Raw genomic sequence first — 90,698 nt, forward strand, 5'->3', positions numbered from 1 at the left:
GGTGCTCTTGGGCGCGGCGCCGGCCGAGACGGAGCCCGCCCTCGGGCCGGCCCTCTTCGACCGGTCTCCTGGTGGAGCGTCAATGGGCCGTGGATGCCGGGCAGTTCGTGGCTGCGGCGCGACGGAGCCGAGCTGGTCGAGAGCGCGCGGGTGACGGCGGTCCGGGAGGGCGCGGATCGAGTCGAGGTCCGTACGGTCGCGGGGGACCTGCCAAGCGGACGCCGTCATGATCGCCGGGGGCGTCCGGTCCCGGGAGGTGTGCGCCTCGCTCGGCGTACGCATCGAGATGGCCGCCGGGACGATGGGCTTCGACCGGGGCCCGGACCGCTTCCGGCAGGTCCGCGTTCAGGCGCTGGTGGCGGCTGCTCGACAGGGCGCCGACTGGGAGCGGCGGGAGCGGAGTGAATGGGGCCGCGCCCGATGCCCCCCGACGCCCTGCCCCTGATCGGCCCCGTACCGGGCCGCCCCGCGGATCCTGCTCGCCACCGGCCACAACATGCCGTCCACGGCGACGGGGCGGCTGGTGGTGGGCTGCTTACGGGGGAAGCGGCGAGGTTCGCACCGGGCCCGTCGGTCCGGCGCCGGGGACAGGGGGCCCGTCCGGTGGATCATGCCGCCGTCGTGAGGCCTGGCGCGCCCGCCCCGAGCCGCCGTCGCTCAGGGGCCCGGCCCGATCAGCCGCACAAGGCGCTACGCGCCCAGGCCGAGCAGGGCCACCTGCAGGGGGAGGGCCGGCTCCTCGGGGAGGGCGGGCGGCTCCTCGCCGCGGCCCGTGTGCGTGGGCGGGACGGCGCGCAGGCCCTTGATGCCGTCGGCGGCCCACTTCGCGTCCGTCGCGGGGAGGGACAGGGTCATGCGCCGCCCGTCGGCCAGCGTGGCCTGGAACTTGGTCGAATCGTTCGTCCGCACGGCAACCCTCTTCCGTCGCACACCGTCAAGCGCACCATCAAGATCGTGCTTCGACGTGGAGGACGGACGGGCCGGAGAAATGGTTCCCGTGGCGGGAGTCGCCAGGAGGAGCCCAGCCCCTGCTGACGCGCTACGCCCGTTCCTTCAGCGCCTGCTCGATGGTCCGCATCACCTCGTCGAGCGGCGCGTCGGTCCGCGCCACGGTCACGAGCACCTCGCCCTGGCCCGCCACGGAGGCCGGCACCGTACGCGGCGCGGTCTCCCGGCCCGCCCCGATCCCCGTCCCGAACGTCCGCCGCACGATCGCGAAGGCGTGGTCGAGCTGCGCCTCCACGTCGCCCTGGGCACCGGCCCGCAGCCAGCGCCGCAGGACGTGGTTGTGCGCGGTGACCACGGCCGACGCGGCGACCTCCGCCAGCAGCGGGTCGTCGTTGGCGTCGTCGTCGTGCGCGTGCTCGTCGAAGTGGCCGAGGAGGTAGCGGGTGAACAGGCGCTCGTAGCGGGCCACCGACGCGATCTCCGCCTCACGCAGGGTGGGGACCTCGCGGGTGAGCTTGTAGCGGGCCACCGAGATCTCCGGACGGGCCGCGTACATCTTCATGACTTCCTTGATGCCACGGCACACGGTGTCGAGCGGGTGCTCGTGCGCGGGCGCCGCGTTGAGCACCGCCTCCGCGCGGATCAGTGTGTCGTCGTGGTCGGGGAAGATCGCCTCTTCCTTGGAGCGGAAGTGGCGGAAGAACGTGCGGCGGGCGACCCCGGCCTGCGCCGCGATCTCGTCGACGGTGGTTGCCTCGTACCCCTTGGTCGCGAACAGCTCCATGGCCGCGGCAGCCAGTTCGCGGCGCATCTTGAGCCGCTGGGCGGCCGCGCGACTGCCGGCGGCACTTTCCGGCGCGTCGGGCGTGGCTGGTGTACGTGAGGACTTGGCGGGCTGGGGCATGACCCGAACGTACTGCATGTGCGCAGCTTGATGCGCATGTACGGGGTTTCCCCCGCCCTCGGCGGGCGGGGGAACGCCGGGTTCGGCGGGCGGGGCCGGGCCGCGCCGGGTGGTCGGGGGGGGGGGGGGGGGGGGCCGCCGCCCCCCCCCCCCCCCCACCCCCCCCCCCCCCACCCCCCCCCCCGCCGCCCCCGGGCGCATAGAGGGAACCCCCCCCCCGGGGGGGGGGGGGGGGGGGGGGGGGGGGGGGGGGGGGGGGGGGCGGGGGGGGGGGGGGGGGGGGGGGCGGCGGGGGGCCCCCCCCCCCCCCCACTCCTGACCGCCTCCGAACCAGTCCCCGGGCCGCTCAGCGCCGGGCATATTCGCGGAAGCCACGGCCCGTCTTGCGGCCGAGGCAGCCCGCGGCCACCAGGTGCTCCAGCAGCGGCGCCGGAGCCAGGCCCGGGTCGCGGAACTCGCGGTGCAGGACCTTCTCGATCGCGAGGGACACATCGAGCCCGACGACGTCCAGCAGTTCGAACGGCCCCATCGGGTAGCCGCCGCCCAGCTTCATCGCCGCGTCGATGTCGTCGAGCGTCGCGTAGTGCTCCTGCACCATCTTGATGGCGTTGTTCAGGTACGGGAACAGCAGCGCGTTGACGATGAATCCGGCCCGGTCGCCGCAGTCCACGGCGCGCTTCCTGATCCGGCCACAGACCTCGCGCACCGTCGCGTGCACGTCGTCACCCGTCAGGACCGTGCGGACGACCTCGACCAGCTTCATGGCCGGCGCGGGGTTGAAGAAGTGCATGCCGATCACGTCCTGCGGACGCGAGGTGGCGCGGGCACAGGCGACGACGGGCAGCGACGAGGTGGTGGTGGCCAGCACCGCACCCGGCTTGCAGACCTTGTCCAGCGTCGCGAACAGCTGCCGCTTGATCTCCAGGTCCTCGGCGACGGCCTCGACGGCCAGATCGACGTCGGCGAACGCGTCGTACGAACCCGCCGCGGTGATCCGGTCCAGGGTCTGCGCGGCGGCCTCGGCGGTCATCCGGCCCTTGTCGACAGAGCGGGAAAGAGACTTGCCGATACGGGCCTTCGCGGTCTGCGCCTTCTCCTCGCTGCGGGCGGCGAGCACGACGTCGTAGCCGGCCTTGGCGAAGACCTCCGCGATCCCGGACGCCATGGTGCCGGAGCCCGCGACACCGACCGAGCGGACCTCGCGGCCCGGCGTGAGGGCGGCGCCGTCCAGCGGCGTCAGCGCGTCCCGCACGACGGTGGCGCTGCCCGGCGCCTCGTACGTGTAGAAGCCGCGGCCCGACTTACGGCCCGTCAGGCCCGCCTCGCTGAGCTGCTTGAGGATCGGCGCGGGGGCGTGCAGCCGGTCGCGGGACTCGGTGTACATGGCGTCCAGGACGGTGCGCGCCGTGTCGATGCCGATCAGGTCGAGCAGCGCCAGCGGGCCCATCGGCAGTCCGCAGCCCAGCCGCATCGCGGCGTCGATGTCCTCGCGGGAGGCGTACTTCGCCTCGTACATCGCGGCCGCCTGGTTGAGGTAGCCGAACAGCAGCCCGTCGGCGACGAATCCGGGCCGGTCGCCCACCGCGACGGGCTCCTTGCCGAGGTCCAGGGCGAGGTTGGTGACCGCGGAGACGGCGGTCGGCGCGGTCAGCACCGAGGAGACGACCTCGACCAGCCGCATCGCGGGCGCCGGGTTGAAGAAGTGCAGACCGAGAACCCGCTCCGGGCGGGCCGAGTCGGCGGCCAGCCGCGTGACGGACAGGGCGTTGGTGCCGGTCGCCAGGATCGTCTCGGGGCGCACGATCCCGTCCAGCTCGCGGAAGATCTGCTGCTTGATCTCGTACGACTCCGGCGCCACCTCGATGACCAGGTCCGCGTCGGCCGCGGCACGCAGGTCGGTTGAGGTGCGGACGCGGGCGAGGGCGTCCGCACGTTCGTCCTCGGTCAGCTTGCCGCGCTCCACGGCGCGGGCGGTCGAGGACTCCAGGGTGGCGACGGCCTTGGCGGTCGCGGCCTCGCTGATGTCGATGCCGATGACGTCGCGACCGGCCTTGGCGAGGACCTCGGCGATGCCGGTGCCCATGGTGCCGAGGCCGACGACGGCAACGGTCTTCAGCGGGGACAGAGGGGTGTCGGACAGGGGAGTGGCCATCGCGGGACTCCAGGAATGAGGGTGACGACTGGGAGCGCGCCCGGGTGCGCCGAGCCCGGCCCCATCGAGGCCGAACCGAGAGCGCACCGGGTGCGGAGAGAAGTGAGTGCGGGTGTTGCCGGGCTACTGGCGCACACGCCCGGTGCCGTCGCCGAGGGGCGTGCACACGCCCCGGGGAACGGAGGATCCGACCGGCCCTGTCCCGGAGCCGAGTCGTACTGAGGTACGCGATGTACCGAACCGACCGACACTCGCGGCGGCTGCGTCACCAGGCCGCTGCAAGCAAATCTGCGAGTGGGTGACTCGCTCGTATGAGCTTAACCGGTGGGTAACGAGCACGCCAGCCCCCGTCTTTGTGATGTAGGTCCCGAGAAGCGGGCCGCTTGCATACGCTCGCCTTCATGGACGAAGAGTTGCGATCACTCACGGAGCGCTTACGGCAGGAGTCCGGTACGTCGGCCGCGTACGACCGTCTCGTGACGACCGAGGACCTCGGCGAACTGGCCGACGTGCTCACCGCGCCGGGGCAGCCGCTGTGGGCCAGGGAGTTGGCCGCGTTCCGGCTGGGCCTCGCCGGGGACCGGCGGGCCTTCGAGTCGCTCGTCCTGCTTCTCAACCACCGCGACCCGCAGCGCTGCGCCTCCGCCGCCCACGCCCTCGCCCGCCTCGGCGACCCGCGCACCGCCCGCGCGGCCGCCGCCCTCGCCACCAACGAACTGCGCGTCGCCTACGCCCTGCACCCGGTCCGGCTCCTGGTCGAACTGCGCGCCCCCGAGGCCGTGCCCGCCCTCATCACCACCTTGGAGCGACGCCTGCGCCCGCACGACCCCTACCGCCGCGTGGCCCTCGCCTGCGTGGACGGCCTCGGCACCCTGGGCGACACCCGGGCCAGACGCATCCTGAACGAGGCCCTGGCCCACCCGGCCCTCGCTGAGGCGGCGGTACGGGCGCTGGCCCGCATCCCACACCAGCGGTGAGGCACCGGCCGGTCGACGGCAACGCGTAAGAGCGACGCCCCTGTCAGCCGGCCCTCAGCGCACGCGCGTACCGCACCTCGGGCACCTCGACGCCGTCCACCTCGAAGGGCTCCTCGGCCCCGTCCGCCCGGAAGCCGCCCCGTTCGTAGAAGCGCCGGGCGCGGACGTTGTCCCTGAGGACCCACAGGAGCATGCGGGCATGTCCGGCGGCGGTGCAACGGCGTACCGACTCCTGGAGCAGGGACCGCCCGATGCCGGTGCCGTACTGCCCGGGGTCCACGTAGATGGCGTACAACTCGGCGTCTTCGGTGCGTACTTCGCCGTCACGGTACGGACCGTGGCAGGCCCAGCCGACGATCCGACCGCCCTGCTCGGCGACCAGGTCGACCACGCTGCCGTCGGCCTGTGAGAAGTAGGCGCGGCGGCGTCCGGCGTCCTGGGCCACATCCAGGGCGTCCAGGTACGACTGCGGGATCAGGCCCCTGTAGGCGGTCTGCCAGCCGCCGACGCGGATCTCGGCGACACGGTCGCAGTCGGCCGGGGTCATGGGGCGGATCCGTATGCCGTCGTCATCCATGACGGCACCGTAGCCATCCGTCACCCGGTCCGACCCCGATCAGCACGGCAGCACGGCGAACGCCTCGACCTCCATCAGGAACTCGGGGCGCACCAGCCCGGCGACCTGGACCGCCGACGCGGCCGGCAGCCGGTCGTCGGGTATGTGCTCGGCGCGGGCCGTGCGGAGGGCGGGCATGTGGGCCATGTCCGTGACGAAGTAGGTGAGCTTGATGACGTCGTCGAAGGTCGCGCCGGCCGCGGTGAGGCAGCGCCTCAGGTTCTCGAAGACCTGGCGGGCCTGGGCTCCGGGGTCTCCCTCCCCGACCGGCTTGCCGTCCTCGTCGAGGGCGAGCTGGCCGGAGACGGCGACGAAGCGCCCGGTGCCGAGCACGACGTGGGTGTACTGGGCGGCGGGGGCGACCCCGTCGGGGGCGGGAATCCTGGTCAGCTCACTCATGCGTCCATGGTGGACCATGGGTCTGACAACGCCCCCGACGGACCGTCAGGCGACCTGTGACCGGCGATCAAGCGCTCAGTGGCGGAAGCCGACCAGCCGATGCAGCTCGGCGCCGCGCGCCGCCGCCGACGCCACCTTGGAGCTCAGCGGCTTCGGGTCGGGCCGCGCCTCGCACACCGCGTCGACCTCACCCGCGCCGCGCGGCACCGTGCCGTCGGCGAGGTAGGCCGCGAGGTGCTTGTCCAGGCAGGAGTTCCCGCCCAGCGTGACGGCGTGGTTGCCGCCGCCCCGCTCGACCACCAGGCTGGAGCGGGCCAGCTGCCGGTGCACCGTGACGGCGCCCTGGTACGGGGTGGCCGCGTCGTCGGTGGACTGGAACAGCAGCACCGGTGGCACCTTGCTGTTGGCGATGCTCACCGAGGGAAGCGGGTCCTTCGGCCAGAACGCGCACGGCGCGTTGTACCAGGCGTTGTTCCAGGTCATGAACGGCGCCTTCGCGTGCACGGACCAGTTGTCCGTCCGCCACTGCTGCCAGTCCCGGGACCAGGCGGCGTCGCGGCACTGTACGGAGGCGTAGATGCTGTAGCTGTTCTCGTCGGACGCGTCGGCGGCGCCGAACTTTTCGTACGCCTCGACCAACGGGTCGGCGTTCCCGTCGTTCACATACGCGGCGAACGCCTCGGCGAGGTAGGGCCAGTATCCGTTGTAGTAGCCGCCGGGCAGGAAGGTGTCCTCCAACTCGGAGGCGCCCACCTTCTCGCCGGCCGGCGTCCTGGCCAGGGCCGCCCGCATCCGGTACCAGGCGGCCTCGACCCGCGACGGATCGGTGCCCAGCCCGTACGTCCGGTCGTACTTGGCGACCCACGCCAGGAACGCGCGGTGCCGGTCGTTGAAGGCGACGTCCTGCGCGAGGTTGGCCTCGTACCAGACGCCCGTGGGGTCGACGACGGAGTCGAGGGCCGCGCGCCGCACCCGCTGCGGGTAGAGCTTGGCGTAGACCGCGCCGAGGTAGGTGCCGTACGAGTAACCGAAGTAGTTGATCTGCCGCACCCCGAGTGCCGCGCGGATCCGGTCCATGTCGCGCACGGCGCTGACGGTGTTGAGGTGCGGCAACACGTCCGCGTACTTCTTGCCGCAGGCCCGCGCGAAGGACTTGGCGCGCAGCAGGTTGGCCCGCTCGATCAACGGGGTGCTCGGCAGGGAGTTCGGGCGCACCGGGGCGAAGTGGCCGGGCTTGCAGTTGACGGCGGGCTTGCTCCTGCCGACGCCGCGCGGGTCGAAGCCGATGACGTCGTACTGTGCCGCCACCGCCTTGGGCAGTCCGGAGGCGACGAATCCGGCCAGCGTGAGACCGCTGCCGCCGGGGCCGCCGGGGTTGACCAGCAGCGGGCCCTGGAACTTCTTCGCGGTGTGCGGGACGCGGGACAGCGCGAGGGTGATCTGCCGTCCGCGCGGTTCGGTGTGATCGAGCGGCACGTCGAGGGACGCGCACTGCAGCGTCGGGTATTTCGTGTTGCCGCACTTCTTCCAGGTCAGGGGTGCGGTTCTGAAGGTGTCCGCGGTGCCGGTGGCGCTGGCTCCGGCGGGGACAGCCGTCACGGTTGCGGCCATGACGACGGCGGCGCCGCACAGCACGGCTGCGCGTTTTCCCATGGGGTCCTCCCAGGACGGAGGGTGCGGGACCGCGAAGGCCACGATCCCGGCCGCATTCATCCCGGAAGGGGCGCCTGGAAGAACTGCTTCGGGCAAGACTTGACCCTATTGGGCCGAGAGATGCGCCCCAATGCCCGCCGAGGCTCTCAGATCAGCGAGAGCTGGGTCGGTTCGGACTCCGTGTGCTCGGCGGGGGCCGGCTCCGGCTCGCGGATCCGCCGGGGCATCCCCGCGCGCGTGGGGCCTATCCCGTACTCCTGCGCCAGGTCGTGCACCTGACGGGTGACCCGGCGCTGGTACCACTTCGGCGCGTAGGCGCCGTCCGCGTACAGCCGCTCGTACCGGCGCACCAGATACGGGTGCTCCCGGCCGAGCCAGGCCATGAACCACTCGCGTGCCCCGGGACGCAGATGCAGTACCAGGGGCGTGACCGAGGTGGCCCCGGATGCGGCGATCGCGCGCACGGTGGCCCGCAGTTGGGCCGGGCTGTCGCTCAGGAACGGGATCACCGGCGCCATCAGCACACCGCACCCCAGTCCGTGCTCGGTCAGCGTCCGGACGACGTCCAGGCGGCGTTCGGGGGCGGGCGTGCCCGGCTCCACGGTGCGCCACAGCTCGGGGTCGGTGAAGCCGACCGAGACGGAGACGCCGACGTCCGTCACCTCGGCGGACTGCTTCAGCAGCTCCAGGTCGCGCAGGATCAGCGTGCCCTTGGTCAGGATCGAGTACGGATTGGCGTGGTCGCGCAGGGCGGCGAGGATCCCCGGCATCAGGCGGTAGCGGCCCTCCGCGCGTTGGTAGCAGTCGACGTTCGTGCCCATCGCTATGTGATCGCCCTGCCAGCGGCGCGAGCCGAGCTGGCGGCGCAGCAGCTCCGGCGCGTTCACCTTGACCACGATCTGGGAGTCGAAGCCGAGGCCCGTGTCCAGGTCCAGATAGCTGTGGGTCTTGCGGGCGAAGCAGTACACGCACGCGTGCGAGCAGCCCCGATACGGGTTGACCGTCCACTCGAAGGGCATGCGCGAGGCGCCCGGCACCCGGTTGAGGATCGAGCGGGCCCGGATCTCGTGGAACGTGATCCCGGCGAACTCGGGCGTGTCGAAGGTGCGGGTGACCACCGCGTCCGCGCCGAACAGCGCGGAGTCGGCACGGCTGTGGTCGGACTCCAGGGTGAGGTTCTCCCAGCGCATGAGGCCTCCTCGGTAGCACTGCCCCTAGAATAGAACACATGTTCCCTTGATCATGCGACCTATCCCCGGGCTTCGTTTCCGATCACTGTGCGATCGGTTCGGAGAGCTGATCGGGACCCCGATTTGGGCGGTCCGGCAGCGGGGTGGTTGGCTTGCTCCAATCCCCGAGAATTCAGGTCCTGGAGGAAGTCAATGGCGCAGGTCGAGGCCACTACGGAGCGGGTCGTCGCGGCGGACGCGGAGAAGGTGTTCGACGCCCTCGCCGACTACAGCGGCACGCGGCAGAAGCTGCTGCCCGGGCACTTCAGCGAGTACGAGGTGCGCGAGGGCGGCGACGGCGAGGGCACCCTCGTCCACTGGAAGCTCCAAGCCACCAGCAAGCGTGTGCGCGACTGCCTCCTGGAGGTCAGCGAGCCCACCGACGGCGAGCTCGTCGAGAAGGACCGCAACTCCTCCATGGTCACCACCTGGCGGGTCACCCCGGCCGGTGAGGGCAAGTCCCTCGTCGTCGTCACCACCACGTGGCAGGGCGCCGGCGGTATCGGCGGCTTCTTCGAGAAGACCTTCGCGCCCAAGGGCCTCGGCCGGATCTACGACGAGCTGCTCGCCAAGCTGGCCACCGAGGTCGAGAAGTAAGTCCCAGGTGTCCGGGGGCCCTTGGCCCCCTCACCGGATCGAGTGGATCTCCGCCGTGTCCGGGACTGTGCCGTAACTCGCCGTGCTTGCTCGTAGTTGTCGCTCTCATGCGGGAAATGTGAGCAGGTACGGCGAGGGGAGCGGTACGTGGGCGGCACGACTCTGGTGCAGGACGAAACCGTCACCGCACCACCTCCACAGGCTCCGCCCCAAGGCGCCGAGGCCCAACTGAGCCCGCGCCGGGTGCGCTTGGTCTTCTTCGCACTGATGCTCGCGCTGCTGCTGGCCGCGCTGGAGCAGATGATCGTCGCCACCGCGCTGCCGAAGATCGTCGGCGAGCTGCACGGCCTGGACAAGATGTCCTGGGCGATCACCGCCTACCTGCTCACGGCCACCGTCGGACTGCCGATCTACGGCAAGCTCGGCGACCTCCTCGGCCGCAAGGGCGTCTTCCAGTTCGCGATCGTCGTCTTCGTCGTCGGCTCCGCGCTCGCCGGGCGCGCCGAGACCATGGACCAGCTCATCGCCTACCGCGCGGTCCAGGGCGTCGGCGCGGGCGGCCTCATGATCGGCGTCCAGGCGATCATCGCGGACATCGTGCCGGCCAGGGAGCGCGGCCGCTTCATGGGCCTGATCGGCGCCGCGTTCGGCCTCGCCTCGGTCGCCGGCCCCCTGCTGGGCGGCTACTTCACGGACCACGTCTCCTGGCGCTGGTGCTTCTACATCAACGTCCCCTTCGGCCTCGTCACCCTGGCCGTCGTGGCCGTCGTACTGAAGCTGCCGAAGCCGAAGGCCAAGGCCCGGCTGGACGTCCTCGGCTCCCTGCTGCTCGCCGCCGCCTCCACCTGCCTGGTCCTGCTGACCAGTTGGGGCGGCATCGAGTACGCCTGGGACTCCCGCGTCATCCTCGGCCTCGCCGGGGGAGCGGCCCTCGCCACGGTTCTCTTCGTCGTCGCCGAGCACTTCGCCGCCGAACCCCTCATCCCGCTGCGGCTGTTCAGGGACTCCGTCTTCAACGTGACCGGCATGGTCGGCCTGGTGATCGGCGTCGCACTGTTCGGCGCCGCCAGCTATCTGCCGACCTACCTGCAGATGGTCGACGGGGCCACGGCCACCGAGTCGGGCCTGCTGATGCTGCCGATGATGGGCGGCATCGTCGGCGCCTCGATCGTGTGCGGCCAACTCATCAGCCTCACCGGCCGCTACAAGATCTACACCGTGCTCGGCAGCGCACTCTCGGTCGTCGGCATGTGGCTGCTGTCCCGCCTCGAAGCCGACACGCCCCGGCTGCACTACAGCCTCTGGATGGCCGTGCTCGGCGCCGGCATCGGCATGGTGATGCCGGTCCTGATCCTCGCCGTGCAGAACTCCGTGCGCCCCGCCGACCTCGGCACCGCCACCAGCGCCAACAACTACTTCCGGCAGATCGGCGGCAGCGTCGGCGCCGCCATCTTCGGCACCCTCTTCGCCGACCGGCTCGCCGACGCCCTGGCCGAACGGCTCCCCACACGCGCGGGCGCCGAACTGCCCGACCCCGAGTCGATCACCCCGCAGCTGGTCCACACCCTGCCCCCGGCGCTGCGAGACGACTACATCCAGGCCTACGCCGACGCCATGCCGAGGATCTTCCTCTACCTCGTGCCGGTGCTCGTGCTGGGCCTGCTCATCGCCTTCTTCCTCAAGGAGAAACCGCTGGTGTCCCACACCGCCCAGGCCCCGGAGACGGAATCGGCGCCGGTGAACGCCCCGATCCCGCCCGCCCGTTCGCAGTACGCCGCCGGAGTTCCCGTCCGCGGCCTGGTGCAGCATCCCGACGGGACCGTCGTACCGCGCGCGGCACTCACGCTCATCGACATCGGCGGGCAGCAGGTCGGGCGCGGCGCGAGCGGCGACGACGGGCGGTACGGGCTGGCGACGCCGGGGCCGGGGTCGTACGTCATGATCGCCGCGGCGGGCGGCCACCAGCCGCAGGCCGTCACCGTGACCGTCGGAGAGCGCCCCGTGGACCTGGACATCGTCCTGGGCGGCGCCGGACGCCTCGCGGGGAGGGTGCTCACCCCGGACGGCACGCCCGTGGACGCCACGGTCACGCTCACAAACGTGCAGGGCGAGGTCGTGGCCACCACCCGCAGCGGACGCGAGGGCGGCTACGTCATCACCGAACTCGTCGCCGGCGAGTACACCCTCGCAGCGAGCGCGTCGGCCTTCCGCCCGGCTGCCGTCCCCGTCACCGTCAAGGCGGCCCGCGAGACGCGCCAGGACATCGAACTCGCCGGCGGCGCCCTGCTGCGGGGCACCGTGCGGGCAGGCGGGGGGCGCCCGGTCGAGGACGCGCGCGTGACCCTGCTCGACGCCGCCGGCAACGTCATGGACACGCTCACCACGGGCCCCGACGGGACCTTCCGGTTCGTCGACCTGTCCACCGGCGAGTACACCGTCATCGCCACGGGTTACCCGCCGGTCGCCAGCGTGCTCCAGGTCGCCGGCGGAGGCCGTACGGAACGCGATCTTCAGCTCGGGCACGAGGACTGATCAGGCGCACCGGCACAGGGGTTGTCCTGCGGGGACGCGGCGAGGGTGGGCCTTTCGGCCCCTGCGCCGGCCGTCTTGATCTCGTCATATCAATTCCCGTATTGCCGCACATCACTTCGGCCCGGAGCCGTACGGTGGTGTGGGCGCGCAGATCTTGCGGAGCCGTGGGGAGAGAGGGCCTGGGCCATGGACCGTGGCACCGAAAGGGACGGCGCGGTGACGGAACACGCCGCGTCCGGACGGATCCCACTGGCCGTGGTCGTCGTCGACCGCGAGGGCCTCGTCTCGCACTGGAGCTCCGGCGCACGCCGTCTGTTCGGCGCCGCCAAGGAGGAGGCGATCGGACGCGCGGCCGTCGACCTGCTGCCCGTCTCCGGCGCGCTGCCCGAGGACGACGACGTCTCGCTGTACGGCGCCTACTCGGCCTACGACGGTCTCGGCCACGATCTTGAGACCTCCCTCGACGGGCGGCTGTACTACCCCGCCGCGGGACGCGCCCGCCTCACCGTGCCCGAGCGAAGCGAGATGGGGGTCCCCCCGCCCGAAGGGTGGGGGAGCGATCGAGTCGACGTCCTGTGGTGGGCCTACCCGCTGGTGGGACCCGGCCCGGAGCGGCTGCTCGTGCTGGGCGCCGACGTGGGCCGGCTCCAGCAGGAGGCCCAGGAAGAGGACACCGGCTACGAGCGCGTCGCACCCGCATTCGCCCTGCACACCGACTTCCCCGGCGCCGAGGAACTCGCCCGCGGGCTCCCCGAGATCCTGCCGAGCATGAGCGTCGAGGAGAGTGCCCGTATCGTCGGCCAGATCCTCGAACTCGGCTATCCGGTCCTGGAGTTCAGTCAGAACGACCGGGTTCCCGTCACCCCCGACTGGGGTGTGCCCCGGCGTGTCGAGCGCAGGGCGCGCCGCGAGCGGGCCGCCCGGGCCGCCGCTCAGGGCCTGCCGTTACCGCAGGAGTACACCGACGAGGCGGAGGACCTCGAGTACGCCGCCGTACGCGAACGTCTGGAGTTCCTCAACGAGGTCAGCGGCCGTATCGGCACCTCCCTCGACCTGTCACGGACCATTGTCGAGGTCAGCAAGGCCGTCGTGCCCCGCTTCACCGACGTAGCCGGCACCTATCTGCGCGAACAGGTCGTCGCCGGCGAGGGATTCCCCGAAGGCGTACCGGACACGACCACCATGTGGCACCGGGTCGCCCTCGAGCACACCGACGAACCCGGCCGCTGGGAGGACGTCGTGCCGGTCGGCGAGGCCATGCCCTTCCCGGCGCACACGCCGTTCTTCCAGTGCATGACCTCCGGCGACCCCGTGCTCGTGCCGCGCATCAGCGAGCAGCTGGGGCACGCCATCGCCTCGCAGTTCGAGAAGCGGGACATCCGGCCGCTCATCACGGGCCGCTCCATGCTGGTCGTGCCGCTCAAGGCCCGCGACGTGGTGCTGGGCTTCATGATCCTGCTGCGCCACCCCGAGCGCGTCGAGTTCAACGACATGGACCGGGTCACCGGCGCCGAACTCGCCGCCCGCGCGGGCCTCGTGCTCGACAACGCGCGCATGTACACGTACCAGGAGAGCGTCGCCGAGACCCTCCAGGACAGCATGCTGCCGCACATCCCGCCGCGCATGGCGGGCTGCGACATCGCCACCCGCTATCTGCCGGGCACCCTCCTCGGCCGGGTCGGCGGCGACTGGTTCGACTCCGTCAAACTGCCCGGCGCCCGCACCGCCCTGGTCGTCGGCGACGTCATGGGGCACGGCCTCAACTCGGCGGCCATGATGGGCCAGTTGCGTACGGCCGTGCAGACCATGGCCGCTCTCGATCTGCCGCCCGCCCAGCTGCTGCGCAACCTCGACGACCTCGCCCAGCGCCTCGGCGACACCTACCTCGCGACCTGCCTGTACGCCGTCTACGACCCGATCGCCGGCGAGCTCCACATCGCCAACGCCGGCCACATCCCGCCCGTCCTGGTCCGCGCCGACAACGGGCACAGCGAGCTGCTCGACCTGCCCACGGGCGCGCCGATCGGCGTCGGAGGGGTGCCCTTCGAGGCGGTACGCGTGCGCGTGCGGCCCGGCGACCGGATCGTGATGTGCACCGACGGACTGGTCGAGGTGCGCGGTGAAGACATCGGTGTCGGGCTCGCGACGCTGTGCGAGTCCGCCGCTCACCCGGCCGCGTCCATGGACGACGCCTGCGACACGATCATCCGCGCCCTCAACACACGCGGCGGCCGCAAGGACGACGTCGCCCTGCTGATGGCCCGCCTCAACGGCATCGAGCCCGAGGACGTCGCCGAATGGCGGCTCGTCCTCGACCCGGCGGAGGTCGGCCGGGCCCGCGCCGTCGTCCGTGAACAGCTGCACGACTGGGGCCTGTCGCGCCTCGCCGACAGCGCCGAGCTGCTGGTCAGCGAGCTCGTCACCAACGCCGTACGGCACTCCCACAGCCGCCCCGTCGAGCTGCGGCTCGTGCGCGGTGAGACGCTGCTGTGCGAGGTGGACGACGACGACCATGAACTGCCGACCCTGCTCAACGCCGGTCCGGAGGACGAGACCGGACGCGGGCTGCGTGTGGTGAGCGTGCTCGCCCGCGAGTGGGGCACCAGCCGCACGAGCGCCGGAAAGGCCGTCTGGTTCGAACTCACACTCCCGCGACGCTGACCCTCGTGCCCCCGCGGGCGCACGACGGCGCACGAGTCTCGAATGCGGAGTGAAGGAATGCGCCACGCGCTTGTAGCCGTCACCGGGCCGCGATAGACCGTACTCGCCCGTCACTTGACGACGGGTCGGCGTCGCAACCTGGGGAGCTGGGCAGATGAGCGTGACGAGTCGATACCGTCAGGCCTGGGAGGGCTTCTGGCGTGAAGCGAGCGATGAACAGGGCGCGGTGTTCTGGGATGCCGAGCCTGCCCTGACCGCCGGCCGCCACCTGGCCCTCTTCGAGGCGCACCTGACCGATCCGGGCCTGCCGCTGGTGGACCTGGGCTGTGGCAACGGCACTCAGACGCGTTTCCTCGCCGAACGCTTCCCGCGCGTCCTCGGCGTCGAGCTGTCCGCCGCCGCTCTGGACCACGCCCGGCGGGCCGACCCCGCCGGGCAGGCGACGTACCGGCTGTTCGACGCGGTGGAGAAGGCCGAGGCCGAGACGCTGCACGCGGAACTCGGCGACGCCAACATCTACATGCGGGGCGTGCTGCATCAGGCCGAGCCCGACGACCGGCAGCTGATGGTGAACGGGATCGCCACGCTGGTCGGTGAGCGCGGCCGGGCCTTCCTCGTCGAACTCTCCGAGTCCGCGAAGCCGGTCCTCATGGGCCTCGCGCAGAGTCCGTCCGGCCCGCCGCCCAAGCTCGCGCCGATCTTCCGGCACGGCATCGCCCCCGGCGAGGTCGCCGACGCCTCCGTGCCCGAGTATCTGCGCGCGGCCGGCCTCAGCGTCCTCGCGAGCGGCGAACTGCCGCTGATCACCACGGAGTACGGGACCGACGGCGCGCGGATCGAGCTGCCGTCGAAGTGGGTGGTGGCGGGCCGGACGGTGTGACGGCTCTGCCTGCGGGCGGGGCACGGTGACCCCGCCCGCCATGTCGTCAGGCGGCCTTGCGGCCCTTGCGACAAGCCGCCCAGCCGGCGGCGAGCAGCGCGGCCGCGAGCGCGGCGACGGAGAGCACGTTCACGCCGGTCGAGGCGAGGCTGCCGCCCGCGGTCGAGGTGCCGGTGCCGCCGGAACCGCCGCCCGTGGTGGACGTCGTACCCGTGCCGTCGCCGGTGCCGCCGCCCGTCGTGCTCGTGCCGGAGCCGCCGTTCCCGCCCGTGCCGCCGGTGTCGTCGTCGGTGTCCACCGGGTCCTGCCCGACGAAGCCGACCGGGACCCTCACGTCCTGGGAGCGGTCGCCGGAGAGGGTGTGGTCGTTGCGGGTGGCCAGGACGCAGGTGGCCTTGAAGCAGTCGGTGTACTCGTCCTCGGCGTCGACGGTCAGCTCGACCTCGAAGGTGCCGCCCGCTCCGTACGGGATCGCCAGGTCCTCGCCGTAGTCCGGCGGGTCGGAGGAGATCCATGCGGAGGAGTGCGAGCCGCCGGTCATGTCGACGCCGCCGATGCAGGGCGTGGGCAGTTCGCCGTCGCCGTTGTCGACGCACAGGGCGACGTAGATGCCCTTCCTCGGGTCGTATCCGGATCCGGTGACCTTCAGGGTCTGGTTCTCGGTGGCGAGGTTGTTGACCGGGGTGACGGTGAGCTTCTGGCCGTTGGGGCCGGTGACGGTGCTGGTGCCGGAGGGCTTTGTGTTCCCGTCACCGTCGTTGCCCCCGTCGCCTCCGTCGCCCCCGTCGTCGGGCTCCGTGACCGTGAGGGTGATCGGTGAAGTGCGGGTGGTGCCGGCCGGGTTGGTGAACTCGGCGCGGTAGCGGTAGCCGCCCTGCGCGGCTTTCGCGGTGAAGGAGTACGCGTTCCGGGTCGCGCTCTCGACCGCCGACCAGGTCTGGCCGCCGTCCGGGCTGACCTGCCAGCGGACGGTGGGCTCCGGGGCACCCTCGGCGCCGGCGACGAAGGTGACCTTGTCGCCGGGCGCGACGGACTGGTCGGTGGGGGACTGCACGACCTTCGGGGAGACCCGGCGGTCGAGCTTGACGACCTTGCTCTCGGCCTGGTTCGTGACGTAGACGGACGTGGCGCCGGGGGTTACGGCTACGCCCGCGTAGGCGCCGGCGCGGCTGCCGGGCAGGGCGACGGGCTCGGCCGCCTGCTCGGCGGTGGCGCTGTCGTGGATCTCCAGGGCGCCGACGTTGTCCGCGCCGTCCTCGGCGGTGCCCCAGTCCTCGCGCAGGACGTAGGCCTCACCGGCTGTCCTGTCGAAGGCCATGGCCGTGGCCCGGTCCTTGCCGGTCAGCTTGGCCAGGGGCTTGCCGTCCTTGTCGAGGACGAGCACGTCGTACGAGCTGCCCACCCACACATTGCCGGTCGCCGGGTCCGTCTCGACGAAGTACACGGCGGCTGCCGGGAGTTCGACGGTGGCGGTGACCGCGAGGGTGCCGGTGTCGATGCGGTACAGCTTTCCGCCCGCGGAGTCGGCCGACCAGGCGGTGCCGCGCGCGGCGTCCACCCCGAGGATGCCGCCGCCCTCCAGGGTGGCCGTCTTCCTGATCTTGCCGGTGGCGGTCTCGACCTCGGAGAGGACGGCGCCCTGGGCGACGAGTGTCGTGGTCGCCTCGGTCCCGGGGCCGACGCCGGTGACCGGGCCGCCGGTCAGCCAGACGCCCTTCGCGGCCGTGTCGCCGTCCTTCGCGGTGCCGATGCCACGCAGCGGGTAGTGGAAGACGACGCCGTCGCCGGCCAGCGGGGCGGCGACCCAGCGGACCACACGGGCCGCGAGCGCGCCGGTGGAGCCGGGGGCCTGCTGGACGTGGCTGAGGAGCTTGCCGTCCTTCGGGTCGAGGGCGTAGAGGCCCTGCTCGGCGATGTCCGCGGTGTCGGGGATGTTGTCCGAACCGACGTACAGCTTCCCGGAGTCGGGGTGCAGCAGCAGGTCCAGTGGCCGGCCCGCGGTGGTGAACTCGGCCGCCCGTACGTAGCCGACGGTGCCCGGCGGCACGTCCACACCGTCTCCGCCGTCGCCCCCGTCTCCGGGGTCCTGGCCCTCGAAGGTGACGGGGATGCGGACGTCCTGGGAGCGGTCGCCGGGGTTGCGGTGGTCGACGCGGGTGACGACGGAGCAGGTGACCCTGGTGCAGTCGAGGCTCGCGTCCTTGGCCTTGACGCCGATCTCGACGTCGAAGGTGCCGCCCTCGCCCCACGTCACGGCCAGGTCTCCCGCGTACTCGTCACCCTCGGGGACGATCCACTGCGAGGAACTGCCGGTGCCCGTCTGGTCGGCGCCGCCGAGGCACGGGCTGGGGACGCGGTTGTCTCCGTTGTCCTTGCACAGGGCGACGTAGACGGCCTTGGCCGCGTCGTAGCCGGTGCCGGTGACGCGGAGCGTCTCGCCGTCCGGGTCGATGCCCGCGGAGGCGGAGACGGTGAGTTTCTGGCCGTCCTTGCCGAGAGCGGTCCTCGGGGTGTCGGAGGCCTGTGCGGCGGAGCCGATCGTGATGGCCGTGGCCACGAGCGCGGCGGCGCCCAGGAGCGCCGCCGGTCGTCTGTGCTGCATGGGGGTTCCTCCCGTCACACCGTCACTGGAAGGTGATCGGGACGTGGACGTCGTACTTGCGGTCCGCGCTGTCGAAGTGGTCCGCGCGTGTCACGACGGCGCACTCGACGTCCTCGCCGCAGACGCTGCCGTCGTCGAGCGTGGCCTTCACGAAGATCTGCACACTGAAGGTGCCGCCCGCGCCGAACTTGGAGCTGTTGGCGAACATGCCGCCGAAGGTGTTGTTGACCCAGTGCGAGGCGCCGGTGGAGCCGCTCTCGTCCTGGCCGCCCAGACACGGGGTGGGCTTGTTCGCGCCCTGCGCCCCGTCGACCACGCACAGGCTGACGTAGACGCCCTGGCCGGTGTTGTAGCCGGAGCCGGAGACGGTGATGACCTGGCCCGCGGCGGCGGCCGTGCCGGGCGCGGTGAGCGACAGGTTGTACGTCGTGCCGCCGTCGGTGACCGTGCGGGTCGAGGTGGCGGCGGAGGCCGAGCCGGCGAGGCCCAGAGTCAGGGCGGCGGAGGCGGCTACGGCGAGCGTGGCGCGGGCGGCGGTACGGGCGGAGGGAACGGGTCTCATGGTCGGCTGTGGGCCCTTCTCGGTGCGGGTGCCTCGGTGTGAGCGAGGAACCCATCGCTTGGTTAGGTAAGGCAAACCTAAGTACTAACGCGGTTTGTTTGTCAACGGGGGCCGCCACCCCAACTGGCGCTGTAAGCAAGGGATTTGGGCAAATGATGTGGGCAGACCTACGAGGCCACCCGCACACCGAACTCCACAACGGCCCTGTGCTTCCCGGTGACCGTGGAGAGCTCGACCGTGTGGGCGCCCTCGGTGGCCGTGGCGTACACGGGGAACGTCCGGGCGATCCGCCCCGTCCCGTCGGCCACCGCCTGGTACCGGGTGTCCTCGTCGATCGCCACGAGGACGACCTCGCCCGGCTCGAACCCGGCGCCGGTGACGTGCTGTTCGGTTCCCGCGGTGAGCTCGGGGTGGCTGACGGTGGCCGTGGGCGCCGCCGGTCGCGTGGGGTCGCCCGTCGCCGGGTTCTCCTCTTGTTGCTCCCCCTGTTTCTCCTCCGACTGTTTCTCCTCCGAGGGGTACGGCGTCGGAGTCGGCGTCGGCTGCGGTGTCTCCCCGCCCTCCTGCGCGCCCGCGGTGCCCACCGTCACGTCCAGCACGCCCAGCGCGTCGCCCGCCGCGAACCGGACGCCGCTCCATTCGGCCAGCAGGGCCGCCCCGTCCGGCGTGAGCGACGCGCGCAGCCCGGTCCAGGTCACGCCGCTTGCCCGTACGACGGGTTCGGCGCCGGTCGTGAGGTCGGCGAGGGCTAGCTCGCGCGCCTCGCCCCGCAGTGCCGTGCGCGCGGAGAGGGTGCCGGTGTCGCCGGCCAGGTCCAGTCGCAGTCCGGCGAGGGTCAATGACGGTGCGGCGCCGGTGAGTCGGGCGGTGCCGCCCAGGTCGATCGCCGCGTCCGCGCCGTCGGGGTCGGTGCCACCACCGGTGGCGGGGAACCAGGCGCGCTCCGGACCTCCCCGTACGGCGGGTTCGGCCACGTCGAGCCGCACGCCCAGGTCGGCCAGTTCGGCGGCGGCGGTGCTCCAGCTCGCGTAGCCGCCGGAGACCGTGCGGGCGGCCACGTCTCCGTCCTGTGCAGTCGCCGCGCCCGGGCACAGTAATGCGAGCAGGGCGCCGCCTGTCACGGCGACGGCGCCGGGTCTCCTGGCCATCGTCAAGTCCCCTTCTGAAGTGTGCGGTTGAGGGTTGGAGCGGGCCGGCGAGTGGGACTCAGCCCGCGTTCGCCGCCCGCCGCCTGCGTGCCCAGAGCCACGCGCCCGTACCGGCCGCGACCAGGCCCGCCGCCGTCACCCCGGCCGTCAGGGCGACGGAACCGGTGCTCGCGAGCGGCCCGTCGCTCGCCTTCTCATCACCGCCGCCGTCACTCGAACTGCCCGAACCACCGCCGGTCGTGCTCGCGCCGGCCGTCGCGGTCGGTGTCGCCGGGGCGCCGTCGCCGCTCGGCGCGCCCCCGCCGGTGCCGCCGAAGGTCACCGGGATCCGGACCGTCTGGCTCTGGTCACCGCCCCGGGTGTGGTCGTTGCGGGTGATGACCGCGCATTTCACGCCGGACTTCGTGCAGTCGGTGTTCGCGTCCTTGGCGCGCACGGTGAGCCGCACGCTGAACGAGCCCTTGTGGCCGCTGCCTTCGTACGGTTTCGCCAACCCCTCGCCGTACGACGGCGGGTTGGAGGAGACCCACACGGACGCCCCGGACTCGCCGGACATGTCCACTCCGCCCACGCAGGGCGTGGGGGTCTTCCCGGCGCCGTTGTCCACGCAGAAGGCGACGTAGATGCCCTTCTCGGTGTTGTAGCCGGAGCCCGTCACGGTCACCGTCTCGCCGTCCGGGGACAGACCGGAGGACTTGGAGACGGTGAGCTTCTGACCCTCGGGGCCCGTCGCCGAGCCGCCCGCCGCAGAGGCCGGCACGGCGGTCTGAAGCAGCAGGACGGTCGCGCCCGTCAATCCGAGGATCGGTCCAACTCCCTTGCGGTGCAGGCGAATTGCCCACGCCATGGAACACCCCCACCAGTGATAACTAAGGGAAGCCTAACCTAAACTACTGCTCAACTGTGTGCCAGAAGAGAGGAAAGGAAACCCATGCGCGCATCCCGGAGACGCCTCGCCGCCCTCGGTCTGACGCTGGCCCTGCTGACGGGTGCCTGTGGTGGGAGTGGGGGAGCGTCGGGCGGTTCCGATCCGTCCGCTGCCTCCGAGGCCTCAGTGGGTGAGCGCGCCGTTGCGGCCGAGCGGCAGCTCGCGAGGAACACCCTCGTTCCCCTCGAAGGCGAGCCGCCCACGCCCGAGTTGCCGGTCACCGTCGACTCCTCGGACGGGCGCGAGGTGACCGTCGAGGACGCCTCGCGGATCCTGCCGCTCAACGGCGGCGTCGCGGAGATCGTGTTCACGCTGGGTCTCGGTGACCGGGTCGTCGGCCGGGACATCACCGCCACCTTCGCGGAGGCGAAGCGGCTCCCGCAGGTCACCAAGGCGCACGATGTCAGCGCTGAGAGCGTGCTGTCGCTGCGGCCCACGGTCGTGCTGGCCGACACCGACACGGGTCCGAAGGAGGCCATCGACCAGATCCGCGACGCCGGCGTCCCGGTCGTCGTACTCGACCCGGCCGACGAACTCGCCGACGTCACCACACGGACCACCCGCATCGCCGAGGCCCTCGGTGTGCCCGGGGCCGGCAAGGCCCTCGATGAGCGCATGCGCGGCGAACTCGCCGCGGCACGCGCCACCGTGCCCGAGGGCAGCAGGCCCAAGGTCGCCTTCCTCTACCTGCGCGGCAGCGCCGCCGTCTATCTGATCGGCGGAAAGGGTTCGGGCGCCGACTCGCTGATCGAGGCCGCGGGGGCGGTGGATGCGGGCAAGGAGGCGGGCCTGGACAAGCCGTTCACGCCGATCACCAGTGAGGCGCTGGTGCGGGCTCAGCCCGATGTGATCCTCATGATGACCAAGGGTTTGGAGTCCGTGGGCGGTGTCGACGGCCTGGTGAAGATCCCCGGGATCGGCGAGACGCCGGCGGGGATGGACCGGCGGGTCGTGGACATGGAGGACGGGGTGCTGCTGGGGTACGGGCCCCGGACGCCGCTGGTGATCGACATCCTCGTGGATCGCATCCATCGGGATTGACGGCGGGGGGAGCCGGGGGCGTGAGAGGGCGGGGACTCGGCGACTTGAAAACATGAGAAAAGTTCACGGTTGCAGCATCTGGCGACCTCGACACCCCCTGGGCTACCGTCGGTAACACCCGCTCTCGCAGCGGCCTCTCGTGTGTCTCCCGCCCCTTGCGCAGCTCCCCGGAAGGCAGCCCATGGAGAACTCGTCAACCCCTGCCGCGATCACCCGCCGCCGTGCCCTCACCGTCGCCGGCGGCGTGCTCGCCGGTGCCGCCCTCGCGCAGGCCACGTTCCCGGCCTTCGCGGCCTCGGCCGGCTCGTCGGACGCGGACGCCATCGTGGTCGGCCACGGCCTCGCCGGACTGGTCGCCACGGCCGAACTGGCGGCGGCGGGACGCAAGGTGCTGCTCCTGGACCAGGAGCCGGAGGCCAGTCTCGGCGGGCAGGCGTTCTGGTCCTTCGGCGGACTCTTCCTCGTCGACTCCGCCGAGCAGCGGCTGATGGGCATCAAGGACTCGCACGAGCTGGCCTGGCAGGACTGGCTGGGCACGGCAGGCTTCGACCGCGGGATCCTGGACCCGTCGGGCCAGGACCACTGGGCCTACAAGTGGGCCGAGGCGTATGTGGACTTCGCCTCCGAGGAGAAGCGGTCCTGGCTGGCCGGGCTCGGCATGCAGTGGTTCCCGATCGTCGGCTGGGCCGAGCGCGGCGGCGGCCTCGCGGACGGGCACGGCAACTCGGTCCCGCGCTTCCATGTCACGTGGGGCACCGGACCGGCCGTGGTCGAGCCGTTCGAGAAGAAGGTCCGGGCGGCCGTGAAGGACGGGCTCGTGACCTTCAAGTTCCGCCACAGAGTCGACGAGTTGATCGTCACGGGCGGTGCCGTCACCGGCGTACGCGGCGCCGTCCTGGAGCCGAGCAGCGCCGGGCGCGGCAAGCCCAGCTCCCGTACCGTCGTCGGCGACTTCGAGCTGAACGCCCCCGTCGTGATCGTCACCTCCGGCGGCATCGGCGCCAACCACGACCTGGTGCGCAAGAACTGGCCCGCCCGGCTCGGCACCCCACCCAAGTCCATGATCACCGGCGTGCCCGCGCACGTGGACGGCAGAATGCTGGCGATCACCGAGAAGGCGGGCGGACGGATCGTCAACCCCGACCGGATGTGGCACTACACGGAGGGCCTGAAGAACTACGACCCGATCTGGCCCGGCCACGGCATCCGCATCCTGCCCGGCCCGTCCTCCATGTGGTTCGACGCCGAGGGCAAGCGCTTCTCCAGCCCCGACATCCCGGGCTACGACACCCTGCACACCCTCAAGTCGATCAGTGACAGCGGCTACGACTACTCCTGGTTCGTCACGACCCAGAAGATCATCGCGAAGGAGTTCGCGCTCTCCGGCTCCGAGCAGAACCCGGATCTGACGGAGAAGAACATCTGGATGCTGCTGTCCCGCATCTGGCAGACGCCGGAGCCGATCGAGCGGTTCAAGGAGAAGGGCGAGGACTTCGTCGTCGCCAAGACCCTGCCCGAACTCGTCACGGGCATGAACAAGCTGACCGGCGACAACCTCATCGAACTCGCGGACCTCAAGCGGCAGATCGAGGCCCGCGACCGCGAGATCGACAACCCCTACACCAAGGACGTCCAGGTCATGGGCATCCGCAACGCGCTCGCCTACCCGGGTGACACGCTCAGCCGGACCGCGTCCGCCCACAAGATCCTGGACACGAGCGCCGGCCCCCTGATCGCCGTGCGCCTCAACATCCTCACCCGCAAGACCCTCGGCGGCCTCCAGACCGACCTCTCCGGCCGCGTCCTGGACGCCTCCGGCACCCCGATCTCCGGTCTGTACGCGGCCGGAGAGGTGGCCGGCTTCGGCGGAGGCGGGGTCCACGGCTACCGCTCCCTGGAAGGCACCTTCCTCGGCGGCTGCCTGTTCTCGGGCCGGGTGGCGGGCAAGGCCGCGGCAGCGGCCACCGCGACCTGAACCCGGTGGGTCACGGTTCGGTGGGCACACACAGGACCGGCGTACGGGACAGATGCAGCAGTTTGTGGGGTGTGGAGCCCAGCAGGGCCCCGCGCAACGGGCTCTCACCCCAGCTGCCGACCACGATGAACCTCGCCCCATGGCGCGTCGCGGCCTCGATCAGCGCCTCGGCCGGCTTCTGGTCGATGACCTCCACGGTGGTCGGCACACCGGCCTCGTCGGCCACTCCGACGGCGTGCGAGAGCGCGGTGCGCCCGGCCTCCTGGACGGCGTCGCGGTGCGCGGTGTACTCCTCACCGAGGGCGCCGGGCGCCGCGGCGCCGTAGACCAGCACGAGCGGCTCGCCGAACGCGGCCGACACCTCGATGGCGACGTGCAGTGCGCGGACGGCGCCCGGGGACTCGTCGTATCCGAGAACGACCGACATCTTCAGTGCTCCTTGTCGCCGTGCACGAGATCGGGGTCGGCCACCTCGGGGCGTTCCGCCCAGAAGGTGGGGGCCATCAGACGCCACACGACCATGAGGAGCACACCCGCGAGGAAGATGCCGATGCCGATGACCAGCGGCGGGCCGAGGCCGAACCAGGAGACGCCGCTGTAGGAGTTCTCGGGATCGGCCATGTCGCCGATCGACTCGACGAGCAGCCAGACCAGCAGTCCGGCACCGACCACCGGGCCGAGCCCGATGAGCAGGAAGTTGTGCACGCTCTCGGTGAGATGGCGGCGGTAGTAGACGGCGCAGGCGATGCCCGTGAGCGCGTAGTAGAACGCGATCAGCAGGGACAGCGCGGTCAGCGAGTCGAACAGGGCGTTCTCGCTGATCTGACGCACGACCAGATACCAGGCGATGGCGATGCCGGCCACCCACCACGTGCTCACGTCGGGAGTGCGGAAGCGCGGGCTGATGTGCCCGTAGTGGGACGGCAGCGCGCGCCGGCGGGCCATGGACAGCGCCGTGCGCGAGGCCGGGATGATCGTCGTCTGCGTCGAGGCCAGCCCGGAGGTGGAGACCGCCAGCAGCACCACCCAGTCCCAGCCGCCCATCGCCTCGTCGGCGAGGATGGCGAAGATGAACTCCTCCTCCGCGGCGTTCTCGGACAGGAACGCCGGCCCGGCGTAGGCGACGACCGCGTAGGCGACCGCCACATAAGTGACCAGCAGGATGACCGTCGACCACACGGCCGCCTTGCCCGGAGCGGTGGCGGAGTCCTCGACCTCCTCGGTGAGATTGACCGCCGACTCCCAGCCCCAGTAGATGAACACGCCCAGCAGCAGGCCCGCAGTCAGACCGGCGCCGCCCGCCCCGAAGGGATCGAGCCAGCCGAACGCCGGGTCGACGGAGTCGAGGGTGCCGGTGTCGGCGTAGACCCGGTAGAGCGCCACCACGGCGAACGCGATCAGACAGGCGACCTGCGCCAGGATGAGGACGTTCTGCACCCGGGCCGACACCTCGGTGCCGATGACACACACGGCCGTCATCACGATGATGAGCAGCACCGTGAGCAACTGGCGCACGAACTCGTTCTCGGCCCAGCTGTCGAGACCGAAGGCCAGCAGGGCGAACGTCACCGCCACGTCCGCCAGCGAGCCGATCACCAGGACACCGGTCATCGTGATGGCCCAGCCGCCGAGCCAGCCCGCCCACGGGCCCATCGCCCGGGTGACCCACGAGAAGGTCGTCCCGCAGTCCTGGTCGACCCTGTTGAGGTAGTAGAACGCCGAGGCGATCAGCAGCATCGGGACGAACGACGCGAGCATGACGCCGGGGGCGTAGACACCCACGAGCGCCACGACCGGGCCGATGGCCGCGGCCAGCGAGTACGCGGGCGAGGTGGCGTTCAGCCCGATGACGAGGGCGTCGACGAATCCGATCGCATTGGGCTTCAAGCCCGCGGACTGCGGCGGGCCCGCGTCCGCGATGTCGTTGGCCATGCTCCCTCACTCCCGTTGTCGTGAATCCATACAACAGGGAGCTGCGAAACATTCAAGACATTGATGCCCTTGGTGGGCATATATGTCGTGCCGGGGCGGCCGCTACTCCGGTGCCGGGACGAGCGCCGCCAGGTCGTCCGGGGTGCGCGGGCCTGCGGACGTGTCGCTCAACAGGCCCTGCGACCGCAGAAACTGGGCCGCCGCGACACCCCACGGCAGCCGCAGACCGGCCTGCTGGAGGAGGTCGGTGCGGGCCAGCATCACCGGTGCCGGCCCGGTGCGCGCGCCGGACGGGGTGAGGAGCGCCGCGTCGTCGGCCCAGCGCAGGGCGAGGTCGACGTCGTGGGTGGCCATGACCACCGTGGTGCCGCTCGCGCGCAGCCCGTCGAGGGTGGCGAGCAGACGTTCCTGGCCGTCCGGATCGAGCCCGGCGGTCGGCTCGTCCAGGATCAGCACCCGCGGCCGCATCGCCACCGCGCCGGCGATGGCCGTGCGCTTGCGCTGCCCGTACGACAGCAGATGCGTGGGCCGGTCGGCGAGCGCGCCGATGTCCAGTGCGGCGAGCGCCTCGTCGACCCGCACCCGCACCTCGGGGTCGGACAGGCCGAGGTTCAGCGGGCCGAAGGAGACGTCCTGGGCGACGGACGCGGCGAAGAGCTGGTCGTCCGGGTCCTGCACCACCAACTGGACGGTCGTCCGCAGCCGGGTCAGCCCCTTGCGGTCGTACGTGACCGGCGTGCCCTGCACCGTCAACCGGCCGTCGTGCGGCCTGAGCCCGCCGCTGAGCAGCCGCATCAGCGTGGTCTTGCCGCTGCCGTTGCGGCCCAGCAGCGCCAGCGCGCGCCCCTCGCGCACGTCGAAGTCGAGGCCGCTGAGCACGACGGGGCCGTCCTCGTAGGCGTAGGACGCGCCCCGCAGGGCGACCAGGGCGGTGGGCTCGCTCATGGCAGGGCCTTCTCCAGTACGAGGGTGAGGGCGGCCAGCGCCGCGAGGAGGGCGCAACTCGCGGCCGTGAAGCGGACGGACACGCGGGCCTCGGGCACCAGGACACGCAGGGTGCCGTCGTAGCCGCGCCCGGCGAGCCCGGCCTGGAGCCGGGTGGCCCGGTCGAAGGCCCGTACAAAGGCGGTGGCGCCGAGGCCGGCCAGGGAACGCCACTCCGCGGCCCGGCTCGTGTGCCCCAGCCGGGCGGCCTGGGCGTCCCGGATGCGGCGCACGGAGTCCAGGAGCAGGAAGCTCATGCGGTACGTCACGAGGGCGACGTCCACGACGGGTGCGGGCACCCCCGCCTTGACCAGGCGGGGCAGCAGGTCGGACATGGGGGTGGTGAAGGCGAACAACAAGACCCCGAGGGAAGCCGCCGAGGTGCGCAGCAGCAGTTCCCCGGCCCGCAGCGGACCGTCGTCCGCGAGGGACACGAAGCCCTCCGGCCCGCCCACCTGGACGAGCAGGGTGACCGCGCCGGTCACGCAGAAGCCCAGCGGCACGCGATACGCACGCCACAGCCGCCGGCCCGGCACGCCCGCCGGTCCCAGCAGCACCACGAGGGACGTCAGGAGCACCAGGGCGGCGCCCGGCCAGGGCGGCAGCGAGATCGCGAGCACGGTGAGACCCAGCCCGAGGACGGCCTTGTCCACCGGATGACGGCGGCGCCAGCGACTGCTGTGCGCCGCCGCGTCGATCGGCAGCACGAGGGATCAGGCCCTTTCGGCCGTGGACTCCTCGGCGGTCGCGGTGCCGGCGGACGCGCTCTCGGCGTCCCCCGACCGCTCCAGCGCTCGCTGCTCGCCCTGCCGCCTGCCGCGGTGCACGCCGAAGTAGTAGGCGAGGACACCGGCGCCGAGGGCGGCCTGAAGGGCGAACAGTGCCGACTCGATCTCACCGGACGGCGGCTCGTACAGCGGCGAGAACCAGGGCTCGTAGTCCGGCTTGATCTCGGTGATCGCGGTCTCCGCCTCGGCGTCGGCGCCCGCGAAGGGCTCCTCCTTGTGGTCGCCGAGGCCGAAAGCGAGCGGCAGGACCGCGAGCGCGGCCACGACGAGCAGCAGCAGGCCGTTGATCTTCGTGTTCTTGCTCATCGGACGCCTGCTCATCGGGCCACCGCCTCGGTCTCGGTCTCGGTCCGGGACTGCTTCTTGGTGAGGAGCACGCCCAGCCGGGTCAGCTCGCCCTTGCTGGACTGCACCAGCAGCCGCATCACGAGCACCGTGAGCAGTCCCTCGCTCACCGCGAGGGGGATCTGGGTGACGGCGAAGATGGAGCCGAACTTGCCGAGTGCGCCGAGGAATCCGCTGCTCGGGTCGGGGAACGCGAGCGCCAGCTGGACGCTGGTGACGCAGTAGGTGGACAGGTCGGCGACGAACGCCCCGAAGAACACCGCCACCATCAGCGGCACGTCGTAGCGGCGCAGCAGTTTGTAGATCGCGTATCCGGCCCAGGGGCCGACGATCGCCATCGAGAAGACGTTGGCGCCGAGCGTGGTCAGGCCGCCGTGCGCGAGCAGCAGCGCCTGGAAGAGCAGCGTGATGGTGCCGAGGACCGCCATGATCGGTGGCCGGAAGAGAATGGCGCCCAGCCCGGTCCCGGTGGGATGCGAGCAGCTCCCGGTCACCGAGGGCAGCTTCAGTGCGGACAGGACGAACGTGAAGGCTCCGGAGGCGCCGAGCAGCAGCGTGCTCTCGGGGTGCTCCCTGACCTCACGGGTGAGCGAACGGACTCCGTGGACGACGAACGGAGCGGACGCGACGCCCCAGGCGACCGCGTGCGCCGGCGGGAGGAAACCCTCGGCTATGTGCATGGCTCAGCAGACCCTCTCCAGCACCTCGTGGATGGTTGACGTGCCTTGACCGGTCTCCTGGCTGACGGGTACCACCGCCCGTGCTCCGCCTTCCCGGGTCCCGAAGGACCCAGTGGCTGCCCGTGAGGGCCGGAGCCGGACTTCCCGATTCACAGTGGCGAGGGCCGCACCGGCATCACACCGGATTTCCCGTTCACCAAGGCGTGGTGACAGTAGTGCCCGCACAGGGTGGCTGACAAGCGCGCCCAGGGGGCGTGAAAGCAGCGTTCGGCCGCCGCATGGCAGGGCTGGGCGGTCCACCGACTCCGCAACCACATGCACACCCTGGGTAATCGAACGCGGATCGAGTATTAAAAGTTTGCGAATAGGGTGATCTGTCCGCGTATCGGCGCCGAATCAAGTGCATGGAGGAATCCACGGCTCTGCTGGACGGGTGCGGTGAACCGGCCGCCATCGAGAGAACCCTCGCCGCGGTGCTGGCCGAGGTCGTGCGGACCGAGCAGGTGCCGGTCGAGGGGCACTTCTTCGACGACCTGGGTGCCGACTCGCTGGTGATGGCGCACTTCTGCGCACGTGTCAGGAAGCGCGCTGATCTGCCGTCGGTGTCGATGAGGGACGTCTATCGGCACCCGACGATCAGGAGCCTGGCGACGGCGCTCGCGGATGCCGAGCCGGTGCCTCTGGCGGAGCCCGCGGCCGTGGCCCCGGCGCCGGAGTCGCCGGCCCCGGAGCCGGTCAGGTCCGCGGCGGGCAAGCGGCAGTACGTCCTGTGCGGCGCCCTGCAGTTCCTGGCCTTCCTGGCGTACGCCTACCTACTCGCCTTCGGCACCGCCCTGGGGTACGGGTGGATCTCCGGAGGGTCGGGCGTACTCGATGTGTACCTGCGCTCGCTCGTGTTCGGGGGCGCGGCCTTCCTGGTCCTGTGTGTCCTCCCCGTCCTTGTGAAGTGGACCTTCGTGGGCCGCTGGAAGCCTCAGCACATCCCCGTCTGGAGCGTCAGGTACGTCCGCTTCTGGATCGTCAAGACGCTGGTGCGGGCGGACCCGATGGTGCTGTTCAGCGGCTCCCCGCTCTACCTGCTCTACCTCAGGGCACTGGGCGCGAAGGTCGGGCGGGGCGCCGTCGTCCTCTCCCGGAACGTGCCCGTGTGCACCGACCTGCTCACCATCGGTGACGGCGCGGTCGTCCGCAAGGACTCGTTCTTCTCCTGCTACCGGGCACACGCCGGACAGATCCAGACGGGCCCCGTCACCCTCGGCAGGAACGTGCTGGTCAGCGAGGCCACCGTCCTCGACATCGACACGGCGCTGGGCGACGGGGCCCAGCTCGGACACGCCTCCTCGCTGCACCGCGGGCAGGCGGTGCCCGATGGCGAGCACTGGCACGGGTCCCCGGCCCAACGGACCGACGTGGACTACCAGGTGGTCGGGCAGCTCCGCTGCGGTGCGGTGCGCAGGGCGACCCACAGCGTGCTGCAGCTGCTGCTCGCGCTGGTCGTGTACATACCCCTGGCGGTCGGCGGTGTGGCCGCGCTGCTCGTCGAGGTCCCCCAGCTCAGCACGGCTCTGGAGCCGGGACCCGCGGTCTTCGCCGACGGGACGTTCTACCTCGAAGCCCTGGCGATGTCCTTCGTGCTCGTCTTCGGCGCCGTGCCCGCCGGTCTCCTCGTCCTGACCGCCTTGCCCCGGCTGCTCAGCCTGGCCATCAAGCCGGGCAGGACCTACCGTCTGTACGGCTTCCGCTTCGAGGCGCACCGGACGATCACGCTTCTGACCAACTGGCGCTTCCTTAAGCGCCTGTTCGGTGACAGCTCCGCCATCGTCCACTACCTGCGCAGCCTCGGGTACGACCTCTCCCGCGTCCATCAGACCGGGTCGAACTTCGGCACCGAGATGAAGCACGAGACGCCCTATCTGAGCTTCGTCGGGCGCGGCACGATGATCGCCGACGGCCTGTCGATCATGAACGCCGACTTCTCCAGTACCGCCTTCCGGGTGTCCCGGGTGTCGATCGGGCCGCGCAACTTCCTCGGGAACCGGATCGCGTACCCCACGCGGGGCAGGACCGGCGACAACTGCCTGCTCGCGACGAAGGTGATGGTGCCGGTCGACGGGGAGGTCCGCGAGGGGGTCGGGCTGCTGGGCTCGCCCAGCTTCGAGATTCCGCGTTCGGTTCTGCGGGACAGCACGTTCGACCGGCTCAAGGGCGATGAGGAACTGCGGCACGGCCTTGCCGCCAAGAACAGGCACAACGTCGCCACCATGGCGTGGTACCTGCTGTCGCGTTGGATCTTTGCCTTCGCACTCATCCTGCTCGTCACAGCAGCCGCGGAGATGTACGGGCCGCTCGGCGTGACGGGGATCATGCTGGCCGACATCCTCGTCGTGCCGTTCACCATCGCGTACTTCGTGCTGCTCGAACGCGTCGTCACGGCGGTCTGTCCCCTGAAGCCCCTGTTCTGCTCGATCTACACCAGGGACTTCTGGCAGCACGAGCGCTACTGGAAGGTGCCGTCGGAGACGTACGTGAGGATGCTCAACGGCACCCCGTTCAAGAACGTGGTATGGCGGTTGCTGGGGGTGCGGCTCGGCCGCATGGTCTTCGACGACGGCTGTTTCCTGACGGAACGGGCCATGGCCGCCATCGGGGACGGCTGCACGCTCAACCTGGGCAGCGTGATCCAGTGCCACTCGCAGGAGGACGGCGCCTTCAAGTCCGACCGGAGCACGATCGGCTCCGGCTGCACCCTCGGGGTCGGCGCTTTCGTCCACTACGGCGTGACGGTGGGCGACGGTGCGGTGCTCGCCCCGGACTCCTTCCTGATGAAGGGCGAGACGGTCCCGCAGGAGGACCGGTGGGGCGGGAATCCGGCCCGGCCGATCCGCTCGTACAGCGAGGACGAGACGAGGTCGGCCCCATGACATCCATGACGTCCACGACAGCGACCGCGGCGGCCGGCCGGGCGTTCTGGCAGGGCGTGCTCGCCGCCGGCGGGGTCACCACGGTCCCACGGTGGACCCCCGACCCGGTGACCGGCGTTGCCGAGCACGAGGCGACGCTTCCCGAGGATGCGGCGGACGCGCTGAGCCGCCTCGCGAACGATCTGGCGGTACCCCCGCGCTCGGTGCTGCTGGCCGCGCACGCCAAGGTCCTCGCAGCTCTCTCCGGCGAACGCGAGGTCACGACCGGCTACGTCGCCGTACCGGCCGGCCGGCCGCTGCCCTGCCGGCTGACCGTCGAACCCGGCTCGTGGCGGACGCTGGTGCTCCACGCCCACCGGGCCGAGTCGGAACTGCTGCTGCACAAGGACTTCCCCGTCAACGGGCTCCGGCGTGAGTCGGGCCTGCCCGGACCGTCCAGCGAGGCCGAGTTCGATCCGGTCGGCGACGGCGGCGAACTCGCCGAGAACGCCGTGCTGCGGCTGGAGACACCGCGCCCCGGCGAGCGGCCCACACTGCGGCTGCGGTACCGGACCGACGCGCTCGACGCCGACTGCGCCGCGAGGATCGTCGGCTACCACCTCACCGCTCTCACCCTGATCGCCGCCGATCCGGACGCCGCGCACGACCGGCAGAGCCTGCTCTCCGCCGAGGAGCGCCGCTTCCAGCTCGAAGGACTCGCCGGACCCCGCCGTGAGCTGCCCGACCACCGTTTCCACGAGCTCTTCGAACAACGCGTCAGGGCGCACCCGGCCGCCATGGCGGCCGTACACGGCGACCAGCGGTGGACCTACCGGGAACTGAACGCGCGGGCCAACCGGCTGGCGCGGGCCCTGCTGGCCCGGGGACTGGGCCGCGAAGGCGTCGTCGCGGTGGTGATGGAGCGGAACCTGGACTGGGCGGCCGCCGTCCTGGCGGTTCTCAAGGGCGGCGGGGTGTACCTGCCCGTCGAGCCGCACTTCCCGGCCGACCGCATCACGACCATGCTCACTCGTGCCGGTTGCCGGCTCGTGCTGACCGAGCCGGGCAGCACCGCCATGCTCGACGGGGCCCTCGACGCGCTGCCCGCGGTCCGGGCGCTGTCGGTCGACGCTGCTTACGCGGAGGGCCATGCGGACTCCGACCTCGACGTCGGCGTCGCACCGGACCAACTCGCCTACATCTACTTCACGTCCGGCTCCACCGGCGAGCCCAAGGGAGCCATGTGCGAGCACGCGGGCATGCTCAACCACCTCTACGCCAAGATCGACGACCTGGGGATCGGCGAGGGGCAGGTGGTCGCCCAGACCGCGCCCCAGTGCTTCGACATCTCGCTGTGGCAACTGGCTTCCGCGTTGCTGGTCGGCGGACGGACGCTGCTCGTCGAACAGGACGCCATCCTGGACGTGCCGCGGTTCGTCGACACGATCGCCCGCGGCGGGGTCGGCGTCCTCCAGGTCGTGCCGTCGTACCTCGACGCGGTCGTGGCCTACCTGGAGCGGCACCCGCGCGCGCTGCCGGACCTGCGCTGCGTGTCGGTCACCGGCGAGGCGCTGAAATGGGAGCTCGTGCAGCGCTGGTTCGCGGCCGAGCCCGGCATCAGGCTGGTCAACGCGTACGGGCTGACCGAGACCTCGGACGACACCAACCACGAGGTGATGGACCGGGCGCCGGACAACGGACGGATCTCGCTCGGCTCGCCCATCAGCAACGTGCACGTCCATGTCGTCGACGAGCACCTGTCCCCGGTGCCGCTCGGCGCCCCTGGCGCGATCGTCTTCTCCGGGGTCTGCGTCGGCCGCGGCTACGTCAACGACCCCGAGCGCACCCGGCAGGCCTTCCTGCCGGATCCGCACCACGCGGGCCGACGGCTCTACCGGGGCGGCGACTACGGCCGCTGGGTGACCGGGGGCAGGCTGGAGTTCCTCGGCCGCCAGGACACCCAGGTCAAGATCCGCGGCTTCCGGATCGAGATCGGCGAGGTCGAGAGCGCCATGCTGCGGGCCCCCGGGGTCCGCGACGGTGCGGTGGTGGCCGTCGAGGGGGCCGGCCAGGGCGGGCGCCTGGTGGCCTTCTACTCCGGTGACCGCCCGCTCGAGGACGCCGCCCTCAGGGACCGGCTGGCCCGGTCGCTGCCCGAGTACATGGTCCCCTCGGAGTTCCACTGGCGGGAGAGCCTGCCCGTCACCGCCAACGGCAAGGTCGACAGGAAGTCACTGACCGCGCTCGCCGCGCAGCTCAGCGCCGTGACGCCGGACATCGGATCCGCCGGCACCGGGCCCGACATCGCAGAGGAGGGCCGCGACACCCCCCGCACGCCGACCGAACGGCGGCTGGCCGCCCTGTGGGCTCAGGTGCTCGCCGTACCGGAGCACACGATCCGCCGGCACGACCACTTCTTCGACCGTGGCGGCACCTCCCTCGCGGCGGTGCGGCTCGCGATCGCCCTGGACCGTGCGGTGGACGTCAAGGACCTCGCGCGCCACCCGGTCCTGGCCGACCTGGCCCGCCTCGTCACCAGCAGATCCCGAGCCGCCGCGCCCACGGCCCCCGCGGCCGGCGTCGGCCCCGCACCACCGGCTTCCTCTTGAACCACGACCGAAAGGAGACCGAGATGCCGACCTCGCCCCCTGTGCCGATGCTCGACGTGGACCTTCGGCCCGGCAAACCCCCGATCCTGCGCGCCGACTCCACCGGCGACGCGGCGAGTTGGGCCGCCGAGCACCGGGACGCGGTACGGGCCGTCGTGGCCGAGCACGGTTCGGTCCTGGTCCGTGGCCTCGGACTGGGCGACCAGGCCGGGACCGCCGCCGTCTTCCGACGGCTGGGCGCCGGTCTGATGAGCGAGAAGGAGGCCTTCGCGTCCCGGCGGAGGTACGCCGACGGCGTGTACTCCTCGTCCAAGTGGCCGCCGCACCAGCCGATGTGCATGCACCATGAACTCAGTTACACCCTGGAGTTCCCCGGCCTGATGCTGTTCGCCTGCCTCGGCGCCCCCGACGCCGGCGGGGCCACCGCGCTCGCCGACGCACCCACCGTGCTGGGCGCGCTGCCCACCGATCTCGTCGAGCGGTTCCTGAGGGAGGGCTGGCTGCTCACCCGCAACTACAACGAGGAGATCGGGGCGTCCCTGACCGATGCCTTCGGCAGTGAGGACCACGGTGCGGTCGAGAGCTACTGCCGCGCGGCCGCGATCGAGTTCGAGTGGCAACCCGACGGCGGACTGCGGACCTGGCAGCGCCGCAGCGCCGTGGTGCGGCACCCGGTCACCGGCCGGCGCTGCTGGTTCAACCAGATCGCGTTCCTCAACGAGTGGACCCTGGCCCCCGAGATTCGTGAGTACCTGGTCGACATCTACGGTGCCGACGGGCTGCCGTTCAACACCCGCTACGGGGACGGCGCACCGATCGGCGAGGACACCGTGCAGCTGCTGAACGAGGTCTATCAGTCCCACACCGTGCGCGAGCCGTGGCAGGCCGGCGACCTGATGCTCGTCGACAACGTCCGCACCGCCCACAGCAGGGAGCCGTACGAGGGGCCGCGCGAGGTGCTCGTCGCGATGGCGGACGCGGTGCGCCTGGCCGACTGCTCGCCGACCGTGGAGGTGATCACCCCATGACCACCACCCGTTCCGGCACCTGGGAGTCCGAACCGTCCGGGCCCGCCGCCGTGCCGCCGTTCGCGATCGTGTCGGGCGGCCAGGTCCAGCAAGCGCTGCAAGGGCGCGAGAAACAGATCGTGGAGGTGGTCGAGGAAACCTACCGGCTGCACGACGCCGGTGATTCGGTGAACCCGCCGTCCCACTTCCTGCGCTTCCCCGACCGCCCGTCGTCCCGGATCATCGCCCTGCCCGCCTCGATCGGCGGGGAGGCAGGGGTGGACGGCCTGAAGTGGATCTCCAGCTTTCCGCAGAACGTCGCGGCCGGCATTCCCAGGGCCTCGGCGGTGCTCATCCTCAACGACCGCCACACCGGCTACCCGTTCGTCTGCATGGAAGCCTCGATCATCAGCGCCACGAGGACGGCCGCGTCGGCGGCCCTTGCGGCGGACCGACTCAGCCGTGACCGAGGGCGCCCGACACGCGTCGGTTTCATCGGGACGGGCCTGATCGCCCGCTACATCCACACCTTCCTGGCCGGTACCGGCTGGTCGTTCGACACCATCGGTGTGCACGACGTGTCCGCCGACAGCGCCGCCGGGTTCCGCTGTTACCTGGAGCAGTCCGGCGCCGCCGGCTGGATCGTCCTGCACGACAGCGCCGAGCAGTTGATACGCCGGAGCGACCTGGTCGTGTTCGCCACGGTCGCCGCCCGGCCGCACGTCCACGATCCGTCGTGGTTCGCACACCGTCCGCTCGTGCTGCACGTGTCGCTGCGCGACCTGGCCCCTGAGGTCGTGCTCGCCTCGGACAACATCGTCGACGACGTCGAGCACTGTCTGAGGGCGGACACCTCCGTCCACCTGGCCGAACAGCTCACCGGCAACCGCGACTTCGTGACGGGGACGCTGGCGGACGTGATGGCCGCACGCGTATCGCCGTCGGCGGACCGGACGGTGGTGTTCTCGCCCTTCGGTCTCGGAGTGCTCGATCTGGCAGTCGGCAAGTACGTCTACGACGAGGTGGCGGGCTCCGGCGAGCTGCATGTCGTGGACGGCTTCTTCCATGAGTTGAGCCGGTACGGATGACCACCGTCCGGCTCCGTTTGCTCTTCAATCCGCGGAGGCCATCGTGTCAGTCATATCCGCCCCGTACACCTTCAACGAGGAGGATCTCTACGTCGACCTCCAGCCGACACTGGGGCACAGGCTCTACCTGAAGTGCGAGGGCTTCAACTTCGCCGGCTCGATCAAGCTGAAGCCCGCCACCGAGATGGTGGAGGCTGCCGAACAGGCAGGGGTCCTGACGCCGCGGTCGGTCCTGCTGGAGTCCTCGTCGGGCAACATGGGCGTGGCCCTCAGCATGATCGCCGCGAGCAAGGGCTACCGGTTCCTGTGCGTGACGGACTCCCGCTGCAACCTGTCGACCAGGCTGGTGATGGAGGCGCTGGGCGCCCAGGTGCACGTGGTCACCGAGCCGAGTGCCGACGGCGGCTTCCTCCGGGCGCGGCTCGACTACGTTCGCGCACTGTCCGCCCTCGACGACCGGTACATATGGCTCAGCCAGTACACCAACCCGGGCAACTGGAGAGCGCACTACCGCAGGACGGCACCGGCCATCGCCCGCTCGTTCCCGGGACTGGACGTCCTGTTCGTCGGGGCCGGCACCACCGGGACACTGATGGGCTGCGCCCGCTTCTTCCGGCAGTGGCACCGGCCGGTCCGCATCGTGGCGGTGGACAGCGCCGGCTCGGTGACCTTCGGCGGGACCCCGGGCCGCCGCATGCTTCCCGGCCTGGGCATGAGCGTGAGCCCGCCCCTGCTCGACGAGTCCTACGTCGACGAGGCGGTGCACGTCGAGGAGGCGGACACCATCCGCGCCTGCCACCGCATGGCCAGACGCGGATTCCTCTTCGGCGGCTCCACCGGCACCGTCGTCAGCGGCGCCACACGCTGGCTGGCCGCGCACGAGCCGGACGGTCTGACCGCGGTGGCGATCGCCCCTGACCTGGGGGAGCGCTACCTCGAGACCGTCTACCAGGCCAACTGGGTCCAGGCCCTCTACGGCGATGACGTGCTCCACCCCGGTGGCCAGGTCGCCGCCGGTTCGCGGGTCGCCCGCCCCGCTCCACTGCGGGATGCGGACGACGGCCGGGACTCGGACACTTAAAGAGAGGGTGGGTGAACTGAACATGATGGATCGGGGCATTTACACAGGTGGGAGAGGGTGTGGCCAAGCGGGAGGCATCCGGGGCCCGGCGCATCGGTACATCCGAGACCGATCGCCTGTTGGTTTCCGTCGCTGCGGGCAGCCAGGACGCGTTCTCCCGGTTGTACGACGCGGCCGCCGGGCCGATCTACGGAATCGCGTGCCGGGTCCTGCAGGACCCCGCGCGCGCCGAGGAGGTCACCCAGGAGGTCATGCTCGAGGTCTGGCAGAGCGCGCCGCGCTACCGGCCGGAGAGCGGGCACGCCATGACCTGGATGCTGACAATCGCTCACCACCGCGCCGTGGACAGCGTCCGCACGCTGCAAAGGTCCGCCGAGCGCGAGCGCGCCGTCTCCCAGCACGAGGCGACGCCGGCCTTCGACGACGTCGTGGACGCCGTGGAGGCGCTCGGGGAATGCGAACAGGTCCGCTCGTGCCTGAAGGAGCTCAGCACCGAGCTGCGGCAGCCGGTGGTGCTCGCTTACTACGAGGGCCTGACCCATACCGAGATCGCTTCGAGGCTGTCCCTGCCGCTCGGCACCGTCAAGAGCCGTCTGCGCAGGGCTCTGACCCGTCTGCGGCACTGCCTGGGAGCTCCGCCGTGATGACAGCCGAATCGCACGATGCACACGACCTCGTGGGTGCCTATGCGGTGAACGCCCTCACCCAGGAGGAACGGGAGGCCTTCCGCCGCCATCTCGCCGACTGCGCCGACTGCGTCCAGGAGACGCTCCGTCATCAGGAGGCCGCGGGCCGGCTGGCGCTCGCGGCAGCCCGCACGCCGCCGCAGGGTCTGAAGGACCGCGTCCTCGCCGAGGTGGCCCGGACCCCCCAGCTCCCGCCGAGGCTCCCCGGCCCCGCGAAGGGGCGCCGCTTCCGACGATCCACGCCCCCTCTGATGCACCTCGCGCTGGCCGCCAGTCTGGCCGCGGCCGCCGCGCTCGGCGGGCTGGCGGCCTGGCAGCACCAGGAGGCGCGGGACACCCGCCAGGAGGCCCGCAGCCAGGCCGCCGACCTCGGCCGGCTCCTCGCGGCTCCCGACACCACCTTCGTCAGGAAGGACCTGGCCTACGGCGGATCCGGCACCGTGGCGGTTTCACGGGACCTGAACGAGGCCGTCTACTTCTGCCAGGACCTGGCCCCCCTGCCCGCGGACAAGACCTACCAGATGTGGTACGTCGACCCCGGCGACGCAGTCCGCTCCGCCGGGCTCCTCGCCGCCAAGGCCGGCCTGCAGTCCGCGACCCTTCCCCCGCCCGGCGCCGCCGCCGCACTCGCCGTCACCGTCGAGCCGAGCGCGGGTTCCTCCCACCCCACCAGCGATCCGGTCGCCACTTTCCCGTTGCCCACTTCCTGATCGGCTGGGCCGGCGTCCTGCTGTCTCGTAGGAAGTTGCCTCGCCGACGCGTAACGTGAAGCAGCATGAGACTCCTCATCAGCGCCGACATGGAGGGCGCCACCGGAGTGACCTGGCCGGCCGACGTGCTGCCGGGGACGCCTGAGTGGGAGCGGTGCCGGGGGATGTTCACGTCGGACGTCAACGCCGCCGTGCTGGGATTCTTCGACGGGGGTGCCGACGCCGTCGTCATCAACGAGGCCCACTGGACCATGCGCAACCTGCTGCTCGAACGGCTCGACGAGCGCGCGGAGATGCTCACCGGGCGGCACAAGACGCTGTCCATGGTCGAGGGCGTGCAGCACGGCGACGTGGACGGCATCGCCTTCGTCGGCTACCACGCGGGCGCCGGCATGGAGGGCGTCCTCGCCCACACCTACCTCGCGAACTCCATCACCGGGGTGTGGCTGAATGACGTACGGGCGAGTGAGGGGCTGCTGAACGCGCACGTCGTCGCCGAGTACGGCGTGCCCGTCGTGCTCGTCACCGGCGACGACGTGGCCTGCGAGGACGCGCTCGGGTACGCACCCGAAGCACTGAAGGTCGCCGTCAAGGACCACGTCTCGCGGTACGCGGCCGTGTGCCGTACGCCGACCAGGACCGCGGGCGACATCCGTGCGGCGGCCAAGGCGGCGGCCGGGCTGGCGGTCCGTCAGGAGCCGGTGAGCGAGGGTCCGTTCACCATCGCGGTCGAGTTCGACGCCGAGCACCTCGCGATGGCCGCCACCGTCGTCCCCGGTGTCGAACGGATCGGTGAGCGCAAGGTGGCGTACACCAGCGAACGCATGTACGAGGGAATCCGTACCTTCAAGGCGGTCACCACGATCGTCTCGGCCGCGGTGGAGGAGCAGTATGGCTGACGGGCAGGCACTGGACGAGGTCGTGACGTTCACCTCCGACCTCATCCGCATCGACACGACCAATCGCGGCGGCGGCGACTGCCAGGAGCGTCCCGCCGCCGAGTACGCCGCCGCGCAGCTGGCCGAGGCGGGCCTGGCGCCCACCCTGCTGGAGCGCACCAGGGGCCGTACGAACGTCGTCGCCCGCTTCGAGGGCACCGACCCGTCGGCGGACGCGCTGCTCGTCCACGGACACCTGGACGTGGTGCCCGCGCAGGCCGACGAGTGGAGCGTGCACCCCTTCTCCGGGGAGATCCGCGACGGGGTCGTGTGGGGCCGGGGCGCGGTCGACATGAAGAACATGGACGCGATGATCCTGGCCGTGGTCCGGGGCTGGGCCCGCGCGGGCGTACGCCCCCGGCGGGACGTCGTGATCGCGTTCACCGCCGACGAGGAGGCGAGCGCCCAGGACGGCTCCGGATTTCTCGCGGACCGGCATGCGGAGCTGTTCGAGGGCTGCACCGAGGGCATCGGCGAGTCCGGCGCGTTCACCTTCCACGACGGCAGCGGCCGGCAGATCTACCCGATCGCGGCGGGGGAGCGCGGCACCGGCTGGATCAAACTGACGGCACGCGGGCGGGCCGCGCACGGCTCCCGGCCCAACCGGGAGAACGCGGTGAGCCGTCTCGCCGCCGCCGTCACCCGGATCGGCGCCCACGAGTGGCCGCTGCGGCTGACCCCGACCGTGCGCGCCGCCCTCACCGAACTCGCCGCGCTGTACGGCCTCGACGCAGACCTGGACGACGTGGACGGCCTGCTGGAGAAGCTCGGCCCGGCGGCCCAGCTCGTGGAGGCGACCGTCCGCAACAGCGCCAACCCGACCATGCTGGAGGCGGGTTACAAGGTCAACGTCATTCCGGGGGAGGCCGTGGCCTACGTCGACGGGCGGTATCTGCCCGGCTTCGAGGACGAGTTCCGGGCGACCGTCGACGAGCTCACCGGGCCCGACGTGGAGTGGGAGTTCCACCATCGGGAGGTGGCCCTCCAGTCACCCGTGGACTCGCCGACGTACGCCGGAATGCGCGCCGCCGTCGAGGAGTTCGCGCCCGAGGGTCACACGGTCCCGTACTGCATGCCCGGCGGCACCGACGCCAAGCAGTTCTCTCGGCTCGGCATCACCGGCTACGGCTTCTCACCGCTGAGGCTGCCGGACGGGTACGACTACGGGGCCATGTTCCACGGCGTCGACGAGCGCGTGCCGGTCGAGGCGCTGCACTTCGGCGTCCGGGTCCTCGACCGCTTCCTGCGTACGGCCTAGGCGAGATGGGGGAGACAGTGCAGACGCTGGCGTACGGTTCGTGGCCCTCACCCATCGACGCGGCTCTCGCCGCCACCCACGACGGGCATCCCGAGTACGTGGGCTTCGTCGGTGACGAGGCCTGGTGGACCGAGCCGCGGCCGACCGAGGGCGGGCGGCGCACCCTGGTGCGGCGCCGGGCCGACGGCACGGAGGAGTCCGTGCTGCCCGCTCCGTGGAACGTGCGCAGCCGGGTCGTCGAGTACGGCGGACAGCCCTGGGCCGGAGAGGTGGCCGACGGCCTGCCGCTCGTCGTCTTCGTCGACTTCGCCGACCAGCGGCTCTACCGGTACGAGGAGGGCGCCGAACCGCGTCCGATCACGCCCGTGTCCTCGGTGGGCGGTGGACTGCGCTGGGCGGAGCCGCAGTTGCGGCTCGACCTCGGTGAAGTGTGGTGCGTGCTGGAGGAGTTCACCGGCGAGGGGCCCACCGACGTGCGGCGTGTCCTGGCCGCCGTCCCGCTGGACGGCTCGGCGGCCGACAGCCGGGAAGCCGTACGCGAACTCACCGACGACCGGCACCGGTTCATCACCGGAGCGCGGATCTCACCCGACGGGCGGCGGGCGGCGTGGCTCGTCTGGGACCATCCGCGGATGCCGTGGGACGGCACGGAGCTGCTGGTCGCCGACATCGGCGCCGACGGCACGCTCGCCGCCCCGCGGACCGTCGCCGGGGGGCCGGACGAGTCGATCGCCCAGGCCGACTGGTCGGCCGACGGCCGGCTGCTGTACGCCAGCGACCGCAGCGGCTGGTGGAACCTCTACCGCGACGGCGAACCGCTCTGCCCGCGCGAGGAGGAGTTCGGCGGACCGCTGTGGAAGCCGGGCCTGCGCTGGTTCGCCCCGCTGGCGAGCGGACCCGTCGCCGTCGTGCACGGGCGCGGCTCGACCGCCCTCGGCGTACTGGACCCCGAGACCGGCGAGGTCGTCGACGCGGCCGGCCCCTGGACCGAGTTCGCGCCCACCCTCGCGGTGTACGGCGAGCGGGTCGTCGCCGTCGGAGCCAGTCCCCGCAGCGCCTACGAGGTGGTGGAGCTCGACACCTGCACGGGCCGGGCCCGGGTCATCGGAGCCGAGCACGACGACGCCGTGGACCCCGCCCACTACCCCGAGCCGCAGATCCGCACCATCACCGGCCCCGCCGGAGACGGGATCCACGCGCACATCTACCCGCCGCACAACCCCGGCTGCGTGGCCCCCGGAGACACACCGCCGCCGTACGTCGTCTGGGCGCACGGCGGCCCCACCGGCCGTGCACCCCTCGTCCTCGACCTGTCGATCGCCTACTTCACCTCGCGCGGTATCGGGGTCGCCGAGGTCAACTACGGCGGCTCCACCGGGTACGGCAGGGAGTACCGCAACCGGCTGCGCGAGCAGTGGGGCGTGGTCGACGTAGAGGACTGCGCGGCCGTCGCGCTCGCCCTCGCCGACGAGGGCACCGCAGACCGCGGCCGGCTCGCCATCCGCGGCGGCAGCGCGGGCGGCTGGACCGCGGCCGCGTCCCTCACCACCACCGACATCTACGCCTGCGGCACGATCCTCTACCCCATCCTCGACCTGGCGAGCTGGGGCGACGGGGAGACCCACGACCTGGAGTCGCAGTACCTGGAATCCCTGATCGGACCGCTCGCCGAGGTGCCGGCACGGTACGCGGAACGCTCACCCGCGGCGCACGCCGACCGCCTCACCGTGCCCTTCCTGCTGCTCCAGGGCCTCGACGACGTGATCTGCCCGCCGACCCAGTGCGAGCGGTTCCTCGCCCGCATGGAGGGGCGCCGGGTGCCGCACGCCTACATCGCCTTCGAGGGGGAGGGCCACGGATTCCGGCGCGCGGAGACGATGATCCGCGTCCTGGAGTCCGAACTATCCCTGTATGCCCAGGTGTTCGGGCTCAACCCGCCCGGTGTCCCCAGACTGGAACTCGCCAAGTGAACCCCCTCCTTCGCCCCTCCAGGATCGCCCCCGGCGCCCGCGTGGCCGTCGTCGCACCCAGCGGACCCGTTCCCGAGGAACGGCTGCGGGCCGGCCTCGACGTGCTGCGCGGCTGGGGTCTCGACCCGGTGGTGGCACCCCATGTGCTCGACCGGCACGGGGAGCTGGCGTACCTGGCGGGCGCGGACGCCGACCGGGCCGCCGATCTGCAGACCGCCTGGTGCGATCCGGCCGTCGACGCCGTGCTGTGCGCCCGGGGCGGCTACGGGGCGCAGCGCCTGGTCGGGCTCCTCGACTGGGAGGCGATGCGGGCGGCCGGACCCAAGGTGTTCGTCGGCTTCAGCGACGTCACCGCGCTGCACGAGGCGTTCGCCAACCGGCTGGGCCTGGTCACCCTGCACGGACCGATGGCCGCGGGCGTCGACTTCATCAAGAACGCGCGGGCGCAGGACCACCTGCGGACCACGCTGTTCGAGCCGGAATCCGTGCGTACGATCGCCTCCACCGGCTCCGCACTGATCCCCGGCCGGGCGCGGGGAGTCACACTCGGCGGCTGTCTCAGCCTGCTCGCCGCCGAGATCGGGACCCCGTGTGCCCGGACCTCCGCACGCGGCGGTCTGCTGTGCCTTGAGGACGTGGGTGAGGAGACGTACCGGCTCGACCGCTACCTCACCCAACTCCTGCGCGCCGGACTGTTCGACGGCGTGCGCGGCGTGCTGCTCGGGTCGTGGCAGGAGTGCGAGCCGTACGAGCGGGTGCGTGCGCTGCTCCTGGACCGGCTGGGTGGCCTCGGTGTGCCCGTTGTGGAGGAGTTCGGGTTCGGGCACGGTGAAGGGGCGTTGACGATCCCCCTCGGCGTGGGCGCCGAACTCGACGCCGGTGCAGGCACGTTGACCCTCGACGAGCCGGCTCTGCGCTGAGCGCGTTTCACTGAATCTCCGTCAAGAAACCCCCGTCACGGCGATTGACCTCGCTTGACACGTGTCACACCATGGCAACCGGCCAGTACTTACTGGTCGGTAAGCCGGGCTGTCCTCAGCGTGCCTCAGTGTGGAGGTCTCCGTGTCCCGTCGCGTGCCCAGATTCCGAGCCCCACTCGCTCTCGTCCTCGGCGTCACGCTCACCGCACCCCTCGCGCTCACCGCTCCGGCCGCCGCGAGCGGCCGGTACACCGTCACCGCCCTGAAGTTCACCGTCCAGGCGGGCGGCCGCACCTGCACCGTCGACGCAGATCTGTACCGGCCCGCGGGCGTGGACCGCGCCCGTCCCGCACCCGCCGTCCTCGCCACCAACGGCTTTGGCGGCAGCAAGTCCGACGGCTCGACCGACGCCATGGGAAAGGCCTTCGCCCAGCGCGGGTACGTCTCCCTCATCTACTCCGGCCTCGGCTTCGGCAAGTCCGGCTGCCTGATCTCGCTCGACGACCCCACCATCGACGGCGTCGCCGCCTCGCGGCTGATCGACTTCCTGGGCGGCAAGCGCGCCGCCGACGACGGCACGAAGGCGGACTTCGTCACCCTCGACGCCCCCGGCGACCCGCGCGTCGGCATGGCCGGCGGCTCCTACGGCGGGGCCGTCCAGCTGGCCGCCGCGGCCGTCGACCAGCGCCTCGACGCGCTCGCGCCGATGATCACCTGGAACGACCTCGCCTACTCCCTCGACCCGAACAACGCCGTCGGCAGCGGCGGCGTGCCCGGCGCCTTCAAATGGCAGTGGGCCAACGGCTTCTACGTCATGGGCGAGGGACAGCCGCTGCTGGAAGCCGGACTCGACCCCTCCCGCATCAACTCCCTGGCCTGCCTGCACTTCGTCACCAAGGCCTGCGACACCATCCGCACCCTCAACTCCGGCCGCTACCCGGCCGAGCGGACCGCCGAGCTGCTCGCCTACGCGCGCAGCGTCTCCCCGGTGTCGTACCTGAGCCGCGTCAAGGCACCCACCCTCCTCGTCCAGGGCCAGGCCGACAGCCTCTTCAACCTCAACGAGGCCACGGCGACGTACAACACCCTCAAGGGCCAGGGGACACCGACGAAGATGATCTGGCAGGCCTGGGGTCACAGCGGCGGCCTCACCGACCCGGCCGCCGGTGAACTCGACCTCGGCCAGGGCAACCTGGAGACCAGCTACGTCGGCCGGCGCATCCTCGCCTGGTTCGACCGGTACCTGGGGAAGAAGAACGTCGACACCGGCCCGGCCTTCGCCTACCACCGCGACTGGATCACCGACCCCGACCACACCTACGCCACCGCCGACCGCGTCCCCGCGCTCAGCCGGACGCTCTATCTCTCCGGCGACGGCAAACTCGTCGACAACCGGCGCAAGGTGGCACGCGGCAGCCGCACCTACAGCAACTGGCTGACCCCCACCAGCCACTCGGAGAGTTCACTCGCCGCACTCCTCGGCATCCCGGACCCGGCGCCGTACGACACTCCGGGCACCTACCTCGGCTGGACCAGCGAGCCGCTCGCGCGCGCCACCGACGTCGTGGGCGCGCCCCGAGCCACGCTCAAGGTCGTCTCCCCGAGGGCCGAGCGGACGCAGACCTCGCAGGACGCCGCCGACAAACTCGTGCTGTTCGCCAAGCTGTACGACGTGGCGCCGGACGGCACCCGGACGCTGGTGCACCGGCTGGTGGCACCGGTGCGGGTGCCGGACGTGACGAAGAGCTTCACGGTGACCCTGCCGGGCATCGTGCACCGGTACGAGAAGGGGCACCGCCTGCGGTTCGTGATCGCGGCGAGTGACGGTGCGTACTTCGGGAACCGGGGGATCAAGCCGGTGACCGTGGTCAGCGCGCCCCAGGACACGGGGGTGCTGCAGCTGCCGGTGCTCGACTGAGCGCAGGTGAAGGGCTCTCACGGTGCGTGATCACGGATTGGGGAGCATCCTGGACATATGACCGCGAAGACGTCGGAGAGGGGCAGGAAGGTCGACGGGCGCCGGGGTGGCGTGCGCGGGGCAATGACGCCGGCCCGGATCGCTGTGCTGGTGCTCGTCGTCCTCGCCCTGATCTTCATCTTCGAGAACACCGCGGAGACCGAGATCCGGCTGCTGATCCCCGTGGTGACGATGCCGCTGTGGGTGGCGCTACTCGCCGTGGGCATCATTGGCGCGCTGTTCGGGGCGTTCTTCATGCGACGGCGCCGCTGACCGGTCGTACGCTGTCGGAATGCCGCACCCTGCGTCCCGCTACCTCGCCGAAGGCCCCCGCGTGGGCATACGCCACTTCACCTACGAGGACGGTGGCGAGTTCACCGCGCGCGCCCGGCAGAGCAAGGAACTGCACCAGCCCTGGCTCTTCCCGCCGGACAGCGGCACCGCGTACGCCGCCTACGCCGGGCGGCTGATCGAGGACCCGACCAAGGCGGGGTTCCTGGTCTGCGCGAAGGACGACAGTGGGGGCATCGCGGGGTTCATCAACATCAACAACATCGTCGAGGGCGCCTTCCAGAGCGGCGCCCTCGGCTACGGCGCCTTCGCGCACGCGGCCGGGCGCGGCCTCATGCGGGAGGGCCTCGACCTGGTGGTCGGCCACGCCTTCGGCCCGTTGCGCCTGCACCGGCTGGAGATCAACGTCCAGCCGGCCAACACCGCCTCCATAGCCCTCGCCCGCGCCTGCGGCTTCCGCCTGGAGGGCTTCTCGCCGGGCATGCTCTTCATCGACGGGGCCTGGCGGGACCATCAGCGGTGGGCGATCACCGCCGAGATGCGGGCTTGAAGTTGATCTTCATCGTGTCGAGGTCCGTGACCGTCGACTTCAGATCGCGGTAGCCGTAGCCCAGCTCGCGCAGCGCCCTCTCGGCCCGGTCCTCGGCGATCACGCCGGCCATCTCCTCGCCGTCCGCCGCGTCGGAGACCACCACGTAGCGCATCGAGAAGTGCTTGAGCGGCGACGGCTCGTAGGAGAGCGACCCCTCCTCGCTGAACCGCATGCTGGTCAGACCGTGCTCCCCGGCCTCGGCGAGCAGCTGTGCGCGGGCCGTGTCGGTGAGAGTGTCCCAAGTGCCCCGGACGATCACCCGGTACGTGTGCTGCTCGCTCATGCTCCCGCTACCTGCTCCCGCGTCAATGGCATTGAAGGCCGACTCTACGTCGGCGAGGATGAACCGCATGCGGAATATCGTCGTGCTCGACGCACCCTCCAACCTGGGCCTGCGCCCGCCCGCCCCCGGCGCCGTGCCCGGCTGCCACAAACTCGCCGGGGCGTTGCGTGAGCAGCGGATCGTGCAGCGCCTGCGGGCACTGGAGGGCGGTGTGGTCGTGCCGCCGAGGTACGACAGGGGGGACTGGCAGGAGGGGGACGGCGTGTTCAACGCTGCCGCCATCGCCGGGTACACCCGCAGGCTCGCCGACCGGATCGAGCACCATGTGCGCGCCGGGGACCTTCCGGTCGTCCTGGGCGGCGACTGTTCCATCAACCTGGGCGCCGCCCTCGCGCTGCGCCGTATCGGCCGCTACGGGCTGGCCGTCGTGGACGCCTCGCCCGACTTCCGGCACCCGGGCAACTCCGAGCGGGTCGGCGCGGCGGGCGGCGAGGAGGTCGCGCTGTCCACCGGGCGCGGGCAGGAGGACCTGACCAACCTGGAGGGGCTCAGGCCCTATCTGCGCGACGAGGACGTGCGGTACTTCGGCATCCGCGACTGCTTCGAGGAGGATCGCGCCGAGCTCGCCGACCTGAAGATTCCCGTGGTGACCGTCGGCGACCTGCGCGAATGGGGCGCGCAGGACCTGGGGTCCGTCACCCGCCAGGCCTTCGAGATCCCGCAACTGGACGGCTTCTGGGTGCACCTGGACGCCGACGTCCTCGACCCGTCGGTCATGCCCGCCGTCGACAGCCCCGACCCGGAAGGCCTCATGCCCGACGAACTCGTCGCGCTGCTGAGGCCGTTGCTCGCCTCCGCGCACTGCGCCGGCCTCAACGTCACCATCTACGACCCCGATCTGGACCCGGAGGGCACGGCCGGCGCGCTGCTCGCCGACATCGTCGTGTCGGCCTTCGATCAGGACTGACGGTCCGCGTACTCGTAGATCGTCCCGTCCGGATGCAGCGCCAGCAGATTGCGTCCCACCGGCGTCGGCACCGGGCCTGCGATGATGTGGGCGCCCAGCTCGCTCAGCACCTGGTGCGCCTCGTCGACGTCCTTGACGGCGATCGTCGCAGCGACCTTGCGCAGCACCTCCAGCTCGGCCTCCGGACCGCTCATCAGCAAGAAGCAGCCGATCGCGGCCACCTGGACGCCGCCGCGCTCGAAGCGGAGGGCGGGGGCGCCCGCGAGCCGTTCGTAGAACGGGACCGCGGTCTCCAGGTCGTCGACGCAGACACGCAGCGTGGTTCCCAGGATGTCCATACGGACGAGCCTAGTTGGGGGCGGCCGGGGAGTGTGATCGTTTCACGCGATCCCCTCACACGGCGCGTGACGGCGGTGTTATACGTATGCCCGTACGGGTACTCGGCGCCCATGGACCGCTTGGATCACCTTGAGCACCTGGACAAGCACCTGGTCGACGAGCTGGCACAGGTGGCGCGTGAGACCGTCCGCGACGAACTGCGCGAACAGACGCGCAGGCAGCGCCGCCGGGCCACGCTGTACGCCGCGTCCGGCGCCGTCGCCCTGTACGCGGGCGCGGCCCTCGCGCTCGCGCTGGGACTGGGCCTCGGCGCCGGGCTGCCGGACTGGGCCGCCGCACTGATCACCGCGGTGATTCTCGGCGCGGCGGCGTATGCGCTGCGCGGCGCGGCACGTCCGTCCGCGAGCCGGCCGGCGGCGGACGAGGCGGGACTGACGGCCACTCACGGTCACACCGCCGAGGGCGCCGTGCCGTACCCGCCCATGCCGCCCGCGCCGCCCGGGTCCGCAGTGCCGGGCGTGGGGACGCCGGACGCGCGCGGTGCACGCAATCCGCTCCCTGACGACATCGGCCCCGAGCAGCCGCACCACCGGGCGTGACGCCCGTGCGCATGCCGTGGGAGAGGGCCCTGCCGAAGCGCGGCAGGGCCCTCGTCGTGACCGGGGCCGGTGGTGTCGGCCGGGCCGGGAGGGCTTCGCCGGGGCAGCGGACGAGGTGCAGCAGGCCGGCCGTGAGGCGCTGACCGTCACCGCGGACATGGCCGGCGCCAAGCCGTCGACCACGCGGTCCAGCAAGTCGCCGACGCCTTCGGGCGCATCTACGTCCGGGTCGACAACGCCTGTGCCGGGATCCTCGTGGGCACCCCGGTTCTCCTGCTCAGGCCACCCGGTACTCCTGGGCCTCCTCCGCCCGCAACGTCAGCCCATGGCCGATGCCCTGGGTCGGGGCCACCGCGCCGCCTGTCGGGTCCAGGGCGCCGGTGAAGAGCATGTCCTCCAGGCGGACGTGGTCGTGGAACCACTCGATGTGGCGGAGGTTGGGGACGGCGGCCGCCGCGGCGGCGTGGGCGTGCGGGGCGCAGTGGGCCGAGACGTCCAGGCCGTGGGCCTGCGCCAGGGCGGCGGCGCGCAGGAACTCCGTGACGCCGCCGCAGCGGGTGGCGTCGATCTGGAGGCAGTCGACCGCGCCCGAGGTGATCATGCGGGCGAAGTACGGGAGGTCGTAGCCGTATTCACCGGCCGTGACGTCGCACGGCAGACGGTCGCGGACCAGACGCAGGCCCGTCAGGTCGTCCGAGGACACCGGCTCCTCGAACCAGCCGACGCCGTGCTCGGCGAGGGCGTGGCCGACGCGGACCGCCTGTTTGCGGGTGTAGGCGCCGTCGGCGTCCACGTACAACTCCGCCTTGGGGCCGATCACTTGACGCGCGGCCTCGACCCGGGACATGTCGCGCAGCACCGCGCGGCCCCGGTCCTCACCGATCTTGATCTTCACGCGCGGGATGTGCTGCCCGTGCACCCAGCCGTTCAACTGCGCGGCCAGATGCTTGTCGTGGTACGTCGTGAAGCCGCCGCTGCCGTAGACGGGGACGCGTTCGCGGCACAGGCCGAGGAGCCGGGCCAGGGGCAGTTCGAGGAGTCGGGCCTTGAGGTCCCACAGGGCGATGTCCAGCGCCGAGATCGCGCACGCGGCGACGCCGGCGCGGCCGGCATTGCGGATCGCGCGGGCCATCGCGTCGTGCGCGGCCGGAATGTCCAGGGCGTCACGTCCCTCGACGAGGGGTGCGAGATGGTCGCGCAGGAAGTCGCCGATCGCCGCCGGGCCGTATGTCCAGCCGGTGCCGGTCGCGTCGCCCGCCGCCACCTCGGCGATCACCACGGTGGTGGAGTTCCAGGCCAGCGTGCCGTCCGCCTCGGGGGCGTCGGTGGGGACCGTGTAGACGGAGACGACGGGGAGATGGAGTTTCATGGCGTCCTGGGCCGTCCCTCTCACTGCTGGAGCTGAGGCAGCACCTTCGTACGGTAGAAGTCGAAGAAGCCGCGTTGGTCGGGTCCGATCTGGTTGACGTAGATCCGGTCGAAGCCCGCCTCGGCGAAGGCGTTCAGCGCGGACACGTGCTCGTCGGTGTCGTCCCCGCACACCGTGTTCTCGCGCACCATCTGCTCGGTGATCAGCGGCTCGAGCTGCTCGAAGTGGCTCGGCGAGGGCAGGATCTGGCCCATCTCACCGGGCAGCAGCTGGTTGGACCACAGCCGGCGGACGGTGCGCACGGCCTCGTCGCGGTCGGTGCCGTAGCAGACCTTCGTGCCGCCCATGACCGGCTTGGCGTTCCCGCCGCCCTTGCGGAACTGGGTGACCAGCTCCTCGTCCGGCATCATCGTGATGAAGCCGTCGCCGACCCGCGCCGCGAGGGAGGTCGCCGCCGGGCCGAAGCCGGAGACGTCGATCTGGACGGGCTCGTCGGGGACCGTGTAGAGGCGGGCGTTCTCCACCCGGTAGTGGGTGCCGTAGTGGCTGATCTCCTCGCCGGAGAACAGCCGGCGCATGATCAGGATCGCCTCCTCCAGCATGTCCATGCGCACGCTCGCGGGCGGCCACACATGGCCGAGGATGTGCTCGTTCAGGGCCTCGCCGGTGCCGACGCCGAGGCGGAATCGGCCGTTCGTCATCACCGCGCAGGTCGCCGCCGCCTGGGCCACCACCGCCGGGTGGATCCGCACGGTCGGGCAGGTCACGGCCGTCTCGATGGGCAGGGACACCGCCCCCGAGAGCGCGCCGATCACCGACCACACGAAGGGGCTCTGGCCCTGCGCGTCGTTCCACGGGTGGTAGTGGTCCGAGATCCACAGCGACTGGAATCCGGCCTGCTCGGCCATGCGCGCCTGCTCGACGAGATCGGCGGGGCGGAATTCCTCGGTCGCCAGGAAGTAGCCGTACTCGGGCATGAAGGGCACCTCCGGGGCTGCCGCGTCGGCGGCGATGACGGGTCGCCGTCCCGGGTACCCGGAGGCCCGGCCGGAAACCGGGCCGGGCGCCTGGGCGTGGCCCTGACGTGCTGCCTCGAGGTTCCGGAAACCGGCGCCGTCACCGGGGCGGACGTTTGGCGGCCCTGACCAGGGGGACGCGGAAGGCTCCCGAGGTACGCGACAGGCCCGGAGGCCAACCGTGAGTCGACCCCGCATCGTGATCGTCGGCGCCGGATTCGCCGGGTACCGGGCGGCACGCACCCTCTCCCGGATCACCCGGCGTCAAGCCGACATCACCCTGCTGAACCCGACCGACTACTTCCTGTATCTGCCCCTGCTGCCCCAGGTCGCCGCCGGCATCCTGGAACCGCGCCGGGTGACCGTCTCGCTGTCCGGCACCCTGCGCCATGTGCGGCTCGTGCTGGGCGAGGCCGACGGCATCGACCTGGACGGAAACACCGTCCACTACACCGGCCCCGAGGGCGACGTGGGAACGCTGCCCTACGACCGGCTGATCCTCGCCGCGGGCAGCGTGAACAAGCTGCTGCCCATCCCCGGCGTCGCTGAGCACGCGCACGGCTTCCGCGGCCTTCCCGAGGCGCTGTACCTGCGCGACCACGTGACCCGGCAGGTGGAGCTGGCGGCCACCGCGGATGATCCCAAGAGCTGCGCCGCACGCTGCACCTTCGTGGTGGTGGGTGCCGGTTACACCGGCACGGAGGTCGCCGCGCAGGGCCAGCTGTTCACCGACTCCCAGGTGCGCAAGCACCCCCTGCGCGCGGGCATGCGGCCACGCTGGCTGCTGCTCGACATCGCCGATCGCGTGCTGCCCGAGATGGACGAGAGGTTGTCGCGGACCGCCGACCGGGTGCTGCGGCAGCGGGGCGTGGACGTGCGGATGGGCACCTCGGTGAAGGAGGCCACGCACAACGGGGTGGTGCTGAGCGACGGCTCGTTCGTCGACACCCGCACGCTCGTGTGGTGCGTCGGCGTACGGCCCGATCCGCTCGCCGAGTCCCTCGAACTGCCCATGGAGAAGGGCCGCCTGCTCGTCGACCCGCACCTCCAGGTGCCCGGCCGGCCCGAGCTGTTCGCCGCCGGGGACGCGGCCGCCGTGCCCGATCTGGAGAAGCCCGGCGAGTACACGCCTATGACCGCCCAGCACGCCTGGCGGCAGGGCAGGACGGTGGGCCAGAACGTGGCCGCGTCCCTCGGCATGGGCGAGCGGCGCGCCTACCGCCACCGCGACCTGGGCTTCGTCGTCGACCTGGGCGGCGTCAAGGCCGCGGCCAACCCGCTCGGCGTCCCCCTGTCCGGCGTGGCGGCGGGCGCGGTGACCCGCGGCTACCACCTCGCCGCCATGCCCGGCAACCGCGTCCGCGTCGCCGCCGACTGGCTCCTGGACGCCGTACTGCCGCGCCAGGCCGTCCAGTTGGGGCTGGTGCGGTCGTGGTCGGTACCGCTGGACACGGCGTCGCCGGAGGTGGCACGGGTACCGGGGCGGGCAGAGAAGGGTGCACAGGACAAAAAGGGGGAGAAGCGCCGGGAGCCTGCCGGGAGCCGGCCGGGCGGCGAGCCCGCCGGGAACCAGGCCGACGGCCCCGAGGGAACCGAACCGCCCGACCCCGTCCAGGACCCCGACGCCGCCAAGCACCCCGAACCCCCCGGACCCGTGAAGCGGCCCGACTCCCGAGCGGGTGGCCGTGAGCCGGGTTCCGGCCCCGGCGCCGATACGGGCGGCGAACCTCCCCCCGGGACACCGGCCGTCCACAAACCGCACCCGGACGCGCCCATCGCCCCCGAACCCCGCTCCCAGGACCCTTCAAAAGGAGACTCATGAACACCGCTGAACTCGTCGAACTGGCACAGCAGTTGCGGGTGGACAGCGTGCGTGCGTCCGACGCCGCGGGATCGGGGCATCCGACCTCGTCGATGTCCGCCGCGGATCTGATGGCCGTCCTCCTCGCGGAGCACCTCCGCTATGACATCGACCGACCCGCCCACCCCGGCAACGACCGCTTCGTCCTCTCCAAGGGACACGCCTCGCCGCTTCTGTACGCCGCCTACAAGGCCGCCGGCGCCATCGAGGACGGCGAACTGGTCACCTTCCGCAAGCTCGGCAGCCGGCTCGAAGGGCATCCGACGCCGCGGCGGCTGCCCTGGGTGGAGACCGCGACCGGGTCGCTCGGGCAGGGGCTGCCGGTCGGCGTCGGCATCGCGCTGGCCGGGCAGCGACTGGACCGGACCGGGTACCGGGTGTGGGTGCTGTGCGGGGACAGCGAGCTCGCCGAGGGGTCCGTGTGGGAGGCCGCCGAGCACGCGGCGTACGAGCGTCTGGACAACCTCACCGCCATCGTCGACGTGAACCGGCTCGGCCAGCGCGGCCCGACCCGGCACGGCCATGACCTCGACGCCTACGCCCGCCGCTTCCAGGCCTTCGGCTGGCACACCATCGAGATCGACGGGCACGACGTGGACGCCATCGACCGCGCGTACGCAGAGGCCGAGTCCACCGTCGGGCAGCCCACCGTGATCCTCGCCCGCACTCTCAAGGGCAAGGGCGTCGAGGCCGTGGAGGACCGTGAGGGACTGCACGGAAAGCCGCTGCCGGATGCCGACGAGGCCATCGCCGAACTCGGCGGACGGCGCGACCTGCGCATCCACGTCCACGAGCCGTCCGCGACCCGCATGCTGCACTCCGTACCCGACGGCCGCCTCGACCTGCCCCGCTGGGACAAGGGGGAGGAGGTCGCCACCCGCAACGCCTACGGCGAGGCGCTCGCCGCGCTCGGCACCGGTCGCGGCGACATCGTCGCCCTCGACGGCGAGGTGAGCGACTCCACCCGCGCCGAGTTCTTCGCCAAGGAACACCCCGACCGCTTCTTCGAGTGCTACATCGCCGAGCAGCAGCTGGTCGCCGCGGCGGTGGGGCTCGCGACCCGTGGCTGGGTGCCGTACGCCTCCACCTTCGCCGCCTTCCTCACCCGCGCCTACGACTTCGTGCGCATGGCGTCCGTCAGCGGCGCCGGCATCAACCTCGTCGGCTCGCACGCGGGCGTCGCGATCGGGCAGGACGGGCCGAGCCAGATGGGCCTGGAGGACCTGGCGATGATGCGGGCCGTGCACGGCTCGACCGTGCTGTACCCGTGCGACGCCAACCAGGCCGCGCAGCTCGTCGCGGCCATGGCCGGCCTGGACGGCGTCCGCTACCTGCGCACCTCGCGCGGCGCCGCCCCGGTCATCTACGGCCCCGACGAGGAGTTCCCGGTCGGCGGCAGCAAGGTGCTGCGCTCCAGTGACCGCGACCGGCTGACCGTCGTCGCGGCCGGCGTGACCGTGCACGAGGCGCTCGCCGCCGCCGACGTCCTGGCCCGTGAGGGCATCCAGGTCAGGGTCCTCGACCTCTACTCGGTCAAGCCCGTCGACCGGGACACCCTGCGCCGGGCCGCCGAGGAGACCGGCTGCCTGCTCACCGTGGAGGACCACCACGAGGAGGGCGGCATCGGCGACGCCGTCCTCGACGCGTTCCTCGACGGGCGCCCGGTGCCCCGCCTGGTGCGCCTCGCCGTCCGCATGATGCCGGGCTCGGCCTCGCCGGACGAGCAGCTGCACGCCGCGGGCATCGACGCCGCGTCCATCGCCGCCGCGGGCAAGCTGCTGGTGGAGGAGGCGGTCGTACGGTGACCGACGACGACGGTACGAGGAAGGTGCGGGCGGGCCGCCGTACCGTCGAGGTCAAACGCGTCGACAAGGTGCTCTTTCCCGGCGACGGGGGCGCGAAGGAGTACACCAAGGGCGACCTCGTCGACTACTACCGGTCCGTCGCCGAGTTCCTGCTGCCGCACCTGCGTGGCCGCCCGCTGATGCTGGAGCGGCACCCCGACGGCATCGACGGCCCGCGGTTCATGCAGAAGAACACCCCGGAGCACTACCCGGACTGGATCTCCCGCGTCGAGGTCGCCAAGGAGGACGGCACCGTCCGCCACACGGTCTGCGACGACGTCGCGACCCTCATCTACCTCGCCGACCAGGCCTGCCTCACCCTGCACCGCTGGCTGTCACGCACCGAGCACGTCGACCGGCCCGATCGCCTGGTCTTCGACCTCGACCCGGCCGGTGACGACTTCGGGCAGGTGAGGCAGGCGGCCGGGCTGCTGGGCGAACTGCTCGACGAGCTGAAGCTGCCGTCGGCGCTGATGACCACCGGCTCACGCGGCCTGCACGTCGTCGTGCCACTCAAGGGAGAGGAGGACCACGACCAGGTACGCGAGTTCGCCCGGGACGTCGCCGACACCCTCGCCGCCGCCCACCCGGACCGGCTCACCACCGCCGCCCGCAAGAAGGACCGCGGCGACCGCCTCTACCTCGACGTGCAGCGCAACGCCTACGCCCAGACAGCGGTCGCGCCCTACAGCGTGCGCCCCCGTCCCGGCGCACCCGTCGCCACCCCGCTGACCTGGTCCCACCTGGACGACCCGGATCTCGACGCCCGCCGCTGGAGCATCGCGGACGCCGTGGAACAGGCCCGCACCAACCCATGGGAGGGGGTGATGAGCCGGCCCCGTGCGCTGGGACCCGCGCGCCGCCGGCTCGACGCACTCCGTGGCTGAGACACACAAACTCATGGGTTTGGCCAAGGCCTTCCGGGCCACTCGCCGTTGGAGGCGCCCATGACTGATTCACAGAACTCACCCAAATCATCCAGACAACGACAGGGCGGGGCGGACGACAAGCCGTCCCCCATGGAGGTGCTGCGCCAGGCACGCGCTCAGCTCGCCGAACTCACCGGCAAGGACGCCGAGACGGTGTCCTCGTTCGAACAGACCGAGGACGGCTGGGCACTGGAGATCGAAGTCCTGGAGCTGAGCCGCGTCCCCGACACGATGAGCCTGATGGCGAGCTACCAGGTGGAACTCGACCACCAGGGGCAGCTCACCGGCTATCGCCGGGTCCGCCGCTACGAACGCGGACGGTCCGACGCACGCAGGTCCGGCGGCCGCTAGGCCGCACACCCACGCCCGTCACACCATCCCGGACAAGGAGAAAGATCGGCATGACCGTGGTACCCGCACAGCAGTCCGGCGGCGGAGGCGGCAGCAGCGGCCTCTACGACGTCCTGGAGCTCGTCCTGGACAGGGGGCTCGTCATTGACGCATTCATACGGGTCTCCCTCGTCGGCATCGAGATCCTGAAGATCGACGTCAGGGTCGTCGTCGCCAGCGTCGACACCTATCTCCGCTTCGCGGAGGCGTGCAACCGCCTCGACCTGGAGGCGGGCCCGCGCAAGAGCCCGGGCCTGCCCGACCTCGTCGGGGAGATCACCGAGTCCGGCGCACGCGGCAAGTCAAAGGGGGCGCTGTCCGGCGCCGCCGAGACCATCTCGGACGCCTTCAAGCAGGCGCGGGACGACCGGGACGAGGGTGAGCGCGAGTCCAGGCCGCGCGCCCGCAAGTCCACCGCGTCCCGCAGGAAGGAGGAGCAGGAGTGAGCACGTATGTGTACGGCATCACCGCGAGCTCGCACCCCTCACTCCCGAGCGCCGTGGGCGGCGTCGGCGACCCGCCCCGCCAGCTGCGCATGCTGAAGCAGGGCGACCTGGCGGCCCTCGTCAGCGACGCCCCCGAAGGGCTGCGCCCCAAGCGCAGGGAACTGCTGGCCCACTCGAACGTGCTCGCCGAGGCGGGCGCGGCCGGCTGTGTGCTGCCCATGCGGTTCGGCAGCGTCGCCCCTGACGACGACACCGTCACCGGAGTCCTCGCCGAACGCGCCGAGCATTACAAGGAGCGGCTCACGGCCCTGGACGGCAAGGTCGAGTACAACATCAAGGCCAGCCACGCCGAAGAGGCCGTACTGCACCGGGTGCTCTCCGAGAACCCGGAGATCCGGGCCATCACGGAGGCCAACCGGCAGGCGGGCGGCGGCACCTACGAGGAGCGGCTGCGGCTCGGCGAGATGGTGGTCGCCGCGGTCAAGGCCCAGGAGGCCGAGGACGCCACCGACGTCCAGCACACCCTGGAACCGGCCGCGGACGCGGTCAGCGTGGGCCCCGACTCCTCCGGCTGGCTCGCCAACGTGTCGTTCCTGGTGGATCGCGACGGCGTCGAGACGTTCCTCACGGCCGTGGAGCAGCTCCGCAAGGGCCATCCGCACCTCGAGGTGCGTCTCAACGGCCCGCTGCCGCCGTACAGCTTCGTCGACCCCGGCCCCGCCGAGCCCGCGGGAACCACGATCGGCGCGCAGAGCGCGGAGGAGTGAGGCCGTGGGACTGGTCGGAGAGGTACTGCTGCTGCCGTTCGCTCCGGTGCGCGGCAGCGCATGGGTGATCGGACAGGTCGTGCAGGAGGCGGAGCGCATCTACTACGACCCGGCGACGGTGCGCGCCGAACTCGCCGCCCTGGAGGAGCAGTTGACCTCGGGCGAGATCGACGAGGACGAGTTCGACCGCCGGGAGGACGAACTCCTCGACCGGCTGGAGATCGCGCTCGGGCGCACCGGACCGGAAAGTGATGGGACGGCACTATGAATCGATTGGGACTGGGCCTCGCGGTAGGGGCCGGATACGTCCTCGGACGTACGAAGAAGATGAAACTGGCGTTCGCCATCGGCACCATGGTGGCCGGCAAGCGGATGCATCTGAGCCCGCGGGCGCTCGCGGACCTGGTGTCCCAGCAACTGCAGAACAACCCGCAGTTCAAGGAGATCGGGGACCAGCTGCGCGAGGACCTGCGAGGCGTCGGACAGGCCGCGTCGGGCGCCCTCGTCGAGCGGCAGCTCGACGCCTTCGCCGACCGGCTGCACGGGCGTACCGCACAGGTGCGTGACCAGTTGGAGGGCGTCGTTCCCGAGACGCCGGATCTCGGCGGCCGGGACGAGGATGCCGAGGAGTCGGAGCACGACGAGCCCGAGGCCTCGGAATCCGAGTCCGAGGAGCCCGAGGAGTCCGAGGAGAAGCCGCGTCGCAAGGCGGCCAAGAAGGCTCCGGCGGCCCCGGCGAAGAAGACCGCCAAGTCGGCGGCCAAGAAGGCGCCCGCCAAGAAGACCGCGGCCAAGAAGACGACAGCGAAGAAGACGGCCGCCAAGAAGACGACCGCCGCACGCGGGGCCGCCCGGAGCGCGCGGGCCCGGGTGCCGAAGGGTGGTGGCGAGCGATGACCGACACGCTCGGATCTGCGAGTTCGACGGCCCGCGGGGCGAAGGAATCGCTCAGCGGCGTCGCCCAGAGCGAGGCAGCCGACCGGCTCAAGGCCGAACTGCGCGACTACGTGGCCGCACAGGCCACACGACTGCTGACCGGCGCCGGCCGCAAGCTCGGCGAGACCACGCTGAAACTGAACGACATCGCCGACGGCAAGAGCCCCGGCTTTGCCAAGCTCGCCCTGGACGGCGGCCGCAAGCTCGCCGAGGGCAAGGGACCTCTCCGCTCCGCCCTGGAGCTGGGCGCCTCCCGGGCCAAGGACAGCGTGACCGGGGCGCTGAAGAACCTCGTCGGCGGCAAGGGCAAAGGCAAGGGCGGGGCGGGCAAGAAGCCCACCGTCATCCTCGAGTACGTCGATGTCGGCGTCCCGCTGCGCACCGCGTACGACCAGTGGACCCAGTACCAGGACTTCAGCACCTTCGCGAAGGGCGTGAAGAACGCGAACCGTGCCGACGACACGAGTTCCGACTGGCAGATGAAGGTCTTCTGGTCCAACCGCAGCTGGAAGGCGCACACCACCGAGCAGGTGCCCGACGACCGCATCGCGTGGACGTCGGAGGGCGCCAAGGGCACCACGAAGGGCGTCGTCTCCTTCCACCGGCTCGCCGAGAACCTCACCCGCGTCCTGCTGGTCATCGAGTACTACCCCAAGGGTCTGTTCGAGAAGACCGGCAACATCTGGCGCGCCCAGGGCCGCCGCGCCCGCCTCGACCTCAAGAACTACGTCCGCTTCATCACCCTCAAGGGAGAGGCGGAGGACGGCTGGCGCGGGGAGATCCGCGACGGCGAGGTCGTCCGCAGCCACGAGGACGCGGTCGCGGAGGAGGACGAGGAGGCGTACGAAGGAGAAGAGGAGGACGAGGAAGCGCCTCGCGCCGAGGAGGAGGAAGAGGACGAGGCGGGCGAGGAGGACGCGGAGTACGCGGACGAGGACGCGGAGGAGCCGGAGGAGGAGTACGAGGCCGACGGCGAGGCCGATGACGAGTACGAGTACGAGGACGAACCCGAGGCCGAGGAGGAAGCCGAGAAGGAGCCCGAGGACGAGGACGTCGACGAGGCCGAGTACGCCGGTGGCAGGAGCCGCCGATGACGACCCCCGGGCGGCTGCCCCAGCCCTACGGTCACGACGGCGGCGGCGCCAACCTCGCCGACATCCTCGAGCGCGTGCTCGACAAGGGCGTGGTCATCGCGGGCGACATCCGGATCAACCTGCTCGACATCGAACTCCTCACCATCAAGCTGAGGCTCATCGTCGCCTCGGTGGACAAGGCGAAGGAGATGGGCATCGACTGGTGGGAGGACGACCCCGCACTGTCCACACGGGCCCGCCGCGACGAACTCACCCGGGAGAACGCCGAGTTGCGTGAGCGCCTGGCCCAGCTGGAGCCCGCCCGGGCACAGGAGGAGGCCCCATGACCGCACTGCGCTACGTCTACGCCGTCTGCCGCCCCTTTCGCTCTGCCCTCCAGTCCCAGCTGACGGGGGTGGCCGGGGCGCCGCCGAAGCAGATGACCCACCACGGCCTGATCGCCGTCGTCAGCACGGTGCCCGAGGTGGACTTCGCCGAGGAGCCCCTCCGGGCCCACCTGGAGGACATGGAGTGGCTCACGGCGACGGCCCGCGCCCACCAGCAGGTCATCGACGCGCTCACCGTCGTCACCACCCCGCTGCCGCTGCGGCTCGCCACCGTCTTCCGGGACGACAGCGGCGTACGCACGATGATGGAGGCCCGCGAGGAGGACTTCCGGCGCATCCTCGACCGGCTCGAGGGGCGGGTCGAGTGGGGCGTGAAGGTGTACGCCGAAACGGAGTCCGCGGACGCCGAGCAGCCCGCCGAGCGCGCGGAGACCGCCGAACCGGAGGCCGCGGGCACGTCCGGTCGCGACTATCTGCGCCGGCGTCGCATGCAGACGCGGGCCCGCGAGGACGTGTGGCAAAAGGCCTCCGCATTCGCCGGCCGGCTGCACGAAAAGCTTTCCGCGTTCGCCGAGGATTCCCGGCTGCACGCCCCGCAGAGCGCCACCCTTTCCGGGGCGTCCGGGCAGAATATGCTCAACGCCGCCTATCTGGTGCCGCGCGCGGATTCCGAGGAATTCGTGGAACTGGTGGACCGGGAGAAGGACGATTCCCCGGGAATCCGGGTCGAACTCACCGGGCCCTGGGCGGCCTATTCGTTCACCGAGGAGTTCGCGGAGGAACCGGGGGAGCGGCAGTGACCGTCGTGGAACGCCGTGAGGTCGCCCTCGTGGACCTGCTCGACCGGCTGCTCGCCGGGGGCGTCGTCGTCACGGGGGACATCACCCTGCGCATCGCGGACGTCGACCTGGTCCGTATCGACCTGAACGCGCTGATCAGCTCCGTCAATGAGCAGGTTCCGTCACCCTGGGGGGAGTTGACGTGACATCACGACGCAACCGCCTGGACCTCGAACCCGACACCGTGGAACGCGACCTCGTGAAACTCGTCCTGACGGTCGTGGAGTTGCTGCGCCAGCTCATGGAGCGCCAGGCGGTGCGCCGCTTCGACACGGGCGAGCTGAGCGAGGAGCAGGAGGAGCGCATCGGGCTCACGCTGATGCTGCTCGACGACCGCATGACCGAGCTGCGCGAGCGCTACGGACTGCGGCCCGAGGACCTCAATCTGGACCTCGGGCCGCTGGGACCGCTGCTTCCCCGGGAGTGAATTCACATCGGTAAATTCAGTTCACCCCCGGCATGTCCTCTTCCTCACCACCGATACCAGCGGCCCCTGCCTCCTGCCGTGGTTGTGCCGCGCATCACGAATCCCAGGAGCCACAGTACGAGAACCACGATCGCGATCCACCAGAGTGCCTTGAGTGCAAATCCGGCACCGAAGAGAATCAGAGCCAGTAGCAGTACGAGCAGAATAGGAACCATAATTTGACCTCCTGCCCGTCGAGTTTCCAGAAAGGCACGATTCAGGCGTCCTTACGGCACAGAATCTCCCCGTGCGGCACGCTGAACCAGCCGTCGTCGTGGCGCCCCCACTCCCGCCAGGCCTCCGACACGGCCCGCAACTGCTCCGCACTCGCGTGCCCGCCCTCGGTGGCCCGCCCGGCATACGCCGAGGCCAGCGTGCGATCCGCCCACAGCCCGCTCCACCAGGCCCGCTCGTCCGGCGTCGCGAAGGTCCAGGTACTCGACGTGGCGGTGATGTCGGTGAGCCCCGCCCTCAGCGCCCAGGAGCGCAGCCGGCGCCCGGCGTCCGGCTCGCCGCCGTTGGCGCGGGCGACCCGGCGGTACAGGTCCAGCCAGGCGTCCATCCCCTGGGAAGCCGGATACCAGGCCATGGCCGCGTAGTCCGAGTCCCGGACCGCGATGAGGCCGCCCGGCCTGGTCACCCGCTTCATCTCGCGCAGCGCCGCCACCGGATCGCCGACGTGCTGGAGCACCTGGTGGGCGTGGACCACACAGAACGTGTCGTCCGGGAAGTCCAGGGCGTGCACGTCGGCGACCGTGAAGCCGACGTTCGCCAGACCGCGTCCGGCGGCCGCGGCCCGGGCCTGCTCCAGGATCTCCGGCGCCCGGTCGACGCCCGTGACGTGTCCGTCGGGGACCAGGGCCGCGAGGTCGGCGGTGATCGTACCCGGGCCGCAGCCGACGTCCAGGACCGACATGTGCGGCTTCAGCGAACCGAGTAGGTAGGCCGCCGAGTTGGCGGCGGTGCGCCAGGTGTGCGAACGCAGCACGGACTCGTGATGCCCGTGCGTGTAGACGGCGGTCTCCTGAGGCTTCGCGTGCGGCTTCGACATGCCTGTTCCCCTCGTCTCGTCGTACCGCCACAGGGGCACACGGCCCCGGGGCGGTGGACGACACGGTACGCGTGTATGTCGAATGCTGAGACCCACGTTTTAGTATATGGACATCCGGACTCTCTCGACCGCTCAGGCGCCGGGCAGCGGCCGGTAGACCGTCAGCGCCTCCGGCAGCTTCTCCAGCGTCACCTCGCCGCCCACCTCGGTGACTTCGCCGTCGTACGCGAGCAGCGCGCCCGGTGTGACGCCGGACAGGTGCAGTCGGCCGACCTGCACCGCGGCGTGGGCGGGGGAGCGGGTCAGAGGGCCCGCCACGGCGGCCGCGAGCAGGCGCAGCGCGGGCCGGCGGCCGCCGTGCACGACCCGTACGTCGAGCACGCCGTCCGCGAGATTCAGGCGCCGGGCGGGGGCGAGGCCCATCCGGTGGTACGTGCCGTTGCCGGCGAACAGCATCCACAACGGGTGGGCGCGGCCCGCGACTTCGGCGTGCAGCGGATGGCGGTCGCTACGCAGGACGCGCAGGGCCGCGAGCACTCCGGCCGGCCAGGTGCCGACCCGGTGCTCGAAGCGTTCCCTCTCGCGCACCAGCTCCGGATACACGCCGAGGCTGCACGTGTTGAGGAACAGGCCCTGCCGGCCGCCGCAGGTGAACCGGCCCACGTCCACGCGCACGGCCTCACCGCGCTGGATGGCCCGGCTCAGATCGCGTTCGTCCTCCACGCCCAGGTCGAGGGCGAAGTGGTTCAACGTGCCGCCGGGCAGCACCGCGAGCGGCAGCCCGTGCGACAGCGCGACCTCGGCGGCCGCGTTCACCGTGCCGTCGCCGCCGCACACGCCGAGCACCCGGGCCCGCTCCGCCGCCTTGCGCAACTCGGCCCGGGTGTCGTCCGGTTCGCACTCGACGAGCTCGGCGCGCGGCAGCATGTCCAGCAGCGCGTGCACCCGGTCGGAGCTGCCCGACCCCTTGTTCGCCACCACGACCAGGCCGTCCCCCTCGGTCAGCGCCGGGACGTCCGTGCGGGGCCGGGCCGGCGGGACCGCACGGTCACGCGTCGGCACCATGCCCCGTACGGCGAACGCGGCACCCGCGCCCAGCGCCGCGCCCGCGAACACGTCGCTCGGGAAGTGGACGCCGGTGTACACCCGCGACAGCGCGACCGACCAGGCGATCGGGCCCACCGCCAGCCCCCACGCGGGCGACTCCAGCGCGACACCCGTCGCGAACGCGGCCGCCGACGCGGCATGACCGGACGGGAACGACGTGGTGATCGGCTGCCGCTTCAGCTGCCGGACCGCCGGGACGGCGTCCAGGACGGGGCGGGGGCGGCGCACCGACCGCTTGCCGAGGGTGTTGATGGTCAGCGAGGCCAGGCTCAACGAGGCGAGGCCCCGGGCCGCGGCCCGGCGGCCCCGGGGTGTCCGGCTCGCGGCCATGGCGGCGGCCGTCGCGAACCACAGCACTCCGTGGTTCGCGCTTCGGCTCAGCCGCGGCAGGACCCGCTCGGCATACGGCCAGTTCCGCTCGGCGGCGAACTCGAACAGCCGGGAGTCGAGGGCGAGGAGCCGGTTGCGCACAGCGTGGCGGCCGGGCTTGGGCAGGGTGAGGTCGACGTCTGGGCTCATACAGGGGTGGGTACCCTGAAGTGGCCGATTGCTGTCCGGCCGGTGGTGACCGACACACGGAGGAACCCGTACATGCGCCTGCTCCTCGTCCGCCACGGTCAGACGCCGGCCAACGTGGACTATCTGCTGGACACGGCCGTCCCGGGCGCCGGCCTGACCGCGCTCGGCGAGCAGCAGGCCGCCGCCCTCCCCGCGGCGCTGGCCGACGAGGACATCGACGCGCTCTACGCCTCCACCCTGATCCGCACCCAGCTCACCGCCGCCCCGCTGGCCGCCGCTCGCGGCCTGGAGGTGCTCGTCCGGGACGGGATCCGTGAGGTGTTCGCCGGTGATCTGGAGATGCTGCGCGGCGACACGGAGGCCGGGCACGCCTACATGAAGACCGTGTTCGCCTGGGCGGCCGGCGACACCGACCTGCGCATTCCGGGCGGCGAGAGCGGCACGGAGGTGCTGGCGCGCTACGACTCCGTGGTCGCCGAGGCCGCCGACAGCGGGGCCGGGGCCGTCGCCATGGTCAGCCACGGCGCCGTGATCCGGATGTGGACGGCGGCCCGGGCCACCAACGTCGACGTCCCCTTCGCCGCGGCGCACCCGCTCGACAACACCGGGGTGGTGGTCCTGGACGGGGCGCCCGACAGCGGCTGGAAGGCGCTCTCCTGGGCGGGAGCGGTCGTCACCCCGGCGGGCGACAGCGGACCGGCCGGACAGGCCGTCGACGAGGACGCGCCGTAGGGCCGGGAGCCCGAAACCGCCCGGCCTTCGGAATATGCGTTTGCCCGGGCTCCTCGGCGGCCCCCACAATTCGACCCCATGGGACATCTGGAAGCCGCGCACCTCGAGTACTACCTCCCCGACGGGAGGGCGTTGCTCGGCGACGTGTCCTTCCGGGTGGGAGAAGGGGCCGTCGTGGCGCTGGTCGGCCCCAACGGTGCCGGCAAGACGACCCTGCTGCGGCTGATCTCCGGCGAGCTGAAGCCGCACGGCGGCACCGTCACCGTCAGTGGCGGGCTCGGCGTGATGCGGCAGTTCGTGGGGTCCGTACGGGACGAGACGACCGTCCGTGACCTGCTGGTGTCGGTCGCGCCGCCCCGGATCCGCGAGGCCGCGAAGGCGGTCGACGCCGCCGAGCACGGGATCATGACCGTCGACGACGAGGCCGCCCAGCTGAAGTACGCGCAGGCCCTCGCCGACTGGGCCGAGGCGCGCGGCTACGAGGCCGAGACACTGTGGGACATGTGCACCACGGCCGCGCTCGGCGTGCCGTACGAGAAGGCGCAGTGGCGGCAGGTGAGCACGCTGTCCGGCGGTGAACAGAAGCGGCTCGTGCTGGAGGCGCTCCTGCGGGGCACCGACGAGGTGCTGCTGCTCGACGAGCCCGACAACTACCTCGACGTGCCGGGCAAGCGATGGCTGGAGGAGCGGCTGAAGGAGACCCGCAAGACGGTCCTCTTCGTCTCCCACGACCGTGAACTCCTCGCCCGCGCCGCCGAGAAGATCGTCTCCGTCGAGCCCTCACCGGCGGGCGCGGACGCCTGGGTGCACGGTGGCGGCTTCGCCACCTATCACGAGGCCCGGCGCGCCCGCTTCGCCCGCTTCGAGGAGTTGCGCAAACGCTGGGACGAGAAGCACGCCCAGCTGAAGAAGCTGGTGCTGGCACTGCGTCAAGCCGCCGAGAACAGCCCCGACATGGCCTCCCGCTATCGCGCCGCCCAGACCCGGCTGCGCAAGTTCGAGGAGGCGGGGCCACCGCCGGAGCCGCCGCGCGAGCAGGACATCAGGATGCGGCTGAAGGGCGGGCGTACCGGGGTGCGGGCCGTCACCTGCGAGGCGCTTGAGCTCACGGGGCTGATGAAGCCGTTCTCCCTGGAGGTCTTCTACGGCGAACGTGTCGCCGTCCTCGGCTCCAACGGGTCAGGCAAGTCGCACTTCCTGCGGCTGCTGGCCGGAGAAGGCGTGGCGCACACGGGGGAGTGGAAGCTCGGGGCGCGTGTCGTGCCCGGGCACTTCGCGCAGACGCATGCGCACCCCGAGCTGATGGGGCGGACCCTGCTCGACATCCTGTGGAAGGAGCACGCCCAGGACCGGGGCGCCGCGATGTCCCGCCTGCGCCGCTATGAGCTGACCCAGCAGGCCGAGCAGGCCTTCGACCGGCTCTCCGGGGGGCAGCAGGCCCGGTTCCAGATCCTTCTGCTGGAGCTGGAGGGTGTGACCGCGCTGCTCCTCGACGAGCCGACGGACAACCTCGACCTGGAGTCCGCCGAGGCTCTGCAGGAAGGGCTGGAGGCCTTCGAGGGGACGGTCCTGGCCGTCACGCACGACCGGTGGTTCGCCCGCTCGTTCGATCGGTACCTCGTGTTCGGCAGCGACGGGCGGGTCCGCGAGACTCCGGAGCCGGTGTGGGACGAACGGAGGGTGGAGCGGGCGCGGTAGCGCACCGACCGCTCACGTCCGGCGCAGCAGTGCCCCCAGCCCGCCCGCCGGGTCCTTCTCCGGTCCTGCCGGGGTGACCGACAACGCGTCGGCGCCCGTCGCGACCGCGCACCGGAGCAGGGCGTCGTCGGCTCGGGCCGACCACGAGTTCTGTTCGCCGAGGATCTTCAGTTCGGTGCGGCGTACCGCCAGCTGGTCCGGGTCCTCGCCGACCCAGACCTCGCGGTGGGCGTCCGGGCTGTCCGGGCGGATCAGGAGTTCGTCGATGCGGTGCTCGCGCGCGGCCTCCATCAGGGCGGGAACGCCCTCCACGGCTCCGGCGCGGCCCTCGGGCCCGGGCTCGCGCGCCGCCAGGAACCGTTCCAGCTCCCGGGCCGCGCGCTGCCGTACGTGGTCCGCGCGGGCCTGTTCGACGTCCTCGTCGAGCAGCCGGCTGCCGGTGCCGTTCGGGGCCTCGACCACGAGGTCGTGCAGCCGCTGCGGCAGGCGTTCGTGCACGGTCCGCCGCTCGCGGTCGTCCCCCACGAGGATCAGCAGGTCGGCGCGGGTCTCCTCCTGGCATACGGAGAGCGCGTCGGCGATCTCGGCCGCGTTGTGCTCCCAGGTGTTCTCCACCTTGAGCTGGAAGTGCCGCTCGGACCAGTCGACCGTGCCAGTGCGGTGCACCGGATGCTGCCGCCCGGTGACCGCGCCGACGTCCTGCCGGCCCAGCGCGGTGCGCAGCTCGAAGGCGGCGCCCCTGCGGTCGACGTACGCCACCACGCACACCGGGTCCTGGCCCGCCAGCTCCAGCAGGGGAGCGCTGTGCGGCAGCGGCGCCCAGTGGGCGCCGTCGCGCTGCGGGGCGCGGGCCAGGGGCGGATCCAGGGCCACCTCACCCGCCCGGGCGAAGATCGCGCGGCCGTGCGGCTCCGACGAGTGCTCAAGTCCTTCCAGTGCGTCCTGTACGGCCCGGCAGGTCGCATGGTCGGTGCCCTGCCCGGCCAGCTCGCGGGTCAGGGCCCTGGCCGTCAGGTGCCGCTCATGAGGGGTGTCCTCCGTATGCCGGGACGTGCCCACGTACACGGAGGCCCAGGGCCCGGGGTGTTCGTACAGTGGATGCAGGAAGGCGAGATCCATGGCTGTCTCCCGTACTCCGCTCGGGTGCTGTGTGCTCAGCGGGCGGGTACCCGGACCGCATGATTGAACACGACGAGCGGGGTACCACCATGACCGGAGTCGACCCCGGCCGGCTGGACGACCAGCAGCTCATGAAGGAGCTGGAGACCATCCACCGGACGCGCCACGACACGCTGCTGTACGGCTCGAACGACGCGCTGCGGGCCCACAACGATCGCATGGCGCAGCTGGAGGGCGAATACCTGCGCCGCAACCCACGCCGCACCGTGGCCTCGGGCCGCACCCGCGAGGGTGCCCGCGACCGCGGCACGGGGTGAGAACGGGCACCCCCACAGGAGGTGGCCCGCGTCAGACGGCCTCCCTCTTGGACTCCCTGGCGAACACCTCCAGGAACGTCTCGCAGAACGCCTTCAGATCGTCCGGCTTGCGGCTGGTGACCAGCTTGTTGTTGCCGTGGTCGCAGATCCGCACCTGCTCGTCGACCCAGGTGCCGCCCGCGTTGCGGATGTCGGTCTGCAGACTCGGCCAGGAGGTCAGCACCCGGCCGCGTACGACGTCCGCCTCCACCAGCGTCCAGGCGGCATGGCAGATCGCGGCGACCGGGCGGCCCTGCTCGAAGAAGTCCCGCACGAACGCGACGGCCTTGCCGTTCGTCCGCAGATAGTCCGGGTTGGCGACCCCGCCCGGCAGGACCAGCCCGCCGAAGGAGTCGGCCGACGTCTCGCCCACGACCTCCTGCACCGGGAACTTGTCGGCCTTGTCGAGATGGTGGAACGCCTGGATCGTGCCCGGCTTCGTCGACACGAGCACCGGCTCATGGCCCGCGTTCACCGCCGCCTGCCACGGATCCGTGAGCTCGACCTCCTCGACGCCCTCGGGTGCGGTCAGAAATGCGATACGCATGCTGCTCAACTCTCTCTCGCGGCCCTGAAGTGGGCCTCGTGGGGTCGCCGCGGTCGCGCCCACCTGCACGGGGTGGCGTCGCTGACGTCGACGGTGGCGCCGTAGGCGCTGATCCCGCCGGCCCGGTCGTGGCTCATCCGCTCACTCGCCCGGAGCGGCGCGGCTGATGTCCGCCAGCGCCGAGTCGGGATCCTCGGTCTCCGCGAGGTCGCCGAGACTGAGGACACCGACGGGCAGCCCGTTCTCGACGACCGGCAGCCGCCGTACGGAGTGCTTGCGCATCAACGCGACCGCGACGGACACCCGTTCGCCCGGATCGATCACCACCGGGTTGCGGGTGCACACGGAGCGGACGCTCACCGTCAGCGGATCGGCGCCGTCCGCGACCGCCCGCACCGTGATGTCACGGTCGGTGAGGACGCCCACGACGTCCTGGCCGTCGGCCACCACGACATCACCGATGTCCTGTGCCCGCATCAGCTGGGCCGCCTCGACGAGCGAGGCGTCCGGGCGGACGGCGACCACGCCCGGCGTCATGACGTCCTTCACGAATTCAGCCATCGCTGGCCCTCCTGCGTTCCCGGCCGGTGACGGGTGCCGCGGCCGTGGCGGCGTGACCCCGCCCGCAGTACCCACCGACCGGGCCGCTATGCGTTCCTCCGGCGCGTGGACCGCTCGCCCCCGGTCAGGGCCTCGGCCAGCTCCTGGACGTTGGCGTAGCGCGTCGAGCGCGGCAGGCGCTCCATCGGCTCGACCAGGGCGTCGGGGGCGTATCCGCGGCGCAGCACGCCCATCAGCTCCCGTGGGGTCGCCGGGAACGAGCTGCGGCCCAGGAACCGGGCCAGCTCCAGCCGGACCAACGCCAGGGAGGCCGTGGACGTCCCCGGCGCCACCGGGCCGCCCGCGACCTGAAGGTCGTCGTCGGCGGTCGGTTCCGGATCGTGCCACTCCTCCGTCCGGGTGGGATGCCCGGATCGCAGCATCCCCTGCAGTTCGTGCTTCATCTCGTCGTCACGGTGGACGCTCAGCCGGTCACTGCCTCGCTGCATGACTCCCTCCAGATCTTCGCGTCCGCACCGCGTACCCGCGCATCGGACGCCGACACAGGGTTTGCCGACGGCAGGGAGGGTGACCCGGATCTCATCCCCCACATACGTTCGGTTCTGGGGAAGGACCAGGTCATGGCACTGCTCGCTGTGCTACTTCCGCTTCTCATGCTGGGCGCTGTCCTGGCACTGGGCCGCTACGAGGAACTGCTGCTGCCGAGGAACCCGGACGAGGACCGCCCGGAAGGGGCAGCGCTGGGTCACTGAGGCGCGGCGTCCGGGGTGCGCCACGTCTCCGGTGTGCCGCTGCGCGGCTCGGGTCCTGCTCGCGCGGGTTCATCCTGCGCCCCACGTCCCCGGGACCGGGATCGCCAGACGGAGTTCGTGGCCGCCGTCGTCCGTGGGGCCATGGCTGAGGGTGCCGCCGAGAAGCTCGGCGCGCTGCCGCAGGCCGACCAGGCCCTGATGCGCGCCGGGCAGGGGGAGGGCCGGCCTGGTGGGGGCCGTGTTGGTGACCGTGATGTGGACGGTCCCGTTCTCGTGGTCGGCGCAGACCGTCGCCGTTGCCCCGGGCGCGTGCTTGCGGACGTTGGTCAGTGCCTCCTGCACGGTGCGGTACACGGCTCGCTGGACGGTCGGCGGGAGGTCGTCGGGAAGGTCGGTCCGCAGCTCCGTCTCGATGCCGCTGCCGCTCACCAGTCGCGGCAGGTCGGCGAGGGACGGCTGTGGGGTCAGTTCGGTGGGGCGGCTGCCGGCGGCGCGCAGTACGTCGACCATGTGCCGCAGCTCGTCGAGCGTCTGCACGCTCAGACGCCGGATCGCGGCTGCCGTCTCTTTGACCGCGGAGTCCCGGCTGCCCATCTGGAGTGCTCCGGCCTGTACGGCGATAAGGCTGACCTGGTGGGACACCACGTCGTGCATCTCCCGGGCGAGCTGGGCACGTTCCTTGGCCAGCACGGACTGCGCGGTCAGCAGCCGTTCCTGTTCCCGCGCTTCGGTCACTTCGGCGAGTCTCATCGTCAGCTCGCGGCGGGCCTGGACGAGCTGGCCGAGGAACACGGGAGCGGCGGCCGTGGCCAGGGTGTAGCCCAGCGCGATGAAGAGCGAGCTGTCGGAGATCCCGACCGCTTCCAGCGAGGGTGGCCAGTGCCACGGAACGATGTCGCTGAGCGTGAACGCGGCGGCGCAGAGAATCAGCAGCGAGCGTCGGCGTGTCAGCGAGGCGAGGGTGTACAGCGCGACCAGGGTGGCGAAGATCGCGTCGGTGACCAAGGTCGCGGGCAGGGCAAGGACGAAGGTGAGCAGGGGCAGCCGACGGCGCAGTGTCAGAGCCGCGGCGGCGAGCAGCCCGCAGGCCAAGGCCGGCTGGTCCTGGGTGTCGACGTTGACCCAGACATCCAGGAGCGAGGCTGCGATGAGCGTGCCGTCCACCAGCGCGGCGGCGACGACGCGACGGGGTGTCACCTGTCCTCTCCCTCCTGGGGGAGCCTCAGCAGGCCGGCGCGTTCGGCGAGCAGGGCCGCCTGGACACGGCTGCCCACCCGCAACTTGGTGAGGATGGAGCTGACATGCTCCTTCACGGTGCCGATGCTGAGGTGCATCCGGCCGCCGATCCCGCTGTTGGACAGTCCCTCGGCGACGAGGATCAGCACGGCGCGCTCCCGGTCGGTCAGCCGTGCGACGGCTCGGACGGCAGGCTCACTCGGTTCGTTGTCCAGATAGCCGTCCACGACAGTCCGGGTGACCTTGGGCGAAAGGACGACGCCGCCCTCCGCCAACGTGCGGACCAGGTCCGCAAGTTGTTCGGGGTTGGTGTCCTTGAGCAGGAAGCCCGCGGCACCCGAGCGCAGTGCTGTGGTCACGTACTCGTCCATGCCGAACGTGGTGAGCATGGCGACCACCGGAGGGTCCGGCAGTGCGCAGAGGTCGGCCAGCACGGTGAGTCCGTCCACATCAGGCATCCGGATGTCGAGGAGTACGACGTCAGGTCCTGCCTCCTCGGCCGCCTCGACCGCCTGGCTGCCGGGAACCGCCCCCACGACCTCGATGTCCTCGGACGCGCTGAGGATGTGTGTGAAGCCCGTACGAATCAGGGCTTCGTCGTCGACCACCAGCACCCGGATCACCTGTGGCTCCATTCGTCGGCAATCGTCAAGGGGCCGGTGTCCCGGTCATCCCATGCCGAGGCCCGCCGCCGGAGCCTGGCATCGGGTGCCGCCAGGTGACCGGGGCCGACCCCGACCAGTCACCAGGCCAGGTCCGGAATAATGCGGTATGTGCAGTAATGCGTTGAATGTGCACCCTAAAGAGATATGACACACAACGGCCCCTCGCCCACGCAACCCGCCGCGGCACTCTTCACGGCGACGGGAGAGGGGGACCGTCATGCTGTTCCGCCCCGTCCCTCGTCGTCGACCGGACGCCTGATCGGTCTCGACCTCGCCCGCGGGCTGGCGATGTTCGGCATGTACGCCGCCCACGTCGGCCCCGACCCGTCGGAAGGCGGGTTCCTGGGCTTCCTGATGGAGACGGCACGGGGCCGCTCCTCCGCTTTGTTCGCCCTGCTCGCCGGTTTCTCGCTCGTCATCATCACCGGCCGCCCGCAGCCCAGGACCGGCCGCGGGGGGCGCCAGGCAGCGGGAAGGGTCGTCATCAGGGCCGTCGTCCTCATCGCCCTGGGCTTCGCCCTGGCCGCGCTGGGTACGTCGGTCGACGTGATCCTGGCCTACTACGGGCTCACGTTCCTCTGCGTCCTCCCGCTGTACCGGCTGTCGGCCAGGACGCTGGCGATCGTGGCTGCCGTGGGCGCAGTCGTCCTGCCCCAGCTGCTGTATCTCATCCACCAGTCGATCGACGAAGGAAGCTGGGCCGACACCGTCATCAGCTGGGATCCAACGGCCCGCATCAGCGACACGGACGGCCTGCTCGGCCTGATGTTCACCGGCGGGTATCCCGTCCTCACCTGGGCACCGTTCATGATCGCGGGCATGGCGGTCGCCCGCCTCGACCTGACGAGCGCCCGAGTCCGTGGCCGGCTGGCCCTGACGGGCGCCGCCCTGGCCGTGCTCGGCTACGGCGGCTCCTGGCTCGCCCTGACCCTCGCCCCGCACGCGAGCACCGCGATCGCCGCGGCCACGGACGGCGGCTCGGCGTCATCGGCCTGGTGGTCCGACGCCGTGGGCGAGCCGGTCGGACACACTCCGGCCTGGCTGCTGGTGGCCGCACCGCACAGCCAGACGACCGCCTCCCTGCTCGGTAACACGGGCGTCGCTCTCGTCGTCCTTGCCCTGTGCCTCATGGCCACCGCCCGCATGCGTCGTTCCGCGCGTCTGGCGACACCCGTCTGCGCGGTCGGTGCGATGTCCCTGACCGCGTACGTCCTGCACATAGTCGCCATCCGCGTCCTCGGCATCGACAGCCAGGACTTCCCGGCGCTTGCGGTGCTCCTGGGTTTCATCGGCGCCGCCATGCTCCTGGCGTGGGCCTGGAGCCGGATGTTCCGTCGCGGCCCCCTCGAGTACCTGCTCCACGCCGTCACCAAGGTCGCCCGCCACATCAAGTGACCCGCGGGATCACGCGGCGGCCCCGGACACTCGCCACTGACTCTTCTGTCTGCCACTCGATGGCCTCTGGGCCCCGGCCGAACTCTTCCGCATCGTCCGACACGCGGTGATGGTCGGCGACTCCGCCCAGGCCATCCACGGGTGGCGCGGTGCCCGGGACGTGATGAATGGTCGCCGTGGCTCGCCCGGCATTCCGGCGCCTTGGGCGTCGGCGCTGTCCACCCTGCTGAGTTCGTTCCCTTTGCCGTGGTGGCGCCGCTGCCGTTCGCCCCAGCGAACTGCTGCACCAGCCCGCTGACGAGAAGGGCGTGGAAGTCATGGCCGGACGAGGAGAGGTGGATACCGTCCGATTGCCCGCTTGCTCAGCACCGCGACGGATGCAGAACTGCCGGCCGACGGCTGTTGCTGGGGGATGACCATGCGGCCGAGCCGGGCATCCCAGCAGCCTTCGCGCATCGTCAGCGTGAACGCGGACAGGGGCGGAACACCGAAATGCCAGAAGGCGCGGGTAGGTGCGGACAGGGCGTGGACCAGTGAGGCTCGGATGACGGCGGCCTCGGTGATCGTGAGTACGCGCCCCGTGTCGGCGGGCAGAGAACTCAGCCATGCCGCTGTCCGACGGCAGAGCCGAGCGACGGACTCGCCCCCGTGCGGTGCGGCGTCGGGATCCGTCACCCAAGCGGAAAAGCCATAGGGGTCCTCGGCCAGGATGTCTTTGCGCGGGCGGCCGTACCAGCTGCCGTAGTCCAGGTCACGCAGGGCATGCTCGGGCGTGGCTGCGATCGAGAAGGCTTGAGCGGTCCGTGCGCAGCGGGCGGAGGGCGCTCGGAGCGCCAGTGCGTACGGCGGAAGGACAGACTCCGTCACCCTGTCCTCGTGCCGGCCGCGGTCACTCGTGGCGCCGTCCCCGAAGATCAGGTGATCGCTGACTTCCGCGCCGGTTGCACACAGCATGGTCACTCGCAGAGCCATCCTGTGACCTCCTTCTCCGCTCGGGGCGGGGACGCTCCCGGCCCGGTCACGTGATCAAGCAGACGGGCTGGGCGGCCCGCTGTGACAGGCACTCCAGCGAGCCGGACTGGAAGAGACGGGTCCGCGGGACGGTCGGCGCCATGGCTGCGGCGGCGAACCCTCAGGGACCCAGCGCGGTCCGATCCTCCAAGCCATCGGTGCCCGGCACCCGAATGTCCACGACGTGGACCACGGAAGCCGCCAGGAGATCGAGCCGACCGCACCGGTCACAAGACTTCAGGAACCGCGCCGGTAAGGCCATCCGGCAGGTGGCCGGACTGCCCCCGCCGACCGGCGGGCCCTCATCCGCCGATGGTCGGGACGTTGGCCCACGGTGCGCGGGACGGGTTTCATGGTCGCGATCGGGCGGGAAATATCCACATGGCCGTGAGAAACGATCTGCGCGGCCCCCCTGTATGTGCGCTGACCAGCATATTTCGTCGGTTCCCTCGCCCACCGAGCACTGTCCGACATCTGACGGTACTGCTCGAGGAGCAAGGCCAGTTCGTCGTAGCGGGCATCGGTGCCGCGGTTCCCCGGATGACTGTCTGGATGCGGTCATGACCTGCGAGTTCATGGTCCAGCATCGCCCGATGCCCAGGCCTGCCCCCGGAAGTGGGTCAACTCAGTCGCCCTTCTTGTCCCGGCCCGGCAGAAACTCCTGCATCTTCGCCTTGAACCCCTGCCGGATCATCGACCCACGATCAGCGTCGCCCTTCAGGATCGACGCGGCCGTCGCCTCCAACTGGTCCCACGTGGCGTGCGGCGGGATCGGCGGTACGGCAGGGTCGGTGAGGAACTCGATCACCGCGGGGCCGTCCGCCTCCAGCCCCGCGCGCCAGGCGGCCGTCACGTCCTCCGGCTTCTCCACGCGGATGCCGGTCAGGCCGAGGGAGCGGGCGAAGGCGGCGTACCGGACGTCGGGGAGCTCCTGGGACGGCAGGAAGGACGGGGCGCCCTCCATGGCGCGCATCTCCCAGGTGACCTGGTTGAGGTCGTGGTTGTTGAAGATGCCCACGACCAGGCGCGGGTCCTCCCACAGGTCCTTGTACTTCGCCGCGGTGATCAGCTCCGCCAGGCCGTTCATCTGCATCGCCCCGTCCCCGACCAGCGCGATCGCCGGACGGTCCGGGTGGGCGAACTTGGCGCCGATCGCGTACGGCACACCGCAGCCCATCGTCGCGAGCGTCCCGGACAGCGACCCGCGCATGCCCGGCCGCATCGTCAGGTGGCGGGCGTACCAGTTCGCCGCCGAACCCGAGTCGGAGGAGACGATCGCGTCGTCGGGGAGCAGCGGATCCAGGGCGCGGGTGACGTACTCCGGGTTGATGGGGTCGGCCGACAGCTTCGCCCGCCGGTCCATGACCTCACCCCAGTGCGCCACGTTGTCGCACACCGTGTCGTACCACTCGCGGCCGCGCTCCTCGGAGCGGATCAGCGGGATCAGCCGCTCCAGCGTCGCCTTCGCGTCGCCGACGAGATTGACCTCGTACGGATAGCGCATCCCGACCATGTGCGGATCGATGTCGATCTGCACCCCGCGCGCGTTGCCGAAGTCCGGCAGGAACTGCGTGTACGGGAAGGAGGATCCGATCGTCAGCAGGGTGTCGCAGTCCCGCATGAGTTCGTACGACGGGCGGGTGCCCAGCAGGCCGATCGCGCCGGTGACGTACGGCAGTTCGTCGCTCAGGGCGTCCTTGCCGAGCAGCGCCTTGGCCACGCCGGCGCCGAGCAGTTCGGCGATCCGCTCCACCTCGGCCCTCGCCCCGGACGCTCCCTGGCCGATCAGGATGGCCACCTTGTCACCGGAGTTGAGGATCTCCGCCGCGCGGCGCACCGAGTCGTCCGCGGGGGTCGTCGTCCAGCTGCCGCTGTCCAGGCTGGAGGGCACCATCTTGAAGTCGTGCGTGGGGGCGGAGTATTCGAGTTCCTGGACGTCGCCGGGAATGATGACCGCCGTGGGGGCGCGGCGCGCGTAGGCGGTGCGGATCGCCCGGTCCAGGACGTTCGGCAGCTGCTCGGGGACCGTCACCGTCTCCACGAAGTCCGAGGCGACGTCCTTGTAGAGCGAGTGCAGGTCCACCTCCTGCTGGTACGAGCCGCCCATCGCGGTGCGGTGCGTCTGGCCGACGATCGCCAGGACGGGGACGTGGTCGAGCTTGGCGTCGTACAGGCCGTTCAGCAGATGGATCGCGCCGGGTCCGGAGGTCGCCGCGCACACCCCGAGACGCCCGCTGAACTTGGCGTAGCCGACCGCCTGGAACGCGGACATCTCCTCGTGCCGGGACTGGATGAACAGGGGCTGGTTGTCGGCGCGTCCCCACGCGGCGAGCAGGCCGTTGATGCCGTCACCGGGATACCCGAAGACGTGCTCCACACCCCACTCGCGCAGGCGCTGCAGGACGTGATCGGCGACCTTGGTGCTCATGCGGGACCTCCTGGGCTCCGTTGGGCTGCGCGGCATCGCTCCGAGTGACCCCGCGCGCGGGCGGAAAACCTGTGTGGGTGTTTGCGGACCAGGAGTGAGGGCAGGCGAACAACCAGTGCTTCGGACAGGAGGCACGTCCGTGGGAGCGGCAATTCCCGCCACGGGTGTGTCCGGTCCCCCGGGGCGCGCCCGCACTCCCTCGGTGACCGTCCAAGCCAAAGCACAACCAAGGGAGTTGCGACGCACGATGCCCACCTCAGTGAGCGCGAAGCACCACCCGCACGACGACGCCCCCGACACCGCGGAAGACTTCCGCAAGCTCGCCACCCTGCCCGAGGGGCAGCAGCGCGACTCCGTCCGCGAGAGGATCGTCGAGGCGTGGCTGCCCATGGCCGACCGGCTCGCGGGACGTTTCCGCAGCCGCGGCGAGAGCCTTGACGACCTGCGCCAGGTGGCCGCCCTCGGGCTGGTCAAGGCCGTCGACCGCTACGACCCCGAGCGCGGCAACGCCTTCGAGAGCTACGCCGTGCCCACCATCACCGGCGAGATCAAGCGCCACTTCCGCGACCACATGTGGACGCTGCACGTGCCGCGCCGTGTCCAGGACCTGCGTAACCGCGTGCGGTTCGCGGTCCAGGACCTGCAGACCGTCTCGGGCCGCAGGCCGACCGTCGCGGAGATCGCCCAGCACGCCGACATGAGCGAGGCCGACGTCAAGGCCGGTCTGGAGGCGCTGGAGAGCTTCACCGCCCTGTCGCTGGACGCGGAGCTGCCCGGCAGCGAGGACGGCTACTCGCTCAGCGACGCGCTGGGCTCCGCCGATCCCGCACTGGACACGGTCGTGGACCGCGAGGCCGTGGCGCCGCGGCTGGCGGCCCTGCCCGAGCGTGAGCGCGCCATCCTGTACATGCGCTTCTTCGGGGACATGACGCAGAGCCGGATCGCCGAACAGCTCGGTATCTCGCAGATGCACGTGTCCCGGCTGATCAGCCGGTGCTGCACCCGGGTGCGCGAGCAGGTGCTCGACGACGTGGGCTGACACGGCCACGCGCCGCTCAGTGCGGTCCTGTCACCGCCAGCGCGATGTGGCGGGACATGGTGTCCATCGCCCGCGCCTCCGCCATCGAGAACGCCAGGCGGGCGCCGCATCTGAACAGTGTCAGGACGCCCGCCACGGCGCCCTCGACGGTGAGCGGCACACACAGCAGTGACGTGACGTTCGCCTGCACGAGGACCGGGGCGCCCTCGGCATCATGGCCGAAGGCGTCCGGGTTCGGCGGGCGGACCTGGAGAGCGGGGGAGGCGGTGCGTGCCGTCTCCACGGCGAGGGGGCAGTCGGCCGGCGACCGGGCCGCCAGCGTCTTCGCCTCCTTCTCCGAAGGGGCCAGCACGGTCGTGCGGGACAGTCCGGTCGCGCCTGCCGTGCCCGTGTCGGCGATGACCCAGTCGGCGAAGCGCCCGTGCAGAACGCGGGCCGCGCGCCGGACGACCGCCTCGCGGTCGTCGCGCGGTGCCGTCAGCAGGGCCGTGGTCATCTCGTCCAGGACGTCCATCAGGGCCGCGTGCCGGGTGGTCTCGGTCAGGTCGGGGACCTGGGTGGTCGGGCTGTCGCCCGGAGCGGGGGATCCGGTCGCGCGGAGGTCGCCGGGCTGCAGCACCACCAGCACGGTGGTGTGGGACTCCCCGCTGGGGCGTACGGCCGTGAGGGTCGCCTGGACCGGGACGGACGGGCGCTGCTGGAGGCGCACGGTCAGGCTTCGGTCGCCCTCGCCGCGTGCCACCGCGGCGGCCTGCGAACGGAACGCCGCCCGGTCGGCGTGGGCGAGGAACCCGGTCAGCGGCCGGCCCGTCGCATAGCCCGCCCGGACGCCGGTGAAGGAGGTCGCCGCGAAGTTCAGCCGGCGCACCACCGCTTCCCGGTCCACCAGCGCGACCGGCAGCGGAAACCGCTGGAACACCGCCCGCAGCAGATGCTGTTCCTGACGGTCGGCGGACGTCGCACGGGGCAGCTCGCCCGAGGTCAGCCGCTCGTACGACGGCCACAACCGGGCGGCGACATGGTCCAGTTCGAAGATGGCCGCGTCCAGGACGGTCGGCAGGTCCCCTCCCGAAACGGTCCGTGCCGCCTTGAGCTCCGCGACGCGGCGCACGAAGTCCGCAAGTTCTTCACCGAATTCGTCGGTCTTCGCCATGGGGACGAACCTAGCTCGCGGCGATGTGGCCCGGGGCGGCGGGGCTCCAACCGGTCCCCCTGTTCTCCACTGTTTTCGCCGCGCAGTACCGGGAAAGCGCCCAAAATGAGGAGGAGTTGAGGATGCCCGCTCACGATGGCGTCGGTCGTTGGGGAGACCGGTCCGCCGAAGCCGCCCTGCCGGGGCGCAGGCTGTCCGAACTGGTCGAACAGGCCATGCGCTGCACCGCCGACTGCTGCGGCGCGAGCAGCATGGTGGCCGATACAGGTGCCGAGCGGCCCGCCGCCGTCACCCACCCCGACCTCGCCGGACTCGTCGCCGTGCAGCTCCGCTCCGGGGACGGGCCCATCCCGGCGGCCCTGGAACGCGGCGAGCCCGTCGACTCGGCCGACCTGCTGCGCGACGAGCGCTGGCCGGAGTACCGCGCCATGGCGCTCGACTCGGGCGTGCGCTCCAGCGTCACGCTCCCGTTCCTCCGCTCCGGGCTCACGGTGACGCTCAGTCTCTACAGCTTCCGGCCCGGCGCCTTGGAGGACGTCGCGCACGGGCCCGTGCACGCCCTCGGCGAACTCGCCACCAGCTTCCTGGTCCGCGACCGCTCCTACCGCGCCGCGCTCAGCGAGCTCGACCATCTCGGCGCGGCCCTGCGCTCCCGGCCCGTCGTCGACCAGGCGTGCGGCATCGTCATGCACGTCCTCGGCTGCGACGCCGACACGGCCTTCGGCGTACTGCGCCGCATCTCCCAGGGCACCAACCGCAAGCTGTCGGACGTCGCCGCCGGGGTGGTCAGCAGGCGGGGGCGGGGGCTGGAGCGGGACTTGGCCGCGCTGCTGAACTGACGGAGCGGCCGACCGTACGGCGTCACCCACTCGGCCGCCCCCGTCCCGCGAATGGTGCCCGGCCGCGCGCGCCCGGACGCCGGGCGGGCTGTCATGGCTGCGGGGGCACGACCGCCGTACCCCCGCAGCCGGCCGAAGGAGCTCACCCCATGCGCCCCACCGCCCGCGCCCTGTCCGTCGCCGCTCTGGCCGGTGTCGTCCTGGGCTTCGTCGCCTCGGCCGCCTTCGCGGAGCCGACTGCGGAGGTCAGCCCCGGCTCCGTCGCTCCGGGCGGCAGCGTCACGGTCTCGGTCTCCTGTGACGCCCTCGGCAGCACAGCTCCGGCCACCATCGACGCCACCTCGCAGGCCTTCGAAGAGGGCACCGTCCAGCTGAAGCGGGTCTCCGGCAACGACGAGAAGGCCGCCGGGCCCGCCTACCGCGGAACCGCTCGCATCCCCCCGGCCGAGAACTTCGAGGACGACCCGGACGCGGCCGGACCGGACTCCGCATGGACGGTGGACGGCGCCTGCCCGGCGGCGCCCGGCGGGGAGGGCAAGGAGTGGAGCGCGACGCTCACGGTGGCCCTCGACAGCGGGGGCGGCAAGGGTGGTACCGAAGGCGAGGGCAAGGGCAGCAGCGCGGACGGCGCGACCCAGGGTGCCGGCGAGGGCGGCAAGGACGGCACGGCGAGCGGTGGTGAGGGCGGCAAGGACGGCACCGAGGGCGGCTGGAGCGGCGCCGACGGGGGCGGCGACCCCTGCACCGAGCCCCACTTGGGCATCACCGAACCCGGCGAGGCCGGGAGCGGGTGGCAGGAAGCCGCGCCCTCGGGCAAGGGCGATCACAGCGGGTCACACGCGCAGGACTGCGGTAGCGCGGCCGTCGGCCATGGCGTGCGCGCCGGTGACGGCGGCACCTTCACCGACTCGGTCCCCGCACTCGTCGCCGGTGGCGTGCTGATCGCCGGCGCGGCCGGCGGTGCGGTCTACCGGCTGCGACGCAGGACGCCCACCGCGCAGGACTGACCCCTGCGGGCACTCATGGGGTGGGGGCACGATGGGTACCCGGAGCGCGAGGGGTACACGACACACCGTGCGGCCCCTCTCGCCGCACGAACCCGCAACCCGCAACCCGCAACCCGCACCACGGAACAACCGACCCGCACGGAGCACCGCACGACGCACCACTGAGGCACCTGGCACAGCGCGGAGGCAAGGATGCGCCCGACGGACCTCGAAGGCCACGGCCCCGTCCGTTACGGGCCCCCGCTCCCGGGCGACGGGCTGCCCGTGCTGCCCGAACTGGCCGCCGTCCTCGCGGCTGCCGCCGGCCGGGCCGAGAGCGAGCTGATCGGCGGCGGCGACGGCCTCCTGGCCGCCGCGTGCGGTTACTGGGGCCGGCGCGGTCTGCCGACCGAGCCAGAGCGGGCAGTGGCCGCTCCCGGGGCGCCCGCCCTGCTGCTGGCGCTGACCGCCGCGATCGGCGGCGACGTCCTGGTGCCGCGGCCCTGCGCCGCCTGGTGGGCGCCGTACGCACGCCTGTTGGGCAGACCCGTCTTCCACGTGGCGACACCGGCGGAGTGCGGCGGAGTGCCGGATCCGTACGCCCTGCTGGAGACCGTCCGCCGGGTACGCGCCGAGGGCGGTGACCCGAGGCTGCTCGTGCTGTCCGTCGCCGACGACCCCACCGCCACCGTGGCCCCGCCCGAGGTGCTGCACGAGACCCTGGAGGCGGCCACCGGAGAGGGGCTGCACCTCGTCAGTGACGAGACCTGGCGCGACACCGTGCACGCCGTCCACGACACCGTGCTCGTCAGCCCCGCCGAGATGCTGCCCGACCAGGTCACCGTCGTCACCGACCTGTCCGGCGCCCACCTCCCGCCGGGCTGGCCGGCCGCGGTGGCCCGCTTCCCCGCCGACGACGCCGGCGACGGCCTCCACGCGCGCGTGCTCGACGTGCTCACCGCCCTCGGCGCCCGGATCGCCGGCCCGGTCGCCCGCGCGGCCCAGTACGCACTGGAGGAACCCGAGCCGGTCACCGCGCGGGTCGGCGCCACCGTGCGCCTGCACGCACGCGTGGCAGCCGCCGTGCACGCCACTGCCGTAGCAGCGGGCGCCGTGGCGCGGCCCCCGCAGGCCGGGCGGCACGTGTACGTCGATCTCGGCCCGCTGCGCGCCGGGCTGTCCGCGCACGGCGTGGGCGACGCGCAGGACCTGGAGGACTTCCTCGCCGAGCGGCTCGGCATGCCCGCACCGGGCGGGCACCGCTTCGGCGACGACCTCGGCGCGCTGCGCGTCCGGCTGTCCACCGGCCCCCTGCTGGCCGGCACCGAAGCCGAACGCGCGGAATGCATCACGTCACCCTCGCCGTTGGAACTGCCACACGTGCACCGTGCGTTGATCCACTTGAAGTCGGTCTTCGACGATCTCCGTGACGAAGCTCAGCGATGGGAGCCTCCTCGATGACGCAGCAGTCCGACTCATCCATGTCGACATCACCGCGTACGACGACCCGGGAAGCCGACGCCCCGGCGGACCCGCTGCCCTTCGCACCCCCGTTCCCGCCGCTCGCCGCACCCCGCCCGCTGGGCGAACACCGGGTGTGGCCGCGGACCTTCCACGACCGGCTCACCGCCCCGCTGCCCGGCTTCAAGACCCTCGCCCGCTTCGCCCGCGAGGGTGCCGTACGCCCCGGCCGGGCGGCCCTCGCCGACATCCCGAAGCTGCCCTTCGAGCCGGGCCCGGTGCCCCGCGTGGACGCGCGCACGGTCGCCGTCTCCTGGGCGGGCCACGCCAGTTGGGTGGTCCGGATCGGCGGGCTGACGGTCCTGACCGACCCCGTCTGGTCGCGCCGCATCCTCGGCACCCCGGCCCGCATCACCCCCGTCGGCGTCCCCTGGAGCGCCCTGCCGCGCGTCGACGCGGTCGTCATCAGCCACAACCACTACGACCACCTGGACGCCCCCACGCTGCGCCGACTCCCGCGCGACACCCCCGTGTTCGCGCCGGCCGGCCTCGCCGCCTGGTTCCGTCGCCGCCGGTTCACGCAGGTCACCGAGCTGGACTGGTGGGAGGCCGCCGAACTCTGCGGTGTCCGCTTCGACTTCGTCCCGGCCCACCACTGGTCCAAGCGCACCCTGATCGACACCTGCCGCAGTCTGTGGGGCGGCTGGGTGCTCACCGCGCCCGACGGACAGCGCGTGTACTTCGCCGGCGACACGGGCTACGGCCACTGGTTCACCCGCATCGGCGAGCGCTATCCCGGCATCGACCTCGCCCTGCTCCCCATCGGCGCCTACGACCCCCGGTGGTGGCTCAGCGACGTCCACTGCGACCCGGAGGAGGCGGTGCGGGCGGCCCAGGATCTGGGGGCCCGCAGGATGGCGCCGATGCACTGGGCGACGTTCGTCCTGTCGGCTGAGCCGGTCCTGGAGCCGCTGACACGCGTGCGCGCGGCTTGGGAGAAGGCGGGACTGGGCCGGGAAAACCTGTGGGACATGCCGGTCGGCGCTTCCAGGGTGCTGTAGTGCAGGCCACCTGGGGGCGCGGGGAACTGCGCGAGCAACCACATATGATCCGCACCCCGCAACGAAGCATCACCGGGCGGATCGAACCCGCTTCCACACACTCGGCGCCACACTGATCACCAACGTCAACGCAACCGCCGCAACCACACCCTCCCAAGGCTCCGAGAACAGCGACCCCCCAAGAATCCCGATCAACTGGTACGTCACAGCCCAGGCCAGGCAGGCCGGCAAGTTACCGCGGGCGAACCTCCGCATCGGCCACTCGGCCAGCAGACAGGCCAACATCACCGGCAGCCGCCCCGCAGGAACCAGCCGCGACAGCACCAGCACGGCCACACCGTGCCCGGCGAGCTTGTCCTGCGCCTGAGCGAGCCGCTCCTCCGGCGCGCGCGAGCGGATCGCCTCCAGCCAGCGCGAGCCGTTCTTCGAGCGCATGCCGCGCCGCCCCAGCCAGTACAGCGTCGCATCGCCCAGGAAGGCCGCCGTCGACGCCGTCACGAACACCAGCGCCAGCGAGAACGGTGCCGTCTGGTGAAACGCCACCACCGCCGCCGAACTCACCAGCGCGCCCGTCGGGATCACCGGCACCAGCGCCCCGACCAGCACCAGCAGGAACAGCGTCGGATAGCCGATCGCCTGCTGGGTCGACTCGTACGGCACCGTCGTCGTCGCGGCGGCCCACACCGTCACCGTCGTCGTGGCGGCGGCCCACACCGTCACCGGGCCACCTCCGGGCGCACGCGCTCCCCGTGCGCGAGCCGGTGCACCGCCACGCCGGGCGCGCGCTCCGCCGCGAGCCGTGCGAACTCGTCGCCGGGCGCATGGAATTCATGGGGGCGCACTGCGTCCATGCCGATCGGCCAGTACGTGCCGTAGTGCACCGGCACCGCACTGCGCGGCCCCAGCCGGGCCAGCGCCTCGGCCGCCCGCCCCGCGTCCAGATGCCCGTCCCCGAGATACGGCCCCCAGCCGCCGACCGGCAACAATGCCACGTCGACCGGCCCAACCTCCTTCGCCATCGCGTCGAACAGCCCGGTGTCCCCGGCGAAGTACGTGCGTGCCTCGCCCTCGAAGACGTAGCCCAGGGCGGGGGAGCGGTGCGGGCCGACGGGCAGCCGGCGTCCGTCGTGCCGCGCGGGAACGGCGCGTACGGCCACGTGGCCCACCGTCGTCACGTCCCCCGGCGCCATCTCGGTCATCCGCAGATGCGTGAGCCGGCGCAGGCCCGGCACCGCCCGGAGCGCGCCCCGGGGCACGAGCAGGCGGGTGCCCTGCGGCAGCCTGGCGAGAGAGGGAACGTGGAGGTGGTCGGCGTGCAGATGGGAGACCACGGCGACGTCCGCGCGCCAGGCACCGGGCGGGGGCGGTGCGCCCCGGCGGCGGCGCAGGTGTGCGAGCCGGCGTGCGAACAAGGGGTCGGTCAGGAGGCGCACGTTCGAATCCTCGACCGTGCAGGTGGCGTGGCCCCACCAGGTGATCTCCACCGGCACCTCATTGCCCCCTTCGCGCGACTCCCCGAAGCGTACGGGCTGCAGTAGGGTCGGCGGCGAAACCCGGAGGTGAGGGGGACGCCATGGGGGCATCCGTAGTGCGCGTGACGGCGATCGCCAGTCTGACGCCGCTCGAAGAGCTGGACGCCGAGCCCTTCCTGGTGGACTCCCGCAGCCAGCACGCGATGTGCGCGCGCTGGGCCGCCGAGCACGGGTACGTCGTGGCGCGCGAACTCCTCGTACGCCGGTTGCGGGCGGACCACAGCGTGCTGTGGGAGGGCGTCCGCCCCGGCCTCGACCTGTTCGTGGCGCCCAGCCGCAGAGTGCTGGAGAGCGCGCTGTCGTCCGTCGACGACTTCTCCGCGGAGTGCGCCCGGCGGGGCGTGCGGGTGGAGATCGTGGGGCGCGCGGAGCCGCTGTACGACGCGCAGATGAAGGCGCGCGTACACCGGAGGCTGTCGATGCCGACGGCCGGCTACGACGGCCGTTGACGATCACGGCCCGCGGCACGTGCCGGGTCGGCCGGGCGGGACGACGTGTCCGGTCCGGTGTCGGAGGGGTGTGCCAGGCTGGGGCGTGAAAGGCCCGTTTCGGGTGCTGGGCCGGGACGTGAGGTGGGCTGGGCGTGCGTGGTGGGCGTTGGCGGCGGGTTGCCAGTCAGGTCGGACGGAGCGTGGCCGTGTGGGCCGTCTCCACCGTCACCATGCTCGTGCTCGCCGGGATCCTGCCGGATTTCCAGCTGCAGTCGGCCGACGGTGACAGCGCCACCCACATCGCCATGACCGCCGCCCTCGGCGCCGGTGCCTTCGGTCTGCTGTCCGCGCTCGCCTGGCCCCTCCTCGTACGGCTCCTGCTGCTGGTGCCCGCCCTGGTGCTGGGCCTGCTGGTGTTCTTCCTCAACGGCTCGCTGCTGATCGTCGCCCTGCGTCTCGTCCCCTCCGGCGACAGCGAGGCCGCCCCCGAGACCGCCGTCATCGTCGCCGCCGTGATGTCCGCCGTGGCCTCCGCCACCGGCGCCGCCCTCGCCGTCCGGGACGACGACGCGTACCGGCGCCGCCTGTACCGCCTCGCCGACCGCCGCCGCAGGGCCCTGCCGCCCGGCCCGTCCAGCCCCGGCACCGTCTTCATCCAGCTCGACGGCGTCGGCCACGACGTCCTCCTCGACGCCGTCGGCAAGGACCTGATGCCCACCGTCGCCCGCTGGCTCGGCAACGGCGGCATCGGAGAGGCGGACAGCGCTCTCGCCACCCACCGGCTCACCCCCTGGCGCACCGACTGGTCCAGCCAGACCGGCGCCAGTCAGCTCGGCATCCTGCACGGCAGCAACCATGACGTCCCCGCCTTCCGCTGGTACGAGAAGGCCGCCCGCGAGGTCATGGTCTGCAACCGCCCCGCCAACGCCGCCGAGCTCCAGCGCCGCGCCATCGACCGCACCGGCGACGGCGGACTGCTCACCGCCGACGGCGCCAGCCGCGGCAACCTCTTCAGCGGCGGCGCCGACGAACAGGCCCTCGTGCTGTCCATCGCCACCAAGCGCCGCAGCCGTGAGAACCGCTCTCGCTCGGGCTACTTCGCGTACTTCTCCGACCCGGCCAACGCCGTGCGCACCGCCCTGTCCTTCACCGCCGAGGTGGGCCGCGAGATCGGCCAGTCCACCCGGGCCCGCGCCCGCAAGGTCAGACCGAGGGTCTCCCGCGGCGGCCTCTACCCCCTCGTCCGTGCCTTCGCGACCGTCGTCGAACGGGACGTCGTCGTCGCCGCGGTGATGGGCGACATGCTCGCCGGCCGCACCGCCGTCTACGCCGACCTCGTGGCGTACGACGAGGTGGCGCACCACTCCGGGCCGCGCGGCCGGGACACCGAGAAGGTCCTCGAACGCCTCGACCGGGCGCTGGCGTTGATCGAGAACGTCGCCGAGCACGCGCCGCGGCCGTATCAGATCGTCGTGCTGTCCGACCACGGCCAGAGCCCCGGCGAGACCTTCCGTGCCCGCTACGGCCTCGGCCTCGGTGACCTGGTGCGGGCCGGCTGCGGCCTGCCCGTGCCACGCAGGGCGCGGCGCACCCACAGCGGCGCCGAGGCCCGCGCGGCCGTGCGTGCGGCGCTGCGCCGGCCCGTCGAGGACGGCGGCGAGCAGCACCGTCCGTCCCGCCGCCGCTCGGAGCCGATCGTGCTGGCGTCCGGCAACCTGGGCCTGGTCTCCTTCCCGGACGTGCCGCACCGGATGACCAAGGAGCAGATCGACGCCCGTCACCCGGCCCTGCTCACCACCCTCGCCAACCACCCCGGCGTCGGCTTCCTGCTCGTCCGCAGCGAGGAGCACTCAGGGGTCGTGCTCGGTGCGTACGGCGCCGAGATCCCGCTGGACCAACTCGACGACAAGCCGGGCCCGTTGGAGGCCTTCGGGCCGGGCGCCGCCGACGCCGTGCGCCGTACGAACTCCTTCCCCAACGCCGCCGACATCATGGTCAACTCCGCCTACGACGAGGCCGACGGCGAGGTCCTCGCGTTCGAGGAGCAGATCGGTTCGCACGGCGGACTCGGCGGGGCGCAGGGCAAGCCGTTCCTGCTGTCACCGCTCGCCTTCTCCGCGCCGGTCGGCGACGGGGAGGACCTCGTGGGCGCCGAGCACGTCCACCGTGTGCTGCGGCGCTGGCTGCGGGAGGCGGACGGCCCTCAGGTGCCCTTGGACGTGGAGCCGCGGGAGCGGGCCGCCTGAGTGCGGGCGTCGGCAGCGGCGGGCCATGCAGAAAATCGCATGACGACCGCAACCATCAATTGAGAACCTCGACGGCGAGCAACCACATCCGCGAGAGCGGCGCCGGTTTAGGCGCAAAGAGGGGAGACCCTGCCTTGCAGGCAGCCGTAACCGTCACGCCCGCCCGTATCCCGGACCTGCTTCTCGGCCTCGCCACCGTGCGGCCGGTGTTCATCTGGGGCGCCCCCGGCATCGGAAAGTCCTCCCTCGTCAGGAACTTCGCCGAGTCGCTGGGCCTGGAGTGCGTGAGCCTGCTCGGCACCCAGCTGGCGCCGGAGGACCTGATCGGTGTGCCGCAGATCCGCGACGGGCGGTCGGTGTTCTGCCCGCCGGAGGCCATCGCCCGCGACGAGCCGTACTGCCTGTTCCTGGACGAGCTGAACGCGGCCACCCCGGATGTGCAGAAGGCGTTCTACTCGCTGATCCTGGACCGCCGTATCGGCAACTACGAGCTTCCCATGGGCTCCATCGTCATAGGCGCCGGAAACCGGGCCACCGACAACGCGCTCGCCCGGCCCATCGCCTCCGCGCTCGTCAACCGCCTCACCCACGTCCACCTGGAGGCCTCCGCCAAGGACTGGCTGACCTGGGCGGCGAACAACGGCATCCACCCCTGGATCCTGGACCACCTCATCGACCGGCCCGACCACCTGTGGTCCAAGCCGCCGAAGACCGAGGAGCCGTTCTCCACACCCCGTTCCTGGCACATGCTCTCCGACGCCCTGCACTCCTTCGGCCGGGACCTCGACGAGGAGACGCTGAAGGTCCTCGCGCACGGCACGCTGACGCCCGTGCACGCCACCGCGTTCTGCGGCTACGTCAAGATCGTGCGCAGCCAGTACGGCATCGAGGCCATCATCAAGGGCGACGCCCGCTGGCCGCACCGTATGCAGGACCGCGACCTGCTCTACTACCTCGCCGAGTCCTTCCGGGGACGTCTCATCAAGGAGCTGCCGGTCAGCAAGGACCACATGTCCGCGACCGGCCGCCAGACCGCGTACCGGGCGAAGTCGCTGCTGGTGCAGCTCGCGGAGATCTCCGTCGAGGTCGCCCAGAGCGTCATCGCCTCCGACGCGGACGGCAACCCGGTCCTGCCGTCGTGGTTCCTGGTGGAGGCCGCGCGGGACATGCCCCGGCTGGTGGAGGCGCGGCGATGAGCCGTACCCCCGACAAAGGGAAGGGGAAGGGGAAGAAGAAGCGGGACCTCGCGGCGGAGGCGTTCGCCGAGGGCCTGCGACTGGTGCGCGCCAATCCCGCGCTCGCCACCGTCGAGTTCGCCGTCTGCCGCCAGGAGAAGTGCGAGCAGGCGCCCCACGACGGACTCGTCCGCGTCGACTCCGACGGCGACCTGCACGCCCACCCGGACCGGATCGCCGAACCCACCGCCTGGGCCTGGGCGATCGCGCACGCCGTCCTGCACCTCGGCTTCGGCCACGTCCCTTCCAGGAAGGGCAGGCCGGTGCAGCCCGACCGCGCCGACCTCGCCGCCCGCTGTGTCGTCGTCAACCGTTTCCTGCTCACCTTCCCGGTCGGCAAGGCCCCGGACCACCTGCCCCTGACCTACCCGGACGGCGACGAGGAACAGCTCGCCGCGCGCTGGCGGCGCGACGGCATCCCGGCCGCGTACGAGCGCTGCGGCACGGCGGGCTCGGCGGCCGACCAGCTGCTCGTGGAGTGGATGGGCTGGTTCGGGTCGCCCCCGGACCACCAGCTGGCCTTCGCGACCGCGCTGACCCGCACCGTCTCCACCGCGATGGACCTGGCGGGCGGCCGCCGCGAATCCATGCTCGGCGAGCCCGTCAAGAAGCGGCCGTGGCAGTGGGCACTGGAGTGGTTCATCACCTCCTACCCGCTGCTCGGCGGCATCGCGGCCGGCATCAAGCTGGTCGCCGACGCCGAACTGGCCCGCGCGCACGGCATCGCCGTCGCCGCCGTCAACGCCGAGGCCGGCGAGATCTACATCAACCCGCTGCGGACGTTCGAGGACGAGGAGTGGCGGTTCATCCTGGCTCACGAGATGCTGCACGCCGCCCTGCGCCACGGCGACCGCTGCGGCACCCGCGACCCGTACCTGTTCAACGTCGCCTGCGACTACGTCATCAACGGCTGGCTGCGCGAGATGCAGGTCGGCGAGATGCCCCAAGGGCTCCTGTACGACCCGCAGTTCAGCGGCCTGTCCGCCGAGGAGGTGTACGACCGCATCGTCGGCGACCTGCGCCGCATGCGCCGCCTGGCCACCCTGCGCGGCAAGGGTGTCGGCGATGTGCTGGGCGCCCCGCTCGGCGCCCCCGGCGAGTACTGCGACCTCGACGAGTTCTACCGCCGCGGCCTCTCCCACGGCCTCGACCTGCACCAGCAGCAGGAACGCGGCTTCCTGCCCGGCGGCCTGGTCCAGGAGATCCGCGAGCTCAGCCATCCGCCGCTGCCCTGGGACGCCCGACTGGCCCGCTGGTTCGACGAGTTCGTGCCACGCCCCGAGCCGGTGCGCACGTACGCCCGTCCCTCGCGCCGCCAGTCCTCGACGCCCGACATCCCGCGCGCGGGGCGCTACTTCCCGCCCGAGGAGATCGCCCGCTGCACCTTCGGAGTCGTCCTGGACACCTCCGGCTCGATGGGCAGCGTGCTCCTCGGCAAGGCGCTCGGCGCCATCGCCTCCTACGCCGCCGCCCGGGACGTACCGGCCGCGCGGGTGGTGTTCTGCGACGCGGGACCCTACGACGCCGGCTATGTGCCGGTGACGGAGATCGCGGGGCGGGTCCGGGTGCACGGCCGTGGCGGTACGGTCCTGCAGCCCGGGATCGACCTCCTCCAGCGCGCCGACGACTTCCCGCCCGGCGCGCCCGTCCTGGTCATCACGGACGGCTGGTGCGACGTGCTGCGAGTGCGGCGCGAGCACGCGTACCTGCTCCCGCAGGGCCGTCGACTGCCGTTCACCCCGCGTGGGCCGGTCTTCCGGGTGCAGTGAGCCGGAGTGTGATCGGATGGGGGCACGGACCCAGGAAACGGGCCCCCACGCGAAAGGAAGAACCGTGGCTACCACGCGCTCCGCACACACCGTCTGGGAAGGCAACCTGCTCGAGGGCAACGGTGTCGTCAACTTCGACTCTTCGGGTGCCATCGCCGCCCAGCCGGTCACGTGGGCCTCGCGCTCCCAGGACGCGAACGGCAGGACCAGCCCCGAGGAGCTGATCGCCGCCGCGCACTCCAGCTGCTTCTCCATGGCGCTGTCGCACGCCCTCGCGGGTGCCGGCACCCCGCCCACCAAGCTCGTCACCTCGGCGGACGTGAACTTCCAGCCGGGTGAGGGGATCACCGGGATTCACCTCACCGTGGAGGGGACGGTTCCCGGTATCGACGACGACGCGTTTGCCGCCGCCGCGGAGGACGCCAAGAAGAACTGTCCGGTCAGTCAGGCGCTGACGGGGACGACGATCACGCTGTCGGCGAAGTTGGCGTAGCGCTTCGCGGGGAGCCGTGACAGGGCCTCTTGCGGCTGCTGCGCCGGCGTGGCTGGTCGCGCAGTTCCCCGCGCCCCTCGAGGGGGCGGCCCTTCGGGCCTGCCCCCTCGATCGCTGAGCGGGCGCTCAGCTGCCGTTTGGTACCCGGGCCCCGGGTCACCCGTCCCATTGACAAGAACCCGCTCAAGTTTTGTGCTGGAGTTCAAGGGGTGCCCTGGCGGAAGGGGACAGCGATGGCACGCGCGGTCGGGATCGATCTCGGGAC

87 protein-coding genes and 1 riboswitch are annotated in these 90,698 nt (G+C 71.7%); of the genes, 52 read left to right on the forward strand and 35 right to left on the reverse strand.

What is annotated here, in order from left to right; genetic code table 11:
- Positions 1 to 226 precede the first annotated feature (226 nt).
- Positions 227 to 445 (forward strand): hypothetical protein, encoded by a 219-nt coding sequence (locus tag ACWGDB_RS14540; RefSeq protein ID WP_453822743.1) that lies wholly within the window; start codon positions 227 to 229, stop codon positions 443 to 445.
- A gap of 245 nt (positions 446 to 690) precedes the next feature.
- On the opposite strand, the gene ACWGDB_RS14545 is transcribed toward ACWGDB_RS14540, so the two are convergent.
- From ACWGDB_RS14545 to ACWGDB_RS14555, 3 genes are all read right to left on the reverse strand, one after another.
- The gene (locus ACWGDB_RS14545; RefSeq protein ID WP_453822744.1) at positions 691 to 909 is read right to left on the reverse strand and encodes a hypothetical protein; all 219 of its coding nucleotides are present in this window, start codon (positions 907 to 909) and stop codon (positions 691 to 693) included.
- Positions 910 to 1,039: 130 nt separating this feature from the next.
- Entirely contained in the window at positions 1,040 to 1,852 is an 813-nt protein-coding gene (locus ACWGDB_RS14550) for a TetR family transcriptional regulator (RefSeq protein WP_383609775.1), read from the reverse strand.
- Positions 1,853 to 2,198: 346 nt separating this feature from the next.
- Positions 2,199 to 4,004, reverse strand: a complete 1,806-nt coding sequence (locus ACWGDB_RS14555; RefSeq protein ID WP_453822745.1) for a 3-hydroxyacyl-CoA dehydrogenase family protein — start codon at positions 4,002 to 4,004, stop codon at positions 2,199 to 2,201.
- A 401-nt stretch (positions 4,005 to 4,405) separates the two neighbouring features.
- On the opposite strand from ACWGDB_RS14555, the gene ACWGDB_RS14560 reads away from it, so the two are divergent.
- On the forward strand, positions 4,406 to 4,981 hold the full coding sequence (locus tag ACWGDB_RS14560; RefSeq protein ID WP_453822746.1) for an adenylosuccinate lyase: 576 nt from the start codon (positions 4,406 to 4,408) through the stop codon (positions 4,979 to 4,981).
- 43 nt (positions 4,982 to 5,024) lie between these two features.
- On the opposite strand, the gene ACWGDB_RS14565 is transcribed toward ACWGDB_RS14560, so the two are convergent.
- The 4 genes from ACWGDB_RS14565 to ACWGDB_RS14580 form a co-directional block, all read right to left on the reverse strand.
- Positions 5,025 to 5,558 (reverse strand): N-acetyltransferase family protein, encoded by a 534-nt coding sequence (locus ACWGDB_RS14565; RefSeq protein ID WP_453822747.1) that lies wholly within the window; start codon positions 5,556 to 5,558, stop codon positions 5,025 to 5,027.
- Positions 5,559 to 5,597: 39 nt separating this feature from the next.
- Positions 5,598 to 5,996 (reverse strand): RidA family protein, encoded by a 399-nt coding sequence (locus tag ACWGDB_RS14570; protein ID WP_453822748.1) that lies wholly within the window; start codon positions 5,994 to 5,996, stop codon positions 5,598 to 5,600.
- Positions 5,997 to 6,071: 75 nt separating this feature from the next.
- Entirely contained in the window at positions 6,072 to 7,649 is a 1,578-nt protein-coding gene (locus tag ACWGDB_RS14575) for an alpha/beta hydrolase (protein WP_453822749.1), read from the reverse strand.
- Positions 7,650 to 7,795: 146 nt separating this feature from the next.
- Positions 7,796 to 8,839, reverse strand: coding sequence for an Rv2578c family radical SAM protein (locus ACWGDB_RS14580; protein WP_453822750.1), 1,044 nt, complete (start codon positions 8,837 to 8,839; stop codon positions 7,796 to 7,798).
- 192 nt (positions 8,840 to 9,031) lie between these two features.
- On the opposite strand from ACWGDB_RS14580, the gene ACWGDB_RS14585 reads away from it, so the two are divergent.
- The 4 genes from ACWGDB_RS14585 to ACWGDB_RS14600 all read left to right on the forward strand — a co-directional run bounded on the left by ACWGDB_RS14585 (position 9,032) and on the right by ACWGDB_RS14600 (position 15,548).
- The gene (locus tag ACWGDB_RS14585) at positions 9,032 to 9,475 is read left to right on the forward strand and encodes an SRPBCC family protein (protein ID WP_328878225.1); all 444 of its coding nucleotides are present in this window, start codon (positions 9,032 to 9,034) and stop codon (positions 9,473 to 9,475) included.
- 147 nt (positions 9,476 to 9,622) lie between these two features.
- Positions 9,623 to 12,007, forward strand: coding sequence for an MFS transporter (locus ACWGDB_RS14590; protein WP_453822751.1), 2,385 nt, complete (start codon positions 9,623 to 9,625; stop codon positions 12,005 to 12,007).
- A 186-nt stretch (positions 12,008 to 12,193) separates the two neighbouring features.
- Positions 12,194 to 14,668 (forward strand): SpoIIE family protein phosphatase, encoded by a 2,475-nt coding sequence (locus tag ACWGDB_RS14595; RefSeq protein WP_453822752.1) that lies wholly within the window; start codon positions 12,194 to 12,196, stop codon positions 14,666 to 14,668.
- Between the two features lie 154 nt (positions 14,669 to 14,822).
- Positions 14,823 to 15,548, forward strand: coding sequence for a class I SAM-dependent methyltransferase (locus tag ACWGDB_RS14600; RefSeq protein WP_453822754.1), 726 nt, complete (start codon positions 14,823 to 14,825; stop codon positions 15,546 to 15,548).
- Between the two features lie 46 nt (positions 15,549 to 15,594).
- Here ACWGDB_RS14600 and ACWGDB_RS14605 read toward each other — a convergent pair whose 3' ends face one another.
- From ACWGDB_RS14605 to ACWGDB_RS14620, 4 genes are all read right to left on the reverse strand, one after another.
- Positions 15,595 to 18,150 (reverse strand): immunoglobulin I-set domain protein, encoded by a 2,556-nt coding sequence (locus tag ACWGDB_RS14605; protein WP_453822755.1) that lies wholly within the window; start codon positions 18,148 to 18,150, stop codon positions 15,595 to 15,597.
- Positions 18,151 to 18,172: 22 nt separating this feature from the next.
- Complete coding sequence (locus ACWGDB_RS14610) at positions 18,173 to 18,712, reverse strand: hypothetical protein (RefSeq protein WP_453822756.1); 540 nt, start codon at positions 18,710 to 18,712, stop codon at positions 18,173 to 18,175.
- Between the two features lie 167 nt (positions 18,713 to 18,879).
- Positions 18,880 to 19,860, reverse strand: coding sequence for an HtaA domain-containing protein (locus tag ACWGDB_RS14615; RefSeq protein ID WP_453822757.1), 981 nt, complete (start codon positions 19,858 to 19,860; stop codon positions 18,880 to 18,882).
- 58 nt (positions 19,861 to 19,918) lie between these two features.
- Positions 19,919 to 20,707, reverse strand: a complete 789-nt coding sequence (locus ACWGDB_RS14620) for a hypothetical protein (RefSeq protein ID WP_453822758.1) — start codon at positions 20,705 to 20,707, stop codon at positions 19,919 to 19,921.
- A gap of 84 nt (positions 20,708 to 20,791) precedes the next feature.
- Here ACWGDB_RS14620 and ACWGDB_RS14625 point away from each other — a divergent pair, with 84 nt between their 5' ends.
- Both ACWGDB_RS14625 and ACWGDB_RS14630 read left to right on the forward strand, forming a co-directional pair.
- Entirely contained in the window at positions 20,792 to 21,829 is a 1,038-nt protein-coding gene (locus ACWGDB_RS14625) for a heme/hemin ABC transporter substrate-binding protein (RefSeq protein WP_453822759.1), read from the forward strand.
- Positions 21,830 to 22,010: 181 nt separating this feature from the next.
- On the forward strand, positions 22,011 to 23,804 hold the full coding sequence (locus ACWGDB_RS14630; protein WP_453822760.1) for an FAD-binding dehydrogenase: 1,794 nt from the start codon (positions 22,011 to 22,013) through the stop codon (positions 23,802 to 23,804).
- Between the two features lie 10 nt (positions 23,805 to 23,814).
- Here ACWGDB_RS14630 and ACWGDB_RS14635 read toward each other — a convergent pair whose 3' ends face one another.
- The 6 genes from ACWGDB_RS14635 to ACWGDB_RS14660 all read right to left on the reverse strand — a co-directional run bounded on the left by ACWGDB_RS14635 (position 23,815) and on the right by ACWGDB_RS14660 (position 28,533).
- A complete protein-coding gene (locus ACWGDB_RS14635) occupies positions 23,815 to 24,231 on the reverse strand; it encodes a universal stress protein (protein WP_453822761.1) in 417 nt (138 codons plus the stop codon).
- A 2-nt stretch (positions 24,232 to 24,233) separates the two neighbouring features.
- Complete coding sequence (locus ACWGDB_RS14640) at positions 24,234 to 25,736, reverse strand: APC family permease (RefSeq protein ID WP_453822762.1); 1,503 nt, start codon at positions 25,734 to 25,736, stop codon at positions 24,234 to 24,236.
- 102 nt (positions 25,737 to 25,838) lie between these two features.
- Positions 25,839 to 26,681, reverse strand: a complete 843-nt coding sequence (locus ACWGDB_RS14645; protein WP_427839146.1) for an ATP-binding cassette domain-containing protein — start codon at positions 26,679 to 26,681, stop codon at positions 25,839 to 25,841.
- Positions 26,678 to 27,427, reverse strand: a complete 750-nt coding sequence (gene cbiQ / locus ACWGDB_RS14650) for a cobalt ECF transporter T component CbiQ (protein WP_453822763.1) — start codon at positions 27,425 to 27,427, stop codon at positions 26,678 to 26,680. The genes ACWGDB_RS14645 and cbiQ overlap by 4 nt, the downstream gene beginning before the upstream one ends.
- 6 nt (positions 27,428 to 27,433) lie before the next feature.
- Complete coding sequence (locus tag ACWGDB_RS14655; protein ID WP_453822764.1) at positions 27,434 to 27,814, reverse strand: energy-coupling factor ABC transporter substrate-binding protein; 381 nt, start codon at positions 27,812 to 27,814, stop codon at positions 27,434 to 27,436.
- 11 nt (positions 27,815 to 27,825) lie between these two features.
- The gene (locus tag ACWGDB_RS14660) at positions 27,826 to 28,533 is read right to left on the reverse strand and encodes an energy-coupling factor ABC transporter permease (protein ID WP_453822765.1); all 708 of its coding nucleotides are present in this window, start codon (positions 28,531 to 28,533) and stop codon (positions 27,826 to 27,828) included.
- 30 nt (positions 28,534 to 28,563) lie between these two features.
- Positions 28,564 to 28,749: riboswitch (cobalamin riboswitch) on the reverse strand.
- 188 nt (positions 28,750 to 28,937) lie between these two features.
- On the opposite strand from ACWGDB_RS14660, the gene ACWGDB_RS14665 reads away from it, so the two are divergent.
- From ACWGDB_RS14665 to ACWGDB_RS14730, 14 genes are all read left to right on the forward strand, one after another.
- A complete protein-coding gene (locus ACWGDB_RS14665; RefSeq protein WP_453822766.1) occupies positions 28,938 to 31,454 on the forward strand; it encodes a Pls/PosA family non-ribosomal peptide synthetase in 2,517 nt (838 codons plus the stop codon).
- A 5-nt stretch (positions 31,455 to 31,459) separates the two neighbouring features.
- The gene (locus tag ACWGDB_RS14670) at positions 31,460 to 34,042 is read left to right on the forward strand and encodes a non-ribosomal peptide synthetase (protein WP_453822767.1); all 2,583 of its coding nucleotides are present in this window, start codon (positions 31,460 to 31,462) and stop codon (positions 34,040 to 34,042) included.
- Positions 34,043 to 34,065: 23 nt separating this feature from the next.
- Positions 34,066 to 35,070 (forward strand): TauD/TfdA family dioxygenase, encoded by a 1,005-nt coding sequence (locus ACWGDB_RS14675; RefSeq protein WP_453822768.1) that lies wholly within the window; start codon positions 34,066 to 34,068, stop codon positions 35,068 to 35,070.
- Positions 35,067 to 36,137, forward strand: a complete 1,071-nt coding sequence (gene sbnB / locus ACWGDB_RS14680; protein WP_453822769.1) for a 2,3-diaminopropionate biosynthesis protein SbnB — start codon at positions 35,067 to 35,069, stop codon at positions 36,135 to 36,137. Before ACWGDB_RS14675 ends, sbnB begins: the two co-directional genes overlap by 4 nt.
- A 43-nt stretch (positions 36,138 to 36,180) precedes the next feature.
- On the forward strand, positions 36,181 to 37,218 hold the full coding sequence (sbnA, locus tag ACWGDB_RS14685) for a 2,3-diaminopropionate biosynthesis protein SbnA (protein ID WP_453822770.1): 1,038 nt from the start codon (positions 36,181 to 36,183) through the stop codon (positions 37,216 to 37,218).
- A 59-nt stretch (positions 37,219 to 37,277) separates the two neighbouring features.
- Positions 37,278 to 37,862 (forward strand): ECF RNA polymerase sigma factor SigK, encoded by a 585-nt coding sequence (gene sigK / locus ACWGDB_RS14690; protein ID WP_451169822.1) that lies wholly within the window; start codon positions 37,278 to 37,280, stop codon positions 37,860 to 37,862.
- Entirely contained in the window at positions 37,862 to 38,614 is a 753-nt protein-coding gene (locus tag ACWGDB_RS14695; protein WP_453822771.1) for an anti-sigma factor, read from the forward strand. Before sigK ends, ACWGDB_RS14695 begins: the two co-directional genes overlap by 1 nt.
- A gap of 65 nt (positions 38,615 to 38,679) precedes the next feature.
- Positions 38,680 to 39,513: a M55 family metallopeptidase gene (locus ACWGDB_RS14700; protein ID WP_453822772.1), complete on the forward strand. Its 834-nt coding sequence runs from the start codon at positions 38,680 to 38,682 to the stop codon at positions 39,511 to 39,513.
- The gene (locus ACWGDB_RS14705; protein WP_453822773.1) at positions 39,506 to 40,810 is read left to right on the forward strand and encodes a M20/M25/M40 family metallo-hydrolase; all 1,305 of its coding nucleotides are present in this window, start codon (positions 39,506 to 39,508) and stop codon (positions 40,808 to 40,810) included. The genes ACWGDB_RS14700 and ACWGDB_RS14705 overlap by 8 nt, the downstream gene beginning before the upstream one ends.
- A gap of 5 nt (positions 40,811 to 40,815) precedes the next feature.
- Positions 40,816 to 42,780 (forward strand): dipeptidyl-peptidase 5, encoded by a 1,965-nt coding sequence (locus ACWGDB_RS14710; RefSeq protein ID WP_453822774.1) that lies wholly within the window; start codon positions 40,816 to 40,818, stop codon positions 42,778 to 42,780.
- Positions 42,777 to 43,700, forward strand: a complete 924-nt coding sequence (locus tag ACWGDB_RS14715; protein WP_453822775.1) for a S66 peptidase family protein — start codon at positions 42,777 to 42,779, stop codon at positions 43,698 to 43,700. The genes ACWGDB_RS14710 and ACWGDB_RS14715 overlap by 4 nt, the downstream gene beginning before the upstream one ends.
- Before the next feature lie 142 nt (positions 43,701 to 43,842).
- Positions 43,843 to 45,618, forward strand: coding sequence for a CocE/NonD family hydrolase (locus tag ACWGDB_RS14720; RefSeq protein WP_453822776.1), 1,776 nt, complete (start codon positions 43,843 to 43,845; stop codon positions 45,616 to 45,618).
- A gap of 57 nt (positions 45,619 to 45,675) precedes the next feature.
- Complete coding sequence (locus ACWGDB_RS14725) at positions 45,676 to 45,930, forward strand: DUF1049 domain-containing protein (RefSeq protein WP_453822777.1); 255 nt, start codon at positions 45,676 to 45,678, stop codon at positions 45,928 to 45,930.
- 19 nt (positions 45,931 to 45,949) lie between these two features.
- Complete coding sequence (locus tag ACWGDB_RS14730) at positions 45,950 to 46,498, forward strand: GNAT family N-acetyltransferase (RefSeq protein ID WP_453822778.1); 549 nt, start codon at positions 45,950 to 45,952, stop codon at positions 46,496 to 46,498.
- Here ACWGDB_RS14730 and ACWGDB_RS14735 read toward each other — a convergent pair.
- Positions 46,476 to 46,823, reverse strand: a complete 348-nt coding sequence (locus tag ACWGDB_RS14735; RefSeq protein WP_453822779.1) for a DUF6204 family protein — start codon at positions 46,821 to 46,823, stop codon at positions 46,476 to 46,478. The genes ACWGDB_RS14730 and ACWGDB_RS14735 overlap by 23 nt on opposite strands.
- Before the next feature lie 67 nt (positions 46,824 to 46,890).
- On the opposite strand from ACWGDB_RS14735, the gene ACWGDB_RS14740 reads away from it, so the two are divergent.
- Positions 46,891 to 47,790 (forward strand): arginase family protein, encoded by a 900-nt coding sequence (locus ACWGDB_RS14740; protein WP_453822780.1) that lies wholly within the window; start codon positions 46,891 to 46,893, stop codon positions 47,788 to 47,790.
- On the opposite strand, the gene ACWGDB_RS14745 is transcribed toward ACWGDB_RS14740, so the two are convergent.
- Positions 47,781 to 48,128 (reverse strand): VOC family protein, encoded by a 348-nt coding sequence (locus ACWGDB_RS14745; protein ID WP_369274398.1) that lies wholly within the window; start codon positions 48,126 to 48,128, stop codon positions 47,781 to 47,783. The genes ACWGDB_RS14740 and ACWGDB_RS14745 overlap by 10 nt on opposite strands.
- 111 nt (positions 48,129 to 48,239) lie before the next feature.
- Here ACWGDB_RS14745 and ACWGDB_RS14750 point away from each other — a divergent pair, with 111 nt between their 5' ends.
- Positions 48,240 to 48,728 carry a phage holin family protein gene (locus ACWGDB_RS14750; protein WP_453822781.1) on the forward strand — a complete coding sequence of 163 codons (489 nt, stop codon included), beginning with the start codon at positions 48,240 to 48,242 and terminating at the stop codon, positions 48,726 to 48,728.
- 277 nt (positions 48,729 to 49,005) lie between these two features.
- On the opposite strand, the gene ACWGDB_RS14755 is transcribed toward ACWGDB_RS14750, so the two are convergent.
- Positions 49,006 to 50,097: an enolase C-terminal domain-like protein gene (locus tag ACWGDB_RS14755; protein ID WP_453822782.1), complete on the reverse strand. Its 1,092-nt coding sequence runs from the start codon at positions 50,095 to 50,097 to the stop codon at positions 49,006 to 49,008.
- A 20-nt stretch (positions 50,098 to 50,117) separates the two neighbouring features.
- Positions 50,118 to 51,074, reverse strand: coding sequence for an LLM class F420-dependent oxidoreductase (locus tag ACWGDB_RS14760; RefSeq protein ID WP_453822783.1), 957 nt, complete (start codon positions 51,072 to 51,074; stop codon positions 50,118 to 50,120).
- 220 nt (positions 51,075 to 51,294) lie between these two features.
- On the opposite strand from ACWGDB_RS14760, the gene ACWGDB_RS14765 reads away from it, so the two are divergent.
- The 13 genes from ACWGDB_RS14765 to ACWGDB_RS14825 are packed head-to-tail and all read left to right on the forward strand — an operon-like array spanning position 51,295 to position 60,972.
- A complete protein-coding gene (locus tag ACWGDB_RS14765) occupies positions 51,295 to 52,935 on the forward strand; it encodes an FAD-dependent oxidoreductase (protein WP_453822784.1) in 1,641 nt (546 codons plus the stop codon).
- Positions 52,932 to 54,779, forward strand: a complete 1,848-nt coding sequence (locus ACWGDB_RS14770; protein WP_453822785.1) for a transketolase — start codon at positions 52,932 to 52,934, stop codon at positions 54,777 to 54,779. Before ACWGDB_RS14765 ends, ACWGDB_RS14770 begins: the two co-directional genes overlap by 4 nt.
- Positions 54,776 to 55,705: a non-homologous end-joining DNA ligase gene (ligD, locus tag ACWGDB_RS14775; protein ID WP_453822786.1), complete on the forward strand. Its 930-nt coding sequence runs from the start codon at positions 54,776 to 54,778 to the stop codon at positions 55,703 to 55,705. The genes ACWGDB_RS14770 and ligD overlap by 4 nt, the downstream gene beginning before the upstream one ends.
- A gap of 60 nt (positions 55,706 to 55,765) precedes the next feature.
- On the forward strand, positions 55,766 to 56,098 hold the full coding sequence (locus ACWGDB_RS14780; protein ID WP_383609890.1) for a gas vesicle protein GvpO: 333 nt from the start codon (positions 55,766 to 55,768) through the stop codon (positions 56,096 to 56,098).
- Positions 56,099 to 56,148: 50 nt separating this feature from the next.
- Positions 56,149 to 56,583 (forward strand): gas vesicle structural protein GvpA, encoded by a 435-nt coding sequence (locus ACWGDB_RS14785; protein ID WP_383609892.1) that lies wholly within the window; start codon positions 56,149 to 56,151, stop codon positions 56,581 to 56,583.
- Positions 56,580 to 57,350, forward strand: coding sequence for a GvpL/GvpF family gas vesicle protein (locus ACWGDB_RS14790; RefSeq protein ID WP_453822787.1), 771 nt, complete (start codon positions 56,580 to 56,582; stop codon positions 57,348 to 57,350). Before ACWGDB_RS14785 ends, ACWGDB_RS14790 begins: the two co-directional genes overlap by 4 nt.
- A gap of 4 nt (positions 57,351 to 57,354) precedes the next feature.
- On the forward strand, positions 57,355 to 57,618 hold the full coding sequence (locus tag ACWGDB_RS14795) for a gas vesicle protein GvpG (protein ID WP_383609898.1): 264 nt from the start codon (positions 57,355 to 57,357) through the stop codon (positions 57,616 to 57,618).
- Positions 57,615 to 58,247 (forward strand): DNA primase, encoded by a 633-nt coding sequence (locus ACWGDB_RS14800; protein ID WP_453822788.1) that lies wholly within the window; start codon positions 57,615 to 57,617, stop codon positions 58,245 to 58,247. Before ACWGDB_RS14795 ends, ACWGDB_RS14800 begins: the two co-directional genes overlap by 4 nt.
- Positions 58,244 to 59,380, forward strand: a complete 1,137-nt coding sequence (locus ACWGDB_RS14805; protein WP_453822789.1) for an SRPBCC family protein — start codon at positions 58,244 to 58,246, stop codon at positions 59,378 to 59,380. Before ACWGDB_RS14800 ends, ACWGDB_RS14805 begins: the two co-directional genes overlap by 4 nt.
- Positions 59,377 to 59,706, forward strand: a complete 330-nt coding sequence (locus tag ACWGDB_RS14810) for a gas vesicle protein (RefSeq protein ID WP_383609907.1) — start codon at positions 59,377 to 59,379, stop codon at positions 59,704 to 59,706. Before ACWGDB_RS14805 ends, ACWGDB_RS14810 begins: the two co-directional genes overlap by 4 nt.
- On the forward strand, positions 59,703 to 60,506 hold the full coding sequence (locus tag ACWGDB_RS14815; protein WP_453822790.1) for a GvpL/GvpF family gas vesicle protein: 804 nt from the start codon (positions 59,703 to 59,705) through the stop codon (positions 60,504 to 60,506). Before ACWGDB_RS14810 ends, ACWGDB_RS14815 begins: the two co-directional genes overlap by 4 nt.
- On the forward strand, positions 60,503 to 60,691 hold the full coding sequence (locus ACWGDB_RS14820) for a gas vesicle protein (RefSeq protein WP_030953078.1): 189 nt from the start codon (positions 60,503 to 60,505) through the stop codon (positions 60,689 to 60,691). The genes ACWGDB_RS14815 and ACWGDB_RS14820 overlap by 4 nt, the downstream gene beginning before the upstream one ends.
- Complete coding sequence (locus ACWGDB_RS14825; protein ID WP_453822791.1) at positions 60,688 to 60,972, forward strand: gas vesicle protein K; 285 nt, start codon at positions 60,688 to 60,690, stop codon at positions 60,970 to 60,972. The genes ACWGDB_RS14820 and ACWGDB_RS14825 overlap by 4 nt, the downstream gene beginning before the upstream one ends.
- A gap of 44 nt (positions 60,973 to 61,016) precedes the next feature.
- Here ACWGDB_RS14825 and ACWGDB_RS14830 read toward each other — a convergent pair whose 3' ends face one another.
- The 3 genes from ACWGDB_RS14830 to ACWGDB_RS14840 form a co-directional block, all read right to left on the reverse strand.
- A complete protein-coding gene (locus ACWGDB_RS14830; protein ID WP_383609914.1) occupies positions 61,017 to 61,187 on the reverse strand; it encodes a hydrophobic protein in 171 nt (56 codons plus the stop codon).
- Positions 61,188 to 61,228: 41 nt separating this feature from the next.
- Positions 61,229 to 62,062 carry a class I SAM-dependent methyltransferase gene (locus ACWGDB_RS14835; RefSeq protein ID WP_453822792.1) on the reverse strand — a complete coding sequence of 278 codons (834 nt, stop codon included), beginning with the start codon at positions 62,060 to 62,062 and terminating at the stop codon, positions 61,229 to 61,231.
- Between the two features lie 132 nt (positions 62,063 to 62,194).
- On the reverse strand, positions 62,195 to 63,688 hold the full coding sequence (locus ACWGDB_RS14840) for a phosphatase PAP2 family protein (RefSeq protein ID WP_453822793.1): 1,494 nt from the start codon (positions 63,686 to 63,688) through the stop codon (positions 62,195 to 62,197).
- 72 nt (positions 63,689 to 63,760) lie between these two features.
- Here ACWGDB_RS14840 and ACWGDB_RS14845 point away from each other — a divergent pair, with 72 nt between their 5' ends.
- A complete protein-coding gene (locus ACWGDB_RS14845; RefSeq protein ID WP_453822794.1) occupies positions 63,761 to 64,420 on the forward strand; it encodes a histidine phosphatase family protein in 660 nt (219 codons plus the stop codon).
- 78 nt (positions 64,421 to 64,498) lie between these two features.
- Positions 64,499 to 66,118, forward strand: coding sequence for an ABC-F family ATP-binding cassette domain-containing protein (locus ACWGDB_RS14850; protein WP_383609925.1), 1,620 nt, complete (start codon positions 64,499 to 64,501; stop codon positions 66,116 to 66,118).
- A gap of 12 nt (positions 66,119 to 66,130) precedes the next feature.
- Here the strand turns inward: ACWGDB_RS14850 and ACWGDB_RS14855 are convergent, their stop codons facing one another.
- On the reverse strand, positions 66,131 to 67,237 hold the full coding sequence (locus ACWGDB_RS14855; protein WP_453822795.1) for a baeRF2 domain-containing protein: 1,107 nt from the start codon (positions 67,235 to 67,237) through the stop codon (positions 66,131 to 66,133).
- 59 nt (positions 67,238 to 67,296) lie between these two features.
- On the opposite strand from ACWGDB_RS14855, the gene ACWGDB_RS14860 reads away from it, so the two are divergent.
- Positions 67,297 to 67,554 (forward strand): DUF6158 family protein, encoded by a 258-nt coding sequence (locus tag ACWGDB_RS14860; protein WP_383609931.1) that lies wholly within the window; start codon positions 67,297 to 67,299, stop codon positions 67,552 to 67,554.
- A gap of 31 nt (positions 67,555 to 67,585) precedes the next feature.
- On the opposite strand, the gene ACWGDB_RS14865 is transcribed toward ACWGDB_RS14860, so the two are convergent.
- The 3 genes from ACWGDB_RS14865 to ACWGDB_RS14875 form a co-directional block, all read right to left on the reverse strand.
- Positions 67,586 to 68,140 carry a type 1 glutamine amidotransferase domain-containing protein gene (locus ACWGDB_RS14865; protein ID WP_453822796.1) on the reverse strand — a complete coding sequence of 185 codons (555 nt, stop codon included), beginning with the start codon at positions 68,138 to 68,140 and terminating at the stop codon, positions 67,586 to 67,588.
- Between the two features lie 141 nt (positions 68,141 to 68,281).
- Positions 68,282 to 68,701 carry a CBS domain-containing protein gene (locus tag ACWGDB_RS14870; protein ID WP_453822797.1) on the reverse strand — a complete coding sequence of 140 codons (420 nt, stop codon included), beginning with the start codon at positions 68,699 to 68,701 and terminating at the stop codon, positions 68,282 to 68,284.
- Between the two features lie 86 nt (positions 68,702 to 68,787).
- Complete coding sequence (locus ACWGDB_RS14875) at positions 68,788 to 69,189, reverse strand: DUF2795 domain-containing protein (RefSeq protein WP_453822798.1); 402 nt, start codon at positions 69,187 to 69,189, stop codon at positions 68,788 to 68,790.
- A 132-nt stretch (positions 69,190 to 69,321) separates the two neighbouring features.
- Here ACWGDB_RS14875 and ACWGDB_RS14880 point away from each other — a divergent pair, with 132 nt between their 5' ends.
- Complete coding sequence (locus ACWGDB_RS14880; protein ID WP_453822799.1) at positions 69,322 to 69,453, forward strand: hypothetical protein; 132 nt, start codon at positions 69,322 to 69,324, stop codon at positions 69,451 to 69,453.
- A gap of 69 nt (positions 69,454 to 69,522) precedes the next feature.
- On the opposite strand, the gene ACWGDB_RS14885 is transcribed toward ACWGDB_RS14880, so the two are convergent.
- Both ACWGDB_RS14885 and ACWGDB_RS14890 read right to left on the reverse strand, forming a co-directional pair.
- Positions 69,523 to 70,650: a sensor histidine kinase gene (locus ACWGDB_RS14885; protein WP_453822800.1), complete on the reverse strand. Its 1,128-nt coding sequence runs from the start codon at positions 70,648 to 70,650 to the stop codon at positions 69,523 to 69,525.
- The gene (locus tag ACWGDB_RS14890; protein WP_453822822.1) at positions 70,647 to 71,312 is read right to left on the reverse strand and encodes a response regulator; all 666 of its coding nucleotides are present in this window, start codon (positions 71,310 to 71,312) and stop codon (positions 70,647 to 70,649) included. Before ACWGDB_RS14890 ends, ACWGDB_RS14885 begins: the two co-directional genes overlap by 4 nt.
- A 186-nt stretch (positions 71,313 to 71,498) precedes the next feature.
- On the opposite strand from ACWGDB_RS14890, the gene ACWGDB_RS14895 reads away from it, so the two are divergent.
- Positions 71,499 to 72,749, forward strand: coding sequence for a DUF418 domain-containing protein (locus ACWGDB_RS14895; protein WP_453822801.1), 1,251 nt, complete (start codon positions 71,499 to 71,501; stop codon positions 72,747 to 72,749).
- Positions 72,750 to 73,064: 315 nt separating this feature from the next.
- On the opposite strand, the gene ACWGDB_RS14900 is transcribed toward ACWGDB_RS14895, so the two are convergent.
- Positions 73,065 to 73,721: a histidine phosphatase family protein gene (locus ACWGDB_RS14900; protein ID WP_453822802.1), complete on the reverse strand. Its 657-nt coding sequence runs from the start codon at positions 73,719 to 73,721 to the stop codon at positions 73,065 to 73,067.
- Between the two features lie 664 nt (positions 73,722 to 74,385).
- Positions 74,386 to 76,188 (reverse strand): thiamine pyrophosphate-requiring protein, encoded by a 1,803-nt coding sequence (locus ACWGDB_RS14905; RefSeq protein WP_453822803.1) that lies wholly within the window; start codon positions 76,186 to 76,188, stop codon positions 74,386 to 74,388.
- Positions 76,189 to 76,435: 247 nt separating this feature from the next.
- On the opposite strand from ACWGDB_RS14905, the gene ACWGDB_RS14910 reads away from it, so the two are divergent.
- Entirely contained in the window at positions 76,436 to 77,227 is a 792-nt protein-coding gene (locus ACWGDB_RS14910; protein WP_453822804.1) for an RNA polymerase sigma factor SigF, read from the forward strand.
- A gap of 16 nt (positions 77,228 to 77,243) precedes the next feature.
- On the opposite strand, the gene ACWGDB_RS14915 is transcribed toward ACWGDB_RS14910, so the two are convergent.
- The gene (locus ACWGDB_RS14915; protein ID WP_453822805.1) at positions 77,244 to 78,380 is read right to left on the reverse strand and encodes a GAF domain-containing protein; all 1,137 of its coding nucleotides are present in this window, start codon (positions 78,378 to 78,380) and stop codon (positions 77,244 to 77,246) included.
- A 122-nt stretch (positions 78,381 to 78,502) separates the two neighbouring features.
- Between ACWGDB_RS14915 and ACWGDB_RS14920 the strand changes: the two genes are divergently transcribed.
- The 4 genes from ACWGDB_RS14920 to ACWGDB_RS14935 all read left to right on the forward strand — a co-directional run bounded on the left by ACWGDB_RS14920 (position 78,503) and on the right by ACWGDB_RS14935 (position 82,727).
- Positions 78,503 to 79,219 carry an ANTAR domain-containing response regulator gene (locus tag ACWGDB_RS14920; protein ID WP_427839084.1) on the forward strand — a complete coding sequence of 239 codons (717 nt, stop codon included), beginning with the start codon at positions 78,503 to 78,505 and terminating at the stop codon, positions 79,217 to 79,219.
- Between the two features lie 149 nt (positions 79,220 to 79,368).
- Positions 79,369 to 80,226 carry a hypothetical protein gene (locus ACWGDB_RS14925; protein WP_453822806.1) on the forward strand — a complete coding sequence of 286 codons (858 nt, stop codon included), beginning with the start codon at positions 79,369 to 79,371 and terminating at the stop codon, positions 80,224 to 80,226.
- Positions 80,227 to 80,418: 192 nt separating this feature from the next.
- Positions 80,419 to 81,666 carry an aminotransferase class I/II-fold pyridoxal phosphate-dependent enzyme gene (locus ACWGDB_RS14930; RefSeq protein WP_453822807.1) on the forward strand — a complete coding sequence of 416 codons (1,248 nt, stop codon included), beginning with the start codon at positions 80,419 to 80,421 and terminating at the stop codon, positions 81,664 to 81,666.
- Positions 81,663 to 82,727: an MBL fold metallo-hydrolase gene (locus ACWGDB_RS14935; protein WP_453822808.1), complete on the forward strand. Its 1,065-nt coding sequence runs from the start codon at positions 81,663 to 81,665 to the stop codon at positions 82,725 to 82,727. Before ACWGDB_RS14930 ends, ACWGDB_RS14935 begins: the two co-directional genes overlap by 4 nt.
- A 69-nt stretch (positions 82,728 to 82,796) precedes the next feature.
- Here ACWGDB_RS14935 and ACWGDB_RS14940 read toward each other — a convergent pair whose 3' ends face one another.
- Positions 82,797 to 83,417: a DedA family protein gene (locus tag ACWGDB_RS14940; RefSeq protein ID WP_453822823.1), complete on the reverse strand. Its 621-nt coding sequence runs from the start codon at positions 83,415 to 83,417 to the stop codon at positions 82,797 to 82,799.
- Between the two features lie 26 nt (positions 83,418 to 83,443).
- On the reverse strand, positions 83,444 to 84,217 hold the full coding sequence (locus ACWGDB_RS14945) for an MBL fold metallo-hydrolase (RefSeq protein WP_453822809.1): 774 nt from the start codon (positions 84,215 to 84,217) through the stop codon (positions 83,444 to 83,446).
- 83 nt (positions 84,218 to 84,300) lie between these two features.
- Between ACWGDB_RS14945 and ACWGDB_RS14950 the strand changes: the two genes are divergently transcribed.
- The 5 genes from ACWGDB_RS14950 (at position 84,301) to ACWGDB_RS14970 (ending at position 90,433) form a co-directional block, all read left to right on the forward strand.
- Complete coding sequence (locus tag ACWGDB_RS14950; RefSeq protein WP_453822810.1) at positions 84,301 to 84,708, forward strand: hypothetical protein; 408 nt, start codon at positions 84,301 to 84,303, stop codon at positions 84,706 to 84,708.
- Between the two features lie 188 nt (positions 84,709 to 84,896).
- Positions 84,897 to 86,936 (forward strand): phage holin family protein, encoded by a 2,040-nt coding sequence (locus ACWGDB_RS14955; protein ID WP_453822811.1) that lies wholly within the window; start codon positions 84,897 to 84,899, stop codon positions 86,934 to 86,936.
- A gap of 134 nt (positions 86,937 to 87,070) precedes the next feature.
- Positions 87,071 to 88,132 carry an ATP-binding protein gene (locus ACWGDB_RS14960; protein ID WP_453822812.1) on the forward strand — a complete coding sequence of 354 codons (1,062 nt, stop codon included), beginning with the start codon at positions 87,071 to 87,073 and terminating at the stop codon, positions 88,130 to 88,132.
- Positions 88,129 to 89,940 carry a vWA domain-containing protein gene (locus tag ACWGDB_RS14965; protein ID WP_453822813.1) on the forward strand — a complete coding sequence of 604 codons (1,812 nt, stop codon included), beginning with the start codon at positions 88,129 to 88,131 and terminating at the stop codon, positions 89,938 to 89,940. Before ACWGDB_RS14960 ends, ACWGDB_RS14965 begins: the two co-directional genes overlap by 4 nt.
- 64 nt (positions 89,941 to 90,004) lie before the next feature.
- Entirely contained in the window at positions 90,005 to 90,433 is a 429-nt protein-coding gene (locus tag ACWGDB_RS14970; RefSeq protein WP_453822814.1) for an OsmC family peroxiredoxin, read from the forward strand.
- Positions 90,434 to 90,698 lie beyond the last annotated feature (265 nt).

The organism is Streptomyces sp. NPDC055013, from assembly GCF_053608645.1.

Bases quoted from the DNA above. Each gene is read 5' to 3' on its own strand.
- ACWGDB_RS14565 (WP_453822747.1), bottom strand. From the start codon at position 5,558: ATGGATGACGACGGCATACGGATCCGCCCCATGACCCCGGCCGACTGC.
- ACWGDB_RS14620 (WP_453822758.1), bottom strand. From the start codon at position 20,707: ATGGCGTGGGCAATTCGCCTGCACCGCAAGGGAGTTGGACCGATCCTC.
- ACWGDB_RS14735 (WP_453822779.1), bottom strand. From the start codon at position 46,823: ATGAGCGAGCAGCACACGTACCGGGTGATCGTCCGGGGCACTTGGGAC.
- ACWGDB_RS14575 (WP_453822749.1), bottom strand. From the start codon at position 7,649: ATGGGAAAACGCGCAGCCGTGCTGTGCGGCGCCGCCGTCGTCATGGCC.
- ACWGDB_RS14875 (WP_453822798.1), bottom strand. From the start codon at position 69,189: ATGCAGCGAGGCAGTGACCGGCTGAGCGTCCACCGTGACGACGAGATG.
- ACWGDB_RS14805 (WP_453822789.1), top strand. From the start codon at position 58,244: ATGACCGACACGCTCGGATCTGCGAGTTCGACGGCCCGCGGGGCGAAG.
- ACWGDB_RS14580 (WP_453822750.1), bottom strand. From the start codon at position 8,839: ATGCGCTGGGAGAACCTCACCCTGGAGTCCGACCACAGCCGTGCCGAC.
- ACWGDB_RS14550 (WP_383609775.1), bottom strand. From the start codon at position 1,852: ATGCCCCAGCCCGCCAAGTCCTCACGTACACCAGCCACGCCCGACGCG.
- ACWGDB_RS14695 (WP_453822771.1), top strand. From the start codon at position 37,862: ATGACAGCCGAATCGCACGATGCACACGACCTCGTGGGTGCCTATGCG.
- ACWGDB_RS14855 (WP_453822795.1), bottom strand. From the start codon at position 67,237: ATGGATCTCGCCTTCCTGCATCCACTGTACGAACACCCCGGGCCCTGG.
- ACWGDB_RS14835 (WP_453822792.1), bottom strand. From the start codon at position 62,062: ATGTCGAAGCCGCACGCGAAGCCTCAGGAGACCGCCGTCTACACGCAC.
- ACWGDB_RS14605 (WP_453822755.1), bottom strand. From the start codon at position 18,150: ATGCAGCACAGACGACCGGCGGCGCTCCTGGGCGCCGCCGCGCTCGTG.
- ACWGDB_RS14815 (WP_453822790.1), top strand. From the start codon at position 59,703: ATGACCGCACTGCGCTACGTCTACGCCGTCTGCCGCCCCTTTCGCTCT.
- ACWGDB_RS14870 (WP_453822797.1), bottom strand. From the start codon at position 68,701: ATGGCTGAATTCGTGAAGGACGTCATGACGCCGGGCGTGGTCGCCGTC.
- ACWGDB_RS14925 (WP_453822806.1), top strand. From the start codon at position 79,369: ATGCGCCCCACCGCCCGCGCCCTGTCCGTCGCCGCTCTGGCCGGTGTC.
- ACWGDB_RS14615 (WP_453822757.1), bottom strand. From the start codon at position 19,860: ATGGCCAGGAGACCCGGCGCCGTCGCCGTGACAGGCGGCGCCCTGCTC.
- ACWGDB_RS14800 (WP_453822788.1), top strand. From the start codon at position 57,615: ATGAATCGATTGGGACTGGGCCTCGCGGTAGGGGCCGGATACGTCCTC.
- ACWGDB_RS14640 (WP_453822762.1), bottom strand. From the start codon at position 25,736: ATGGCCAACGACATCGCGGACGCGGGCCCGCCGCAGTCCGCGGGCTTG.
- ACWGDB_RS14630 (WP_453822760.1), top strand. From the start codon at position 22,011: ATGGAGAACTCGTCAACCCCTGCCGCGATCACCCGCCGCCGTGCCCTC.
- ACWGDB_RS14910 (WP_453822804.1), top strand. From the start codon at position 76,436: ATGCCCACCTCAGTGAGCGCGAAGCACCACCCGCACGACGACGCCCCC.
- ACWGDB_RS14585 (WP_328878225.1), top strand. From the start codon at position 9,032: ATGGCGCAGGTCGAGGCCACTACGGAGCGGGTCGTCGCGGCGGACGCG.
- sbnB (WP_453822769.1), top strand. From the start codon at position 35,067: ATGACCACCACCCGTTCCGGCACCTGGGAGTCCGAACCGTCCGGGCCC.
- ACWGDB_RS14610 (WP_453822756.1), bottom strand. From the start codon at position 18,712: ATGAGACCCGTTCCCTCCGCCCGTACCGCCGCCCGCGCCACGCTCGCC.
- ACWGDB_RS14935 (WP_453822808.1), top strand. From the start codon at position 81,663: ATGACGCAGCAGTCCGACTCATCCATGTCGACATCACCGCGTACGACG.
- ACWGDB_RS14830 (WP_383609914.1), bottom strand. From the start codon at position 61,187: ATGGTTCCTATTCTGCTCGTACTGCTACTGGCTCTGATTCTCTTCGGT.
- ACWGDB_RS14950 (WP_453822810.1), top strand. From the start codon at position 84,301: ATGGGGGCATCCGTAGTGCGCGTGACGGCGATCGCCAGTCTGACGCCG.
- ACWGDB_RS14920 (WP_427839084.1), top strand. From the start codon at position 78,503: ATGCCCGCTCACGATGGCGTCGGTCGTTGGGGAGACCGGTCCGCCGAA.
- ACWGDB_RS14540 (WP_453822743.1), top strand. From the start codon at position 227: ATGATCGCCGGGGGCGTCCGGTCCCGGGAGGTGTGCGCCTCGCTCGGC.
- ACWGDB_RS14965 (WP_453822813.1), top strand. From the start codon at position 88,129: ATGAGCCGTACCCCCGACAAAGGGAAGGGGAAGGGGAAGAAGAAGCGG.
- ACWGDB_RS14700 (WP_453822772.1), top strand. From the start codon at position 38,680: ATGAGACTCCTCATCAGCGCCGACATGGAGGGCGCCACCGGAGTGACC.
- ACWGDB_RS14705 (WP_453822773.1), top strand. From the start codon at position 39,506: ATGGCTGACGGGCAGGCACTGGACGAGGTCGTGACGTTCACCTCCGAC.
- ACWGDB_RS14840 (WP_453822793.1), bottom strand. From the start codon at position 63,688: ATGAGCCCAGACGTCGACCTCACCCTGCCCAAGCCCGGCCGCCACGCT.
- ACWGDB_RS14880 (WP_453822799.1), top strand. From the start codon at position 69,322: ATGGCACTGCTCGCTGTGCTACTTCCGCTTCTCATGCTGGGCGCTGTC.
- ACWGDB_RS14770 (WP_453822785.1), top strand. From the start codon at position 52,932: ATGAACACCGCTGAACTCGTCGAACTGGCACAGCAGTTGCGGGTGGAC.
- ACWGDB_RS14740 (WP_453822780.1), top strand. From the start codon at position 46,891: ATGCGGAATATCGTCGTGCTCGACGCACCCTCCAACCTGGGCCTGCGC.
- ACWGDB_RS14915 (WP_453822805.1), bottom strand. From the start codon at position 78,380: ATGGCGAAGACCGACGAATTCGGTGAAGAACTTGCGGACTTCGTGCGC.
- ACWGDB_RS14600 (WP_453822754.1), top strand. From the start codon at position 14,823: ATGAGCGTGACGAGTCGATACCGTCAGGCCTGGGAGGGCTTCTGGCGT.
- ACWGDB_RS14755 (WP_453822782.1), bottom strand. From the start codon at position 50,097: ATGAAACTCCATCTCCCCGTCGTCTCCGTCTACACGGTCCCCACCGAC.
- ACWGDB_RS14850 (WP_383609925.1), top strand. From the start codon at position 64,499: ATGGGACATCTGGAAGCCGCGCACCTCGAGTACTACCTCCCCGACGGG.
- ACWGDB_RS14905 (WP_453822803.1), bottom strand. From the start codon at position 76,188: ATGAGCACCAAGGTCGCCGATCACGTCCTGCAGCGCCTGCGCGAGTGG.
- ACWGDB_RS14670 (WP_453822767.1), top strand. From the start codon at position 31,460: ATGACGTCCACGACAGCGACCGCGGCGGCCGGCCGGGCGTTCTGGCAG.
- ACWGDB_RS14645 (WP_427839146.1), bottom strand. From the start codon at position 26,681: ATGAGCGAGCCCACCGCCCTGGTCGCCCTGCGGGGCGCGTCCTACGCC.
- ACWGDB_RS14555 (WP_453822745.1), bottom strand. From the start codon at position 4,004: ATGGCCACTCCCCTGTCCGACACCCCTCTGTCCCCGCTGAAGACCGTT.
- ACWGDB_RS14725 (WP_453822777.1), top strand. From the start codon at position 45,676: ATGACCGCGAAGACGTCGGAGAGGGGCAGGAAGGTCGACGGGCGCCGG.
- ACWGDB_RS14760 (WP_453822783.1), bottom strand. From the start codon at position 51,074: ATGCCCGAGTACGGCTACTTCCTGGCGACCGAGGAATTCCGCCCCGCC.
- ACWGDB_RS14665 (WP_453822766.1), top strand. From the start codon at position 28,938: ATGGAGGAATCCACGGCTCTGCTGGACGGGTGCGGTGAACCGGCCGCC.
- ACWGDB_RS14730 (WP_453822778.1), top strand. From the start codon at position 45,950: ATGCCGCACCCTGCGTCCCGCTACCTCGCCGAAGGCCCCCGCGTGGGC.
- ACWGDB_RS14860 (WP_383609931.1), top strand. From the start codon at position 67,297: ATGATTGAACACGACGAGCGGGGTACCACCATGACCGGAGTCGACCCC.
- ACWGDB_RS14780 (WP_383609890.1), top strand. From the start codon at position 55,766: ATGACTGATTCACAGAACTCACCCAAATCATCCAGACAACGACAGGGC.
- ACWGDB_RS14660 (WP_453822765.1), bottom strand. From the start codon at position 28,533: ATGCACATAGCCGAGGGTTTCCTCCCGCCGGCGCACGCGGTCGCCTGG.
- ACWGDB_RS14625 (WP_453822759.1), top strand. From the start codon at position 20,792: ATGCGCGCATCCCGGAGACGCCTCGCCGCCCTCGGTCTGACGCTGGCC.
- ACWGDB_RS14570 (WP_453822748.1), bottom strand. From the start codon at position 5,996: ATGAGTGAGCTGACCAGGATTCCCGCCCCCGACGGGGTCGCCCCCGCC.
- ACWGDB_RS14865 (WP_453822796.1), bottom strand. From the start codon at position 68,140: ATGCGTATCGCATTTCTGACCGCACCCGAGGGCGTCGAGGAGGTCGAG.
- ACWGDB_RS14810 (WP_383609907.1), top strand. From the start codon at position 59,377: ATGACGACCCCCGGGCGGCTGCCCCAGCCCTACGGTCACGACGGCGGC.
- ACWGDB_RS14655 (WP_453822764.1), bottom strand. From the start codon at position 27,814: ATGAGCAAGAACACGAAGATCAACGGCCTGCTGCTGCTCGTCGTGGCC.
- ACWGDB_RS14895 (WP_453822801.1), top strand. From the start codon at position 71,499: ATGACACACAACGGCCCCTCGCCCACGCAACCCGCCGCGGCACTCTTC.
- ACWGDB_RS14595 (WP_453822752.1), top strand. From the start codon at position 12,194: ATGGACCGTGGCACCGAAAGGGACGGCGCGGTGACGGAACACGCCGCG.
- ACWGDB_RS14675 (WP_453822768.1), top strand. From the start codon at position 34,066: ATGCCGACCTCGCCCCCTGTGCCGATGCTCGACGTGGACCTTCGGCCC.
- ACWGDB_RS14635 (WP_453822761.1), bottom strand. From the start codon at position 24,231: ATGTCGGTCGTTCTCGGATACGACGAGTCCCCGGGCGCCGTCCGCGCA.
- ACWGDB_RS14745 (WP_369274398.1), bottom strand. From the start codon at position 48,128: ATGGACATCCTGGGAACCACGCTGCGTGTCTGCGTCGACGACCTGGAG.
- ACWGDB_RS14750 (WP_453822781.1), top strand. From the start codon at position 48,240: ATGGACCGCTTGGATCACCTTGAGCACCTGGACAAGCACCTGGTCGAC.
- ACWGDB_RS14845 (WP_453822794.1), top strand. From the start codon at position 63,761: ATGCGCCTGCTCCTCGTCCGCCACGGTCAGACGCCGGCCAACGTGGAC.
- ACWGDB_RS14900 (WP_453822802.1), bottom strand. From the start codon at position 73,721: ATGGCTCTGCGAGTGACCATGCTGTGTGCAACCGGCGCGGAAGTCAGC.
- ACWGDB_RS14560 (WP_453822746.1), top strand. From the start codon at position 4,406: ATGGACGAAGAGTTGCGATCACTCACGGAGCGCTTACGGCAGGAGTCC.
- ACWGDB_RS14710 (WP_453822774.1), top strand. From the start codon at position 40,816: ATGGGGGAGACAGTGCAGACGCTGGCGTACGGTTCGTGGCCCTCACCC.
- ACWGDB_RS14785 (WP_383609892.1), top strand. From the start codon at position 56,149: ATGACCGTGGTACCCGCACAGCAGTCCGGCGGCGGAGGCGGCAGCAGC.
- ACWGDB_RS14930 (WP_453822807.1), top strand. From the start codon at position 80,419: ATGCGCCCGACGGACCTCGAAGGCCACGGCCCCGTCCGTTACGGGCCC.